We start from the raw sequence: 82,057 nt of genomic DNA on the forward strand, positions 1-82,057 counted from the left end.
AGCGTGCCGCGCATCACGAAGTTCAGTGCGATCGCCGACGTCACCGGCACGGTCGCCGCGAGCGCCGCGATCGGCAGGCTCGCCGCCAGCATGCTCGACACCGCCACCACCAGCAGCATCACGAACAGCATCAGCGTGTTGGAGACGACGTCGAGGCCGAGCGGATGCACCAGGATGACGGCCCAGGCGAGGCCGTAGGCGAGGTCGAGGGCGATGAAGCGCAGGCGCCATTTGCGCGTCGTCGCCGGTGAAGCGGCCTCGGTCAGGAATTTGCGGCAGTTCTGGATGATGACGGCATGAATGGCGAGGATGCCGAAGGTCCAGGCCGCGGCGCCGAGCGGGCGCACCCAGAAGCCGGACAGCAATCCGGTCGCCACCACCAGCAGCATCACGACGAATGACGCCGACAGCCGCGTCTGGGCGTGCTGGCGCAGCAGTTCGTGGTCGAAGGCGGGGCGGGTGCCGCTGGTCGAGGTCAGGCGGTCGCGTGCCTCGCGCACGCGCTGCGCGGCCGCGCGGCGGTTGCGCGCCGGCGAGGCGGCCGCCGGTTCGGCCGGCATCGCACCGACTGAAGGAAACTCGCCGGACTCACTCATCGACAACCACAATTCCCGCGTGCACGCACGTCAACGTTCTTGCCGTCTATCTCTGACAAGAAATCGTTAAGACTGGCCTTAGAGGTCACGACAATTGGGTTAACGATGGCTTAAGGCGCGGGCCCAGAGAAGGCTTCTGCAGGCCGCGTGACGGTGCCGTCGGCGGCACCCAGGCCGTCGCAACTGGACCTGAATCGGCAACGGAAAAGCAGCGAGGCGGCGCTTGCGCGCCGCCTCGGGATATTTTGCAGGTTGCCCGCGCCGGCGCGTGTCAGCGCTGCAGGCGGGCCATCAGGCTGGAGGTGTCCCAGCGGCCGCCGCCCATCTTCTGGACTTCGGCATAGAAGTTGTCGACGAGGGCGGTCACCGGCAGGCTCGCGCCGTTGCGCCGCGCTTCCGCGAGGCAGATCGACAGGTCCTTGCGCATCCAGTCGACGGCGAAGCCGAACTCGTAACGGCCCTCGTCCATGGTCTTGTAGCGGTTCTCCATCTGCCACGACTGCGCCGCGCCCTTGGAGATGGTCTCGATCACAGCCGGGACGTCGAGGCCGGCTTTCTTGGCGAAATGCAGTCCCTCGGACAGGCCCTGGACGAGACCGGCGATGCAGATCTGGTTGACCATCTTGGTGAGCTGGCCGGCCCCGGCGGGTCCGAGCAGCTTGCACGCCCGCGCGTAGGCGGCGATCACCGGCTCGGCGCGCAGATACGCCGCCTCGTCGCCGCCGCACATCACGGTCAGCACGCCGTTCTCGGCGCCGGCCTGGCCGCCGGACACCGGCGCATCGATGAAGGAAAAGCCGCCGATCTTGGCCGCGGCTGCGAGCTCGCGCGCCACCTCGGCGGAGGCGGTGGTGTGGTCGACGAACACGGTGCCGGCGCCCATGCCGGCAAACGCGCCGTCGGTCCCGGTCGTCACGGCGCGCAGGTCGTCGTCATTGCCGACGCAGGCCATCACGAAGTCCTGACCGGCGGCAGCCTCCTTCGGCGTCGCCGCGGTCCGGCCGCCGAACTTGTCGGCCCAGGCCTTCGCCTTGGCGGCGGAGCGGTTGTAGACGGTGACCTCATGCTTACCCTTGGTGACGAGGTGCCCGGCCATGGGGAACCCCATCACGCCGAGCCCGAGAAAAGCGACTTTCGCCATGTGATGAACCTTTGTTCCGAGATATTTTTGAGCTCCGCAGGAGCCTGTCGGGCCGGCGTCGACGCCGCCGGTCATGCGACGCGTGCCTTTGGCCTTCGGCCATGCGGACCGGCGTCTTGTCGAGGTCTGGCGCCTCCGCCGGTCGGCAACCTGCCAACCGTCGCCATCGATTGCAAGGACCGTCTGGTGCTCCTGCCCGCGCCCGTGCGGGCCGCGTCGTTCGAACCCGCATCCTGGGACGGCGGCGCAGGGCACGGCCGCCAAAGCGGCTGTTGACCCGGTGGGGGGGACGCGCCAAGACTTCGCGCCCAACAGACTTCGCGCCCAACGGACTGCGCGCCCACAGGACGTCGCCCCCGGTGGAATTTTCGGCAGGAGATCAGGCTTTGACCGTCAGCAAGCAACAGGTTCTCGACGCGCTCACGAAGGTGCCGACCCCGCGTGGCGTACCGCTGCCGCAGGCCCAGGTGCTGTCGGAGATCGCCGCGACCGACGGCAAGGTGTTCTTCTCGATCAGCGTCGATGCCACCGAAGCCCGCGCCTGGGAGGATGTGCGTCACCGCGCCGAGGCCGCGGTCAAGGCGCTGCCCGGCGTCACCACCGTGATGGTGGCGTTGACGGCGGAGCGCAAGCCGGGAGCTGCGGCCGCGCCGCGTCCGGCCGGCGGCGTGCAGCCGGTCTCAGCCCATCGGCCGCACGGCCAGGGCGCGCCCGGCCAGTCGCCGATGGCCAAGCAGACGGAGATTCCGGGTGTCGCCGCCGTGATCGCGGTGGCGTCCGGCAAGGGCGGGGTCGGCAAGTCCACCACCGCCCTCAACATTGCGCTCGGCCTGCGCGACCAGGGACTGCGTGTCGGGCTGCTCGACGCCGACATCTATGGTCCGTCGATCCCGCGCCTGACAGGGCTGCGCGACAAGCCGCAGCTCGACGCCGCCAAGAAGATGATTCCGCTGTCCCGCTTCGGCCTCGCCATCATGTCGATCGGCTTCCTGGTCGAGGAAGAGACCGCCATGATCTGGCGCGGCCCGATGGTGATGTCGGCGATCACCCAGATGCTGCGCGACGTGGCCTGGGGCACGCTCGACGTGCTCGTCGTCGACATGCCGCCGGGGACCGGCGATGCCCAGCTGACGCTGGCGCAGAACGTGCCGCTGAAGGGCGCCATCATCGTGTCGACCCCGCAGGACCTCGCGCTGATTGATGCGCGGCGCGGCATCGCCATGTTCCGCAAGGTCAACGTGCCGGTGCTCGGCATCGTCGAGAACATGAGCTACTTCCAGTGTCCCGAATGTGGCACGCGCTCGGACATCTTCGGCCATGGCGGCGCCCGCCATGAAGCCGAGCGGCTCGGCGTGCCGTTCCTCGGTGAGGTGCCGCTGCACATGGCGATTCGCAGCTCGTCCGATGCCGGCACGCCGGTGGTCGACAGCGAGCCGCAGGGCGTCCATGCCGGCATCTACCGGGCGATCGGCGCCAAGGTGCGGGACGATCTCAAGCCGTATATTTCGGCAGCGTGAGCCGGCTGCGAATCGCCGTGCTGCAGCGCGCCATCGCGCGCGCCGCGCAGTGCCGTCCGCGCCTTCGACTTTGGTTGAATCCGGCGTGACTTCCCTTTATGTCGCGTTTTCCGCCCCCAGGCTTGTGTGTTACAGAGCCTCATTCGTTTTCCAAGAAACGTCCCGATGGAGGAGATGCTTATGAAGCGTCGTGATTTTCTGAAGGTTTCGGCTGCCGGCGCCGCCGCGACCGCCGCCGTGGCATCGCCGGCGATTGCGCAGTCCACGCCCGAAGTGAAGTGGCGTCTGGCGTCGAGCTTTCCGAAGTCGCTCGACACCATCTATGGCGGCGGCGAGTACCTCGCCAAGCAGGTCGCCGAAATGACCGACAACAAGTTTCAGATCCAGGTGTTCGCGGCGGGCGAACTCGTCCCCGGCCTGCAGGCGCTCGACGCCACCTCCAACGGCACGGTCGAGATGAGCCACACCGTGTCCTACTACTATGTCGGTAAGGATCCGACCTTTGCGGTGTTCGCCTCGGTGCCGTTCGGCCTCAACGCCCGTCAGCAGAACTCCTGGCTCTACCAGGGCGGGGGTAACGAGCTCGCCAACGAGTTCTTCAAGAAGTACAACGTCGTCGGCGTCCCCTGCGGCAACACCGGCACGCAGATGGGCGGCTGGTTCCGCAAGGAGATCAAGACCGTCGCCGACCTCCAGGGCCTGAAATTCCGCATCGGCGGCATCGCCGGCCAGGTGCTGCAGAAGCTCGGCGTCGTGCCGCAGCAGCTCGCCGGCGGCGACATCTATCCGTCGCTCGAAAAGGGCACCATCGACGCCGCCGAGTGGGTCGGCCCCTATGACGACGAGAAGCTCGGCTTCCAGAAGGTCGCGCAGTACTACTACTATCCGGGGTTCTGGGAAGGCGGCCCGACCGTGCATGCCTTCATCAACCAGGACAAGTTCAACGCGCTGCCGAAGAACTACCAGTCGATCCTGACCAATGCGGCGGCCAACACCAACTCGTGGATGGCCGCGCGCTACGACATGCAGAACCCGGCCGCGCTGAAGAAGCTCGTCGCCGGCGGCGTGCAGCTGCGCCCGTTCAACAACGAGGTGCTGGAAGCCTGCCTCAAGGCGACCAACGAGCTGTGGGCGGAAATCTCGGCCAAGAACGCCGACTTCAAGAAGGCGATCGAGGCGATGCAGGCCTACCGCTCCGACGAATATCTGTGGTGGCAGGTCGCCGAATACACCTTCGACAGCTTCATGATCCGCTCGCGCACCCGCGGCTGATCGAACGCTCGTCCGACAAACGAAAAGCCCGGCCTCGCGGCCGGGCTTTTTGCTTGGATGGCAGTCTTTCGCGTGCCGCCCGAATCGGACGGGCGGGCGCAATCAGCCGCCGGTCACGCTCATGTGGCGGCTGACGCTCGGCCGGTTGTGGCGGCGGTCGATGATGAAATCGTGGCCCTTCGGCTTCAACCCGATGGCGCGGTCGATCGCGGCGGCCAGCAGCTCGTTGTCGGGCGAGGCGCGCAGCGGCCGGCGCAGGTCGGACGCATCCTCATGGCCGAGGCAGGTGTGCAGCGTGCCCGTGCAGGTGATGCGCACACGGTTGCAGGATTCGCAGAAATTGTGGGTCATCGGCGTGATGAAGCCGAGCTTGCCGCCGGTCTCCGCCACCCGCACATAGCGCGCCGGACCGCCGGAACTCTCGTCGAGGTCGGCCAGCGTGAACTGCTCGGCGAGGCGGGCGCGCAGCAGCGACAGCGGCACGTACTGGTCGATGCGGCCGGCGCCGATGTCGCCCATCGGCATCACCTCGATCAGGGTGAGGTCCATGCCCTTGCCGTGCGCCCAGCGCATCAGGGCAGGGATCTCGTCCTCGTTGAGGCCCTTCAGGGCAACTGCGTTGATCTTGACATGCAGGCCGGCTTCACGCGCGGCCTCGATCCCGGCGAGCACCTTGTCGATCTCGCCCCAGCGGGTGATGTCGCGGAATTTGTCGGCGTCGAGGGTGTCCAGCGATACGTTGATGCGGCGGACACCGCAGTCGGCGAGCTCGCCGGCGAAGCGCGCGAGCTGCGAGCCGTTGGTGGTCAGTGTCAGTTCGTCGAGATCACCCGTGCGCAGGTGGCGCGACAGCGAGCGCACCAATGACATCACGTTGCGGCGGACCAGCGGCTCGCCGCCGGTGAGGCGCAGCTTGCGCACGCCCTTGGCGATGAAGGCGGAGCACAGGCGGTCGAGCTCTTCCAGCGTCAGCAGGTCCGCCTTCGGCAGGAAGGTCATGTCCTCCGACATGCAGTAGAAGCAGCGCAGGTCGCAGCGGTCCGTTACCGACACGCGCAGATAGCTGATCGTGCGGCCGAAYGGATCGGTCATCGTTCCGGGAGGCAGGAAAGGTCCGTTCATCCGGCAGGCCTTCGACGCTGTGACGGCACTTCAAAGTCAGCCTCCGGGTGGAGGCTGACTGTCACAATGTAGGCATCGCCGGGTCGGCGCACAATCTGTCTCGTGTGGTGGATCCGACATTCGCAACGGACCTGCAGCAGGGCGATGCGAATGCGAGAGCCGGACACCAGTTGTGCCGGTCAGCAGCTTAGCGGCTGGGAGGCGGGAAGGCGCCATCCGCTGGCGCTGCCGCGGCAGGTGCGGCCGCCGGCGCAGCGGCGGCGGGCTTGGCCCGCGGCGCGTGCTTCTTGGCGTGGCGCGCCGGCTTCTTGGGCGGCGCGGCCGGCTGCAGCTCGGCGAACACCGGGTTCGGATCGGTGGTCGCGCTCGCGCCACTGCCGAAGTCGCCCGACTGCTGCAGCACCGACACCTGCACGCTCTGCGGCTGGTACTTGTCGAGCGCATAGCTGACCGTGAAAGGCTCGGTGGTCTGCACCGACACCGCGCACGGCGTCTTGCAGCCCGGTCCGAGCGATGTTTTGGCATCGGCGCCGGGCGGCACCGATTCCAGCCGAACCGTCACGCTCGGCGGTGTCGGCTTGAGAAAGTCCATGGTCGGCATCGAAACCGAGCCACAGCCGGCAAGCCAAAGGCTTGCACCGGCGATAATAATAACGCGACGCATGATCCACCGTCTCTTGTTGCGGCAAGCCGCCACAGTCCCCGGCCGGACCATAAGAGGGTCAACCGGGGCTTGCAACGTGCGGCAAGCCTATGGTTCCGAAAAGGTTAATAAAGGTGTCTTAATACCGTAATCGATCTGATAGCATTTTCTCTCATTTCGGCCTTTGCAGGGCGAGGCCCTCGACCGTGACGGCAAGCTCGCGCAGGTCCGAGATGACACGGTCCGGCTTGAGATCCACGATGGGAACATCGGTGTAGCCGAAGGTCACGCCGATCACCGGAACCCCGGCGCGCCGCGCCACGCCGATATCCGGTCCGGCATCGCCGACCATGATGGCGCCGGCCATGTTGCCGCCGGCGCGGGCCACGGTCTGCCGCAGGATCGCCGGGTCGGGCTTGCTGACGCCGAACGTATCGGCGCCGCAGATCGCGGCGAAGCGATCGCTCAGTTCGAGACGGTCGAGCAGGCGGCGGGACAGCCATTCCAGCTTGTTGGTGCACACCGCGAAGCGGAAGCCGCGGCCTGCGAGATCGTCGAGCGCACCGTGGAGGCCGTCGAACGGACGCGACAGGTCGGCGATGTGATCGGCGTAGTAGGCGACGAAATCGGCGGTCAGGCGATCGAGGTTGGCCGTGGTCAGCGGCCGGTCCTCGGCCTCGAAACCGCGCTCGATCAGCTTGCGTGCGCCGGCGCCGATCATCGGGCGGGCGGACGCCATCGGCAGCGCCGGCAGGCCTTCGCGATCGAGCACGAAGTTCAGCGCGCTGATGAGATCCGGCGCGGTGTCGACGAGCGTGCCATCGAGATCAAAAACGACGAGGGGAGAATCGGTCATGCCGGATCGCTAGCCTTCGTTGGGGCGGCACGCAAGCGGCGGTGCGGCATGGGCGGGGCGCGCCGCCGGGGACGAGGGGAATTTGGAAGGAAAATCAGTGGCCCGGATGGTTGGCATGGATCGTGGAGATTGCTGCTGAGGCCTGTTCCTCGCCCCAAATCGAGGCTAGATATGCCCCCTCGGGACCGTCGGCCGACGCGGGTCCGGCGGGCCCTTTGAAGGATATTCCATGAGCATGGACGCGTTGAAACGACAGGCAGCGGCCCGCGCGCTCGAGCATGTGCGTGACGGCATGAAGCTCGGCCTCGGCACCGGATCGACTGCCAAGCATTTCGTCGAGCTGCTCGGCGAGCGGGTACGCGACGGCCTGCGGGTCATCGGCGTGCCGACATCCGAGGCGACGCGCGCCGACGCCGAGCGCTGCGGCGTGCCGCTCGCGACTCTCGACGAGCTCGACCGTCTCGATCTCACGGTCGACGGCGCCGACGAAGTCGATCCGCAGCTCAACCTGATCAAGGGTGGCGGCGGTGCGCTGCTGCGAGAAAAGATCGTGGCGGCGGCGTCCGACCGAATGATCGTGATTGCCGACGATTCCAAGTGGGTGGAGCGGCTCGGCCGCTTCCCGCTGCCGATCGAGGTCGTTCCCTTCGGGCTCGCCGCGACCCGCCGCGCCATCACCGACGTGTTCGCCGCCCGCGGCGTCAGCGGTGCGCTCGAGGTCCGCAAGGGCAGGGACGGTCATGCTTTTGTCACCGATGGCGGCCACTGGATTGTCGACGCCCATCTCGGCGCCATCCCGGACGCCGCGGCGCTGGCGACGTCGCTGGTCGCGATCCCCGGGGTGGTGGAGCACGGTCTGTTCATCGGCCTTGCGACCACGACGGTGCTGGCCGGTCCGGCAGGAATTCGAACGGTTGAGCGGCCTTGAGCCGCAGTGAAGGAGAAATGGAATGACGAAGTTTACGAAAACCCTGCTGGCTGTCGGCTTCGGCCTGGCTCTCAGCACCCTGAGCGCCACCGCCCAGGCGCCCAAGGCTGCCCCCAGCAACCAGCAGCCGCCGTCGGCGAGCGCGATCGCCGCCGCGACCGAGCTGCTGGCGCTCAAGAAGGCGAGCACCGTCTACCAGAACATCGTTCCGACGGTGATCCAGCGCACCAAGGAAGCCATCCTGCAGAACAACCTGAACTACCAGAAGGACCTCGACGAGGTCGCGGTCAAGCTCGCCGGCGATCTCGCCAACCGCAAGGAAGACATCGGCAAGGCGATGGCTGAGATTTATGCCATCAACTTCACCGAGCAGGAGCTGCGCGACCTCATCGCCTTCTACAAGTCGCCGCTCGGGCAGAAATTCCTCGACCAGGAGCCGAAGTCGATCACCGGCAGCCTCGCCTACATGAACGACTGGGCTTCGGCCTTCTCCAACGAAGTCGCCGCCAAATTCCGCTCCGAGATGCGCGCCCGCGGCAAAGAGATCTGATCGCGGAGCAGGCCGATGGCTGATTTCGATCTCGACCTGTTCGTCATCGGCGGTGGATCGGGCGGCGTGCGCGCCGCGCGGATCGCCGCCGGCTATGGCGCACGGGTGATGGTCGCCGAGGAATATCGCCTCGGCGGCACCTGTGTGATCCGGGGATGCGTGCCCAAGAAGCTCCTGGTCTATGCCTCCCATGTCCATCACGAGATCGAGGACGCCGCCGGCTATGGCTGGACGATCCCGTCGGCGAGCTTCGACTGGCCGACGCTGATCGCCAACAAGGACAAGGAGATTGCGCGTCTCGAGGGCGCCTACACCAGCAATCTCGACAAGTCCGGCGCGCGCATCGTCAAGGCGCGCGCCGTGTTCGAGGACCCGCACACGCTGCGGCTGTCCACCGGCGAGACGGTGCGCGCGAAGCACATCCTGATCGCGACCGGCGCGGCGCCGAGCCATGGTGCGGCGATTCCCGGCATCGAGCATGTGATCTCCTCCAACGAGGTGTTTCATTTGCCGGTGCAGCCGCGTCGCATCCTGATCCAGGGCGGCGGCTATATCGCACTGGAGTTCGCCTGCATCTTCGCCGGCCTCGGCAGCGAGGTGACGGTGGTCTATCGCGGCGACAACATCCTGCGCGGCTTCGACGAGGACGTGCGCAAGCATGTGCGCACCGAGATGGAGAAGGCGGGCATCCGCATCCTGACCGGTTGCACCGTGAGCCGCGTCGATCGCCAGGGCGAAGCCTTCGCCGCGACGCTGTCGAGCGGGGCGAGCATCGTCTCCGACCAGGTGATGTTCGCGATCGGCCGCCATGCCAATGTCGCCGGGCTCGGCCTCGAGGCGGCGGGGGTTGCGCTCAACCCGAACAACGGCGGCATCGCCGTCGACGGCCATTCGCAGACCTCCGTGCCGCACATCTATGCGGTCGGCGACGTCACGCATCGCGTCAATCTTACGCCGGTGGCGATCCGCGAGGGCCATGCCTTCGCCGACACCGTGTTCGGCAACCGCCCGACCCGGGTCGATCATGCCGACATCCCCACCGCCGTGTTCACCCAGCCCGAGGTCGGCACGGTGGGGCTGACGGAAGCCGAGGCCCGGGCCCAGTATAGCCATGTCGATATCTACAAGGCCGATTTCCGCCCGATGAAGGCGACGCTGTCCGGCCGCGACACCCGCGTGTTGATGAAGCTGGTGGTCGATGGCCTCACCGACCGCGTGCTCGGCTGCCATATCGTCGGCCCGGAGGCGGGCGAGATGATCCAGCTGGTCGGCGTTGCGGTGAAGCTGAAGGCGACCAAGGCGGATTTCGACGCCACCGTCGCCGTACATCCGACCGCGGCGGAGGAGCTCGTGACCATGCGCACGCCGTTCGCCCGTCATGTCCGCCAGGCGGCCGAGTAGGGCGGCGGCTCAGGCCGTCAGCAGCCAGTCCACCGCCGGCCGCCACAACCGCTCGCGGTGCTGCGCGCGGAAGAAGCCAAAATGACCGATGGCCTTCGCGTCGGCCTGCGCCGGCGTGATCGCGACCACCTGCGGGGTCGTCGCGGTAAAGCCGGCGCATAGCCGGTCCACCGCGGCGCGCGGCGCCCACGCGTCGTCGCTGATGCACAGCGCCATCAGCGGATGGCGGTAGTTGGCATAGTTGGCGAGCGCTGAGAGCGAGGGATCGTCGAAATAATAGCGCTCGCTCATCAGCCATTTGGTCCATTGCAGGAACACGTCGCGCGGCATGTCCTCGCCGAGGCCGATCCGGCCCGGCACATAGCCCATCAGCCTCGCGATCGGCCGGCCGGCGAAGTTCAGCAGCGCGAACACCCGATAGTTCTCGGGGGTGGGGAGCTGTTTCCAGAACGGTGCCTGCGCCGACACCAGCAGCGCCCTCGCAATCTGGTCGTTGTTCGGCAGGAGGCCGAGGGCCTGTCCGCCGAACGAATGGCCGATATAGCTCAGCGGCAGGGACGGGTAGCGCTCACGCATCCAGGCGACCGCGCAGGCGGCGTCCTTTTCCGCCCAGTCGGCCATGGTCGCTTTGAAGCCGGCAAGGGATTTGGGCCGCGAGCCGCCGATGCCGCGATAGTCGTAGGTCATCACCACGCAGCCGCGGGCGGCGATGTAGCAGGCCAGGTTCCGGTAGAACCGGCGCGGCACCGCCGCCGCCGAATTGATCAGCACCGCATGGTGGCGGGGCGCGCGGGGCATGTGGAGCGTCGCCGCCAGGGAAAGCCCGTCACCGGTCGGCAGCGCGATATCGTCGATGAAGACGTCGTCAAGGACAGCTTCAGCCACCATCTCACCCCCCGTCGTCCCCGCCGCCAGCTAAGGACAATTTGGCTGTCCCTGCAAGGCATTGACATCCCACACTGAATTGCAACTGGCGGTCCGCGGCGGCGCTGTGTATAACCGCCGCCACGCAGCCCCGGCGGGGCGTGTGGTTCTCAGGAGCAGATCGGAGCAGATCGATGTCCGAGCGGTGGACGCCCGACAGCTGGCGCAACAAGCCAGTCGTGCAAGTGCCGGAGTATCCGGATGTGAAGGCCTTGAACGATGTCGAGGCGCAGCTTGCCACGTTTCCGCCGCTGGTTTTCGCAGGTGAGGCGCGCAACCTGAAGAAGGCGCTGGGACGTGTGGCGGCCGGCGAAGCCTTCCTGCTGCAGGGCGGCGACTGTGCCGAGAGCTTCGCCGAGCATGGCGCCAACAACATCCGCGACTTCTTCCGCGTCTTCCTGCAGATGGCGGTGGTCCTGACCTATGCCGGCTCGCTGCCGGTGGTGAAGGTCGGCCGCATCGCCGGCCAGTTCGCCAAGCCGCGGTCGTCGCCGGTCGAGAAAGCCAACGGCATCGAGCTGCCGAGCTATCGCGGCGACATCGTCAACGACATCGCGTTCACCGCCGAAGCCCGCACGCCGGATCCGCAGCGGCAGATGATGGCCTATCGCCAGTCGGCCGCGACGCTGAACCTGCTGCGCGCGTTCGCCACCGGCGGCTTCGCCAATCTCGGCAGCGTCAACCAGTGGATGCTCGGCTTTCTCAAGGATTCGCCGCAGTCCCGCCGCTACACCGAGCTTGCCGACCGCATCTCGGAGGCGCTCAACTTCATGCGCGCCTGCGGCCTCGATTTCGACAGCCATCCGGAGCTGCGCACCACCGACTTCTACACCAGCCACGAGGCGCTGCTGCTCGGTTACGAGCAGGCGCTGACCCGCGTGGATTCCACCACCGGCGACTGGTACGCGACCTCCGGCCACATGATCTGGATCGGCGATCGCACGCGCCAGCTCGACCACGCCCATGTCGAGTATTTCCGTGGCATCAAGAACCCGATCGGTCTCAAGTGCGGCCCGTCGCTGAAGCCGGACGAACTGATCAGGCTGATCGACGTGCTCAACCCGGACAACGAGCCCGGCCGCCTGACGCTGATCGCCCGGTTCGGCTCCGACAAGGTCGGTGACCACCTGCCGGGCTTGATCCGCGCGGTCGAGCGCGAGGGCCGCAAGGTGGTGTGGTCGTGCGATCCGATGCACGGCAACACCATCACCGCGACCAGCGGCTACAAGACCCGGCCGTTCGACCGCATCCTGTCCGAGGTGCGCTCGTTCTTCGCGATCCATGCCGCGGAAGGCACTCACGCCGGCGGCGTGCATCTCGAGATGACCGGCAAGGACGTCACCGAATGCATCGGCGGCGCGCGCGCGCTGACCGACGAGGATCTCAACGACCGCTATCACACGGTCTGCGATCCACGCCTCAATGCCGAGCAGTCGATCGACATGGCCTTCCTGATCGCCGAGCTGCTGAAGCAGGAGCGGGCAGGCAAGATCAAGCCGCTGCCCGCCGCGTCGGGCATGTGAGGCCGGGGCGCTGATTTGCTGCGATTCTGGCGCGCCAGCATCAACACCTGGAACGGGTTGACCTTCGCAACCCGTTCCGAACAGGCCATCCGTGAGGAACTGGTGGCGCTGGTCATCGCGCTGCCGCTCGCCTTCGTGGTCGGCACCACCGCGGTGCGCCGGGTCGAACTGATCGCGGTGGTGCTGCTTCTGCTCACCGTCGAACTGCTGAACACGGCGATCGAGAAGCTCGCCGACCGCCTGACCACCGACCACGATCCGCAGATCGGGCGGGTCAAGGACATGGGCTCGGCGGCGGTCGGCGTCGCGCTGGTGATCGCGGGCCTCGTCTGGCTGGTCGCCATCGCCGAGCGCATAGGGGTCCTGTAGCGGCCGCGTTGCGCGGCGCCGGACGTCCGGGCTAGTGTCCAGCATCCGAAGTTCGCACGATTTCGCGGCTCGCTCTTTCGCGAACTTCGAATTCGAGAAGGACACTAGATATGGATTTCTAGTGTTCTGATCGGTTCGCAAGTTCGTACTGAGGTTGCCGCCAATGCGGCGAACTTGCGAACCTGGACGCTAGATGGGGCCATGACCGACAGCCGCCAACTGATCATCACGCTCGCCCAGCTCAATCCGATCGTCGGCGACGTCGACGGCAACGCCGCGAAGGCCCGTGACGCGCGCGCGCGCGCGGCCGCCGCGGGCGCCGACCTCGTCGTGTTCTCCGAATTGTTCATCGCCGGCTATCCGCCGGAGGACCTGGTGCTCAAGCCCGCGTTCCAGGCGGCGTGCCGCGCGGCGGTGGAAGCGCTCGCCCGCGAGACCGCCGATGGCGGGCCGGCCCTGCTGATCGGCACGCCCTGGGTCGACGACGGCAAGCTCTACAATGCCTGCGCGCTGCTCGACGGCGGGCGCATCGCTGCGCTGCGGTTCAAGGCCAACCTGCCGAACTATGGCGTGTTCGACGAGAAGCGGGTGTTCGCGCGTGGCCCGGCGGCCGGCCCCGTGACGGTGCGCGGCGTGCGGATCGGCGTGCCGATCTGCGAGGACACCTGGATGGAGGAATCCGCCGACTACGAGAATGTGGTCGAGTGCCTCGCCGAGACCGGCGCCGAGATCCTGATCGTGCCCAACGGCTCGCCCTATGCCCGCGGCAAGGCCGACATCCGCCTGTCGATGGCGGTGGCGCGCGTCACCGAGAGCGACCTGCCGCTGGTCTACCTCAACCAGGTCGGTGGCCAGGACGAACTGGTGTTCGATGGCGCCTCGTTCGTGCTGCATGCCGATCGCACGCTGGCAGCACAGCTGCCGGCGTTCGAGGAAAGCCTCACCACGCTGCGCTGGACCAGGAATGGCGACGACTGGCGCTGCGAGGGGCCGATCGCGTCGCCGCTCGGCGACGACGAGGCCGACTACGCCGCCTGCGTGCTCGGCCTGCGTGACTATGTCGGCAAAAATGGTTTTCCCGGCGTGCTGATCGGCATTTCCGGCGGCATCGATTCGGCGCTGTGTGCCGCGATCGCGGTGGATGCGCTCGGCGCCGAACGGGTGCGCGGCGTCATGCTGCCGTTCCGCTTCACCGCGCAGGCCTCGCTCGACGATGCGGCGCGGCTCGCCGCGGCGCTGGGCTTCGGCTACGAGACGCTGCCGATCGCCGCCGCCGTCAACGGCTTCGAGGAGATTTTGGCGGCGCCGTTCCAGGGGCTCGCCCGCGACATCACCGAGGAGAACCTGCAGGCGCGCACCCGCGGCGTGCTGCTGATGGCGCTGTCCAACAAGTCCGGCGCGATGCTGGTGACCACCGGCAACAAGTCGGAGATGTCGGTCGGCTATGCCACGCTCTATGGCGACATGAACGGCGGCTTCAATCCGATCAAGGATCTGTACAAGACCCAGGTGTTCCGCCTGTCGCGGCTGCGCAACGGCTGGAAGCCGAGCGGCGCGCGCGGGCCGTCCGGCGAGGTCATTCCGGACGAGATCATCGTTCGCCCGCCGACCGCGGAGCTGCGGGACAACCAGCTCGACCAGGATTCGCTGCCGCCCTACGACATTCTCGACGGCATCCTGGAGCGCCTCGTGGAGCGCGAGGAGCCGCTCGCGGCCATTGTCGCCGCCGGTTTCGATCGCGACATCGTGGCGCGGGTGGACCAGCTGCTCAACGTCGCCGAGTACAAGCGCCGCCAGGCGGCACCGGGCGTGAAGGTGACGGCTCGGAATTTCGGCCGTGACCGCCGTTACCCGATCACCAACCGCTTCCGCGACCTCGGCCATCCGCTGCCGGCGCCGGACGACAGCCTCGTCACCCGCGCGGGCCGCGGCTCGGTGACCTACGACGAATAGTGAAGCGGCCGCGCGCCTCAGCGCGCGGGGATGAAGGTCGGGCCGACCGAGCGGATCGGCTTGCTGCCGCCGGCGTCGGTCGCGGGCGGGGCAGGGCTTGCGGACGCCGCGGGCGTCGGGGGGCTCGCTGGCGCCGCGGGGGCCGTCGGCGCGCCTTTCTTCTGGCCCTGCGTCGACTTGGCCGGTGCCAGCGGCTGGGACATCTTCTTCGCCCGGTCCTCGGTGACGATGATATCGCCCTGCTGTTCGGCGGAGGCCTTGTCGTCGATGTTCTTCAGCGCGTCCGCCCAGGTCTGCCCCGCTGCCTTGCAACTGCAGGTCGCGTCGAATTCCCGGCGATAGCGGAACGCGTTCGGCGACGACGAATAGGGCTGTCCGTTGATCGACACCGCCTGGTTCATGTCCTCGCCGGGATTGCGATAGGTGAACAGGGTGGCGTCGGTCGCCGGGCACAGGCTCTTGCAGGTGCGCTCGTCGTCGGCGAAGCGGCCGGGCACCGTGGCGAACGAGATCGGGAAATAGAAGCCGTCGCAGCTGCGCGCGCACACGGTGCGGTAGGTGCCGGACGGGGCGCTCGCTTCCGGCGGCGGCGCCGGCAACGTCCCGTCGGGGTTGTTGTTGCCGCCGAAGAAGTTGTCGAGGAAGTTGCCGGGCTGGGCGGCGCGTGCGGCCGCGGCATATTGCGGGCCGCAATTGTTCTGTGCCAGCGCCAGCAGCACCGAGCGGCGCTGCATGTCGCGCTCGGAACCGCCTCCGCCGCCGCCGCGCAGCTGCTGAAGGCTGCCGGTGATCTGGTCGAGGTTGGCGCGCATCTGCTGGATCTGGTTGTTCACCGGGCCGCATTGCGCCGCCTGGCCGTTGAACAGCGAGAACAGGCCGGTGCTGTCGCAGCCCATGCGCTTGGCCTGGGTGGTGACACGGTCGAGCTCGGCCTGCTGGCGGTTCTGGGCCTCCTCGTAGCGGCGAATCTGCTCCGCCTTGGCCGGATCGGCGCCGCCGCGGTCGATCATGGCGAGCTGGCTTTCGAGGCGCTGGCACATCGGATTCGCGGCCGGCGGGGGGCCGCCCGCGGCAGGCGGATAGCCCTGGGCGTAGGCCGCCGGGGCGCTCAGCAGTGCGGCGCAGACGAGAAGCCAGCGAGGTGAGGAAAGGATCGGCAAATCAAACGGTTCCGGTTGATGTGGCGGTCGGGGCGTCGCCGGCAGCGGCAGCTTGCCGCGACAGGCCGGGCCGGCCGAGACCGCACCAGAATCATGGATTTTGAGTGACCTTCGCGAACCGGCCTGACACCGATCGGTGACGGTCGGATCTCACGCGCATCTGCTTCAGGGCACCCGCCGGCCGGGCCGGCCGACCGGTTTCCCTTAGCCGCTTCTCAGGGCAACGTCACGTCGTTTCCGCGGCGCCCATAAGGCGCCTCGCGGAGCTGTGTTCAGCGCTGGCAGGTGATGGCGACGTAGTCGCGGCAGCCGGCATGGCCGCAGCTGCCGCCGGCGGAGACCGGCACCGCGCCGGTCACGTCGGTGGCGTCGATCTTGCGATAGGTGGTGGCCTTGGCGAACTCGCGGGACTGGCAGTAGGCCTGCGCCGCATAGGAGCCGCAGGGCTCGCCATTGGCAAGGCACTGGTCGACACCGTAGCCATCGGCCTGGTTGGCGATGATGAAGGTGCGCGTATCCGCTTGCGCGGCCGTGGCGGTCAGAAGCAGCAAGCAGGGCAGCACAGAACGGATTAGCATCTCATCACCGGACCTGGACGCGAGGTCCCCTAGCCATAAACCTGTTGTGTTAAAAATGATTAACCACGGCGAAAACGTGGCGCCTTCAGACCGCCGGCGCTCCAGGCTGCGGTTCGCGTCCGACCGTGTCTTTTGGGTCGCAAAAAACCACCGGCCGGCAGCGCTGTTCCCTTGACGCGAGCGCCCCGGCTGCCGCATGGTGCGGCCCCATGAACGGCCTTTTCTCCATTTGTGGCATTTGCCGCGAGATTACGAGCTAGCGATTCGCTGGCTGAGGCCGTCTTTTCTCCCGTGAGATCGACAAGACGCCCGGCCAGCCGGACTGATGACGGCTGCAAACGTGTGGGCGGGACCTATGGAGCTGAAGCTCTACGATACCCTGAGCAAGGACAAGCGCGTGTTCGCGCCGCTCGATCCGGACAATGTCCGGATGTATGTCTGCGGGCCGACGGTCTACGACTTCGCCCATATCGGCAATGCGCGGCCGGTGATCGTGTTCGACGTGCTGTTCCGCCTGCTGCGCCACGTCTATGGCGCTGACCACGTCACCTATGTCCGCAACATCACCGACGTGGATGACAAGATCAACGACCGCGCCGCGCGGGACTTTCCCGGCCTGCCGCTGAACGAGGCGATCCGCAAGGTCACCGCGCTGACCGAGCGCCAGTTCCATGATGACGTCGATGCGCTGTGCACGCTGCGCCCGACGGTCGAGCCGCGCGCCACCGAGCACATCGCCGAGATGCGCGCGATCATCGAGAAGCTGATCGCCGGCGGCCACGCCTATGTCGCTGAGGGGCACGTCCTGTTCGCTGTCAGCACCGATCCGGCCTACGGGCAGCTTGCGCGGCGCTCGCTCGACGAGATGATGGCCGGCGCGCGGGTCGATGTCGCGTCCTACAAGCGCGACGAGATGGACTTCGTGCTGTGGAAGCCGTCGAAAGTCGGCGAGCCGTCATGGCCGTCGCCCGGCGGCATCGCGGCGCCGGGCCGGCCGGGCTGGCACGTCGAATGCTCGGCGATGGCCTGGAAGCATCTCGGCGAGCAGTTCGACATCCACGGTGGCGGCATCGACCTCGTGTTTCCGCATCACGAGAACGAACTCGCCCAGTCCTGCTGCGCGTTTCATCGCGACCGCATGGCCAATGTCTGGATGCACAACGGCTTCCTGCAGGTCGAAGGCGAGAAGATGTCGAAGTCGCGCGGCAACTTCGTCACCATCCATGACCTCCTGGCCGACTGGCCGGGTGAGGTGCTGCGGCTCAACATGCTGAGGACGCACTACCGCTCGCCGATCGACTGGACGGTGAAGGGGCTCGAGGAGAGCGCGAAGACCCTCGACGACTGGTATGCGGTCGCCGGCGAGATCAGGGGTGAGCGACCTGCGGCGAGCGTGATCGAGGCGCTGACCGACGATCTCAACACGCCGCAGGCCATTGCCGCGCTGCATGCGCTGCGCGCACGGGCGGTTGCAGGCGACGCGCTGGCCAAGGGCGAGCTCGCCGCATCGCTGCGGCTGCTCGGCTTCCTCGCCGAGACGCCGCAGGCCTGGGCGCAGCGCAAGCAGCAGGGCGCAGGCGTCGATGCGGCGCGGGTCGAGGCGCTGATCGCCGACCGCGCCGCGGCCCGCGCCCGCAAGGACTTCAAGGAGTCCGATCGCATCCGCGACGAGCTTGCCGCGATGGGGGTGGTGCTGAAGGACGGCAAGGGCGCCGACGGCAAGCCGGTGACGACCTGGGAGATTGCGCGATGACCAAGCCCGACACACCTTTTCCCAAGCACTGGCGCTATTACATCGTGTTGAAGTGGGGCGTGATCGCGGTGGCGGCCGTGATCGCCCTCAAGCTTCTGGGAGCCTTCTGACATGGGACGCACCGTGCCAACGATCGGGCTGCGGCCCTACCTTCCGGCGGATGCGGCCATTGTCGCGGCGATCTTCGTCGAGAGCATCGAGGGACTGACCGGCGACGACTATTCCGAGGAGCAGCAGCAGGCCTGGATCGCGGCGGCCGACGACGAGGCGGCGTTCGGCGCGCGGCTCGGCCAGCAGCTGACGCTGGTGGCGACGCTGCAGTCCTCACCGGTGGGCTTCGCCTCCCTCAAGGGCGCCGACCATATCGAGATGCTCTATGTCCATCCTGGCGCCGCGGGGCAGGGCGTCGCGACCGCGCTGTGCGACGCGCTGGAGAAGCTCGCGGCGGCGCGCGGCGCGGCGAAACTCACGGTCGACGCCAGCGACACCGCGCACGGTTTCTTTCGCAAGCGCGGCTATGTCGACCAGCAGCGCAGCACCATTTCGGCGGGGGACGAATGGCTCACCAACACCCGCATGCAGAAGACGCTGGCCGAGGCGCCGCCGAAAGGTCCGATCCAATGACACGCGAGCGCCTCTACCTGTTCGACACCACATTGCGCGATGGCGCCCAGACCAACGGCGTCGACTTCACGCTGCAGGACAAGCGCCAGATCGCGCACATGCTCGACGACCTCGGCATCGACTATGTCGAGGGCGGCTATCCCGGTGCCAACCCGATGGACACCGAGTTCTTCGGCTCCGATCCCGGCCTTGGCCATGCCGCCTTCACCGCGTTCGGCATGACGCGGCGGCCCGGCCGCTCGGCCTCCAACGATCCTGGCCTCGCCACGCTGCTCGACGCCAGCGCGAAAGCGATCTGCTTCGTCGCCAAGGCGTCCGACTATCAGGTGCGCGTCGCGCTCGAGACCACCAATGAGGAGAACCTTGCCTCGATCCGCGACAGCGTCGCGGCCGCGAAGGCGAGGGGGCGCGAGGTGCTGGTCGACTGCGAGCATTTCTTCGACGGCTTCAAGTCCAATCCGGACTACGCCGTCGCCTGTGCGAAAGCGGCGTATGAGACCGGCGCGCGCTGGGTGGTGCTGTGCGACACCAATGGCGGCACCATGCCCCATGAGGTGGAGACCATCGTCGGCGAGGTGGCAAGGCATGTGCCCGGCGACCATCTCGGCATCCATGCCCACAACGATACCGAGCAGGCGGTGGCGAATTCGCTGGCGGCGGTGCGCGCCGGCGTGCGCCAGATCCAGGGCACGCTGAACGGCCTCGGCGAGCGCTGCGGCAACGCCAATCTGTGCTCGCTGATCCCGACGCTGAAGCTCAAGAAGGAGTTTGCCGACGCCTTCGACATCAACGTGTCCAACGACAAGCTCGCTTCGCTGGTCCATGTGTCGCGCGCGCTCGACAACATCCTCAACCGTCCGTCCGACCGCCATGCACCTTACGTCGGCGAGAGTGCGTTCGTCACCAAGGCGGGCATCCATGCCTCGGCGATCCTCAAGGAGCCGGAGACCTACGAGCATGTCGCGCCGGAGCTCGTCGGCAACCACCGCAAGGTGCTGGTGTCCGACCAGGCCGGCCGCTCCAACGTGCTCGCCGAGCTCGAGCGCGCCGGCATCGCGTTCGACCGCAACGATCCCAAGCTCGGCCGCCTGGTCGATGAGATGAAGGAGCGCGAGGCGGCAGGCTATTCCTATGAATCCGCCAACGCCTCGTTCGATCTGCTGGCGCGCCGCACGCTCGGCCGCGTGCCGGATTATTTCCGCGTCGAGCAGTTCGACGTCAATGTCGAGCAGCGCTACAACGCCAATGGCCAGCGCGTGACGGTGGCGCTCGCGGTGGTCAAGGTCAATGTCGCCGGCGAGATGCTGATCTCGGCGGCTGAAGGCAACGGCCCCGTCAACGCCCTCGACGTCGCGCTGCGCAAGGACCTCGGCAAGTACCAGAAGTACATCGAGGGCCTGAAGCTGGTCGACTACCGCGTCCGGATCCTCAATGGCGGCACGGAGGCGGTGACGCGGGTGCTGATCGAGAGCGAGGACGAGAAGGGCGAGCGCTGGATCACGGTCGGCGTGTCGCCGAACATCATCGATGCCTCGTTCCAGGCGCTGATGGATTCGGTGGTCTACAAGCTCGTCAAGTCGGAGGCGCCGGCTTGAAGCCGCGCCTCACGCTCACATCCGCTCGGTGACGCCGGTTTCGGTCGCCGCGCCGAGTGGCAGCGCCTCGCGCGCCTGCTCGAGGCGCGGCAGGATATCCTCGACCTTGTCCGCCGTCAGCAGCCGGACCGACAGGCCCGGCCGGATGAACTGGGTGGACCGCATGTGGTCGATCAGGCCGAGCAGGGGATTCCAGAAGCCGTCGATGTTGGCCATCAGGATCGGCTTGTTGTGCTGGCCGAGCTGCGCCCAGGTGAGCTGCTCCACCAGTTCCTCCAGTGTGCCGATGCCGCCCGGCAGCGCCACGAAGGCGTCGGAACGGTCGAACATCATCTGCTTGCGCTCGTGCATGTTGCGCGTCACGACCATTTCCTGGACGCGCTTGAGCGCGTTTTCCTTGTTGGTCAGGAATTCCGGGATGATGCCGGTGACATGGCCGCCATGGTCGAGCACCGCGCTCGCGACCGCACCCATCAGCCCGACGGAACCGCCGCCGTAGACCAGGCCGATGTCGTTTTCGGCGAGGGTGCGTCCGAGGGCCTGCGCCGCATCCATGAACTGGGGGTTGGTGCCGGGGCCTGAGCCGCAATAGACGCAGACCGTTCGAATGCGAGTGGAAATGGTGTCCATAAAGGCGATGTGGCACCGGGCGGTGACATCGTCAAGACGGCCCCGGCGAAGGCGGCGGGGCGGGATTTGTCCCCACGGCTCCCTGGCGCGGAAAAGATTTTCCCTTCAAGGGTATGCGAGGCACGCAAAAGCACTATATGACGGGCGATTGCCCTTGTTCCCGTGACCACGCGCGGCCGCGCCCGGTCGCCAGCCAGGTCCGCCTGATGACTGATTCCTCCGTCCGTTCGCATCCGCCCACGGTTCCCGCCGCAACCTCCCATGTCGCCGTCGATCGCGGCTCGCTGTTCGGCACGCTGGTGCGGCTGTGGCCCTACATCTGGCCGGGCGACCGCGCCGATCTGAAGATGCGGGTGGTCTGGGCGATGGTGCTGCTGCTGATCGCCAAGGTGGCGACGCTCGCGGTGCCGTTCACCTTCAAGTGGGCGATCGACGCGCTGAGCGGGGAGAACACCTCGCCGCTGGCCTCCGCCGACTGGACGACCTGGCTGATCGCCTCGCCGCTGATCCTGACCGCGAGCTATGGCCTGATGCGGGTGGTGATGGCGGTGCTCACGCAGTGGCGCGACGGCATCTTCGCGCAGGTTGCGATGCACGCGGTGCGGCGGCTCGCCTACATGACCTTCGTGCACATGCACGAGCTGTCGCTGCGCTTCCATCTCGAACGCAAGACCGGCGGCCTGACCCGCGTGCTGGAGCGTGGCCGCACCGGCATCGAGACCATCGTGCGCATGGTGATCCTGCAACTGGTGCCGACCATCATCGAGGTCGCGCTGCTGATCGGCGTGCTGCTGTGGAAGTTCGATTGGCGCTATGTGCTGGCGACCGTCGCCACCGTCGCGGTCTACATGTACTTCACCTACATCGCCACCGAATGGCGGATCGAGATCCGCCGGCGGATGAATGATTCCGACACCCAGGCCAACACCAAGGCGATCGACTCGCTGCTCAACTACGAGACGGTGAAGTATTTCGGCGCCGAGCACCGCGAGGCCGAGCGCTACGACCGTTCGATGCAGCGCTATGAGCGTGCCAGCGTCGACACCTACACCTCGCTCGCCTGGCTCAACACCGGGCAGGCGGTGATCTTCACCTGCGGACTGACCGCCACCATGGTGATGTGTGCGATCGGCATTCGCCAGGGCCACAACACCATCGGCGACTTCGTCATGATCAATGCCATGATGATCCAGCTGTACCAGCCGCTCAACTTCATGGGCATGGTCTATCGCGAGATCAAGCAGGCGGTGATCGACATCGAGAAGATGTTCGACGTGCTGGCGCGCCATCCGGAGGTCAAGGACAGGCTGGACGCCACGCCGCTCGTCGTCTCCAGCGGCGCGGTGCGCTTCGAGGACGTGCAGTTCGCCTATGATCCGGCGCGCCCGATCCTCAAGGGGCTGTCGTTCGAGGTGCCGGCCGGCAAGACGGTCGCCATCGTCGGGCCGTCGGGGGCCGGCAAGTCGACCATCTCACGCCTTCTGTTCCGTCTCTACGACGTCAGCGGCGGCCGCATCCTGATCGATGGTCAGGACATCCGCGCCGTGACGCAGGCCTCGCTGCGCGCCGCGATCGGCATGGTGCCGCAGGATACCGTGCTGTTCAACGACACCATCCGCTACAACATCCGTTACGGTCGCTGGAACGCCAGTGACCAGGAGGTCGAGGAGGCGGCGGCGCTTGCCCAGATCGACGGCTTCATCCGGATGTCGCCCAAGGGCTATGAGACCGAGGTCGGCGAACGCGGCCTCAAGCTGTCCGGCGGCGAGAAGCAGCGTGTGGCGATTGCGCGCACCATTCTCAAGGGGCCGCCGATCCTGCTGCTCGACGAGGCGACCTCGGCGCTCGACAGCCACACCGAGAAGGAGATCCAGGATTCGCTCGACCGCGTGTCGCGCGACCGCACCTCGCTGGTGATCGCGCACCGCCTGTCCACCATCGTCGGGGCGGACGAAATCATCGTTCTCGACCGCGGCCAGATCGCCGAGCGGGGCCGCCACGCGCAACTTTTGGCCGCAAACGGGCTTTACGCCAGCATGTGGAACAGGCAACGTGAGGCCGAAGAGGCGCGGGAAAGGCTGGCGCAGACCGGCGACATCGATTCGCCGGAGCGTGCCGCTCCGCACCTCGGCGACCCATTGGCGACGCCCGACGCCGCCGAGTAGCCGCCGTCTACGTTTCTCCGCTCAGCCAGGTTGATCCATGTCCATCGCCAATTCGATTCGCGCGCAAATTCCCCCGATCCATCCGGAGGGCTACCCCTTCATCGGCGGATTTGCGCTCGTCAGCTTGCTCCTGTTCTGGCTGTGGTCGCCGCTCGGCTGGATCGGCGTGGGGCTGACGGTGTGGTGCGCGCTGTTCTTCCGTGACCCGGTGCGGGTGACGCCGGTGCGCGAAGGGCTCGTGGTGTCGCCGGCCGACGGGCGGGTGTCGATGATCGCCCAGGTGGTGCCGCCGGCGGAGCTCGGCCTCGGCGACAAGCCGTTGCTGCGGGTCTCCGTGTTCATGAGCGTGTTCAACTGCCACGTGAACCGCAGCCCGGTGGCCGGCCGCATCGAGCGCATCGCCTACCGTCCGGGCAAGTTCATCAATGCCGAGCTCGACAAGGCCAGCGAGGACAATGAACGCAACTCGCTGGTGATCTCGACCCCCGACGGCCGCATCGGGGTGACCCAGATCGCCGGCCTCGTGGCGCGGCGTATCGTCTCGTTCGTGCGCGAAGGCCAGACGCTGAGCGCCGGCGAGCGCTTCGGCCTCATCCGCTTCGGTTCCCGCCTCGACGTCTACCTGCCCGAGGGCGCCAAGGTGCTGGTGTCCGAGGGGCAGACCGCGATCGCCGGCGAGACCGTGCTGGCCGATTTCCGCCTCGGTGACGGCGGCCGTACCTACCGGGTGGATTAACCCTCGCCGACATGCCCGGCGCCGGCCGGTTCCGGTGATGGCGGAGCCGCCGGCCGATGGCTATATTGGGGGGATGTCCATGCCCTATGATCCGAGATCCGCAGACCCCAAGCGCCGCCGGTTCCGCCCGATTCCGCTGCGCATGCTGGTGCCCAACGTTATCACGCTGCTGGCGATCTGCGCCGGCCTGACCGCCATCCGCCTGTCGACCGAGGGCCGGCTGGAACTGGCGCTGGCGGCCATCGTGTTCGCGGCGCTGCTGGACGGCATCGACGGCCGCGTGGCGCGGGCCATCAAGGGCCAGTCGCGGTTCGGTGCCGAGCTCGACAGCCTCGCCGACTTCGTCAATTTCGGCGTCACGCCGGGCCTGATCCTGTATTTCTGGCAGCTGCACGAGCTCAGCAATGTCGGCTGGATCGCCGCCATGATCTTCGCCATCAGCGGCGGGCTGCGGCTGGCGCGCTTCAACGCCACCATGGACGATCCGAACCGCCCGGCCTACGCGGCGGGCTTCTTCACCGGTGTGCCGGCGCCGGCCGGCGCGCTGCTGGTGCTGCTGCCGATCTACCTGTCGTTCCTCGACCTGCCCAAGCTGCCGACCACGCTGGTTGCGCTCTACACCCTGCTGATTGCGTTTCTGATGGTGTCGCGCCTGCCGGTGTTCTCCGGCAAGACCATCAGCACGCGCGTGCCGCCGGAGATGGTGCTGCCGATGTTCGTGGGCGTCGTCCTCGTGATCGCGCTCCTGATCGGCTACCCCTGGCACATGCTGTCGGTGGGCGCGCTGGTCTACCTCGCGACCTTGCCGGCCGGCTGGCTGTCCTACCGCCGGCATGAGCGGGCCGCCGCAGCCGCGGCCGCGCGGGCGACCGCAGCCGCGTCCGGTTCGCTCGGGCAGCCGGCCCCGTTCGAGGCGTCGCCGCCATCTCCCGCCGACGACAACAGGCCGCCAAGGTTGAATTAAAAGGCCGAACTCAAAGGCTGAATTGAAGGCTCAATTGGCGACATTCGGTCGCCTCCGGGACGACAGGCGTTAACGAAGTGTTGCGGCGGCCGTCCGGCCCGCCGCAGGCGGTTGCGCGCCGTGCATCCGGCGCCCCGCGAAAATGGCGCAAGTCGTTGCACCATAAGCCATCGGCGGCTTCTGTATCCTTTGGTTTTACCCGTCCTTAATCGCGGCGACGCTAGGGTGACATCGCGCGGTCCAGAACGGGACGCGTCGCCGTCCAGGACCGACGGTCGTGTGAGTGCGCGGACGCGTCGGAGCTTTCCCCATGGATTTCGCCACCAGTATCGGCCTCCTCGTAGGCACGGCCGTCATCGCCGTCATGATGCTCTTGGGCGGCGACCTCGAAATGTTCGTGTCCGAACACGCCGCGATCATCATTTTCGGCGGCTCGTTCGCCGCGACGCTGATCCGCTTTCCGCTGAGCTCGATGCTGCACGGCCTGCCGCTCGGCGCCAAGTTCGCCTTCACCATGCGGCGGACCACCGCGCGTGAGCTGGTCGACCAGCTCGCCAGCCTCGCCGAGATCGCGCGCAAGCAGGGCCCGGTCGGCCTCGAGAAGGTCGAGATCGACGATCCGTTCCTCGCCAAGGGCATTCGCTACGTCGCCGACGGCTACGATGTCGACTTCATCCGCGACAACCTCGAGCGCGACCGCGATAATTTCGTCGCCCATCTCGACGAGGGCCAGAAGATCTACCGCGCCATCGGCGACTGCGCCCCGGCGTTCGGCATGGTCGGCACCATCATCGGCATGGTGCAGATGTTCGCCAACATGAGCGACCCCGCCAAACTCGGCCCGTTCATGGCGACCGCGCTGCTCGCGACGCTCTACGGCGCCGTGGTCGCCAACATCTTCTGTCTGCCGATCGCCGACAAGCTGCAGCTCAAGCTGCACGACGAAGACACCAACCGCACGCTGATCATCGACGGCATCCTGATGATCCGCGACTCCAAGAGCTCGGCGCTGGTACGCGAGATGCTGCTCGCCTACCTGCCGGAAAAGCATCGTCACAGCGCTGACGAGCCCGTTCCGGCGTAACGGCAGCGAGCTGGACGAAAGCCGATGGCGAGGAAAAAAAAGCACGACGGACATGCCGGCGGCCACGGCTGGTTCGTCACCTTTGCCGACCTGATGGGTCTGCTGATGAGCTTCTTCGTCATGCTCTGCGCATTCTCGACGCAGGATCAGCAGAAGCTCAAGATCGTTGCCGGCTCAATGCGCGAGGCGTTCGGCGTGCAGAACGAGGCGCGCTACTCCGGCGTGATCGAGACCGACGGCCTGCCGACCCGTGTCAAGCTGAAGAACGTCGCCCATATCAATCCGGAGGATTCGTCCAACACGCCGACGCCGGACCAGGACGAGAACAGCCGCGTCACAGGCGCGCGGATGAAGACCGACCGCGAGTTCGCGCTGGCGTCCGCCTCGCTGCGCCAGGCGCTGCAGGACATGCCGGAGCTGACCGAGATCTCCAAGCACATCATGTTCGAGGAGACAAAGCAGGGGCTGAACCTCGAGATCATCGACCAGGACGGCCGTTCGATGTTCGCCGACGGCTCCAAGGAGCCCTATGAGCGGACCCGCGTGCTGCTGCAGAAGCTGGCCGCGCCGCTCAAGGCGACGCCGCTGCGGATCACGATTTCCGGCCATACCGCCGCCGGCTTCGTCTCGCCGCGCACCGGCTATGATGGCTTCGACCTGTCGGCGGACCGCGCCAACACGGTGCGGCAGATCCTGGAGCGGGAAGGGCTGCCGCCGAGCCATATCTTCGGGGTCACCGGCAAGGCCGACACCCAGCCGCTGTTTCCCGACGATCCCTCGCTCGCGGCCAATCGCCGCGTGACCATCACATTGATGCGCGAGGATCCGCCGCTGCCGCCCAACCTCAAGCCCTGATTCCGGTCGCGATCAGGCCGGTGCGGGGCAGGGCGCCTCGTAACAAGCTGATGACAATTTGCATGACATGCAATTGTGCATGCCTGTGGCCCAAAAATGCGCTAACCTATGCGCTATGCGCGGAACTATAAGCCGCCGCTTGCCATTGTGCAGTGAAGCAATCGAGGTAGGCCCTTCATGCAGTCTGAAGTCACAGTAACCGCCGCGGAGGCGCCGGCGGCGAATGGCTATGGCGAGGCCCACTCGACGGCCAGCTTCAAGGCCCTGCTGCTCGGCAGCATCGGTGTCGTCTACGGTGACATCGGCACCAGCCCCCTGTACGCCTTCCGCGAGGCCGTGACGGCCGCCGCGTCGGCGGACGGGGTCACCCCCCATGCCGTGATCGGAGTGATCTCCCTGATCCTCTGGGCGCTGATCGTGGTGGTCACCCTCAAATATGTTCTGATCCTGATGCGGGCCGACAACAACGGCGAGGGCGGAACCCTGGCCCTGATGGCTCTGGCACAACGGGCACTGGCAGGGCGTAGCGGTACAATAGTATTGCTAGGCATTATCAGCGGTGCGCTGTTCTATGGCGACGCGGTGATTACCCCGGCGCTGTCGGTGTTGTCCGCGATCGAAGGCATCAAGATCGCCACCGAGGCTCTCGACCCCTATGTGGTGCCGCTGACGCTTGTCATCCTGCTCGCGCTGTTCGCGGTGCAGTCGCGCGGCACGGCCCATGTCGCGGCCTTCTTCGGGCCGATCATGCTGGTGTGGTTCGCCATCATCGGCTTCGCGGCCCTGCCGCAGATCGCCAAGCACCCGGAGGTGCTGATGGCGTTCAATCCGCTCAATGCGGTCAGCTTCCTGCTGCACCATGGCGTCATCGGCCTTGTCACGCTCGGCGCCGTGTTCCTGGCGGTGACGGGTGCCGAGGCGCTCTATGCCGACCTCGGCCATTTCGGCAAGCGGCCGATCCAGATCGCGTGGTTGTCCATCGTGCTGCCGTCGCTGGCGCTGAACTATCTCGGGCAGGGGGCGCTGGTGATCGGCAATCCCAAGGCGATCGAGAATCCGTTCTATCTGATGTTCCCGGACTGGGCGCTGCTGCCGATGGTGGCGATGGCGACCGTCGCCACCGTCATCGCCAGCCAGGCGGTGATCACCGGTGCCTATTCGCTGACCCGCCAGGCGATCCAGCTCGGCCTGTTGCCGCGGTTCGAGATCCGCCACACCTCCGAAAGCCACGCCGGCCAGATCTATATTCCGCGCGTCAACTCCCTGCTGCTGGTCGCCGTGGTGTTGCTGGTGGTGCTGTTCCGCTCCTCCAGCGCGCTGGCCTCGGCCTACGGCATCTCGGTGACCGGCACCATGGTGGTGACCGCACTGATGGGCTTTGTCGTGATCTGGAAGGTGTGGCGCTGGTCGGCGGTTGCCGCGGCCGCGCTGATCGCGCCGTTCCTGCTGCTCGACCTCACGTTCCTCGGCGCCAACCTGCTCAAGGTGTTCGAGGGCGGCTGGGTGCCGCTCGCGCTCGGCGGCCTCGTGATGCTGCTGATGTACACCTGGCGGCGCGGCAGCCGGCTGCTGTTCGAGAAGTCGCGCAAGCTCGAGCTGCCGCTCGCCGATCTCGTGGCGATGCTGGAGAAGAAGCCGCCGCAGCGCGTGCCCGGCACCGCGGTGTTCCTGACCAGCGATCCGCACAGCGCGCCGACGGCGCTGATGCATAGTCTGAAACACTACAAAGTGCTGCACGAGAAGAACGTTATTCTCACCATCGAGACCGCGTCGACCCCGCGCATCGATCTGTCCGAGCGCGTGCGGCTGGAGCAGATCAGCCCGACCTTCTCGCGGGTGGCGCTGCGCTTCGGCTTCATGGAGACGCCGAATGTGCCGAAGGCGCTCGCGGTCGCCCGCAAGCTCGGCTGGCAGTTCGACATCATGTCGACGTCGTTCTTCCTGTCGCGGCGGGCGCTGAAGCCGGCGGCGCATTCCGGCATGCCGCGCTGGCAGGATCATCTGTTCATCGCGCTGAGCCGTTCCGCCAACGACGCCACCGACTATTTCCAGATCCCGACCGGCCGCGTGGTCGAGGTCGGCACGCAGCTCAGCATCTGATCTAGGACTGCGGTCGCAGGTCGGCCGGGCAGGGATGTCCGGCCACGCCCGGCCGGCGCTTGATTTTTCAGCCATAACAAGGGACTTTGGCGCCCGCCTCAGGCGGCGCGCGCCGCTTCGGGCTGCCTTCTGGGCACTCGCCTCCAGGGCACTCATGGACCATCTGGATCAAGGAGCTCCGCGTGACGGACCAACCCCATCGCGTGCATGATTTGAAGGCGACCGACGTTGCGGCGGGAATCGCCGACGGCCGCTATCTGTTGATCGATGTGCGCGAGCCCAACGAGGTCGCCGCCGAGGCTTATCCCGACGCGGTGGTGCTGCCGCTGTCGTCGTTCGATCCCAGCGACATTCCCGATCCGCAGGGCAAGACCGTGGTGTTCGCTTGCCGTTCGGGCCGCCGCTCCGTCACCGCATCGCTCGCCGCGCAGGCCGAGGGCCTGCCGTTTGACAGCCACCTCGAAGGCGGCATCCTGGCGTGGAAGGCCGCCGGACTGCCCGTGAAAACCGGCGGCTGACACGGCATCATGAATCCGGTCTTCGCCGACCTGCCGGTCACCATCTTCGAAGCGATGTCGCAGCTCGCGCGCGACCACGACGCCATCAATCTCGGCCAGGGCTTTCCCGACGACGCAGGTCCCGAGGACATCCGCCGCAAGGCAGCGGACGCGGTGCTCAACGGCTACAACCAGTATCCGTCGATGATGGGTCTGCCGGAACTGCGCCAGGCGATCGCCGCGCACTACGGCCACTGGCACGGCGTGACGCTCGATCCGATGAGCGAGGTGCTGGTGACGTCGGGCGCGACCGAGGCGCTCGCGGGCGCCATCCTCGGCCTGGTGCAGCCGGGCGACGAGGTGATCGTGTTTCCGCCGGCGTACGACGCCTACAATCCGCTGATCCGCTGCGCTGGCGGCGTGCCGCGTTTCGTGCGCCTTCAGCCGCCGCACTGGCGCATTCCCGAGGAGGCGCTGCGCGCGGCGATCACGCCGAAGACCAAGTACCTGATCTTCAACAACCCGCTCAATCCCTCGGCGATCGTCTATCCGCGCGAGGACCTCGAGCTGTTGGCGCGCATCTGCAGGGAGTACAACCTGATCGCGATCTGCGACGAGGTGTGGGAGCACGTCATCTTCGACGGCCGCAGCCACATTCCGCTGATTTCGCTTCCCGGCATGCGCGACCGCACCGTGAAGATCGGTTCCGCCGGCAAGATCTTCTCGCTCACCGGCTGGAAGGTCGGCTTCGTCTGCGCCGCGCCGCCGCTGCTGCGCGTGCTGGCGAAGTCGCATCAGTTCCTGACCTTCACCACGCCGCCGAACCTGCAGGTGGCGGTCGCCTACGGCCTCGGCAAGCCCGACGACTATTTCCTGTCGATGCGCGCCGAGCTCGCGCGCAGCCGCGACCGCCTGACCGATGGGCTGAGAGGCCTCGGCTTCCCGGTGCTGCAGTCGGAGGGCACGTATTTCCTCAATGTCGATCTGTCGCCGCTCGGGCTCAACGAGACCGACGAGCAGTTCTGTCGCCGTCTCGTCGCCGAGTACAAGGTCGCGGCCATTCCGGTGTCTGCGTTCTACGAGGACGATCCCGTCACCTCGGTGATCCGCTTCTGCTTCTCCAAGAAGGACGCGACCATCGATGCGGCGCTGGAGCGGCTGTCGCGCGCGCTGCGCAGCCGGTGAGGGGAAACATCATGCGCGCCAAAGCCTGGCTGTTCGCCGCCGCCGCCGTGCTCGCTGCCGTCCAGGCGCGTGCCGACGAGCGCGTGGTCAACTTCTACAACTGGTCGAACTACATGGCGCCCGGCGTGCTGGAGCAGTTCACCAGGGAGACCGGCATCAAGGTGGTCTACGACACCTTCGACGCCAACGAGACGCTGGAGACGCGCCTGCTCGCCGGCAAGTCCGGCTATGACGTGGTGGTGCCGACCGCTTACTTCCTGCAGCGCCAGATCAAGGCCAGCGTCTTCCAGAAACTCGACAAGGCGAAGCTGCCGAACCTCGCCAATGCCTGGCCGTTCGTTGCCGAGCGGCTCGCGGTCTACGATCCCGGCAACGTCTACGCCGCCAATTACATGTGGGGCACCACCGGCATCGGCTACAACGTCAAGGCGGTGCGCGCCATCCTCGGCGATGGCGCGAAGATCGATTCCTGGGACATCGTGTTCAAGCCGGAGAACCTCGCGAAGTTCAGGGAGTGCGGCGTGCACATGCTGGATTCCGCTGACGATATCCTGCCCGCCGCTCTGAACTATCTCGGCCTCGATCCCAATTCGAGCAAGGCCGAGGACCTGGAGAAGGCCGCTGACCTCGTCAGCAAGGTGCGTTCGTCGGTGCGCAAGTTCCACTCCTCGGAGTATCTCAGCGGGCTCGCCACCGGCGAGATCTGCCTGGTGGTCGGCTGGTCCGGCGACATCAAGCAGGCACAGAGCCGCGCGGTGGAAGCCAACAACGGCGTCGAGATCGGCTATGCCATCCCCAAGGAGGGCGCGCAGATGTTCTTCGACAACCTCGTCATCCCGGCGGATGCCAAGAACGTTGCCGAGGCGCATGAGCTGATCAACTTCCTGTACCGCCCGGACATCGCGGCAAAGAACTCGGACTTCCTGTCCTACGCCAGCGGCAACCTCGCGAGCCAGAAGCTGATCAGCCCGAAGGTGGCGGGCGACACCACGATCTATCCGGACGAGGCGACGCTGAAGAAGCTGTTCGTCATCACCGCCCGCGAGCCGGCGACGCAGCGCATCATCAACCGGCTGTGGACGCGGGTGAAGACCGGCCGCTGAGGCACCGCAATCTTTACCTCGGATGAGCTGGCGACATCCGGGAGACATGCGAGAAACGATCCCGGAGAATTGCTGCGTTCATTCGGACCGCACGCTGTTTGCTGGTCATGCGGTGCGCAGTGAGCGGGGGGCCTTCCCCTCATGGTGAGGAGCGCAGCGAAGCCGCGCGTCTCGAACCATGAGGCCAATGCGTCGCCGCCCGGGTTGTGTGCCACGAAGATTGATGCGCTGGGGCCTCATCCTTCGAGACGCAGGCTGCCCCTGCTCCTCAGGATGAGGTGAGAGGTGGATGCGCGTTCACGAGCTGGATCCGCAGAACGCCGCGCCTCACCGCCAGCGGCGGTGCAGCCACAGCCACTGTTCGGGATGCTCGCGCACCCAGCCCTCGATCACGCTCGTCACCGCCTGCATGGTGGCGGCGACGTCGATCCTGCCGGCGGCGTCGCGGACCGGGACGACTTCCGGCGACAGCTCAGCGCGGAACCGGTAGCCGGGCAGGCGGATGATGCGCACGCCGTGGATCGGCACCTCGATCTGGCGCGCAAGCCGCGCCAGCAGCGGATTGGCCTTGGCCTTGCGGCCGAAGAAGGTGACGTCGACGCCGCGGCCGAAATGCTGATCGACCAGCATGCCGACATGGACGCCGTCTTCCAGCGCGCGGGCGAGGCGCAGCGGCGCGTCCGGGGTGGTCGCGATCATGGTGCCCATGTTCACTGCGCGGATCTTCTGGATGGCGCGGTCGGCGGCGGCGATGTTGGGACGGCGGAACAGCACCGCGGATTCCAGGCCATAGGCCGGCGCGGCGAGGGCGGGCAGCTCCCAGTTGGCGAGATGCGAGGCGAAGATCAGCGCGCCCTTGCCGTCGTCGTGGAGCTTGCCGAAGATCTCCGCCGTGCCCGGCGCGAGCTCGATGCGGCTGCGCTCGGGATGGGCCGGGTCGAGGTCCCAGACATGGTCGAGATGAGCGACCTCGGCGCCGACGCGGCCGAGATTCTCCCAGACACCGAGCAGGATGGCCTCGATCTCGGCGTCGCTCTTGTCGGGGAAGGCGGCCTTGAGGTTGGCGCGGCCTATCTTGTGCTCGGGCAGATAAGGCCCGACCGCGCGGGTGATCCGCGCGAACGCGCCGGCGGTGCGCTCCGCATCGAAATGCCTGGTCACGCGCAGCAGGACGACGACGAGGCCGCCGATTACGGCCTCGACCAGTGGCTTGGTGGCATCGCGGACGATGGCCCTGGCGCGGAGAACGAGCCGCAGCATCAAAACTGGACGATGATCTTGCCGAACACCTGGCGGCTTTCCATCCGCGCCAGCGCCGAGGCGACGTTGTCGAGCGGCACCGCGGTGTCAATCACCGGCTTCATGCCGGCCGCCATCTTGTCGAGGCTCTCGGCGATGTTGCGCATCGAGGCGCCGAACGAGCCGAGGATGCGGTACTGCTGCTGGAACAACTGCATCAGGTTGAGCGTGGTGGTCGGGCCGGAGGTCGAGCCGCAGGTCACGAGGCGGCCGCCGCGCTTCAGCGACAGCAGCGAGCCGTTGAAGGTATCGGCGCCGACATGCTCGAACACCACGTCGACACCCTTCTTCTTGGTGATCTTGCGCGTCTCGTGCTCGAAGCGGTCCTTGCGGTAGTTGATGACATGGTCGGCGCCGAGCGCCTTGACGCCCTCGATCTTGGCGTCGTCGCCCACGGTCGTGATCACGGTGCAGCCGATCGCCTTGGCCATCATGATGGCGACGGTGCCGATGCCGGAGCCGCCGGCGTGCACCAGCACAGTCTCGCCGGGCGCGAGCTTGGCGTTGTCGAACAGCATGTGCTGCACGGTGGAGAACGCGATCGGCGCGCAGGCGGCGTCGCGATGGCTGACGCCTTCGGGCACCGGGATCACCAGCCGCTCGGACAGGTTGAGCAGCTCGCGGGCGAAGCCGTCGACATGGAAGCCCATGATGCCGGCGACGTTCTCGCAGAGGTTGTCACGGCCTTCACGGCAGGCCTTGCAGGTGCCGCAGGTCAGCGCGCCATACATCACCACCGGCTGGCCGACCCTGAAGCGCGTGACGCCGGCGCCGACCGCGGCGATCTCGCCGGACGCTTCCGCGCCGACGACCAACGGCAGCTTGCGCTTGGCGAACGCCATGCCGCGATAGCCCCAGACGTCGATATGGTTGAGCGCGACCGCCTTGACGCGGATCTGGACCTCACCATCGCCCGGCGGGGGCGGGGCGGCCGTGTCCGCCACAATGAGCTGGCGGTCGGCAACAAGGGTCAGCGCGCGCATGCGATTAGTCCTGAAAAACGGGGGTAAAACGACCATCGAAGGCCGCCCTGCGTATCACCCGTCCGGGCCGGCACGTCAACCGCCAAGACCGGGCATTCGGGGGCGTTCGGAGCCTCCTGGGGACGCCGTGGCGGGGTTTCGCGGGAGGTGGTGCCCAAAGCGGCCAAGGCCGCCCTGGGGGCGGCCGGCGTGATTCAGAGGGGCGTGTGCGTCAGGCCGGCTCGCCGGTCAGGATCAGCGAGGCGTTCTGGCCGCCGAAGCCGAACGAGTTCGACATCACCGCGGTGACCTTGGCGTCGCGGGCCTTGTTGGGCACCACGTCGAACTGGATCGCGGGATCCGGAACCTCGTAGTTGATGGTCGGCGGGATGCGCTGATGCGACAGCGTCAGCAGCGAGAACACCGCTTCCACCGCGCCGGCGGCGGACAGCGTGTGGCCGATCATCGACTTGTTGGAGGACACCGGAACGGTGCGGGTGCGCTCGCCGAACACAGAGGAGATGCCGAGATACTCCATCTTGTCGTTCTCGGGCGTGCCGGTGCCGTGGGCGTTGATGTAATCAATCTGTTCCGGCGTCATGCCGGCGTCGGCGAGCGCGTTGCGCACGCAGCCGATGATCGGCTTGCCGTCCGGCGACGAGCGGGTGCGGTGGAACGAATCCGCAAGCTCGCCGCAGCCGGCGACGACGCCGAGAATCGTCGCGCCGCGCGCGGTGGCGGCCTCATAGCTCTCCAGCACCAGGGCGCCGGCGCCTTCCGCCATCACGAAGCCGTCGCGGTTTTTCGCGAACGGCTTGACGGCGCCCTGCGGCGGATCGTTCTGGGTGGACAGCGCCGACAGCAGCGAGAAGCGGATCAACGCTTCCGGATTGACCGAGCCGTCGGTCGCAACGCACAGCGCCGCATCGGCCTCGCCGCGACGGATCGCCTCGACGCCGAGCTGGATGGCGCTCGCACCGGAAGCGCAGGCGGTCGACAGCGAGATCGGCGAGCCCTTGGTGCCGAAGCGTTCGGCGAGATGGTCGGCGACCGAGCCGAACAGGAAGCGGCGGTGGAAGTCGGTGAAGCGGCCGCCGCCGCACACCTTCAGCATGGTGTCGTAGTTGATGTCGCTGGTGGCGCCGGTGGCGCGCGACAGGATGTGGCGCTGCGGCCACTCGACCTCGACAGGCGCGACGGCGAGGAACAGCGGGCCCGGGAAGTCGCCCTTGCTGCCGATGCCGGCCTCCGCGATCGCTTCCTCGGTGGCGAGGTCGGCAAGGCGTTCGGACAGATCGGTGGAGGAGAAGGGATCGATCGGCACGAAGTCGACGGCGCCGGCCATCGTGGTCTTCATGCCGTCGATCGGAAAGCGGGTGATGGTGCGAATGCCGGACTGGCCGGCGACGAGCTTCGACCAGTTCTCGGCCTTGCCGGCGCCGAGCGAAGTCACCACGCCGGTGCCGGTGACGACCACGATCGGGCGTCCGAACTTGTCACGCTTTGCCGTCATCGTTCCTCCAGTCGGACCTTGATCGGCCCGCAGCGTCCGTGCGCGATCAGCGCACGGCCTCGACCAGCGCCATGCCTTCGCCGCGCCAGTGGCCGGCGCCGACGACCACTATCTGGTCCGGCGCCCCCGACATTTCAATCTCGAACCCGGTCGAATCGTTGGCCGGGAACATCTCGCCTCGTGACAGCGCGAGCGCGGCGAGCGCGAGGCCGAGCGGAAACTGCGCCTCGACCGTGTGACCGAACATCGTGTTGGTGGCGCGCACTGCGAGCGGCTGGTGCGCGGCCAGGAAAGCGCGCTCCTCGGCGGTGGCCGGCTCCGCGCCGGTGGCGCCGGTGATCACGGCGACCTTGTCGGTCGCAGGCTTGAGCTCGCCCCACAGCTTCTCGAGCGTCGCGGTGACGTCGCCGGCGCTCTTGCGCCGGGCGTGGTCGGCGACCACCCGGCTGAGGCGGGCGAACGGCTTGGCGCCGCGCGCCTGTGCATGCGCCTTCGATTCGACCACCAGGAACACGCCGCCCGAGCCGAGCGCGAATCCGCCACGCTCGCCGCGCGCCCACACCGGGCGGTAGCTGTCCTTGAGATTGAAGTCGCCGAACTCGTAGAGCATCAAGAGGTCCTTGCGCTCGCCGTTGTGGGCGGCGCCGATCAGGGCGATGTCGCTCTGGCCGGCGTTGATGCGCGCAAGCGCGATCCGTGCGGCGTCGACGCCGGCGGCTTCCTCGCCCATGAAGGTGCGGGACGAGCCGGTGACGCCGTGGACGATGGCGATGTTGCCGGCCAGCAGGTTCGACAGCTGCGCCAGGAACAGGGTCGGGCGCAGGTCGTTGAGCAGCCGTTCATTCAGGAAGCCGGGCGCGCTGTTGCCCTGCGCCTCGGCGTTGAGGATGGCGCTGTCGACGGCGAGATCGCGCTCGCCGCCGCCGGCGGCCACGATCATGTCCATCTTCGCGAGGATGTCCTTGTTGCCCTTCACGCCGGCCGAATCGAGCGCGAGGCCCGCGGCATAGGTGCCGATGCGCTGCCAGGCTTCCATCTGGCGCTGATCGCCCTTCTTGGGGATCTGGGCGTCGAACGACACCGGCACCATCGGATGCACGATGTAGGGCGCATAGCCGCTGCCGTCGACATTGACGCGGCGCGCGGCGAGCGCTTCCCAGTGCGCATCGAGGCCGAGGCCGAGCGAGGACGCGATGCCGATGCCGGTGATCCAGGCCTCGTGCGCGTCCGACGGTTGCTTATCAGCCTGCGCGTCAACCATGGGCGATCGCCTGTCGGGGGAAACCGAGCTTGTCCGCCATCAGATCCATGTGGCGGCGCAGGTCGGGATGGGGGAAGGGGACATGGCGGAAGGTCAGGCTGGCGTTGCAACGTAGCTTGCCATCCACCGAGATTTTTGCGTCGGTCACCGCGAAGCCCGAGCCTTCATGCGCGATCGTGGCGTCGATGATCAGCCGTTCTCCCGGCGCAATGAAGCTGCGCATCTTCGCTTCCTTGACCGAGGCCAGGAACGGCATGCGCTCGAACTTCATCATCGCGATCAGCAGCCAGCCCGAGGTCTGCGCCATGGCCTCGATCAGCAGCACGCCCGGCATCAGCGGATAGCCGGGGAAGTGGCCTTCGAAGATGGTGCTGGTCTCGGGGACGTTGGCTTCGACCGTGATCGTCCGCTCGCCGACGTCGAGGGCGGCGATGCGGTCGATCAGTTGGAAGTATGCGAGATTCATGGCGGCCGGGCTTTAAGCGCCCTTGGCGGCGACCAGTTCGTCGATACGCGCGCTGAGGTTCTTCAGGACGAAGTACTGCTCGGTGGTCGCCTTGCCGTCGTTGACCTCCTGGGTCCACTTCTCGAGCGGCAGCTTGATCCCGAACGCTTTGTCGATCGCGAACGCGATATCGAGGAAGTCCAGGCTGTCGATGCCGAGATCGTCGATGGCATGGCTCTCGGGGGTGATCGTGTCGCGAGGGATGTCGCAGGTCTCAGCAATGATATTGGCGACCTGATCGAATGTGGCTGTCATCATTAAGCCTTTGATGTATTTGCGAGAATTGCCGTGATTGGGCAGGTCGCAAGAGTGGTCGTGCCGGGAAGGGGCCATCCTCCGGCATGAAGTCGAATGCCCGTATATCGGAGCGCCGGCTTGAGTTCAATGCCAGCGCGGGTGGGGTGTGGAGGCCCTCCACGTCCCGTTGTGCAATCGCCCGCATCCAGCCGTCGCGCAGCCCGGCGGCCGGGATTCGGGGATCCACGGGCTGCGCAGGCCACACCGCAATCATGGAATTCTGGTGGCCGGGGCACGGTGGCGGCGGAATTTGGCGGGTGCGATTCGTCCCGGCGGCTTCGCGGCCGGCGACGCCTGCCCGCGGCGGCGGTCGGCGCGCCGATCAGATGTGGTCCGCCGGTCGGGACGGGATGATCTTGTCCACCGGCAGCTTGCCGCAGTCGCGCCGGCCGACCAGCACGCAGTCCTGGGTGCGGCGCATGTCGGCGAGCGTCGTTGCCAGCCAGACGCCGATGGCGGTGAGCAGCAGCGTGAACATCAGCGCCGCGACGTTGATGAGCATGCGATGGCGATAGTCGTCGGTCCGGGCGTGATTCAGCGGAGACGCCGCATTCGGTATGCTTTTGACGACATTCAGCGCGATCGGCCGGCCATCGCGGGCTGCATGATTGTCCTGCAGCACCGCAAGCGGGCGACCGGGAGGTTTGGCGAGGGTCCGCGGTCTGAACGGGATGACGCGATGATCGTCATTGGTCACGACCGGCTGCCGGCTCGACATGAAATCAGGCCTGTTCGTGAAGCGTTACGGCCAAAGCCTAGCACGATCGTCGCGCGCCGAAACCGCTTAATTGCAGGGCGGTGCGGGATCGCGGGCTTTTGATGGCGGCGGCGTTGCGACTTGCGGAGCAGTGGGCGCGCGATCTAACCTTGCGAGTCCTGGCTTTTTCCAGGTCCCGTCGTGGCTCCTGTGGCCGCGACGGGATGGTGTTGGGTGGGCGCGGGCGTCCCGATTCCAACATTCGCATCCCCTTGCGGAAGGCTGTTTGCGAATGTTGGAAGCAGGGCACTTGCAAATACAAGATTTCAGTGTGGTTTTGGATCCGACATTGGCTTTGGAGGACACGCTGCAAATGCTGGAGCGAATATCAGATCCGCCGCACTGGGATCAGGCATGCCAGGACGTCTCGCATCGCGGCCGCGATGCATTTGAGGCGATCGATTGAAAACGAGTCATTGAGGAGTTGTGTATGACCAACAAGCGTGAACCCATCCTTCAGCCTGTTCCGATCCTGTCGCTGAAGCCGACCCAGCTGACGGTCGGCATGCGCGAGGTGAAAGAGAAGCGCAAACGCTGGCGCGAGCACAAGGCCAAGAAGCGCGCCGAGCTGCTCGGCAGCCACATGATCCCGGTGGTGATGGGGCCCGGACACAAGCATTACGTGATCGACCATCATCATCTGTCGCGGGCGCTGCATGAGGAGGGCGTCAAGAACATCCTCGTGACCGTCGTCGCCGACCTCACCATGGTCGATCCCGCCGTGTTCTGGAACGTGATGGAGGCGCGCCGCTGGGTCTACCCTTACGACTCCAAGGGAGTGCGCCAGAATTATCGCAAGCTGCCGAAGACGGTGGATCAGCTGAAGGACGATCCGTTCCGCAGCCTCGCCGGCGAGCTGCGGCGGATCGGCGGCTTCGCCAAGGACATCACGCCGTTCAGCGAGTTCGTGTGGGCGGATTTCCTGCGCAACCGGCTGTCGCGCCGGACGGTCGAGGCGGATTTCGACAAGGCGCTGGAGAAGGCGCTGACGCTGGCCAAGAGCCAGGACGCGATCTACCTGCCGGGCTGGTGTGGCCCGGCCGCGGCGGACTGATAGCCGTAAAGCGCGGCGCGATCCCGACGATGGCGGATCGCGCCGGCCAGTCGCGGCAGCCGTGGGCTCATGCCTTCGGCAGTCGTCCCATCAGGTAGAACTCGTCGTTCGGCAGCGTATTGGTGAAGTTGGCGAGCCGGTTCGACATGCCGAAGAACGCCGCGATCGCGGCGATGTCCCAGATCTCGTCATTGCTGAAGCCGTGGGCGGCGAGCGCGGCGAAATCCGCTTCGCCCACGGTGTGCGAGACGGTGGTGACCTTGACCGCGAAATCCAGCATCGCGCGCTGGCGCTCGGTGATGTCGGCCTTGCGGTAGTTGACCGCGATCTGGTCGGCGAGCAGCGGCTTCCTGGCGCGGATGCGCAGCACCGCGCCATGGGCGATCACGCAGTACAGGCACTGGTTGACCGCGCTGGTGGCGACCACGATCATCTCGCGCTCGGCCTTGGTGAGGCCGCCGTCCTTGTCCATCAGCGTGTCGTGATAGGCAAAGAAGGCGCGAAACTCGTCCGGCCGCCGCGCCAGCGTCATGAACACATTGGGCACGAAGCCCGACTTCTCCTGCACGCCGAGGATGCGGGTGCGGATGTCGTCGGGCAGCTCGTTGAGCGAGGGGAGCGGAAAGCGCTGGAGAGCGGGCTCTGTCATCAGTCTGATCCGTTGGGTCGTGACGTCGCGTCGGGCCGCAGCATGATCAAAGAACATCGCAGCGTCCAGAGCGCACATCCGCGACGCCCCTCATGGTGAGGTGCCCGAAGCCGGGCGTCTCGAACCATGAGGCTGAAGTGTCTGTCGTGCGGGCCTCATGGCCCGGCCACGCCGCCGCGATCGCTGCCGCCGCTGTCAGCGCAGCGGCTTCTTCAGAAGCTGGAAGCGGTCCGGGTCGTGCCCGAGCGATGGCTGCAGCAGCGGCGCGTCGAGCGGGCCCGGCGGCAGCTTGTCGGTGAACGACGGATCGTTCGGCATGTCGCGGCTGGTGGTGGCGCCGCGCCAGCGCTCCAGCACCGAGGCGACGAAGTGCATGTCCTGGCCGCGGCTGGTCGCGGGCACGGTGGCGATGGTGGCTTCGCCGCGCGGCAATTGCTGCGGCGGCACTTCCTTGAAGCGCAGCCGGGTCGGCAGCGCGACGCCTTCGCCGAACGCCAGCACTTCGCGGGTGCCGAGCGACGGCACGAACGACAGCAGGTTGGCCGCGGCATCCGATACCGCCGAGCGCAGCAGCGCCTGGTCGCGGTCGTTGGCGAGGCGCATGGCGAACAGCGTGCTGCACTGGGAGATGATGGTGGGGTCGAGTTCTGCCGGGCGCTGGGTGATCAGCGCGAGGTAGACGCCGTATTTGCGGCCTTCCTTGGCAATGCGCGACACCGCCTTGCGGGTCGGCCCGAAGCCGATGCTGCGATCGGCGGACGCGTAGCGGTGGGCTTCCTCGCACACGAACAGCATCGGCGAGGCGCCGTCGCTCCACAGCCCGAAATCGAACGCCATGCGGCACAGCACGGACACCACCGCGTCGACCACCTCGGCCGGGAAGCCGGCGAGCTGCATGATGGTCATCGGCCGGCCGTTCGCCGGCATGCGGAACAGGTGGCTGATGACCTCCGCCATGGTGTCGCCGCCGACATTGGCGTTGTCGAACATGAAAGTGTAGCGCGGGTCGTTCTTGACCGTCTCGATGCGCGACAGCAGCTTGTGGTAGACGATGCGCGACGAGCGGTTCTCGAGCTTGCCCATGCGCTCGTCGATCAGCGCGGTGAGATCGACCAGGCGATAGGGCACCGGAGTATCCGCGGTGAACCCGGTGGTCCTGGGTTCGATACGCTTGACGCCGAGCCGGTCGGTGCTCTGGTACTGGGTGTACATCGCCCTGGCGAGCGGGATCGTCTCGGCCAGCACCTCGACCTCTTCGGGCACGCCGGGGCGGCCGCCGAAGAACACGTCGACGATTTCCTCGAAGTTGAACAGCCAGAACGGCAGCTTGAGATTGCGCGGGTTGAGCACCAGCGCGCGGCTGCCGAAGCAGCGGCCGTACTCGTTGTGGACGTCGAGCAGGAAGATGCGCAGGTTCGGCCGCGCCTGCAGGATCTCGTTGAGCAGCAGCGACACGCCCGTCGACTTGCCGACGCCGGTCGAGCCGAGCACCGCGAAATGCTTGTTCAGCATCTCCTCGACGTCGACATAGGCCTGCACGCTCGCGTCCTGCTGCAGCGTGCCGACATGGATGTGGTCGGCGCGCGCCGGCGTGTAGATGGTGCGCAGCTCCTGATTGGTGGTGAGGTTGGCGATGTCGCCGATCGCCGGATAGCCGGTGACGCCGCGCTGGAAGCGGGGCGCCGTGCCGCCCTGGATCTCGCCGAGCAGATCGACCGCGGCGATGGCGAGATAGTCACCGCCGGGGGACAACCCCTCACAGGACACCTCGGTGATGATGGCGATGATCGACGCCGCGCCGCTGCGGATGCTGACGAAGCGGCCGACGGTGGCGCGCGCCTCGGTCTGGCTGATCTGACCGGAAGCGAGCAGGCCCAGGCGGGCCTGCGACCCGCGAACCACGATGACGCGCCCGAACGGGGCGAGGGGGGCCGAACTCAGCATGAAAGGGACCGACGAGCCTGCAACCTGTGCTTATCCAGACACCGACTATGGAGGGGGTGTTTGGACAAACGGTTAAGCGCGCGTCGCACGATGCGGGGGTCGTGGTCACGCTTCTGCAAGATTTCGCCGGGGAGACCGTGCTACATTCTGGTAATATATTGTTCCTGCGGAGGAATTTGTTCCAGCGGGCGGCTGGCCGCGCGCCGCCGCGGGGCCGCCGTTAACCTGCCGTTGACCATGGCCGGGAACCCGTGCGCCGCGCCCGAGCGCGGCCGAGGGGCCCATGGCGGACGATAATCACAAAAAACAGCCGACCCCTGCCAAATTTGGCTGCGCGATGGGGTAGACCGCGGCGCGCGAGCGCTCTATATCGAGCGCCAGACGCTTCGTCGTGCCGATGCGGACCTCGCTCCGCAACACGCTGCCCATGGCAGCCTTGGCCGGCACCTGGTGGGGAATCGTCTAATGGTAGGACTGCAGACTCTGACTCTGCCTGTCTAGGTTCGAATCCTAGTTCCCCAGCCAACCCGTTTCGCGAACGCCGTCCCGATCCCGCTGAAACGTGCTTGCGCGCGGCGTGCCCGCAAACTCCGTCATTGTCGCCGATAGAGGCCGGGGCCGGCTCGCCGACCAGCCGCTTGCCGCTCAGGACTGCCCGCTCATCCGCACGTCGACCTCGTCGAGGCCCTGCACCTTGTAGATGACATAGGACAGCACCCAGGCGCCGATGAACAGGCCGATGATGACGAAGCCGAGGTTGTTGAAGTTTTCGTTGAGGGCGGCGACGAATTCCCAGAACGCGCCTTCGAGGCCGAGCCGGCCGCCGATCAGGCCGAGCGCCTCGATGCCGCCGATCAGCAGCGCCACGATCACGGACACCAGCGTGATCGACATGTTGTAGTAGAGCTTGCGCATCGGCTTGACGAACGCCCACTCATAGGCGCCGAGCATCATCACGCCGTCGGTGGTGTCGACCAGCGACATGCCCGCGGCGAACAGCACCGGGTAGACCATGATGGCGGTGAAGGGCACGCCCTTGGCGGCCTGCGCCGCGGAGACGCCGAACATCGCGACCTCTGTCGCGGTGTCGAAGCCGAGGCCGAACAGGAAGCCTAGCGGAAACATGTGCCAGCTCTTGGTGACCAGACGGAACACCGGGCGGAACAGGCGCGCCAGGACGCCGCGGTTGGCGAGCAGCAGGTCGAGGTCTTCCTCGACATAGGGGCCGCCGGCGCGAACGCGGCGGTAGCTGCGGTAGATCGACACGAAGATCACGATGTTCATCGCCGCGATCGCCAGCAGGAACAGCGCCGAGACACTGGTGCCGATGATGCCGGAGATGTTCTGGAAGGCGCCGAAGCTGCCGAGCAGCGTGGCGGCGACCGCGACCGCGCCGCTCGCGATGATCACTACCGTCGAGTGGCCGATGGCGAAGAAGAAGCCGACCGCGACCGGGCGCTGGCGCATCTGCATCAGCTTGCGGGTGACGTTGTCGATCGCGGCGATGTGGTCGGCATCGACCGCATGGCGCAGCCCGAGCCCGTAGATCACCAGGGCGACGCCGAGCATGGTGGGGCTGTGCCGGAAGGCGATGAAGGCCCAGATCCAGGCGCCGATGTTCAGAACGCCGACGACGGCATAGATCGCGATCAGCCGCGCCTTGAAGTCGGGCGAACTCTCGTCGAACAGATGCTTCACGGCCCTGAACATTGAAACTCCTGCGGCGGGCTTGGCGCCGGCACGCCGCCGCGCCGGAGAGCGGCGCGGCGAGGGCGGTTCGGACAGGGCGCCGCGCGGCATGGCCGGCGCGACGCCCTGTGGTCGGGACTAGCGGGCGGCGATGATCGCGATCTCGACGTTGTAGGACGGTGCCGCGAGCTTCGATTCGACGCAGGCGCGCGCCGGCTGGCCGTTCGGGGCGACCCAGGCGTCCCAGATCTCGTTCATCTCGGCGAAGCGGCTCATGTCGGTCAGCCAGATGGTCGCCGACAGGATCTTGGTCTTGTCCGAGCCGGTCTCCGCCAGCAACTCGTCGATGCGGGCGAGAATGTCGCGGGTCTGCTCGGCGACCGAGCCGCCGCCGGCGCGCTGGGCGACCTGGCCGGCGAGGTACACGGTGTTGCCATGGACCACGGCCTGGCTCATGCGGGCGTTGGAGTGCAGGCGGCGAATCTCGGTCATGTGAAGTCTCTTTCTCGCGAGAGGGTGGGCGAACTCTGAGGTTGTCGCACTGCTATACAATGACGATCATGTCAATTGCGGGCCGTTTCGGCGGGGATCGACATCATCCGCCGGCGCGTTTTTCGGAGCCAGGCGCCTGATTCCCCACAGATCTGCCGGCTTCGCCAGATGCCTTGCCGTCGTCAGGGGTGGCAAGCTACCGTCTGGTCTTAACCGGCATGGCTACGCGCCGTGCCGGACAAGATCGCGTCCGGTTCAAGGCCGGCATCGCGACAGATTATGGGGATGGAAATGCACAAGAGCCTGACACGGGCCGTTCGTTTGTTATTTGTCACCGCAAGTCTCACGGCGATTGCGATCGCCGCTTCGGGTCCGCCGGCTGCGGCGCGCGAGGCCAAGGACGGCCTGCCGTCGGCGGCGCGTCTCACCAGTTCCACCGTGGCCGGGCTGCAGGCGCCGGCCAAGATCCTGATCGACGTCTGGGGCATTCCGCACATCTATGCCGGCAACGAGCACGACGTTTTCTTCCTGCAGGGCTTCAACGCCGCGCGCGACCGCCTGTGGCAGATCGATCTCTGGCGCAAGCGCGGCCTCGGCCTCCTGGCGAAGGATTTCGGCCCGTCCTATGTCGAGCAGGACCGGGCGCTGCGGCTGTTCGTTTACCGCGGCGATATGGCGACGGAATGGGCCTCCTACGGCCCCAAGGCGCGGACCTATGCGGAGGCATTCGTCGCCGGCGTCAACGCCTATGTCTCCGACGTGCGCGAGGGGCGGCGGCCGCTGCCGATGGAATTCCGTCTTGCCGGCACGTTGCCGGACCTGTGGTCGGCCGAGGACGTGGTTCGCGTCCGCAGCCACGGGCTGACGCGCAATGTCGCCTCCGAGGTACGCCGCGCGCAGGTCGCCTGCGCCGCCGGGCTCGAGGCCGATCGCCTGCGCGTCAAGCTCGAGCCGCCGTGGACAACCAGGGTGCCGGACGGCCTCGATCCCTGCAGCGTGCCCAAGGACGTGCTCGCGCTCTACGACCTCGCCACCCGTCCGGTGACGTTTGCCGCGCCCGGGCAGAAGGCGGCGATGCTGCACGATCCCGACACCTTCCTCGCGGAAGCCGACGCGCAGCGCGACACCATCGGCTCCAACAATTGGGTGGTGGCGGCCTCGCGCACCGCAACCGGGCGGCCGATCCTCGCCAATGACCCCCATCGCGAGCACAGCGTGCCGTCACTGCGTTACATCGTCGGCCTCAATGCGCCGGGGCTGTCGGTGATCGGCGCCGGCGAGCCGGCGCTGCCCGGCATCTCGATCGGCCACAACGGCACCATCGCCTTCGGCCTCACCATCTTCAATGTCGACCAGGAGGACCTCTACGTCTACGAGCTCAATCCGGCCGACCCGACCCAGTATCGCTACGATGGCGGCTGGGAGCGCATGCGCATCGTGCACGAGAAGGAAGAGGTGAAGGGCGAGGCGCCGCGGGACCTCGAGCTGAAATTCACCCGCCACGGGCCGGTGCTGTTCGTCGATGACGCCAACCACCGCGCCTTCGCCATCCGCTCGGTGTGGTTCGAGCCGGGCACCTCGGCCTATTTCGGCTCGTCCGACTACATGACGGCGAAAGACTGGAACGGCTTTCTCACCGCGATGCGGCGCTGGGGCGCGCCGTCGGAGAACCAGGTCTATGCCGATGTCAAAGGCAACATCGGCTGGGTGCCGGGCGGCAAGATCCCGCGTCGCGTCAGCTATGACGGCCTGATGCCGGCACCGGGCGATGGCCGCTATGAATGGCAGGGCTTCCTCACGCTCGACGAACTGCCGAAGGTCTACCGGCCGGAGCAGGGCTGGTTCGCCACCGCCAACCAGATGAACCTGCCGCCGGACTATCCGGTGAAGGAGCGCAAGGTCGGCTTCGAATGGTCCGACGCGGCGCGCTGGCAGCGCATCGTCGAAGTGCTCGGCGCCAACAAGAAGATGACGCTCGCCGACGCCATGGACCTGCAGAACGACGACACCGCGATGCTCGGGCGGCGGCTGGTCGCGCTGCTCAAGCCGCTGTCGTCGGACGACGCGGATACGCGGCGCGGGCTCGACCTCCTGAAGGCCTGGGATGCCCGCGACACCGCCGACAGCGCCGCGGCCGCGGTGTTCGAGGTGTGGATCGCCAACCATCTCGCGGTGGCGGTTGCCAAAGCCGTGGCGCCGAAGGCGGCCGACATCATCGCCGCGGACCCGACGAGCATCCCGGCGCTCGTGCCGTTGCTGGAGAAGCCCGATGCCGGGTTCGGCGACAACCCGGCTGCGATGCGCGACCGCCTGCTGCTGGAAAGCCTCGGCAAGGCGGTCGCCGAGGTGACGGACAAGCTCGGCAACGATCCGTCGCGCTGGGCGTGGGGACGGCTGCACCGCGCATTGTTCACCCATGCGCTGGCGCCGCTCGCCGACAAGGCCACCGCGGCGCAGCTCACGGTGGGGCCGCTGGCGTATGGCGGCGCCGCCAACGTGCCGCGCGCGGCGACCTACCGCCGCACCGACTATCAGCTCACCGCGGGCGCCTCGTTCCGCATGGTGCTCGATGTCGGCAACTGGGATGCGAGCCGCGCCATCAACACGCCGGGACAGTCGGGCGACCCCTTCAGCCCGCACTATCGCGACCTCGCGCCGCTGTGGGCGACGGGCGCGTACGTGCCGCTGCTCTACAGCCGCGCCGCGGTCGAGGCGGCGACGGCGGAGGCGATCACGCTGACGCCGAAGTGAGGAGGATGGCGTGAGAGACTACCCTGCAGGCCGCGCGGATCATCCGCGGGCCTGCAGGGCTTGGAGCGCATCGGTCGTCCGCGTCCCCCAACGCGTCGGGCCGGCGCGCCGCAACGGATGGCGGCGATGTCAGCGAGGCGGGCCGCCAGGCATCATCCGCGTCAGACCAGCTCGACCTCGGCGGGATAGTTTGCGCCCTGCAGCAGCTCGATGAACGCGCCGGCCGGTGCGTTGCGCATCTGCGGCGGCGCACCGAGCAGGCCCCAGGCCTTGCCGGTGGTGCGCATCGCCTTCATGTCGTAGACGAACACGACGGCAATATCGATCAGGATCTCGCGCCAGGTGACGACATAGAGATCGTCCCTGATCTTGTAGTAGCTGACGGGATCGCAGCCGCAGTCGCCGCGCCGCGCACCCTTGATGCACTGGTAGGCGTACCACTTCGTATTGATGTAGATGTGCTCGTAGGTCGTCTCGGGGCTGTAGTGGTACAGCGCCCGGTGGTTGACGAGATCGCGGGTCGGAGCCGGCGCGCCGCCGCTCGCCACGCCGCCGTCGATGGTCGCCGGGGTGAACAGCTGCGACAGGCGGGTGTCGCGTTCGACCGGCGGGTTCATGCACGTGCCGACGATCAAGACATGCCGCGTGACGGTGTCGGCGATGACGTTGACCGTTTCCGGTGCATCGGGCGACAGCAGCAGGTCGATGAAATACACACCCGGCGCCGCCTCGACCACGTCGGTCGCTGCGTGGCCGGATGCGGCGGTGAAACCAGGCAGGCCGCTCCAGATGCAACTGTTGTCCCCGCCGAAGGCGATGGTCGCCTTGCCGCCGTTCTCCAGCGTCAGCGCCAGCGTCGTCCCCGCGAGGGCGTCGCTGCTCGGCAGGCGGTTGAAGCCGAGGGTGCCGGCGATGGTCTGGGCGAGCTGCGGCCGCTGTGGGGTGGGCTCGGTCATGTCGGGCTCCGTGGTTCAGGGACGAGGAAAGGTTTCGCCGACGAGGCGCTCGGACAGGGTCCAGACCTTGTCTGCGAGGTCGCGGTCACGCACCCAGGGGATGACGCCGTTGGGCAGCCGCGGGTCGGGATTGACCTGCGAGAAGCCGCAGTCCTCGAGGAAATCGCCGCCGTGGCCGTCGAGGTCGGGATGCACCAGCCCCCACACCATGGTCGCGGCGCCCGCCGCGAGGCTCTTGCGCGGCAGGTCGACCACGCCGGGCTGGCGGGCGCGCAGCGGCACGAACATCTCCTCGGTCAGGTGATGATGCAGGTTGGTGTCGGTGATGATGCCCGGCGCGACGGTGAAGGCGCGCACGTTCTGCACGGCATGGCGGTCGTCATAGGCGAGGGCGAACAGCGCATTGGCCGATTTCGACTGGCCGTAGGCATCCCAGCGATCGTAGGGCTTGCTCCCGAAGTTGGGGTCGTCGAGGTCGACGCTGTGCAGGCGATGCGCGCCCGAGCTCATCATCACGAGGCGTGACGGCGCGCCCGCGACCAGCAGCGGGGTGAGGCGGTTCACCAGCAGGAAGTGGCCGAGATGGTTGGTGCCGAACTGCAGCTCGAAGCCGTCGCTGGTGTGGCCCTCGTCGGTCGCCATCACGCCGGCGTTGCCGATCAGGCCATGCAGCGCGGAATGCGCGAGAGCGATCTCGTCGGTGAAGCGATGGATGCTGGCGAGCGAGCCCATGTCGACAAGGCGGACCTCCAGCGAGGCGGCGGGATGGCGGGCGCGGATGGCGTCCGCTGCGGCGTTGCCGCGCGCCGTGGAGCGCACGGCCAGGATGACATGGGCGCCCTTCGCGGCGAGACCGCGGGCGGCTTCCTGACCGAGGCCGGACGAGGCGCCGGTCACCAGGATGGTCTTGCCGTGCAGGTCGAGGCCGTCGAGGACCTCGTCGATGGTGGTGGTGCGGTCGAAGGACGTGGCCATGGGGTGCCTCCTTTGCGGGTTGTTCAGCGGCGCCGCCAGGCGAGCAGGCGCCGTTCGGCAAGTTCGAGCAGGGTGTTGTTGAGGAAGCCGACGAGGCCCAGCAGGATGACGCCGGCATAGAGGTCGGTGCTGCGGAAGGTGCGCCCGGCCATCAGGATGGTGGTGCCGAGCCCGGTCTGGGCCGTCAGCATTTCGCCGACCACGGTGACGATCAGTGACGCGGTGAGCGACAGCCGCATGCCGGAGAGAATGTCCGGCAGCGCGTTGGGCAGGCCGAGCTTGATCACGAACGCGGTGCGCGACAGCCGCAGCACCCGCGCCACTTCGTGGAGGCGCTGGTCCATGCTGCTGAAGCCGTGCACCGTCGCAAGCAGCGTCGGCCAGATCGCGCCGAAGGCGACCGTGACCAGCAGCATGCCGGGCGTGAGGCCGAACAGCGCGATGCCGACCGGCAGCAGGCTCGATGCCGGCAGCGGACGCAGGAATTCCAGCGTCGGCAGCAGGAAGGCGCGGCCATGGCGCGACAGGCCGACCACCGTCCCCAGCGCGACGCCGGCGACGGATGCCAGGATCCAGCCGACGATCATGCGGCGGATGGTGGCGAGCGTCAGCGCCAGCAGGTCGCCATGGACGAGCCCGTCGCAGAGCGCGGCGACCGTCGCGCCCGGACCCGGCAGGAACACCCGCGGCACGGCGCCGGCCGCGACCACGGCGCCCCACAGCGCGACGATGGCGAGCACGATGCCGACGGAGCCGAGGCGCGCGAAAGACGTCATCGCGCAACCTCGGCGCGGCCGACCACGAACAACTGGCGTTCGAGCAGCACGAGGCCGCTGTTCAGCGCCCAGCCGAGCAAGGCGAGCCAGGCGACGTAGACATACATGATGTCCGGCCGCAGCTCCTGTTGCGCCGACACCAGCGCATAGCCGATGCCCGAGGGATTGGCCGCGATCTCGGTGGTGACGGCGACAATCAGGGCGATGCCGAGGGTGAGGCGGGCGGCGACGAACACCCTCGGCAGGCTCGCCGGCAGCACGATCTTCCAGATCCGCGCGGCCGCCGTCAGGCCGAGGACATCGGCGACGTCGAGCAGCTCGCGGTCGATCGCCCGCGTCGCGGCGCGGGTCAGCAGCAGCATTGGCCAGAAGCAGGTGAAGGCGACGATCAGCGCCTCCATGGTGAAGCCGAAGCCGAACACCAGCAGCGCCAGCGGGATCAGCGCCACCGGCGGGATCGGCCGCAGCAGCTCGACGGTGAGCGCCGACAGGTCGTCGGCGAGCGTCGAGAGGCCGAGCCACAGCCCGACCAGCAGGCCGAGGCCGCCGCCGAGCAGGGCGCCGCCGAACGCCGGCACCAGCGTGTCGCCGGTGTTCAGCAGGACCGTACCGTCGCGCAGACCCGTGATGGCGGCGACGCCGACGTCGCTTGGCAGCGCGAGGCCATCACTGTGGATGCCGCTCGCGCGCATCGCGATCTCGGCGAGCAGCAGTGCGCCGAGAGGAAGCGCGAGGCCCTGCAGGATGGTTCGCGCCGGCATCAATGGTGCTGCCTGAAGAAGTCGTAGAGGCCGTGGCGCAGGCGCAGGAAGTCGGGATGCTCGCGCGTCAGCAACTGGTCGCGCGGCCGCGCCAGCGGCACCTCGACGATGTCGGCGAGACGGCCGGGATTGGCCTCCAGCGTCACCACGCGGTCGCCGAGATAGATCGCCTCCTCGAGGTCGTGGGTGACGAAGATCACGGTTGCGCCGGCGTCGCTGGCAAGGCTTGCCAGTTCGTCCTGCAGGCCCTGCCGTGTCATGGCATCGAGCGCGCCGAACGGCTCGTCCATCAGCAGGATGGTCGGCTGCTGGGCGAGGCAGCGCGCGATCTGCAGCCGCTGCTGCATGCCGCCGGAGAGCTGCGCCGGGTATTTGTCGGCATGGGCGTGCAGCCCGACCTTGTCGAGCAGCGCCATGATGCGGCCGTGGCGCTCCGCCTTGGGCACGTGTGCCGCTTCCAGCGCCAGGCTGACATTGCCGGTGACCGTGCGCCACGGCAGCAGCGCCCGGCCATAATCCTGGAACACGATGGCGACGTCGGGCGAGGGGCCTGCGATCGGGCGGTCCTCGCGCAGCACCGCGCCGCCGGTCGGCTGCAGCAGGCCGGAGACCAGCCGCAGCAGCGTGGTCTTGCCGCAGCCCGACGGGCCGACGATGCAGACGAACTCGCCGCGGGCGACATCGAACGACAGCCCGTCGATGACACGGCGGCCGCCAAGATCGAGGGCGATGGAGTCAAAGCGCAGGATCGGCGGCAGGGGATGCGGGGGGAGGTTCACAGCAGGCAAATGCTCACGCTCGAAGACGTCGCGGGGAACGCGGTCGGACAACGTCACTTGGGAAACAGCGAGGCGGCGTCGATCTGCGTCTTCAGCATCTTCTGCCGCTGCATCATCTCGATCCAAAGCTGGATCTGGTCGGGGCGGACGTCGGCGCTCATCTTGTTCCACTGCACGGTGGCGAGCGCCTCCGGCGGCAGCTTGACGTACTTGCCGTAGTCGGCACGCGAGGCCTCGACGTTGGTTTCGGCGACGGTGATGGCCTCGGCGATCGACTGTTTGAACGCCTTCACCACGGCCGGATTGGCTTCCGCCCATTTGCGGGTGGCGACATAGACGAACGGCGGCAAACCGTCGGGCAGCTCATGGGCGATGTGGAACACCTTCGCTCCGGCGCCGCTCGATATCGCACGACCGAGGAACGGCTGGGTGGTGACGATGGCGTCGACCGTGCCCGCCTTGAGGATGTCGCCGAGGGCGGGGAAGTTACCCTCGATGAAGGTGACGGTCGTATAATCGACGCCCGATTTGGTCAGCCACTCGCGCGCCAGCACATGGAAGAAGCCTTCGAGGCCCGGCAGCGCGATCTTCTTGCCGGCGAGATCCTTCGGCGTCTCGATGCCGGAGCCGGCCTTGGCGACGATGCCATAATTCTCGTCGGTCTTCGACGCCACCGCGCCGCCGGCGACAACGACGAAGTCGAGGCCGCTGTCGTTGGCCTGCAGCAGGTTGGGCGTGCCGAACACGCCGATCTGGATGCCGCCGGAGGCGAGCGCCACCGGGATCGCTGCGCCACCCTGGATCACGCGCACCTCGGCGTCGAGCCCGTTTTTCTTGAACAGTCCCTGTTCCCTTGCGATGAACGCCGCGACCATCTCGGGCGCGGGTGCGACCGCGACCACCAGCTTGGCCTGCGCCGTCGCCGGCGACGGCGTCAGCGATGCTGTCCATGTCATGGCAAGCGCCGCGAACAGGGCGGTCCATCCCACGCTCTTTCGATCACTCATTGGATACCTTCCAGGCTGGGCGAGGACGCGTTGCGCGCGCGCCGATGCGGTTGGCACCTGCTGGCAGGCGCAGCCACGATCGACGCGCAGGCTACTCAGCGCGCTGGAAATCGTCTTGCTTGGTCGCGCAGGATTGATTGACCGATCGGGACGGCATGTTTGGCCTCGCGCGCATCGGCCGAGGCAGGCAGCTGCGCGCCCGCGATCCCTGTGCGTGCGTCATGGCAATGTTGCAGTGCCGCGTCGATTGCTGCGCTGCTGAAGGATGGCCGTCGCGGGTATGGGGTGCGGTCGGTTGCGCATTCGGACAACGCGCGGGATGCGCCAGGACGGCCGGCGAGGTCATCGCCGGCCGGGAGGCGATGCGCCCGTCAGTTGACGCCGGATGCGGCGTTGAAGCTGCGGTCGAGCGCCTTGCTGACGTCGACGGGCTTGCTGACGAGACCGTAACGCGTGGCGCGGTCGGCGGCCTGCTGGAATTCGCGCTGCACCGTGTCGTCGATCGCGATCGGGCTGGTGCGCTGCGCCGTGTAGGCGCGGGCCAGCACGTCTTCCGGCAGCTTGGTGAGGTCGGCGGTGCTCCTGGCATACGCGGCGACATGGTCGAGCGACCACAGCCGCGCCCTGTTGAGCCGCTGCAGGAAGTCGGCGACCGCCGTGCGCTTGGTAGCGATCGCAGTGTCGGAGGCGACCACGAAGGTGATGGTCGGGGTCAAGCCTTCGCCGTCGGCGACGACGCGGGCGTTGTCCTTCAGTTCGGCGTAGGAGATGTAAGGCTCCCACACCGCCCAGGCGTCGACCGAGCCTGCGAGCAGCGCGACCTTGGCGTCGACCGGGCCGAGCGGCACGAAGGTCGCGTCGTCGAGCCTGTAGCCGGCTTTCTCCAGCGTCGCCGAGATCAGGAACTGGCCCCAGCCGGCGCGGGTGCCGGCGAGCTTCTTGCCTTTGAGGTCCGCCGCCGAGCGGATCGGCGAATCCTGGCGTACCAGGATCGCCTGGGTGCGGGCGTCCGACCGCGTGCCGCCGATCGCCTTGATCGGCGCGCCGGCGGCGAACACGGTCAGGAAGGAGAGGTCGCCGGTGTAGCCGACATCGAGCGCACCGGCGTTGATCGCCTCCAGGATCGGCGCCGCCGCGGGAAACTCCGACCACTCGATCTTGTAAGGCAGGTCCTTGGCGAGGCCGGCGATCTCCAGCAGCGAGCGGTTGCCGCCCTTCTGGTCGCCCACCCGCAGCGTCACCGGCTGGTCGGCGACTGCCGACGTCGCGACGAGGCACGCTGCCATCGCCGCCGCCATCAACTTCAGGCGACGCAGCGTGTGCCGCAGCGACACGAGGGGTGTTGCAGGAATTGCCATGCGGATCAGTCCTTCCATCCATGCTGAGGATTCATGTTTCGCATGCTGTGCGGCGCGCGCGCCGATCGTCAATGAAATGACTGTCTGAAGAAGTCGTTGCGCGGGCAATGTTCGTCTCGAAAACGTCATGCCGATGAAATGATGCGGATGTGGTGAAATCGTTGCGGCCTTTCGGTCCAAGCGCATGGAGAGAACGTCTCCCATGGCTCCGAACTTCAAAATTCCATTTCATTGACGCATCACGCGCTCCGGCACCATCATCGCGGCGGTGGTTCGGTCGTGACGTTTGCCGACATGGTCAGCGTTGCGGGCCGAGCTGCATTTGAATTCAAGGGCCGACGTCGGATTGCTCCGACGCGCAGCGGATGGGCGCTGCGCGGCCGGATATCCGTGTGTTGCGGAGAGAGTGGCTGATGACGACGCGTGACAGGCTGTTCAATCGCAGAACCCTGCTGCAGGGGGCTGGCGCTGCGGCCATTGCCGCGCCGCTCGGGGTGTTCGGGGCGCAGGCGTTTCCGGTCCGCCCGGTCGGCTCCGCCTTCGACGGCGCGCAGGGCGCGATCTGCCGGACGGCGTCCGATGCGCCGCCGCTGAGCGGCGCGCCGCGCAAGCTGAAACTGTCGTGGAACGCCGGTGCGGTCTGTCTCGCGCCATTGCCGGTGGCGATCGACCACGGCTTTTTCCAGAAGCACAATCTCGATGTCGAGCTCATCAACTACAGTGGCTCGACCGACCAGTTGCTCGAAGCGATCGCGACCGGCAAGAGCGATGCCGGCCTCGGCATGGCGCTGCGCTGGCTCAAGCCGCTGGAGCAGGGTTTTGACGTCAAGATCGCGGCCGGAACCCATGGCGGCTGCATGCGCGTGCTGACGCGCGCCGATTCCGGACTCAAAGGTCTCGCCGATCTCAAAGGGCGCCCGGTCGGCGTCGGCGATCTCGCGGGGCCTGACAAGAATTTCTTTTCGATCCAGCTCGCCAAGCTGGGCATCGATCCCACGACCGAGGTGGACTGGCGGCCGTATCCGGCGAACCTGCTGCAGCTCGCGGTGGAGAAGGGCGAGGTGCAGGCGGTGCTGGTAGCCGATCCCGTCGCCTATCTCTGGCTCAAGGACAGCGCCTACAAGGAGATCGCGTCCAACCTCGACGGTGACTACAAGGATAAGACCTGCTGCATCCTCGGCCTGCGCGGCGGCCTCGTGCGCGACGAGCCGCAGGTGGCGCGCGCCGTCACCCAGGCGCTGCTCGATGCGGCCGCGTTCACGTCGCACAATCCCGAACTGGCGGCGAGGTCATTCCAGCCTTACGCGCCAAAGGGGGCGACGCTGGCGGACCTCGAGGGCATGGTGCGTTACCACACCCATCACCATCATCCCGTCGGCGCGGCGCTGAAGCAGGAACTCAAGGCCTACGCCGACGATCTCAAGCGGGTCGCGGTGTTCAAGCCGTCGACCGACACGGCGAAGTTCGCGGAGAGAATCTATGTCGACGTTCTTGGCGTCTGACGACGTCCCGTATCATCCGTCGTCTGCGGCGGGCGACGCTGTGCCGGGCGCGCACGGCTGGCTGCGCCATGCGCGTGAGGTCGCGCCGGGATTGGCGGCGGCCACCGCGTGGCTCGCTTTCGGCTGGTCGTGCCTGTGGTGGGATGACGTCGGCGACTGGTCCCGCACCCACGATCTCGCTGTCGCGGCGTTCGTGATCGCGGCGCTGCTCGGCGTCTTCACCGTGGGCGCGACGTGGCTGGGCCGTGGCGAGGGGCTGCGGCAGCGCGCGCCGTGGTTCATCGTGCTCGGCCTGTTCCTGGCGTTGTGGGAGGTCGCCACCGCCAAGCTGGCCTGGCTGCCGCTGCCGTTCTTCCCGCCGCCGCAGGCGATCATCGAGGTCTACACCGACGACGTGCCGAAACTTGCCGCCAGTGTCTGGGCCTCCGTCAAGCTGCAACTCGGCGGCTACATCATCGGCGCGGTGGTCGGCTTCGTCACCGGTGTGGCGATCGGCTGGTCGCGCAGCGTCGGCTACTGGGTGCACCCGATCCTGCGCTTCATCGGCCCGCTGCCGGCGACGGCGTGGTTGCCGATCGCGTTCTTCTCGTTTCCGTCGAGCTGGAGCGCCAGCACCTTCCTGATCGCGCTTGCGACCGGCTTTCCGGTCACGGTGCTGACCTGGTCGGGCGTCGCAAGCGTCAGCAGTGCCTATTACGATGTTGCCCGCACGCTCGGCGCCAAGCCGTCGTTCCTCGTTCTCAAGGTTGCGATCCCCGCGGCGCTGCCGCATGTCTTCGTCGGCCTGTTCATGGGCCTCGGCGCATCGTTCGCAGTGCTGGTGGTCGCCGAGATGATGGGCGTCAAGGCCGGCCTCGGCTGGTACCTGCAGTGGGCACAGGGCTGGGCGGCCTATGCCAACATGTATGCGGCGCTCTTCGTGATGTCGCTGCTGTGCTCCGGCGCCATCACGCTGCTGTTCAAGGTGCGCGATCACCTCCTGGTCTGGCAGAAGGGGGTCGTCAAATGGTAGCGCTGGCAGCCAAGTCCCAACCGGCCGGCGCGTCACTCGATATCGCCGGGGTCAGCCACCAGTTCGACATCGACGGCAAGGCGCTGCCGGTGCTCGACGACATCAGCTTCAGTGTGCAGCCCGGCGAGTTCGTGGCGCTGCTCGGCCCCTCGGGCTGCGGCAAGTCCACATTGCTGCGGCTCGTCGCCGGCCTCGAGCCGCCGCGGGCCGGCCTCTTGCGCGAGGACGGCGAGCCGATCACCGGTCCCTGGCCGTCGCGGGTGGTCGTGTTCCAGGATCCGACGCTGTTTCCCTGGCGCACGGTGTGGAACAACGTCGCGCTCGGGCTGGAAGCGCAGGGCATCCTGCGCAGCGAGCGGCGTCGCGTCGACGCGGCGATCGATCTCGTCGGCCTGTCGGCGTTCCGCAGCGCCTATCCGCACCAGCTGTCCGGCGGCATGGCCCAGCGCGTGGCGCTGGCGCGGGCGCTGGTGAATGATCCCCGCATCCTGGTGCTGGATGAGCCGCTCGGCAAACTGGACTCGCTGACCCGCATTACCATGCAGTCCGAGCTGGTGTCGCTGTGGCAGCGCTCCGGCTTCACCGCGCTGCTGGTCACCCATGACGTCGAGGAGGCGCTGTTCCTCGCCAACCGGGTGATCGTGTTCAGCGACCGCCCGGCCAAGGTCAAGGCCGACATCGCGGTCGAGCTGCCATATCCGCGCCACCGCGGCGATCCGCATCTCGCCGACCTGCGGCGGCGGATCCTCGGCCTGCTCGGCCTCGACGCGACCTGGTGAACGGGGCTGTGTGATGGACGCCGTGGCGACGATCTTCGACAGGGCGCACCTGCTGGCATCGGGGTTCGCCGCCCGTGCGGCGCAGCATGACCGCGATCGCAGCTTTCCGTTCGAGAATTTTCGCGAGCTCGCCGACGCCGGCCTGCTGGCGCTGACCGTGCCAGCGGCGCGTGGCGGCCTCGGTGGCGGGGTGCGCGATGCCGCGCACGTGCTTGGTATCGTCGGCCACGCCGATCCGTCGACCGCGCTGGTGCTGTCGATGCACTACATCCAGCATCTCACGATTGCCGTGAACCCGGCATGGCCGCCGCATCTCGCGCACCGGCTCGCCCGCGAGACGCTCGACGGCATCGCGCTGGTCAACGCGCTGCGCGTCGAACCGGAATTGGGCTCGCCCGCGCGCGGCGGCCTGCCGGCGACGGTGGCGCGGCGCACCGCTGATGGCTGGCGCCTCAGCGGCCATAAGATCTATTCGACGGGCGCGCCAATCCTGAAGTGGTATGTGGTGTGGGCGCGCACCGACGAGGCCGAGCCGCGGGTGGGCGCATTCCTGGTGCCGGCCGGTGGAGAAGGCATCCGTATCCATGAAACCTGGGATCATCTCGGCTTGCGCGCGAGCGGCAGCCACGACGTGCTGTTCGACGATGTCGCGATCCCGGCCGATCATGCGGTCGACATCCGCACGCCGGCGCAGTGGCGCGCCGTCGAGGGCGCCCAGGTGCCGCTACATGCGGTGCTGATCCCGGCGATCTATGACGGCGTCGCCCGCGCAGCGCGCGACTGGCTGATCACCTTCCTGAAGACGCGGACGCCCGCGAGCCTCGGCGCACCGCTGGCGACGCTGCCACGGGCGCACGACGTCGTCGGCGGCATCGAGGCGCGCCTCGCCGTCAATGCGCGGCTGATCGGCAGCTTTGCCGACGATTGCGACAGCGGCCGGGAGATCGCGACGACGGAAGCCAACATCATCAAGCTGACCGTGACCAACAATGCCGTCGAGGTGGTGGAGGCGGCGCTGTCGCTGACCGGCAATCACGGCCTGACGCGGTCCAACCCGCTGGAGCGGCATTACCGCGACGTGCTGTGCGCGAGGGTGCACACGCCGCAGGACGATTCCACCCGCGTCGCCGCCGGGCGGCTCGCGCTCGGGATCTGACACAACGACATCTTGCAGGGAGCAGTCCATGTCCGTGGAGTTCATCGGCTACATCAGCAACAACAACGCCTCCGAAACCATCGTTCGGAACGGCCCGGTGCTCGACCGCCATCACATCGAGACGGTGGCGAAGGCCCACGAGAACGCCGGCTTCGACCGCGTGCTGCTCGCGTTTCACTCCACCATTCCGGACAGCCTGCAGGTCGGCCAGCATGTGCTGGGTGTCACCGACAAGCTCAATGTGCTGATCGCCCAGCGCCCCGGATTCACCGCGCCGACGCTGCTGGCGCGGCAGCTCGCGACCATTGACCAGCTCTGGCGCGGCCGCGTCGCGCTGCATGTCATTACCGGCGGTAACGCCGTCGAGCTGCGCCAGGACGGCAACACCCTTGACGACAAGGACGAGCGCTACGCCCGCACCGACGAGTTCCTCGACGTGGTGCGCGCCGAGTGGAGCAGCCCCAGGCCGTTCGACTATCGCGGCAAGTACTACCAGGTGGAGCAGGGCTTCTCGCAGGTCAAGCCGTACCGGGCCGAGGGCATTCCGGTCTTCGTCGGCGGCGCGTCGGACGCGGCCATCGAGGTCGCCGGCAAGCATGCCGACACCTTTGCGCTGTGGGGCGAATCCTACGACCAGGTGCGTGACGTCACCGCGCGGGTGCGGTCAGCTGCGGCCCGGCACGGGCGGCCGGCGCCGCGTTTCAGCCTGTCGGTGCGGCCGATCCTCGCGGAGACCGAAGAGAAGGCTTGGGCCAAGGCGGAAGCGATCCTGGAGCGCGCCACCGCATTGCAGGACCAGACTGGGTATCGCCGTCCGGCCGACGGCCGCGCCACCGCCGGCGCCAAGCGGTTGTTGGCGCTGGCCGAGCAGGGCAGCCGTATCGACAAGCGGCTGTGGACCGAGATTGCGAAACTCACCGGCGCCAACAGCAACACCACGGCGCTGGTCGGCACGCCCGAGCAGGTCGCCGAGGTGTTCGGCGACTATTACGATCTCGGCATCAGCCATTTCCTGATCCGCGGCTTCGATCCTCTGATCGACGCCATCGACTATGGCCGCGAGCTGATTCCGCTGACCCGCAAGCGGATTGCCGAGCGGCAGGCGACGCGGGGCGTCGCCGCCGAATGATCCATCGGCTGGCTTGTCGCCAGCCTGCCGCTCATCGTCTCGGCGGGGACGGCGCGCTGCGCGGGGGCGTGGTCCGCGTTCAGGCGTTCGCGGTGTTCATCCAGACGATCTCCCAGACATAGCCATCCAGGTCTTCGATGTGGCGGTTGTACATGAAGCCGAGGTCCTGCGCCGGGTTGGGATCGGCTCTGCCGCCCGCCGCCACCGCGCGCGCCACCGTGGCATCGACAACATCGCGGTCGTCGACCGTCAGGGCGTACAGAGCCTGACTGTCGGCTCGCGCGTCGCCGATCGGGCGCTTGGTGAATTCGCGATAGTAATCGTGGGTCAACAGCATCACCCCGATTGCGTCCGCGAACATCAGCGAGGTCGAATTCTCCCCCGAAAACTGCGGGTTCACCGTGCCGCCGAGCGCCACGTAGAACGCCGTCGCCGCGGCGAGATCGCGCACGGGCAGGTTCACCAAAATCATCTTGGACATCGTTTTTCCCTCTAAAGTCGTCGGAAGCCGCGCTATTGCCCTTGTTCCGAGCTGATAGGGGCTAAGTATCTTGATATCAAGATACTTGATAGAGAGATAATCGTCGATGGACCGTGCCGAGGCTGCCTCCGAACAATGGGCCCGCGAGCGCCCCGATCTCCCAACCCTGCCGGTGGAAACGGTCGGTCGCCTGCTCGATGCCGCCGCGCGGGTGATCCGCGATCACATGAACCCGTTGCTTGCGGAAGCGGACCTGCAGGTCGGCGAGTTCGATGTGCTGACGCCGCTCAGGCGCGCCGGTGAGCCCTACATGTTGTCGCCGACCCAGTTGTACGAATCGGCCATGATCTCCTCCGGCGGCATGACCAGCCGCCTGGACCGGCTGGAGCGCGCCGGGTTGATTGAGCGCCGCCCCGATCCCAACGACCGGCGCGGCAGGCAGGTCGCGCTGACGGTTGCCGGCAAGCGCGCAATCGACGATTTGATTGGCCCCATGGTGGCGCTTGAGGAGCGCATGCTGTCCGTGCTGACACCGGCGGAGCAGACAACCCTCAACTTGCTCCTCAAGAAGCTGCTGACCGGCCTCTAGGTTGAGCCTGATGCGGCGCGGGCATCGTGCCGCCGGGCGTAAATCCACAAGCCTCGACGATCGGCGGGTGATAGTCATATCACTGTCATCTTCGTCCTGAAATGTCGGGCGAGCCTCCCACCCCTTGGACCCGTGGCGGACCCATGAACTTCTTCCAACGCTTCACTTTTCTTTTTTCGGCGCCGGTGTTCGACGCGGACGATCTCGAGGGGCTGCGGCTCCAGCAGATCATGGCCGCGATCGAGCATATGGGCTTTCAGGTGGTCAAGGCGCGCCGCATCGAGGATGCGGAGATCGCGGTGCAGACCGACGCCGCCATCGGCTGCATGGTGGTCGACTGGGGCAAGAAGGGGCTGGAGGGCAAGGCCGCGTCCCTGATCGCCCTGATGCGCCGCCGGGGCCTGGAGATGCCGATCGTGCTCTTGGTGCGGCGCAAGCGCTTCGAGGACATCCCGGTCGAGGTGCTCGACTTCATCGACGGCTACATCTTCCTCGCCGAGGAGACCCCCGAGTTCATCGCCAAGAACTTGGTCAGCCGCCTCAAGCAGTATGCCGAGACCCTGAAGACGCCATTCTTCGGCGCGCTGTCGGATTTCGCCGAGGAGGGCAACCAGCTATGGACCTGTCCGGGTCACAATGGCGGCATCTTCTACAGCCGCAGCCCGATCGGGCGGATCTTCATGGAGCATCTCGGCGAGGCCGTGTTCCGTGACGACCTCGACAACTCCGTGCTCGAACTCGGCGACCTCCTGACCCATGAGGGGCCGGCGCTGCAGGCGCAGAAGGAAGCCGCGACCATCTTCGGGGCCGAAAAAACCTACTTCGTTCTCAACGGCACCTCGGCGTCCAACAAGATCGTGCTGTCGGCGCTGGTCGCCGAGGGCGATCTCGTGCTGTTCGACCGCAACAACCACAAGGCCGCGCATCACGGCGCACTGCTGCTCGGCGGCGGCACGCCGGTGTACCTGCCGACCGAGCGCAACGCCTACGGCCTGATCGGTCCGATCACGCCGGCTTCGCTCGATGAGGCAACGATCCGCGCCGCGATCGCGGCGAGCCCGCTGGTCAAGGACCCGGAGGCGGCGACCCGCCGCCGTCCGTTCCGCGTCGCGGTGATCGAGCAGTGCACCTATGACGGCACCATCTACAACGCCCAGAAGCTGCTGGAGAAGATCGGCCCGCTCTGCGACTACATCCTGTTCGACGAGGCCTGGGCCGGCTTCATGAAATTCCATCCGATCTATGCCGAGCGCTTCGCGATGGGGCTGCGCGAGCTCGGACCGGACGCGCCCGGCATCATCGCCACCCAGTCGACCCACAAGCAGCTCGCGAGCTTCTCGCAGGCTTCGCAGATCCATGTCAGGGATCGCCACATCAAGGGCCAGCGCCGCCGCGTCGAGCACCGCCGCTTCAACGAGAGCTTCTTGCAGCACGCCTCGACGTCGCCGTTCTATCCGCTGTTCGCCTCGCTTGACGTCGGCGCGCAGATGATGAAGGGCCGCTCGGGTGAGGTGCTGTGGGACGACACCATCCGCCTCGGCATCGAGCTGCGCAAGAAGCTGCGCGCCGTCCGCCGCGAGTTCGACGAGAAGGAAAGCGATCCGGTCCGCCGCTGGTTTTTCGATCCATTCGTGCCGGACCGGGTGTCGATCCCGGACGTGGCGCGCGAGGGCGGGTCGCATGACGTGCCCTGGGAAAGTCTGTCGACCGACCAGCTCGCCAGCAAGGCGAGCTACTGGGAATTCAAGCCGGGCGCGTCCTGGCATGGCTTTGCCAACCTCGCGCCGGGCCTCGCCATCACCGACCCGAACAAGCTGACGCTGCTGACGCCGGGGCTCGACCGTAAGACCGGCCAGTATGAGGCGCACGGCATCCCGGCGCCGGTGGTCGCGCAGTATCTCCGCGAGAACCGCGTCGTGCCGGAAAAGAACGACCTCAACTCGCTGCTGTTCCTGCTCACCCCGGGCGTGGAATCGAGCAAGGCCGGCACGCTGGTCAGCGCGCTCGTCGCGTTCAAGCGCCTGCACGACGACAACGCGCTGCTCGACGATGTGATGCCGGAGTTCGTCGCGCGCCGGCCGGCGCGCTACCGTGGCGTGCGGCTGCGCAACCTGTGCGGCGAGATGCATGCGTTCTACCGCTCCGCCAACATCAGCGAGCTGCAGAAGGCCCAGTTCCGTGCCGAGCACCTGCCGGAGCCGGCGATGACGCCGTATCAGGCGTCGCGCTACCTCGTGCGCAACGACGTCGATTACCTGCCGATCGACGAGATCGACGGCCGCATCGCCACGACGCTGTTCGTGGTCTATCCGCCCGGCATCGCCACCATCGTGCCCGGCGAGCGGATCACGGAGCGCGCGAAACCGATGATCGCGTATCTCAAGGCGTTCGAGCAGGCGGAAAACCTGTTTCCCGGCTTCGGCGCCGAAATCCAGGGCCTCTATCGCGAAATCGATGCCAGCGGTACCATCCGCTTCCACACCTATGTCGTGCGCGAGTGACCGCCATGGCTGAACCCGGTCTCGACCTGTCGTCATCCGCTGCGGCGTGTCCGGCGCCGACGATCACCATTCGGCCATCGCGCGACGACGATGTCGACGCGATGCTGGCGATCTATCGCTATCACATCCGCCACGGCGTCGAGCCCGGTGCGGTGCAGGCCGCCGAGCCGCTCGATCCCGACGACTTGAAGCAGCGGCGCAAGAACATGCGCAGCCGCCGTCTGCCGCATATCGTCGCCGAGATCGATGGCATCATTGTCGGCTACGCCTATGCGGTGCTGTTCCGCAAGCGCCCGGCCTATCGCTACACCGCCAAGCACTCGATCTATGTGCACCACGACCACATGCGCGCCGGGGTGGGGCGGGTGCTGCTGCCGGCGCTGGTCGACGCCTGCGCGGCGGCGGGTTATCGCCAGCTCATCGGCTACATCGACGCCGCCAACGCCGCCTCGATCCGCCTGCACGAGAACTGCGGTTTTCGCCAGGTCGGCTACCTGCCGGCGATCGGCTACAAGTTCGGCCACTGGTCGGCCACCGTGATGATGCAGCGCTCCCTCGGCGCCGGCGACACCACGCCGCCGGACTCGGTGCTGACCCATCCGGCGGCGGGCGGGCCGGACGGGCACGGCTGAGGCGCGGGACGCCGGATGCGGGACGGCGCCTTCGGACGGGCCATGTCCGTCCACATGTGCAGCACGTAGCCCGGATGAACGCTTTACTGCTCATGGTGAGGAGCGCAGCGTAGCTGCGCGTCTCGAACCATGAGGCCGCAGTATTTGCCGTTTGTCTCTCGGCCCCATCCTTCGAGACGCCCGCCGCGCGGGCTCCTCAGGATGAAGAGAAAGGCCGCGAATGAACGCGTAGCCCGGATGAGAGCAGCGGGACGGTTGCGAAAGATCACCCGCATGTCGCTTCGCTCATGCGGGCTGCGGGGCGACGCACTTTCATCTGATGCAGCCCTCCTCATGGTGAGGAGCGCGGCACGCCGCGCGTCTCGAACCATGAGGCCCATGCGCCTGTAGTTCGCTTCTCGGCCTCATCTTTGGAGACGCCCGCTGCGCGGGCTCCTCAGGATGAGGTGAGAGTTCGTACGCGCTTCGAGACGCTTGGTTTCATGCATTTCTGGATAAGGGACTAAGGCCTGCTACCCTCACACCGGAGGCGTGCCATGGGTGTGGAAGGACTCGATGGTCTTCAGCCCCCACGCCTGGCCCTTCTTGCGCTCCTCTTCGGTCCATACGATCGGCTTCCAGTCGGGGGCGAGGACCAGCCGCGCGCCGGCATTGGCGACTTCGACGCGGTTGCCGCCGGGCTCGTAGACATAAAGGAAGAAGGTCTGCTGCACCGCATGCTTGTGCGGGCCGGTCTCGATGTACACACCGTTCTCCAGGAAGATGTCGGCGGCGCGCAAAATCTCCTCGCGGCTGTCGAGCGCGTAGGTGACATGGTGGAAGCGGCCTTTGGTGCCTGAGTGGTCGCGGGTGTAGGCGAAGTCGTAGCTCTTGTTCGACACTGTCAGCCACATGCCGGCCTCGGTGCCGTCGTTCAGCACGATCTGCTCGGTGAGACGGCAGCCGAGGTAGTTTTCGAAGAACAGGCGGTTGGCCTTGATGTCGACGGCGAGGCAGTTGAGATGGTCGAGGCGGCGGACATTGACGCCGCGGGCCGGGAAGCGCTGGGCCTGGTTCTTCAGCGCGGGCTTGAGTTCGGGCGGGGCCTCGTACCACTCGGTCTCGTAATAGAGCTCGACCACATGCCCGTCGGGATCGCGGCAGCGGAATGCCGGCCCGTGGCCGAGATCGCCGTCGATCCAGCCGATGTCGTGACCGGATCCTTTCAGCGCGGCGACGCGGCGCTCGAGCGCCTGCGGGCTGCGCGCGCGGAACGCCATGTGACCCATGCCTGACGTGTTCGAGGCCGTCAGCTTCAGTGTCGCGCGCTCGTAGTCGTCCCAGCCGCGCAGGTAGACGGAGTCGCCCTGGCGACCGCTGACGGTCATGCCCATCACGTCGACAAAGAATTTGAGGCTCTCGTCCGGCTTCGGGGTGAGCATTTCGACATGGCCGAGATGGGCGAGGTCGAGGATCGGTTCCGGCGTCATGGGCGCGTCTCCTGTTGGCGGCGGTCGCGTCTTATTGACAAGACCATATCTTTTGTACATTTGTACAAAAGTACGCAGGCGGCGGCAACACCGGAGCAAGGACGGAAGAGGGCCATGGCGCGGAACCCGAACATGCGGGAAGCGATCCTGAGCGCGGCGGAGCAGCTGTTCTCAACCCATGGCTACGATGCCGTCTCGATCCGCGACATCGCTCAGGCCGCGGGCGCCAATCCCGGCAGCGTGACCTATCATTTCAAGAGCAAGGACGGCCTTCTGCTCGAGATCTACCGCCGCCACTGCGGGCCGATGAACCAGCGCCGCATCGAGCTTCTGGTCGCGGCCAAGCGCATCAGCGACATGCAGCAGCGGCTGGAGGCGATCGTGCGCGCCTATGTGCTGCCGGCGTTCTCCTCCAGCAGCGATCTCGCCGGAGGCGGCGCGCGCTTCACGCGGCTGCGCGCGGTGATGTCGGCGGAGGGCAACGCGGTGGTCGGCCGCATCATCGCGGAGATTTTTGACGACACCACCCAGGCTTTCATCGCCGCGATCCGCGAGAGCCTGCCGCATCTGCCGCTCACGACGGTGGTGTGGCGCTGCCAGTTCCTGCTGGGGGCGTTGTACTACACGCTGATCACCCCCGAGCGCGTGACGCGCCTGTCGCGCGGCGAGGCGGATGGCTCCGATGTCGCCCACGCCATCGAGGAACTGGTCGCCTCGACGGTGGCGTCGCTGCAGGCGCCCGGCGTGGTCGATGTTCCGGTCGCGGCGAGCGCCGACCGGCCGGCGGCGCGCGCGGCCAAGCGCGTGGCGGCCGCCAAATAGGGCCGGCGAACAACAAGAATAAGGGAGAGAACGGCATGCGCAGGCGTGATCTGTTGGCGGCAAGTGCGGGGCTCGGCGTCGCGGCTTGGGCCGGAGGTCTGCCGCCGGCGTGTGCCGCGGACGGCGAGGCGCGGGCGATCCCCGCGATTCCCACGATTCCTGGGCCCGATCCCGACACGCGGACGCCGAAGTTCAGGTTGCCCGCCGGCAGTGTCGACACCCACACCCATATCTTCGGTCCCGCCGCGACCTATCCGTTCTCGCCGAAGCGGCCGTATTCTCCGCCGGACGCGCCGCTCGCCATGTTTCGCAGCCTGCACGACAAGATCGGCGTCGCGCGTGCCGTCATCGTCAACGCAACGGTCCATGGCTTCGACAACCGCGTGGTCACCGACGCCATCGCGCAGAGTGAGGGCCGTTATCTCGGCATCGCCAACATCAATGACGCCATGTCCGACGCCGAGCTGCACGCCCTCGACAAGGCCGGCATCCGCGGCTGCCGCTTCGCCTCCCTGAAGCGGCTCGGTGGTGTCGGCGACATGAAGGTGTTCCGTCGCCTCGTCGACCGCGTCGCGGCGATCGGCTGGCACGTCGACATCTACCTGGAGCAGGGCACCGTGCGCGAATTTGCTCCGATCCTGCAGGCGCTGCCGGTGACTTATGTGATCGACCACATGGGCACCATCGATGCCGGCAAGGGCCTCGACGATCCGGAGTTCAAGGCGTTGCTGGCGCTGCAGCGCGCGGACGAGAAGTGCTGGATCAAGATTACCGGCCCGGAGCGTGCCTCCGCCACCGGCGCGCCGTTCCATGACGTGGTGCCGTTCGCCAGGGCCCTGATCGACAATGCGCCCGATCGCGTGATCTGGGGCACCGACTGGCCGCATCCGAACGTCAAGGTGATGCCCAACGACGGCGATCTCGCCGATCTCGTTCCGCTCTACGCGCCCGAGGCCGACATGCAGCGCAAGCTGCTGGTCGCCAATCCGGATCGGCTGTTCTGGCGCCGGCGCAAATGACCACGCGGCGCGCGGCTGTCCCGCGCGCCGGATGACAACGACCACACAGGGATCGCCATGCTCAAGCCGACCATTCCCGGACCCGACCCCGACACCCGCACGCCGGCATTCAAGCTGCCGCCGCTCGCCTGCGACGCCCACACCCACATCTTCGGGCCGCACGACACCTATCCCTATGCGCCGAACCGGCCCTACACGCCGCCGGACGCGCCGCTCGCCGACTTCCGCGCGCTGCACAGGAAGCTCGGCATCGGCCGCGCCGTCATCGTCAACGCCAGCGTGCATGGCACCGACAACCGCGTCGCGCTCGACGCCATCGCCGCAAGCGGCGGCACCTACCGCGCCGTCGCCAACATCGACGGCACCATCACCGAGCGGGGCTTGCGTGAGCTGCACGAGGGCGGCTTCCGCGGCTGTCGCTTCAACTTCGTGCGCCATCTCGGCGGCGTGCCTGATATGGCCGTGTTCCACCGCATCGTCGCCATGATCGCGCCGCTCGGCTGGCACGTCGACCTGCACTTCGATGCCATCGACCTGCCGGAATATGCCGATCTCCTGGCAAAGCTGCCGGTGCGTTACACCATCGACCACATGGGCCGGGTGAAAGCCTCCGACGGTCTCGACCAGCTGCCGTTCCGCACCCTGATCGACCTGATGCAGCGCGATGACAAGTGCTGGGTCAAGGTCTGCGGCTGCGAGCGGGTATCGTCAAGCGGCCCGCCATTCCATGACGCAGTGCCGTTCGCGCGCAAGATTGTCGAGACCGCGCCGGACCGGGTGATCTGGGGCACCGACTGGCCGCATCCCAATGTCAAGGTGATGCCGAACGACGGCGATCTCGTCGACCTGATTCCGCTGTTCCTGCCGGAGGCGGAATGGCAGCAGCTGGTGCTGGTCGACAACCCGGCGCGGCTGTTCGAATTCTGAACGCGCCGCCAAGCCAACAACAAGACAGGGGAAACGACAGGTGAGCATCTCGATGACGCAGGCGACTGCCGCTCGACGACCGACGAAGGCATGGTGGAAGGAGCTGTGGGTCCAGGTGATGGTTGCCATGGCGCTCGGCATCGCGCTCGGCGTCTGGCGGCCGGATCTGGGAGCCCAGATGCAGCCGTTCGGCGACGCCTTCATCAAGGCGATCCGCATGCTGATCGCGCCGATCATCTTCTGCACGGTGGTCAACGGCATCGCCCACATGGCCGACATGGCCAAGGTGGGGCGGGTGGCGATCAAGGCGATCGTCTACTTCGAGGTGGTCACGACGTTCGCGCTGATCATCGGCCTCGTCGCGGTCAACCTGTGGCAGCCCGGCGCGGGCATGAACGTCGACGTCTCGACCATCAATCCCAGCGTCATCGAACCCTACGTCAAGCAGACGTCGGCGGTCGGCTTCGTGCCGTTCCTGATGAACATCATTCCCAACACCTTCGTCGGCGCCTTTGCGGAGGGGCATATCCTGCAGGTGCTGTTCCTGTCGGTGATGTGCGGCTTCGCGCTGATCTGGCTCGGCGACAAGGCAAAGCCCATGACCGATGTGCTGGAGGTCGCCGCCAAGATGGTGTTCGGCCTCGTGCGCATCGTGATGTGGGCGGCGCCGCTCGGTGCGTTCGGCGCCATCGCCTTCACCGTCGGCAAGTTCGGCGTCGGCTCGCTGTCCTCGCTCGGCAAGCTGATCGGCGGCTTCTACGTCACCTGCATCATTTTCATCGCCATCGTGCTCGGTCCGATCGCGGCGCTGTGTGGCGCCAATCTCCTCAAGCTGATCCGCTATATCTGGGAAGAGCTGCTGGTGTGCATCGCGACGACCTCGTCGGAGACAGTGCTGCCGCGCATGATCAGCAAGCTCGAGGCACTGGGGTGCGAAAAGAGCATTGTCGGTCTCGTGATTCCAACCGGCTATTCGTTCAACCTCGACGGCACCTGTCTCTATCTGGCAACCGCTGCCGTGTTCCTGGCGCAGGCCACCAACACTCACTTCGACGTCAGCCATCAGATCGGCCTGTTGCTGATCCTGCTGGTCACCTCGAAGGGGGCGGCGGGGATCGCGGGTGCAGCCTTCGTGGTGCTGGCCGCGACGTTGGCGGCGGGCGGCACCATTCCGGTGGCGAGCGTCGCGCTGGTGCTCGGGGTGCACCGCCTGATGTCGCAGGCGCTGACGCCGACCAACCTCGTCGGCAATGCGGTCGCGACCATCGTCATCGCCAGGTGGGAAAACGCGCTCGACATGACGCAGATGCGCAGGGTTCTCGACGGAGAGCCGGCGCCCACCGCCTGATCATCTTCCAACCTGTTCAATACGGAAAGGACACAACATGGCCACCACCAAGACCGGCCTCGTGGTCACCGCCCATCCCGGCGATTTCGTCTGGCGTGCGGGCGGCGCGATCGCGCTGCATGCCAGAAAGGGCTATCGCGTCAAGATCGTCTGCCTGTCGTATGGCGAACGCGGCGAGAGCCAGTTCGCCTGGAAGGAGGCGGGGGCGACGCTGGAGAAAGTCAAGGCCGGCCGGCGCGACGAGGCCGAGCGCGCCGCCGCGGTGCTCGGCGCCGAGATCGAGTTCTTCGACGTCGGCGACTATCCGCTGCGCCTCAAGGAGGAGCATTTCGACCGCATGGTCGATGTCTACCGCGAGCTCAACCCGTCGTTCGTGCTGACCCACGCGCTGGAGGACCCCTACAATTTCGACCATCCGACCGCCGCGCACTTTGCCCAGGAGACCCGCGTGGTCGCCCAGGCGATGGGCCACAAGCCCGGCGCCAAGTACACTTATGCGGCGCCGCCGGTGTTCCTGTTCGAGCCGCACCAGCCCGAGCAGTGCAACTTCAAGCCCCAGGTGATCCTCAACATCGACGAGGTCTGGGAGCAGAAGCGCCGGGCGTTCGAGGTCCTCGCCGCGCAGAAGCATCTCTGGGAGTACTACACCCGCGTCGCGCTCAACCGCGGCGTCCAGGGCGGCCGCAACGCCGGCACGCCGATGACCTATGGCGAGGCGTATCAGCGGCTGTTCCCGGCCGTGGTGGGAGAGCTGGCATGAAGACCGTCGTCGTCAGGAATATTGCGCGGGCGGACGAAGCCTCCGTCAGGACGCTCGCCGGCCTCGGCGTCTCCACCGCCCACGAGGCCTACGGCCGCTTCGGCCTGATGCAGCCCTATATGCGTCCGATCTGGCCGGGCGCGGAAGTGGCCGGCACGGCCGTCACCGTGCTGGCGCAGCCTGGCGACAACTGGATGCTGCATGTCGCGGTCGAGCAGTGCCGCAAGGGTGACATCCTCGTCGTCGGCTGCACCACCGAGAACCATGACGGCATGTTCGGCGAGCTGCTCGCGACCTCGCTGGTCGCGCGCGGTGTCGTCGGCCTCGTCATCGACGCCGGCTGTCGTGACATCAAGGCGCTCACCAGGATGGGATTTCCGGTGTGGTCGCGCGCCATCTCCGCCAAGGGCACGGTCAAGGCGACGCTCGGCGCCGTCAACGTGCCGGTGGTGTGCGCCGGCGCGCTGGTGACGCCGGGCGACGTGGTGGTGGCCGATGACGATGGTGTCGTGGTGATCCCGCGCGCGCAGGCCGCCGAGGTTGCCGCAAAAGGCCTCATGCGCCAGTCCGAGGAGGAGGGCAAGCGGGCGCGGCTGGCGTCCGGCGAACTCGGCCTCGACATGTACAGGATGCGCGAGACGCTGCAGAAGGCAGGGCTCGTCTATGTCGACCGGCCGGAAGACGTCTGACAGCGCGGAGGCTGGGATGGCGGCGATCATGCGACCGTGGCTGGTGGCGGTGCTGTGGCTCGGCCTGATCGGCGCGGGCTCCGCATGGGCCGAGCCGTTCCCGTCGAAGCCGGTGCACATCCTCGTGCCCTATGCCGCGGGTGGGGCGGTCGACATCCTCGCCCGCACCCTTGGCCAGGTGCTGGCGAAGACATGGGGCCAGCAGCCGATCGTCGACAACCGGCCCGGCGCCGGCGGCATCGTCGCATCGCAGGCGCTGACCCAGGCCGCGCCGGACGGCCATACCCTGATCCTGGTGGCGAGCGGCCATCCGCTCAACCAGTTCTTTTATCCGTCGCTGCCATACGACACCTTCCGCGACTTCACGCCGATCACCGAGATCGGCTATTCGCCGCTGGCCCTGATCGTCGGCAAGGACATGCCGGCGAAGACGCTGCCGGAGCTGCTGGCGGCGCTGCGGCAGAAGCCGGAGGCTTTCTCGTACGCGACCTCCGGCAACGGCACCTCGGCCCATCTCGCCGGCGAGCTGCTCAAGCACATGGCCGGCGTCGACATGACCATGATCCCGTTCCGCGGCGGTGCGCCCGCGGTCACCGCGGTGATGGCGGGTCAGGTGCCCATCGGCATCAATCCGCTCGCCGAGGTGCTGAGCCAGGTCGAGAGCGGCACGGTGCGCGCACTCGCGGTCAGCACGGCGACGCGGTCGCGGGTGCTGCCGGACGTACCAACCATCGCGGAGCAGGGCGTAGCCGGTTACGACACCGCGGTGTGGTGGGGTGTGCTCGGTCCTGCAGGGATGTCGCCCGATCTCGTCGCGCGCATCAACCGCGACATCGTCGCCGCGTTACGGGAGCCGGACGTCATCGAGCGTTTCAGGAGTCTCGGCGCCGAGCCGGTCGGCAGTTCGCCGGCAGATTTCGCCGCCTACATGCATGCCGAGGCCGATCGCTGGGGGCCGATCCTGAAGGCCGCCAACATCAGGATGCAATGACGATCCTTGTCGGGAGAGTGGACCATGACTGACCCCAAACGCCTGCGCGTCCTGCTTGGCGATCATCCGGGAACGAAGGCGCTCAAGAGCGGCGAGGTGGCCTCCAGCCGCGTCGCGTTCGATTTCGCCGACTACACGCCGACCAACAAGGGCTTCAAGCCGATGGTGCGGCAGCAGGCGTTCGACGTCTCGGAAATGGCGCTCGTCACCTACCTGATGGCGCGCGACCACGGCAAGCCGATGGTGCTGTTGCCGGCGACCGTGATGGGGCGTTTCGCCCATGCCTCAGCGCTCTACAACGCCGAGCGGGGGCGACTGACGGTCGCGGATCTCGCCAGCAAGCGCGTCGGCATCCGCTCCTTCACCACCACCTCCGGCGCCTGGCTGCGTGGCATTCTGGCCAATGATCATGGTGTCGATCTCGATGGCATCGAATGGATCACCTACGAGGATCCCCATGTCGCCGAGTACCGGGACACGACGACCCGGGCGCCGGCGGGCAAAACCATCCTGCAGATGCTGATCGACGGCGAGATCGATGTGGCGCTCGGCGAGACGTCGAGCGATCCGCGCCTCAAGCCGCTGTTCGCCGATCCCGATGCCGAGGCACGGGCGTGGTATGCAAAGCATGGCGTGATCCCGATCAACCATGTGGTGGTGGTCAGCCAGGCGCTCAATGACGGCGATCCGGAGACGGTCCGCGAGGTCTATCGCCTGCTCAAGGAGGCGAAGGCACACGCGCCCGCGACGACGCCGGACACCACGCCATTCGGCCTTGCCGCCATGCGCCCGGCGCTGGAGCTGATAATCGCCTACGCCGCCCAGCAGAAGCTGATCTCGCGGGGATTTGCGGTGGAGGAGCTGTTCAGCGACCTGACGCGTGGATTGGCGTGAGCGTCGTTGCCGTAGCTCGGATGAGCGAAGCGACATCCGGGTGATCTTGCACCTGAAAGCCCCGCATATCGCTGCGCTCATGCGGGCTACAGGGCATCAGTCGATAGGCTAAAGCTGTGCTTCAAATTCTGCGTCATCACCGGGCCGGCGCGCAGCGCCGAGACCCGGTGATCCAGCTTCAAAAGCTCTCACGTGTGGTGAGTTAGCTGGATTGCCGGATCAAGTCCGGCAATGACGCGGTGGGTGTGGCGTGCCGCGAACATGAACCGTGTAGTTGCACGGCAAGCCAACGCACGGCGTTGAGGTGGCTTGACTGCCAAAAATCCGCCCGCTCACTCCCCAAGCCCCGTCCCGCCATACAGCCACGCGAGATGGTCGTAATAATCCTCCGACGACTTCGCGCGCATGATCTCGTTGCGCAGCACGGCATGGGCGCCGGCTGGGTGGTAGATGTGCTCGCCGATGGCGCGCGACTGCAACTGCACGCGGGCGGTGCGCACCATGCGCTGCTTGCGGTAGACCTCGAGCGCGGTGGCGTGGTCGTTCGGATACTTGTCGAGCATGTGCGACAGGCAGACGGCATCTTCCAGCGCCATGCAGGCGCCTTGCGCGAAATACTGCATCATCGGATGGGCGGCGTCGCCGAGCAGAGCGACGCGGCCATCGATCCAGGTCTCGACGGGATCGCGATCACACAGCACCCACAGCTTCCAGTCCTTGCCATGGCGGATGATGTTTTGTGCCCGCGGATGGACGTGATGAAAACCCTTCATCACCTCGTCTTCCGACACCGGCTTGCCGGCGACCGGCTCGGGGGCGTCGTTGTGGTAGGTCACGACCAGGTTGAACACCTTCCAGCCGGACAGGGGATAGTGCACGATGTGGCACTTCGGGCCGGCCCACAGCGTTGCCGCGTTCCAGCGCAGGTCCTCCGGCATCTGCTCGGTCGGGATCACCGAGCGGTAGGTGGTATGGCCGGACACCCGCGGCGCGCCGTCGTTGACCACCTTCTTGCGGATGTTCGACCACAGACCGTCGGCGCCGATCAGCAGCGAGCCGGTGACGGCATCGCCGGAGGCGAGGCGGGCGGTGACGGAGGAGCCGTCCTGGTCGTAGCCGACCACCTCGCTGTTGACGCGCAGCTCGATCAGGTCGTTGGCCTGGCAGGTCTTCAGGAACACGCCATGGAGGTCGCCGCGGTGCACGACGGCGTAGGGATTCTTGAAGCGCGAGCGGAACGCCTCGCGCAGGTCGATGTGGGTGATCTCCTCGGCGGTCAGCGCATCCATCAGGCGGAGCTGGTCGACGTACACAGCCATGCCGCGCGCGGCCTCGCCGACGCCGAGATAGTCGAAGGCATGGAAGGCGTTGGGGCCGAGCTGGATGCCGGCGCCGATCTCGCCGAGGGCGGAGGCCTTTTCCAGCACGATGCTGCGGATGCCCTTGCGCGCGAGGCCGACCGCGGCGGCGAGCCCGCCAATGCCTCCACCTGCGATCAGTACGGGACGTGCGCCGGTGTTCGTGGTCAAGGATGCCTCCGTCAGGTTGTCTTCTTGAGATGTTCGACGGCGTCCTCCGCCCGCAGCGGGACGCGGGACACCTCGTTGTTGAGATCGACGAGCTGGATCAAAAGCCCCAGCAGCGTCTTGCGGTCGGCTGGCTTCAGCGGCTGCAGCATGCGCGCCTGGGCGCGGTCGACTGAGGCCATCACCTCACGCAGCAGCGCAGCGCCGCTTGTGGTGAGGTGCAGCAGCTTGACGCGCTTGTCGTCGGCGCCGGGCTTGCGCTGGATGTAGCCCTTGGTCTCCAGCCGTTCCAGCACGCTGCCGAGCGTCGAGCGGTCGAAGGCGATCACCGCCGACAGCCGCGTCGCATCGATGCCGGGATGGCTGCGGATTGCCACCAGCGCGGCGTACTGCACCGGCGTCAGGTCGAACGCCTTGCACTCTTCCATGAAGATGGATACGGCGATCTGCTGCATCCGCCGGAACAGGTAGCCCGGCTTGGTGTAGACGTCGTCCATCGAGGGATGGTCGTCCTTATTCGGCATCGGGCTGACGATCGGGTGCGGCGTCGGCAAACGCCTTGAGGGATTTTGTCGCGGCTTCCGCCGTCATCAGCCGCGGAAATTTTTCCACCGCAACGCCGAAGCGCCGGGCATTGGCGAGCTGCGGCACGAGGCAGAGGTCGGCGAGAGTGGGGGCGTCGCCGAAACAGAACGGGCCTGTCTCATGGGCGATCAGCGCCTCGCAAGCTTCGAGGCCATCCTGGTTGGCCCAGGCCGCCCACGCGGTGACTTGTTCTTCCGGCAGGCCGAGCTGGCGCAGCCGCGCCAGCACTTTCAGATTTTGCACCGGATGGGTGTCGCAGGCGATCGCCATCGCGAACGCGCGCACCCGCGCGCGCTTCAGCGGATCGGCCGGCAGTAGCGGCGGTGTGGGATGGGTCTCGTCGAGCCATTCGATGACGGCGAGCGACTGCGTCAGCACATCGCCCTGATCGTCGATCAGGGTCGGAACGAGGCCCTGCGGGTTGAGCTTGAGGTAGTCGGGCGCGCGCTGCTCGCCCTTGCGCAGGTGATGGGGGAGGTGTTCGACCGTCAGGCCCTTGAGATTGAGGGCGATCCGCACCCGGTACGACGCGCTGCTGCGGAAGTAGCCATGCAGTTTCATCAAGTGTCTCCCTGGAGCTTTTTGTCGCGCGTCGTTTGTTTGATGATTGACAGTACACATTCGATCAGTATGCTGTCAATAAATCACGACAAGAAACCCGGGAGGCTGATCATGGATCACGCCATTCAGAAGACACCTGAGCGCGAAGCTTTTTACCGCAGGATCGATGGCGAGAACCTGTCGGCGCTGTGGAATGTGATGGGCGATCTCATCACGCCGCAACCCAAGAGCCCGTGCCGTCCGCACCTCTGGAGCTTCGATGCAATCCGCGCCTACATGGTCGAGGCCGGCGGTCTCATCACCGCGAAGGAAGCCGAACGGCGGGTGTTGATTCTCGAGAACCCCGGCCTGCGCGGCCAGTCCAAGATCACGACCTCGCTTTATGCCGGCGTGCAGATGGTGATGCCGGGCGAAGTCGCGCCGGCGCATCGTCACACCCAGTCGGCGCTGCGGTTCATCCTCGAAGGCAAGGGGGCCTACACCGCGGTGGATGGCGAGCGCACCACGATGGAGCCCGGCGATTTCGTCATCACCCCGTCGATGACCTGGCATGATCACGGCAACCAGACCAGCGAGCCGATGTTCTGGCTCGACGGTCTCGACATCCCGGTGGTGCAGTTCTTCGATGCCTCGTTCGCCGAAGGCTTGGCCGAGGACCAGCAGCCGATCACCCGTCCCGCCGGTGACAGCTTCGCGCGCTATGGCCACAACCTGCTGCCGGTCGATCTCAAGCGGACGTCGAAGACGTCGCCGGTGTTCAACTATCCCTATGCCCACACCCGCGAGGCGCTGGAGACGGCCAGGAACAACAGCGAGTGGGATCCCTGCCACGGCCTCAAGCTGCGCTACACCAATCCGGCGACCGGCGAGTTCGCGATGCCGACCATCGGCACCTTCATCCAGCTGCTGCCGAAGGGCTTCTCCACGGCGCGCTATCGCTCCACCGACGCCACCGTGTTCGCGCCGATCGAGGGGCGGGGACGCTCGCGCATCGGCGACCAGGTGTTCGAATGGGGCCCCCGCGACGTCTTCGTGGTGCCGAGCTGGCACTGGGTGACCCACGAGGCCGACGAGGACGCCGTGCTGTTCAGCTTCTCCGACCGGCCCGTGCAGCAGAAGCTCGACTTGTTCCGCGAAGACCGCGGCAACGCCTGAGGACCACGAATGACTGACTACGTTTTCAATCCGCCCGTGCCGCCGACGGTTGCCGTCGCCGGCGAGACGGCGCGGTTTCCGGTGCGCCGCGTGTTCTGCGTCGGCCGCAACTACGCCGCGCACGCCCGCGAGATGGGCAAGGATCCGGATCGCGAGCCGCCGTTCTTCTTCACCAAGCCGGCGGACGCGGTGGTGGACAGCGGCGTCACCGTGCCGTACCCGCCGGAAACCAGCAACTTCCACTACGAGATCGAGCTGATCGTCGCGATCGGCCGCGAGGCGTTCGACGTCAGCCGCGAGGCGGCGCTCGACCTCGTGTACGGCTATGGCGTCGGCATCGACCTGACGCGGCGTGACCTGCAGTTCGAGGCGCGCGACAAGGGCCGCCCGTGGGACTGGGGCAAGGCGTTCGACCAGTCGGCGCCGATCGCGCCGCTGCATCGCGTTCGGGATGGCCAGCATCCGGCCAAGGGCCGCATCTGGCTCGCCGTCAACGGCGCCGTGAAGCAGGATGCGGACCTCACCGAGCTGATCTGGCCGGTGCCGGACATCATCTCGATCCTGTCGCGCTCCATGGTGCTCAAGCCCGGCGACCTGATCATGACCGGCACGCCCGCGGGCGTCGGCGCCATCGTGAGGGGTGACAAGGTCACCGGCGGTATCGACGGCCTCGGCGAGATCGCCATCACCATCGGCTGATGCGGCGGGCGGCGCATGGCGTCGCCCGTTCGTTCCGACCACGACACACCAAGCAACGAGGGCTCCGCGCCAAGGGGCCCCTCACTCACGGAGGAGGGTATAGTGATGAAGACGACCGTATTCGCCGCGGCTGCCGCCGCCCTGCTGCTGGGCACCGCGGGCGCCATGGCGGCGGACCCGATCAAGATCGGGTTCATCTCGACGTTCTCGGGGCCGTCCGGCCAGCTCGGCCAGGAACTGCTCGACGGCTTCAAGCTCGGCATCAAGAGCACCGGTGGCACGCTCGGCGGCCGTCCGGTCGAGGTCGTGCAGGGCGACGATCAGGCCAAGCCGGACGTCGGCCGCCAGCTTTCCGACAAGATGATCGAGAGCGACCGCGTCGAGATCATCACCGGCATCAATTTTTCCAACGTGATGCTGGCTGTGGCCAAGCCCGTGCTGGATTCCGGTGCGTTCGTGTTCAGCGTCAACGCCGGGCCGTCGCAGTACGCCGGCAAGCTGTGCAACCCGCACTATTTCAACGCCTCGTTCCAGAACGACACGCTGCCCGAGGCGATGGGCATCTATCTCCGTGAGAACAACGTCAAGCGCGTCTACCTGATGGCGCCGAACTATCCGGCGGGCAAGGACTTCCTCGCCGGCTTCAAGCGCACCTTCAAGGGCGAGATCGCCGGCGAGGTCTACACCGCGTTCGGCCAGCTCGACTACGCCGCCGAAATCGCGCAGCTGCGCGCGGCCAAGCCCGACGCCGTGTTCTTCTTCTATCCCGGCGGCATGGGCATCAACTTCGTCAAGCAGTACGCCCAGGCCGGCCTCAAGGACCAGATCAAGCTGTATGGCCCGTCGTTCTCGCTCGACCAGACCGTGCTGCCCGGCATGGGCGATGCCGCGGTCGGCGCGTTTGCCTCCGCGTTTTGGACCGAGGACTTCGACAACGCCGCCAGCAAGAAGTTCGTCGCCGACTTCGAGGCCGCCTACGGCCGCGTGCCGTCGCCGAACGCCGCCAACGCCTATGACGGCGCCCGCATGCTCGACGCCGCCCTCAAGACGATCGGCGGCAAGATCGAGGACAAGGCCGCGTTCCAGAAGGCGCTGGAGACCGTCAAGTTCGACAGCGTGCGCGGCAACTTCAAGTTCAACACCAACCATCACCCGATCCAGGACTCTTACCTGTCCGAGATCATCAAGGACGCCAAGGGCCGCCCCGGCATGAAGCGGCTGGAGCTGATCAAGGCGGATCAGGCCGATTCCTATGTCGGCGAATGCGCGATGAAGTAAGGTCCCGCGAGGCGGTCGGCTTGATCCGTCACCCTGAGGTGGACAGCAACTCGGCTTGCCGCGTTGCGTTCCTTGTCAAGACGCCAGTCGGGTAAACCCAACTTGCGTTGCGCAGCGAGCCCCTCGAAGGCGACGACCCGGGCCGCCGCTTAGCGGCCGTTCATCCTTCGAGGCTCGCGGAGACTGTCATCGGGCCGCGCCTCGCGTGGACCCGTTAGCTCGCACCTCAGGATAACGGTTAACTGGGTTCGAGCGAACACCAAATAAGTGCGCGGCCGCGAATGGCCTTTTGGAGGTTGTGATGGGTGCTGCGCTGTTCATCGAACAGTCGCTCAATGGACTGCAACTCGGGGTGCAGCTGTTCCTGATGGCGGCCGGCCTGACGCTGGTGTTCGGCATCATGAACATGATCAACCTGACCCACGGCTCGCTGTTCATGGTCGGCGCGTTCCTCGCGGCCGCCGTGCTGGCGCGCACAGGGAGTTTCGTGGTGGCGCTCGTGGTCGCCGTGCCGGCCACCGCGCTTGCCGGCGCGCTGCTCGAAGCCGCGGTGCTCCGGCGGTTCTACCACCGCGGCCATCTCGACCAGGTGCTGGTGACCTTCGGCCTGATCATGGTGCTCAACGAGGTCGTGCGCATGATCTGGGGCGCCGTGCCGGTGCCGATGGCGCTGCCGGCGCTGCTGTCCGGCGCGGTCACGGTGGCGCCCGGCGTCGTCTATCCGAGCTTCCGTCTCGCCATCCTCGGTGTCGGCATCATCGTCGCGATCGCGCTCTATTTCATTGTCGTCCACACCCGCATCGGCATGTGGGTGAGGGCAGGGGCCAGCAACCGCGATATCGCCTCCGCCATGGGCGTCAATGTCGAGCTGATCTTCCTGCTGGTGTTCGCCGCCGGCGCTGCGCTTGCGGGGCTCGCCGGCATCATGGCCGGCCCGATCAGCGCGGTGCAGGTCGGCATGGGGGAGCCGGTGCTGATCCTCGCCCTCGTCGTCACCGTGATCGGCGGTATCGGCTCGATCAAGGGTGCGTTCATCGCGGCCATCCTCATTGGCGTCGTCGATACCTTTGGCCGTGTGCTGCTGCCGCCGGCGCTCGGCAGCATGCTGATTTTCATGATGATGGCCGCGATCCTGGCATGGCGGCCGCGCGGCTTGTTCCCGGTCCATAGCTGATGAGACATGGTTGAGCCGATGTCCGAACAGACCCTTGTCGCGGCGCTTCCCGCCGCTCCCCGCCGGCCGTTCGCCGATCTCGCCGCCATCGCGGTGCTGATCGTGCTCTTGGCCCTCGTGCCGCTGGCCGCGTCCTGGCTCGGCAACCCGTTCCTGATCAAGATCGGCACCCGGATCGTGGTGTTTTCGATCGCCGCCGTCGCGCTCAACCTGGTGCTCGGTTTCGGCGGTCTGGTCAGCCTGCTGCATGCCGGCCTGTTCGGCATTGGCGGCTATGTCGTCGGCATCATGGCGTTCCATGCCGATGCCGGCGATCTGTTTCTCGGCGTGTTGCCGGGCTCCGGCGAACTCGCGCTGGTGCTGCCGCTGGCGATGCTGGTGTCGGCGGGCGCGGCCGCGCTGATGGGCGTGATTTCGCTGCGCACCAGCGGCTCCTACTTCATCATGATCACGCTCGCCTTCAACCAGATGCTGTTCTACTTCTTCATCGCGCTGCAGCAGTATGGCGGCGAGGACGGCCTGCAGATCACCACGGACCTGACGCTGTTCGGCCGCTCGGCGACGGGCCGCGTGCCGTTCTTCTACGGCTGCCTCGTGGTGCTTGCGATCGTGCTGGTCGTGCTGCAGCGCCTGATCGACAGCCGTTTCGGCATCGTGTTGCGCGCAGCCGCCCAGAACGAGCGGCGGTTGACCGCGCTCGGCATTCCGCCGCTGCGTTACAAGCTCGCGGCGTTCGCGCTGTCCGGCGCGATCGCCGGTCTTGCCGGCGCGCTGCTCGCGGCAGGGCAGCAGTTCATCAGCCCGGCCGATATGTCATGGGTGCGCTCCGGCGATCTCGTCGTGATGTGCGTGCTCGGCGGCATGGCGGTGGTGTGGGGGCCGGTGATCGGCGCCGCCGCCTTCCTGGTGCTGGAGATCGTGCTGTCGGGCTGGTCAGTGCACTGGCAGCTCGCCTTCGGCCTGTTCATCATCGCGGTGGTGGTGACGCTGCGCGGCGGTCTTGTCGATCTGCTGCGGCTCGTGACCGGACAGGGGAGCGCACGATGACCGAGCCGCTGCTGCAGGTGAAGAAGCTCGTCAAGCGCTTTGGCGGGCTCGTTGCCACCAACAACCTCGATCTCGACGTTCAGCCGGGCGAAACCCTGGCGCTGATCGGGCCGAACGGCGCCGGCAAGACCTCGCTGATCTCCCAGCTCCAGGGCGACCTGACGCCGGACGAAGGCACGATCCGTTTCGGCGGCCGCGACATCACCGCCGAGCCGGCGCACCGCCGCGCCCGCATCGGACTTGCGCGCTCGTTCCAGATCACCTCGGTGTTTCCGGAGTTCTCGCTGCTCGGCAATGTCGCGGTTGCGATCCAGGCCCGTGCAGGCCACAGCTTCCGCTTCTGGCGCAACGTTCATCGCGATCCATCCTTGACCAGTCCGGCGCGCGAGGCACTCGACGTCGTCGGCCTGTCGCAGCCCGAGCGCCGTGCCGCCGATGTCTCCCATGGCGAACGCCGCCAGCTCGAGCTCGCCATGGCGCTGGCGATGCAGCCGCGCCTGCTGCTGCTCGACGAGCCGATGGCCGGCATGGGCCGCGAGGACAGCGCGCGCATGACGCGGCTGCTCTCGGACCTCAAGCGGCACTACGCCATCCTGCTGGTCGAGCACGACATGAACGCGGTGTTCGCGCTCGCCGACCGCGTCGCCGTTCTGGTCGCGGGCCAGGTGATCGCCACCGGCAGCGCCGACGCCGTGCGGGCGGACCCGCAGGTGCGGGCGGCCTATCTCGGAAAGAAATGAGGCGCCCATGCTGCTGGAGGTCTCCAATCTCACCGCCGCCTACGGCCCGAGCCAGGTGCTGTTCGGCATGTCGCTTGCCATCGCTCCGGGCGAGGTGGTGACGCTGCTCGGCCGCAACGGCATGGGCAAGACCACGACCGTGCGCACGCTGTCCGGCCTGCTGCCGATCCGCTCGGGCAGTATCCGTCTTGCGGGCGAGGCGATCGACCGTCTGCCGCCGCACCGCATCGCGCGGCTCGGTCTTGGCCTCGTGCCGGAAGGCAGGCACATCTTCCCGAACCTCACGGTGCGGGAGAATTTGCTGATGGCTGCGGCCAATCCGCTGCGCGCCGCCGATCCCTGGACCATGGACCGGGTGATCGAGTTCTTCCCGCGGCTCGGGGCGCGGCTGGCCAATGGCGGCAACCAGCTGTCCGGCGGCGAACAGCAGATGCTGGCGATCGGCCGGGCGCTGATGACCAATCCGAGCCTTCTGGTGCTCGACGAAGCGACCGAAGGTCTCGCGCCCGTGATCCGTGAAGAGATCTGGGCGCGCCTCAAGGCGCTCAAGGGGCAGGGCCTCGCGATGCTGATCATCGACAAGGAGGTCGATGCCCTCGGCGAGTTCGCCGATCGTCACTACGCCATCGAGAAGGGCGAGGTGATCTGGAGCGGCGACAACGCCGCGCTGCTCGCCGACGACAGCATTCGCGCCAAGTTCTTGGGGATCTGACGAGGGCCCTGCGCCAGGCAGGTGATGCGCATCCTGACATTCTGCGTCATCACCGGGCCGACGCGAAGCGTCGTGCCCCGGTGATCCAGCTTTCTTTTATTTCATCGTGAGAAGCTGGATTGCCGGGTCAAGTGTTCAGTCCGGGGACATGGCCGACACCCGTTCGGAGACATCACCGACACTTTTTGAGCCCGTCAAGTCGATGGTGGCGACCTGATGGGCAGCGAAGAACACGCCGTATTGCCCGTCAGCCGCGATCGGCCTGATGGCC

General features: G+C 67.0%; 79 protein-coding genes, 1 tRNA gene and 1 pseudogene (1 of these 81 only partly in view). 47 read left to right on the forward strand and 34 right to left on the reverse strand.

Translation table 11 applies throughout. From position 1 onward, the window contains the following. Together AB4Z37_RS17175 and AB4Z37_RS17180 are read right to left on the reverse strand one after the other, a co-directional pair. A protein-coding gene (locus AB4Z37_RS17175; RefSeq protein ID WP_441517951.1) for a sensor histidine kinase crosses the window boundary here: on the reverse strand, positions 1-596 show its 5' portion. The gene continues 1,009 nt to the left of window position 1, outside the view; only the first 596 of its 1,605 coding nucleotides appear in the window; the start codon lies at positions 594-596; its stop codon lies off the left edge, out of view. Between the two features lie 271 nt (positions 597-867). Beyond that, positions 868-1,737 carry an NAD(P)-dependent oxidoreductase gene (locus AB4Z37_RS17180; RefSeq protein ID WP_441517952.1) on the reverse strand — a complete coding sequence of 290 codons (870 nt, stop codon included), beginning with the start codon at positions 1,735-1,737 and terminating at the stop codon, positions 868-870. A 386-nt stretch (positions 1,738-2,123) separates the two neighbouring features. Between AB4Z37_RS17180 and AB4Z37_RS17185 the strand changes: the two genes are divergently transcribed. Both AB4Z37_RS17185 and AB4Z37_RS17190 read left to right on the forward strand, forming a co-directional pair. Beyond that, positions 2,124-3,254 carry an Mrp/NBP35 family ATP-binding protein gene (locus AB4Z37_RS17185; RefSeq protein ID WP_441517953.1) on the forward strand — a complete coding sequence of 377 codons (1,131 nt, stop codon included), beginning with the start codon at positions 2,124-2,126 and terminating at the stop codon, positions 3,252-3,254. 180 nt (positions 3,255-3,434) lie between these two features. Next, positions 3,435-4,526, forward strand: coding sequence for a TRAP transporter substrate-binding protein (locus tag AB4Z37_RS17190; protein ID WP_441517954.1), 1,092 nt, complete (start codon positions 3,435-3,437; stop codon positions 4,524-4,526). Between the two features lie 102 nt (positions 4,527-4,628). Here AB4Z37_RS17190 and moaA read toward each other — a convergent pair whose 3' ends face one another. From moaA to AB4Z37_RS17205, 3 genes are all read right to left on the reverse strand, one after another. After that, positions 4,629-5,648 (reverse strand): GTP 3',8-cyclase MoaA, encoded by a 1,020-nt coding sequence (gene moaA / locus AB4Z37_RS17195; RefSeq protein WP_441517955.1) that lies wholly within the window; start codon positions 5,646-5,648, stop codon positions 4,629-4,631. Between the two features lie 187 nt (positions 5,649-5,835). Further along, positions 5,836-6,240, reverse strand: a complete 405-nt coding sequence (locus AB4Z37_RS17200) for a hypothetical protein (RefSeq protein WP_441517956.1) — start codon at positions 6,238-6,240, stop codon at positions 5,836-5,838. Between the two features lie 223 nt (positions 6,241-6,463). Further along, a complete protein-coding gene (locus AB4Z37_RS17205; protein ID WP_441517957.1) occupies positions 6,464-7,147 on the reverse strand; it encodes an HAD-IA family hydrolase in 684 nt (227 codons plus the stop codon). Between the two features lie 229 nt (positions 7,148-7,376). Between AB4Z37_RS17205 and rpiA the strand changes: the two genes are divergently transcribed. The 3 genes from rpiA to gor are packed head-to-tail and all read left to right on the forward strand — an operon-like array spanning position 7,377 to position 10,026. After that, on the forward strand, positions 7,377-8,075 hold the full coding sequence (gene rpiA / locus AB4Z37_RS17210; protein WP_441517958.1) for a ribose-5-phosphate isomerase RpiA: 699 nt from the start codon (positions 7,377-7,379) through the stop codon (positions 8,073-8,075). A 22-nt stretch (positions 8,076-8,097) separates the two neighbouring features. Next, complete coding sequence (locus AB4Z37_RS17215; protein WP_441517959.1) at positions 8,098-8,625, forward strand: DUF2059 domain-containing protein; 528 nt, start codon at positions 8,098-8,100, stop codon at positions 8,623-8,625. Between the two features lie 15 nt (positions 8,626-8,640). Continuing rightward, the gene (gor, locus tag AB4Z37_RS17220; RefSeq protein ID WP_441517960.1) at positions 8,641-10,026 is read left to right on the forward strand and encodes a glutathione-disulfide reductase; all 1,386 of its coding nucleotides are present in this window, start codon (positions 8,641-8,643) and stop codon (positions 10,024-10,026) included. 9 nt (positions 10,027-10,035) lie between these two features. On the opposite strand, the gene AB4Z37_RS17225 is transcribed toward gor, so the two are convergent. Further along, complete coding sequence (locus AB4Z37_RS17225) at positions 10,036-10,911, reverse strand: alpha/beta hydrolase family protein (protein WP_441517961.1); 876 nt, start codon at positions 10,909-10,911, stop codon at positions 10,036-10,038. 173 nt (positions 10,912-11,084) lie between these two features. Between AB4Z37_RS17225 and AB4Z37_RS17230 the strand changes: the two genes are divergently transcribed. The 3 genes from AB4Z37_RS17230 to AB4Z37_RS17240 all read left to right on the forward strand — a co-directional run bounded on the left by AB4Z37_RS17230 (position 11,085) and on the right by AB4Z37_RS17240 (position 14,795). Beyond that, the gene (locus AB4Z37_RS17230; protein ID WP_441517962.1) at positions 11,085-12,473 is read left to right on the forward strand and encodes a class II 3-deoxy-7-phosphoheptulonate synthase; all 1,389 of its coding nucleotides are present in this window, start codon (positions 11,085-11,087) and stop codon (positions 12,471-12,473) included. A 15-nt stretch (positions 12,474-12,488) separates the two neighbouring features. After that, positions 12,489-12,842 carry a diacylglycerol kinase gene (locus AB4Z37_RS17235; protein WP_441517963.1) on the forward strand — a complete coding sequence of 118 codons (354 nt, stop codon included), beginning with the start codon at positions 12,489-12,491 and terminating at the stop codon, positions 12,840-12,842. A 201-nt stretch (positions 12,843-13,043) separates the two neighbouring features. Beyond that, a complete protein-coding gene (locus AB4Z37_RS17240; RefSeq protein WP_441517964.1) occupies positions 13,044-14,795 on the forward strand; it encodes an NAD+ synthase in 1,752 nt (583 codons plus the stop codon). A gap of 17 nt (positions 14,796-14,812) precedes the next feature. Here AB4Z37_RS17240 and AB4Z37_RS17245 read toward each other — a convergent pair whose 3' ends face one another. Next, positions 14,813-15,955 (reverse strand): DUF2865 domain-containing protein, encoded by a 1,143-nt coding sequence (locus AB4Z37_RS17245; RefSeq protein WP_441517965.1) that lies wholly within the window; start codon positions 15,953-15,955, stop codon positions 14,813-14,815. Between the two features lie 272 nt (positions 15,956-16,227). Then, positions 16,228-16,533, reverse strand: coding sequence for a hypothetical protein (locus AB4Z37_RS17250; RefSeq protein ID WP_441517966.1), 306 nt, complete (start codon positions 16,531-16,533; stop codon positions 16,228-16,230). A gap of 355 nt (positions 16,534-16,888) precedes the next feature. On the opposite strand from AB4Z37_RS17250, the gene cysS reads away from it, so the two are divergent. From cysS to cimA, 3 genes are all read left to right on the forward strand, one after another. After that, positions 16,889-18,286, forward strand: coding sequence for a cysteine--tRNA ligase (cysS, locus tag AB4Z37_RS17255; protein WP_441518030.1), 1,398 nt, complete (start codon positions 16,889-16,891; stop codon positions 18,284-18,286). Between the two features lie 111 nt (positions 18,287-18,397). Next, on the forward strand, positions 18,398-18,910 hold the full coding sequence (locus AB4Z37_RS17260; RefSeq protein ID WP_441517967.1) for a GNAT family N-acetyltransferase: 513 nt from the start codon (positions 18,398-18,400) through the stop codon (positions 18,908-18,910). After that, positions 18,907-20,505, forward strand: a complete 1,599-nt coding sequence (gene cimA / locus AB4Z37_RS17265; protein WP_441517968.1) for a citramalate synthase — start codon at positions 18,907-18,909, stop codon at positions 20,503-20,505. The genes AB4Z37_RS17260 and cimA overlap by 4 nt, the downstream gene beginning before the upstream one ends. A 15-nt stretch (positions 20,506-20,520) precedes the next feature. On the opposite strand, the gene AB4Z37_RS17270 is transcribed toward cimA, so the two are convergent. Beyond that, entirely contained in the window at positions 20,521-21,135 is a 615-nt protein-coding gene (locus tag AB4Z37_RS17270) for a TIGR00730 family Rossman fold protein (protein WP_441517969.1), read from the reverse strand. 206 nt (positions 21,136-21,341) lie between these two features. On the opposite strand from AB4Z37_RS17270, the gene AB4Z37_RS17275 reads away from it, so the two are divergent. The 9 genes from AB4Z37_RS17275 to AB4Z37_RS17315 all read left to right on the forward strand — a co-directional run bounded on the left by AB4Z37_RS17275 (position 21,342) and on the right by AB4Z37_RS17315 (position 31,824). Beyond that, on the forward strand, positions 21,342-23,300 hold the full coding sequence (locus AB4Z37_RS17275) for an ABCB family ABC transporter ATP-binding protein/permease (protein ID WP_441517970.1): 1,959 nt from the start codon (positions 21,342-21,344) through the stop codon (positions 23,298-23,300). 37 nt (positions 23,301-23,337) lie between these two features. After that, positions 23,338-24,036: a phosphatidylserine decarboxylase gene (locus AB4Z37_RS17280; RefSeq protein ID WP_441517971.1), complete on the forward strand. Its 699-nt coding sequence runs from the start codon at positions 23,338-23,340 to the stop codon at positions 24,034-24,036. Positions 24,037-24,115: 79 nt separating this feature from the next. After that, on the forward strand, positions 24,116-25,000 hold the full coding sequence (locus tag AB4Z37_RS17285; RefSeq protein ID WP_441517972.1) for a CDP-alcohol phosphatidyltransferase family protein: 885 nt from the start codon (positions 24,116-24,118) through the stop codon (positions 24,998-25,000). Positions 25,001-25,310: 310 nt separating this feature from the next. Then, positions 25,311-26,084: a motility protein A gene (locus AB4Z37_RS17290; RefSeq protein WP_211969347.1), complete on the forward strand. Its 774-nt coding sequence runs from the start codon at positions 25,311-25,313 to the stop codon at positions 26,082-26,084. 24 nt (positions 26,085-26,108) lie between these two features. Then, positions 26,109-26,939 carry a flagellar motor protein MotB gene (locus AB4Z37_RS17295; protein WP_441517973.1) on the forward strand — a complete coding sequence of 277 codons (831 nt, stop codon included), beginning with the start codon at positions 26,109-26,111 and terminating at the stop codon, positions 26,937-26,939. Positions 26,940-27,116: 177 nt separating this feature from the next. Beyond that, positions 27,117-29,039: a potassium transporter Kup gene (locus AB4Z37_RS17300; RefSeq protein ID WP_441517974.1), complete on the forward strand. Its 1,923-nt coding sequence runs from the start codon at positions 27,117-27,119 to the stop codon at positions 29,037-29,039. Positions 29,040-29,221: 182 nt separating this feature from the next. Beyond that, positions 29,222-29,557 carry a rhodanese-like domain-containing protein gene (locus AB4Z37_RS17305; protein WP_441517975.1) on the forward strand — a complete coding sequence of 112 codons (336 nt, stop codon included), beginning with the start codon at positions 29,222-29,224 and terminating at the stop codon, positions 29,555-29,557. A 9-nt stretch (positions 29,558-29,566) separates the two neighbouring features. Beyond that, positions 29,567-30,721, forward strand: coding sequence for an aminotransferase (locus AB4Z37_RS17310; protein WP_441517976.1), 1,155 nt, complete (start codon positions 29,567-29,569; stop codon positions 30,719-30,721). An 11-nt stretch (positions 30,722-30,732) separates the two neighbouring features. Then, on the forward strand, positions 30,733-31,824 hold the full coding sequence (locus tag AB4Z37_RS17315) for a polyamine ABC transporter substrate-binding protein (RefSeq protein ID WP_441517977.1): 1,092 nt from the start codon (positions 30,733-30,735) through the stop codon (positions 31,822-31,824). Between the two features lie 327 nt (positions 31,825-32,151). On the opposite strand, the gene AB4Z37_RS17320 is transcribed toward AB4Z37_RS17315, so the two are convergent. The 7 genes from AB4Z37_RS17320 to AB4Z37_RS17350 all read right to left on the reverse strand — a co-directional run bounded on the left by AB4Z37_RS17320 (position 32,152) and on the right by AB4Z37_RS17350 (position 38,358). Further along, positions 32,152-33,084, reverse strand: a complete 933-nt coding sequence (locus AB4Z37_RS17320) for a lipid A biosynthesis lauroyl acyltransferase (RefSeq protein WP_441517978.1) — start codon at positions 33,082-33,084, stop codon at positions 32,152-32,154. Continuing rightward, a complete protein-coding gene (locus AB4Z37_RS17325; protein WP_441517979.1) occupies positions 33,084-34,106 on the reverse strand; it encodes a zinc-binding dehydrogenase in 1,023 nt (340 codons plus the stop codon). Before AB4Z37_RS17325 ends, AB4Z37_RS17320 begins: the two co-directional genes overlap by 1 nt. Positions 34,107-34,317: 211 nt before the next feature. After that, positions 34,318-35,598 carry a beta-ketoacyl-ACP synthase gene (locus AB4Z37_RS17330; protein ID WP_441517980.1) on the reverse strand — a complete coding sequence of 427 codons (1,281 nt, stop codon included), beginning with the start codon at positions 35,596-35,598 and terminating at the stop codon, positions 34,318-34,320. 46 nt (positions 35,599-35,644) lie between these two features. After that, entirely contained in the window at positions 35,645-36,859 is a 1,215-nt protein-coding gene (locus tag AB4Z37_RS17335) for a beta-ketoacyl-ACP synthase (protein WP_441517981.1), read from the reverse strand. After that, a complete protein-coding gene (locus AB4Z37_RS17340) occupies positions 36,852-37,325 on the reverse strand; it encodes a 3-hydroxyacyl-ACP dehydratase FabZ family protein (protein ID WP_441517982.1) in 474 nt (157 codons plus the stop codon). The genes AB4Z37_RS17335 and AB4Z37_RS17340 overlap by 8 nt, the downstream gene beginning before the upstream one ends. A 12-nt stretch (positions 37,326-37,337) precedes the next feature. After that, positions 37,338-37,619, reverse strand: a complete 282-nt coding sequence (locus AB4Z37_RS17345) for an acyl carrier protein (RefSeq protein ID WP_211969358.1) — start codon at positions 37,617-37,619, stop codon at positions 37,338-37,340. A 364-nt stretch (positions 37,620-37,983) separates the two neighbouring features. After that, a complete protein-coding gene (locus AB4Z37_RS17350; protein ID WP_441517983.1) occupies positions 37,984-38,358 on the reverse strand; it encodes a hypothetical protein in 375 nt (124 codons plus the stop codon). Positions 38,359-38,650: 292 nt separating this feature from the next. On the opposite strand from AB4Z37_RS17350, the gene AB4Z37_RS17355 reads away from it, so the two are divergent. Both AB4Z37_RS17355 and AB4Z37_RS17360 read left to right on the forward strand, forming a co-directional pair. Continuing rightward, positions 38,651-38,824 carry a hypothetical protein gene (locus AB4Z37_RS17355; RefSeq protein ID WP_441517984.1) on the forward strand — a complete coding sequence of 58 codons (174 nt, stop codon included), beginning with the start codon at positions 38,651-38,653 and terminating at the stop codon, positions 38,822-38,824. Positions 38,825-38,848: 24 nt separating this feature from the next. After that, on the forward strand, positions 38,849-39,472 hold the full coding sequence (locus AB4Z37_RS17360) for a ParB-like protein (RefSeq protein WP_441517985.1): 624 nt from the start codon (positions 38,849-38,851) through the stop codon (positions 39,470-39,472). A 67-nt stretch (positions 39,473-39,539) separates the two neighbouring features. Here AB4Z37_RS17360 and AB4Z37_RS17365 read toward each other — a convergent pair whose 3' ends face one another. The 3 genes from AB4Z37_RS17365 to AB4Z37_RS17375 form a co-directional block, all read right to left on the reverse strand. Then, positions 39,540-40,121: a peroxidase-related enzyme gene (locus AB4Z37_RS17365; RefSeq protein WP_441517986.1), complete on the reverse strand. Its 582-nt coding sequence runs from the start codon at positions 40,119-40,121 to the stop codon at positions 39,540-39,542. 195 nt (positions 40,122-40,316) lie between these two features. Next, on the reverse strand, positions 40,317-42,065 hold the full coding sequence (locus AB4Z37_RS17370; RefSeq protein ID WP_441517987.1) for an ATP-binding protein: 1,749 nt from the start codon (positions 42,063-42,065) through the stop codon (positions 40,317-40,319). Between the two features lie 297 nt (positions 42,066-42,362). Then, a complete protein-coding gene (locus AB4Z37_RS17375; RefSeq protein WP_441517988.1) occupies positions 42,363-42,494 on the reverse strand; it encodes a hypothetical protein in 132 nt (43 codons plus the stop codon). Between the two features lie 22 nt (positions 42,495-42,516). Here AB4Z37_RS17375 and AB4Z37_RS17380 point away from each other — a divergent pair. Then, a tRNA-Gln gene (locus AB4Z37_RS17380) sits at positions 42,517-42,590 on the forward strand. Positions 42,591-42,710: 120 nt separating this feature from the next. Here the strand turns inward: AB4Z37_RS17380 and AB4Z37_RS17385 are convergent. After that, on the reverse strand, positions 42,711-43,775 hold the full coding sequence (locus tag AB4Z37_RS17385; RefSeq protein WP_441517989.1) for a HoxN/HupN/NixA family nickel/cobalt transporter: 1,065 nt from the start codon (positions 43,773-43,775) through the stop codon (positions 42,711-42,713). Positions 43,776-43,892: 117 nt separating this feature from the next. Then, on the reverse strand, positions 43,893-44,246 hold the full coding sequence (locus tag AB4Z37_RS17390; RefSeq protein ID WP_441517990.1) for a RidA family protein: 354 nt from the start codon (positions 44,244-44,246) through the stop codon (positions 43,893-43,895). A gap of 291 nt (positions 44,247-44,537) precedes the next feature. Between AB4Z37_RS17390 and AB4Z37_RS17395 the strand changes: the two genes are divergently transcribed. Continuing rightward, entirely contained in the window at positions 44,538-46,997 is a 2,460-nt protein-coding gene (locus AB4Z37_RS17395; RefSeq protein ID WP_441517991.1) for a penicillin acylase family protein, read from the forward strand. A gap of 161 nt (positions 46,998-47,158) precedes the next feature. Here AB4Z37_RS17395 and AB4Z37_RS17400 read toward each other — a convergent pair whose 3' ends face one another. The 7 genes from AB4Z37_RS17400 to AB4Z37_RS17430 form a co-directional block, all read right to left on the reverse strand. After that, on the reverse strand, positions 47,159-47,953 hold the full coding sequence (locus tag AB4Z37_RS17400; RefSeq protein WP_441517992.1) for a MoaF C-terminal domain-containing protein: 795 nt from the start codon (positions 47,951-47,953) through the stop codon (positions 47,159-47,161). Between the two features lie 15 nt (positions 47,954-47,968). Beyond that, positions 47,969-48,928, reverse strand: a complete 960-nt coding sequence (locus tag AB4Z37_RS17405; RefSeq protein WP_441517993.1) for an SDR family NAD(P)-dependent oxidoreductase — start codon at positions 48,926-48,928, stop codon at positions 47,969-47,971. A 23-nt stretch (positions 48,929-48,951) separates the two neighbouring features. Then, the gene (locus AB4Z37_RS17410) at positions 48,952-49,704 is read right to left on the reverse strand and encodes an ABC transporter permease (protein WP_441517994.1); all 753 of its coding nucleotides are present in this window, start codon (positions 49,702-49,704) and stop codon (positions 48,952-48,954) included. Then, positions 49,701-50,465, reverse strand: a complete 765-nt coding sequence (locus AB4Z37_RS17415; protein WP_441517995.1) for an ABC transporter permease — start codon at positions 50,463-50,465, stop codon at positions 49,701-49,703. The genes AB4Z37_RS17410 and AB4Z37_RS17415 overlap by 4 nt, the downstream gene beginning before the upstream one ends. After that, complete coding sequence (locus tag AB4Z37_RS17420; RefSeq protein WP_441517996.1) at positions 50,465-51,244, reverse strand: ABC transporter ATP-binding protein; 780 nt, start codon at positions 51,242-51,244, stop codon at positions 50,465-50,467. The genes AB4Z37_RS17415 and AB4Z37_RS17420 overlap by 1 nt, the downstream gene beginning before the upstream one ends. Positions 51,245-51,297: 53 nt before the next feature. Continuing rightward, positions 51,298-52,251 (reverse strand): ABC transporter substrate-binding protein, encoded by a 954-nt coding sequence (locus AB4Z37_RS17425; protein ID WP_441517997.1) that lies wholly within the window; start codon positions 52,249-52,251, stop codon positions 51,298-51,300. A gap of 371 nt (positions 52,252-52,622) precedes the next feature. Beyond that, on the reverse strand, positions 52,623-53,549 hold the full coding sequence (locus tag AB4Z37_RS17430) for an ABC transporter substrate-binding protein (RefSeq protein WP_441518031.1): 927 nt from the start codon (positions 53,547-53,549) through the stop codon (positions 52,623-52,625). A 473-nt stretch (positions 53,550-54,022) separates the two neighbouring features. Here AB4Z37_RS17430 and AB4Z37_RS17435 point away from each other — a divergent pair, with 473 nt between their 5' ends. Genes AB4Z37_RS17435 through AB4Z37_RS17455 form a run of 5 tightly spaced genes read left to right on the forward strand, consistent with a single transcriptional unit; the run spans position 54,023 to position 59,187 of the window. Next, positions 54,023-55,111 (forward strand): ABC transporter substrate-binding protein, encoded by a 1,089-nt coding sequence (locus AB4Z37_RS17435; protein WP_441517998.1) that lies wholly within the window; start codon positions 54,023-54,025, stop codon positions 55,109-55,111. Further along, complete coding sequence (locus tag AB4Z37_RS17440; RefSeq protein WP_441517999.1) at positions 55,089-56,123, forward strand: ABC transporter permease; 1,035 nt, start codon at positions 55,089-55,091, stop codon at positions 56,121-56,123. The genes AB4Z37_RS17435 and AB4Z37_RS17440 overlap by 23 nt, the downstream gene beginning before the upstream one ends. Beyond that, positions 56,117-56,902, forward strand: a complete 786-nt coding sequence (locus AB4Z37_RS17445) for an ABC transporter ATP-binding protein (RefSeq protein WP_441518000.1) — start codon at positions 56,117-56,119, stop codon at positions 56,900-56,902. The genes AB4Z37_RS17440 and AB4Z37_RS17445 overlap by 7 nt, the downstream gene beginning before the upstream one ends. 13 nt (positions 56,903-56,915) lie before the next feature. Beyond that, a complete protein-coding gene (locus tag AB4Z37_RS17450; RefSeq protein WP_441518001.1) occupies positions 56,916-58,058 on the forward strand; it encodes an acyl-CoA dehydrogenase family protein in 1,143 nt (380 codons plus the stop codon). 28 nt (positions 58,059-58,086) lie between these two features. Then, entirely contained in the window at positions 58,087-59,187 is a 1,101-nt protein-coding gene (locus AB4Z37_RS17455; RefSeq protein WP_441518002.1) for an LLM class flavin-dependent oxidoreductase, read from the forward strand. Positions 59,188-59,266: 79 nt separating this feature from the next. Here the strand turns inward: AB4Z37_RS17455 and AB4Z37_RS17460 are convergent, their stop codons facing one another. Further along, positions 59,267-59,668, reverse strand: coding sequence for a VOC family protein (locus AB4Z37_RS17460; protein WP_441518003.1), 402 nt, complete (start codon positions 59,666-59,668; stop codon positions 59,267-59,269). Positions 59,669-59,774: 106 nt separating this feature from the next. On the opposite strand from AB4Z37_RS17460, the gene AB4Z37_RS17465 reads away from it, so the two are divergent. From AB4Z37_RS17465 to AB4Z37_RS17475, 3 genes are all read left to right on the forward strand, one after another. Continuing rightward, on the forward strand, positions 59,775-60,257 hold the full coding sequence (locus AB4Z37_RS17465; RefSeq protein ID WP_441518004.1) for a MarR family winged helix-turn-helix transcriptional regulator: 483 nt from the start codon (positions 59,775-59,777) through the stop codon (positions 60,255-60,257). A gap of 143 nt (positions 60,258-60,400) precedes the next feature. Then, positions 60,401-62,758, forward strand: coding sequence for an Orn/Lys/Arg decarboxylase N-terminal domain-containing protein (locus AB4Z37_RS17470; RefSeq protein WP_441518005.1), 2,358 nt, complete (start codon positions 60,401-60,403; stop codon positions 62,756-62,758). Positions 62,759-62,763: 5 nt separating this feature from the next. Next, positions 62,764-63,390, forward strand: coding sequence for a GNAT family N-acetyltransferase (locus AB4Z37_RS17475; RefSeq protein ID WP_441518006.1), 627 nt, complete (start codon positions 62,764-62,766; stop codon positions 63,388-63,390). Positions 63,391-63,908: 518 nt separating this feature from the next. Here AB4Z37_RS17475 and AB4Z37_RS17480 read toward each other — a convergent pair. Further along, positions 63,909-64,859 carry a catechol 2,3-dioxygenase gene (locus AB4Z37_RS17480; RefSeq protein WP_441518007.1) on the reverse strand — a complete coding sequence of 317 codons (951 nt, stop codon included), beginning with the start codon at positions 64,857-64,859 and terminating at the stop codon, positions 63,909-63,911. Between the two features lie 114 nt (positions 64,860-64,973). On the opposite strand from AB4Z37_RS17480, the gene AB4Z37_RS17485 reads away from it, so the two are divergent. Genes AB4Z37_RS17485 through AB4Z37_RS17520 form a run of 8 tightly spaced genes read left to right on the forward strand, consistent with a single transcriptional unit; the run spans position 64,974 to position 72,309 of the window. Next, a complete protein-coding gene (locus AB4Z37_RS17485) occupies positions 64,974-65,681 on the forward strand; it encodes a TetR/AcrR family transcriptional regulator (protein ID WP_441518008.1) in 708 nt (235 codons plus the stop codon). A gap of 35 nt (positions 65,682-65,716) precedes the next feature. Beyond that, the gene (locus AB4Z37_RS17490; RefSeq protein WP_441518009.1) at positions 65,717-66,700 is read left to right on the forward strand and encodes an amidohydrolase family protein; all 984 of its coding nucleotides are present in this window, start codon (positions 65,717-65,719) and stop codon (positions 66,698-66,700) included. Between the two features lie 57 nt (positions 66,701-66,757). Next, positions 66,758-67,627: an amidohydrolase family protein gene (locus AB4Z37_RS17495; protein WP_441518010.1), complete on the forward strand. Its 870-nt coding sequence runs from the start codon at positions 66,758-66,760 to the stop codon at positions 67,625-67,627. Between the two features lie 52 nt (positions 67,628-67,679). Further along, positions 67,680-68,975 carry a C4-dicarboxylate transporter DctA gene (gene dctA, locus AB4Z37_RS17500; protein WP_441518011.1) on the forward strand — a complete coding sequence of 432 codons (1,296 nt, stop codon included), beginning with the start codon at positions 67,680-67,682 and terminating at the stop codon, positions 68,973-68,975. Positions 68,976-69,012: 37 nt separating this feature from the next. Beyond that, complete coding sequence (locus AB4Z37_RS17505; RefSeq protein ID WP_441518012.1) at positions 69,013-69,735, forward strand: PIG-L deacetylase family protein; 723 nt, start codon at positions 69,013-69,015, stop codon at positions 69,733-69,735. Beyond that, positions 69,732-70,424: a 4-carboxy-4-hydroxy-2-oxoadipate aldolase/oxaloacetate decarboxylase gene (locus tag AB4Z37_RS17510; RefSeq protein ID WP_441518013.1), complete on the forward strand. Its 693-nt coding sequence runs from the start codon at positions 69,732-69,734 to the stop codon at positions 70,422-70,424. Before AB4Z37_RS17505 ends, AB4Z37_RS17510 begins: the two co-directional genes overlap by 4 nt. Before the next feature lie 28 nt (positions 70,425-70,452). After that, complete coding sequence (locus AB4Z37_RS17515) at positions 70,453-71,415, forward strand: tripartite tricarboxylate transporter substrate binding protein (protein WP_441518032.1); 963 nt, start codon at positions 70,453-70,455, stop codon at positions 71,413-71,415. A gap of 24 nt (positions 71,416-71,439) precedes the next feature. Further along, the gene (locus tag AB4Z37_RS17520; RefSeq protein WP_441518014.1) at positions 71,440-72,309 is read left to right on the forward strand and encodes a hypothetical protein; all 870 of its coding nucleotides are present in this window, start codon (positions 71,440-71,442) and stop codon (positions 72,307-72,309) included. Positions 72,310-72,641: 332 nt separating this feature from the next. Here AB4Z37_RS17520 and AB4Z37_RS17525 read toward each other — a convergent pair whose 3' ends face one another. From AB4Z37_RS17525 to maiA, 3 genes are read right to left on the reverse strand one after another with little or no spacing between them, the layout of a single operon-like run. After that, complete coding sequence (locus AB4Z37_RS17525) at positions 72,642-73,838, reverse strand: 3-hydroxybenzoate 6-monooxygenase (RefSeq protein WP_441518015.1); 1,197 nt, start codon at positions 73,836-73,838, stop codon at positions 72,642-72,644. An 11-nt stretch (positions 73,839-73,849) separates the two neighbouring features. Beyond that, positions 73,850-74,359, reverse strand: coding sequence for a MarR family winged helix-turn-helix transcriptional regulator (locus tag AB4Z37_RS17530; RefSeq protein WP_441518016.1), 510 nt, complete (start codon positions 74,357-74,359; stop codon positions 73,850-73,852). Continuing rightward, positions 74,349-74,981 carry a maleylacetoacetate isomerase gene (gene maiA / locus AB4Z37_RS17535; protein ID WP_441518017.1) on the reverse strand — a complete coding sequence of 211 codons (633 nt, stop codon included), beginning with the start codon at positions 74,979-74,981 and terminating at the stop codon, positions 74,349-74,351. The genes AB4Z37_RS17530 and maiA overlap by 11 nt, the downstream gene beginning before the upstream one ends. 111 nt (positions 74,982-75,092) lie before the next feature. Here maiA and gtdA point away from each other — a divergent pair, with 111 nt between their 5' ends. The 7 genes from gtdA to AB4Z37_RS17570 all read left to right on the forward strand — a co-directional run bounded on the left by gtdA (position 75,093) and on the right by AB4Z37_RS17570 (position 81,786). Then, entirely contained in the window at positions 75,093-76,136 is a 1,044-nt protein-coding gene (gtdA, locus tag AB4Z37_RS17540) for a gentisate 1,2-dioxygenase (protein ID WP_441518018.1), read from the forward strand. A 9-nt stretch (positions 76,137-76,145) separates the two neighbouring features. Beyond that, the gene (locus tag AB4Z37_RS17545) at positions 76,146-76,835 is read left to right on the forward strand and encodes a fumarylacetoacetate hydrolase family protein (protein WP_441518019.1); all 690 of its coding nucleotides are present in this window, start codon (positions 76,146-76,148) and stop codon (positions 76,833-76,835) included. Positions 76,836-76,940: 105 nt separating this feature from the next. Then, a complete protein-coding gene (locus AB4Z37_RS17550; RefSeq protein ID WP_441518020.1) occupies positions 76,941-78,113 on the forward strand; it encodes an ABC transporter substrate-binding protein in 1,173 nt (390 codons plus the stop codon). Positions 78,114-78,414: 301 nt separating this feature from the next. After that, complete coding sequence (locus tag AB4Z37_RS17555) at positions 78,415-79,287, forward strand: branched-chain amino acid ABC transporter permease (RefSeq protein ID WP_441518021.1); 873 nt, start codon at positions 78,415-78,417, stop codon at positions 79,285-79,287. Between the two features lie 18 nt (positions 79,288-79,305). Beyond that, positions 79,306-80,334 (forward strand): branched-chain amino acid ABC transporter permease, encoded by a 1,029-nt coding sequence (locus tag AB4Z37_RS17560; RefSeq protein ID WP_441518022.1) that lies wholly within the window; start codon positions 79,306-79,308, stop codon positions 80,332-80,334. Beyond that, positions 80,331-81,074 carry an ABC transporter ATP-binding protein gene (locus AB4Z37_RS17565; protein ID WP_441518023.1) on the forward strand — a complete coding sequence of 248 codons (744 nt, stop codon included), beginning with the start codon at positions 80,331-80,333 and terminating at the stop codon, positions 81,072-81,074. Before AB4Z37_RS17560 ends, AB4Z37_RS17565 begins: the two co-directional genes overlap by 4 nt. 7 nt (positions 81,075-81,081) lie before the next feature. Next, positions 81,082-81,786 (forward strand): ABC transporter ATP-binding protein, encoded by a 705-nt coding sequence (locus AB4Z37_RS17570; protein ID WP_441518024.1) that lies wholly within the window; start codon positions 81,082-81,084, stop codon positions 81,784-81,786. A gap of 135 nt (positions 81,787-81,921) precedes the next feature. Here the strand turns inward: AB4Z37_RS17570 and AB4Z37_RS17575 are convergent. Further along, positions 81,922-82,057 (reverse strand): annotated as a pseudogene (locus tag AB4Z37_RS17575) (IS481 family transposase); the annotation flags it as partial.

The sequence above is a fragment of the Bradyrhizobium sp. 2TAF24 genome, assembly GCF_052115025.1.
Taxonomy (GTDB): Bacteria; Pseudomonadota; Alphaproteobacteria; order Rhizobiales; family Xanthobacteraceae; genus Bradyrhizobium_A.

Coding starts and splice junctions, on each gene's coding strand:
- AB4Z37_RS17515 (WP_441518032.1), top strand. CDS start 70,453: ATGCGACCGTGGCTGGTGGCGGTGCTGTGGCTCGGCCTGATCGGCGCG.
- AB4Z37_RS17495 (WP_441518010.1), top strand. CDS start 66,758: ATGCTCAAGCCGACCATTCCCGGACCCGACCCCGACACCCGCACGCCG.
- AB4Z37_RS17240 (WP_441517964.1), top strand. CDS start 13,044: ATGACCGACAGCCGCCAACTGATCATCACGCTCGCCCAGCTCAATCCG.
- AB4Z37_RS17410 (WP_441517994.1), bottom strand. CDS start 49,704: ATGACGTCTTTCGCGCGCCTCGGCTCCGTCGGCATCGTGCTCGCCATC.
- AB4Z37_RS17395 (WP_441517991.1), top strand. CDS start 44,538: ATGCACAAGAGCCTGACACGGGCCGTTCGTTTGTTATTTGTCACCGCA.
- AB4Z37_RS17190 (WP_441517954.1), top strand. CDS start 3,435: ATGAAGCGTCGTGATTTTCTGAAGGTTTCGGCTGCCGGCGCCGCCGCG.
- AB4Z37_RS17360 (WP_441517985.1), top strand. CDS start 38,849: ATGACCAACAAGCGTGAACCCATCCTTCAGCCTGTTCCGATCCTGTCG.
- AB4Z37_RS17405 (WP_441517993.1), bottom strand. CDS start 48,928: ATGGCCACGTCCTTCGACCGCACCACCACCATCGACGAGGTCCTCGAC.
- AB4Z37_RS17470 (WP_441518005.1), top strand. CDS start 60,401: ATGAACTTCTTCCAACGCTTCACTTTTCTTTTTTCGGCGCCGGTGTTC.
- AB4Z37_RS17260 (WP_441517967.1), top strand. CDS start 18,398: ATGGGACGCACCGTGCCAACGATCGGGCTGCGGCCCTACCTTCCGGCG.
- AB4Z37_RS17295 (WP_441517973.1), top strand. CDS start 26,109: ATGGCGAGGAAAAAAAAGCACGACGGACATGCCGGCGGCCACGGCTGG.
- AB4Z37_RS17570 (WP_441518024.1), top strand. CDS start 81,082: ATGCTGCTGGAGGTCTCCAATCTCACCGCCGCCTACGGCCCGAGCCAG.
- AB4Z37_RS17545 (WP_441518019.1), top strand. CDS start 76,146: ATGACTGACTACGTTTTCAATCCGCCCGTGCCGCCGACGGTTGCCGTC.
- AB4Z37_RS17550 (WP_441518020.1), top strand. CDS start 76,941: ATGAAGACGACCGTATTCGCCGCGGCTGCCGCCGCCCTGCTGCTGGGC.
- AB4Z37_RS17565 (WP_441518023.1), top strand. CDS start 80,331: ATGACCGAGCCGCTGCTGCAGGTGAAGAAGCTCGTCAAGCGCTTTGGC.
- AB4Z37_RS17285 (WP_441517972.1), top strand. CDS start 24,116: ATGCCCTATGATCCGAGATCCGCAGACCCCAAGCGCCGCCGGTTCCGC.
- gor (WP_441517960.1), top strand. CDS start 8,641: ATGGCTGATTTCGATCTCGACCTGTTCGTCATCGGCGGTGGATCGGGC.
- AB4Z37_RS17520 (WP_441518014.1), top strand. CDS start 71,440: ATGACTGACCCCAAACGCCTGCGCGTCCTGCTTGGCGATCATCCGGGA.
- AB4Z37_RS17325 (WP_441517979.1), bottom strand. CDS start 34,106: ATGCGCGCGCTGACCCTTGTTGCCGACCGCCAGCTCATTGTGGCGGAC.
- AB4Z37_RS17450 (WP_441518001.1), top strand. CDS start 56,916: ATGGACGCCGTGGCGACGATCTTCGACAGGGCGCACCTGCTGGCATCG.
- gtdA (WP_441518018.1), top strand. CDS start 75,093: ATGGATCACGCCATTCAGAAGACACCTGAGCGCGAAGCTTTTTACCGC.
- AB4Z37_RS17440 (WP_441517999.1), top strand. CDS start 55,089: ATGTCGACGTTCTTGGCGTCTGACGACGTCCCGTATCATCCGTCGTCT.
- AB4Z37_RS17505 (WP_441518012.1), top strand. CDS start 69,013: ATGGCCACCACCAAGACCGGCCTCGTGGTCACCGCCCATCCCGGCGAT.
- AB4Z37_RS17485 (WP_441518008.1), top strand. CDS start 64,974: ATGGCGCGGAACCCGAACATGCGGGAAGCGATCCTGAGCGCGGCGGAG.
- AB4Z37_RS17560 (WP_441518022.1), top strand. CDS start 79,306: ATGTCCGAACAGACCCTTGTCGCGGCGCTTCCCGCCGCTCCCCGCCGG.
- AB4Z37_RS17460 (WP_441518003.1), bottom strand. CDS start 59,668: ATGTCCAAGATGATTTTGGTGAACCTGCCCGTGCGCGATCTCGCCGCG.
- AB4Z37_RS17250 (WP_441517966.1), bottom strand. CDS start 16,533: ATGCTAATCCGTTCTGTGCTGCCCTGCTTGCTGCTTCTGACCGCCACG.
- AB4Z37_RS17375 (WP_441517988.1), bottom strand. CDS start 42,494: ATGGGCAGCGTGTTGCGGAGCGAGGTCCGCATCGGCACGACGAAGCGT.
- AB4Z37_RS17330 (WP_441517980.1), bottom strand. CDS start 35,598: ATGACGGCAAAGCGTGACAAGTTCGGACGCCCGATCGTGGTCGTCACC.
- AB4Z37_RS17415 (WP_441517995.1), bottom strand. CDS start 50,465: ATGCCGGCGCGAACCATCCTGCAGGGCCTCGCGCTTCCTCTCGGCGCA.
- cimA (WP_441517968.1), top strand. CDS start 18,907: ATGACACGCGAGCGCCTCTACCTGTTCGACACCACATTGCGCGATGGC.
- AB4Z37_RS17340 (WP_441517982.1), bottom strand. CDS start 37,325: ATGAATCTCGCATACTTCCAACTGATCGACCGCATCGCCGCCCTCGAC.
- AB4Z37_RS17390 (WP_441517990.1), bottom strand. CDS start 44,246: ATGACCGAGATTCGCCGCCTGCACTCCAACGCCCGCATGAGCCAGGCC.
- AB4Z37_RS17465 (WP_441518004.1), top strand. CDS start 59,775: ATGGACCGTGCCGAGGCTGCCTCCGAACAATGGGCCCGCGAGCGCCCC.
- AB4Z37_RS17335 (WP_441517981.1), bottom strand. CDS start 36,859: ATGGTTGACGCGCAGGCTGATAAGCAACCGTCGGACGCGCACGAGGCC.
- AB4Z37_RS17435 (WP_441517998.1), top strand. CDS start 54,023: ATGACGACGCGTGACAGGCTGTTCAATCGCAGAACCCTGCTGCAGGGG.
- AB4Z37_RS17370 (WP_441517987.1), bottom strand. CDS start 42,065: ATGCTGAGTTCGGCCCCCCTCGCCCCGTTCGGGCGCGTCATCGTGGTT.
- AB4Z37_RS17530 (WP_441518016.1), bottom strand. CDS start 74,359: ATGCCGAATAAGGACGACCATCCCTCGATGGACGACGTCTACACCAAG.
- AB4Z37_RS17555 (WP_441518021.1), top strand. CDS start 78,415: ATGGGTGCTGCGCTGTTCATCGAACAGTCGCTCAATGGACTGCAACTC.
- AB4Z37_RS17355 (WP_441517984.1), top strand. CDS start 38,651: ATGTTGGAAGCAGGGCACTTGCAAATACAAGATTTCAGTGTGGTTTTG.
- AB4Z37_RS17280 (WP_441517971.1), top strand. CDS start 23,338: ATGTCCATCGCCAATTCGATTCGCGCGCAAATTCCCCCGATCCATCCG.
- AB4Z37_RS17200 (WP_441517956.1), bottom strand. CDS start 6,240: ATGGACTTTCTCAAGCCGACACCGCCGAGCGTGACGGTTCGGCTGGAA.
- AB4Z37_RS17455 (WP_441518002.1), top strand. CDS start 58,087: ATGTCCGTGGAGTTCATCGGCTACATCAGCAACAACAACGCCTCCGAA.
- AB4Z37_RS17445 (WP_441518000.1), top strand. CDS start 56,117: ATGGTAGCGCTGGCAGCCAAGTCCCAACCGGCCGGCGCGTCACTCGAT.
- dctA (WP_441518011.1), top strand. CDS start 67,680: ATGACGCAGGCGACTGCCGCTCGACGACCGACGAAGGCATGGTGGAAG.
- AB4Z37_RS17230 (WP_441517962.1), top strand. CDS start 11,085: ATGTCCGAGCGGTGGACGCCCGACAGCTGGCGCAACAAGCCAGTCGTG.
- AB4Z37_RS17475 (WP_441518006.1), top strand. CDS start 62,764: ATGGCTGAACCCGGTCTCGACCTGTCGTCATCCGCTGCGGCGTGTCCG.
- AB4Z37_RS17385 (WP_441517989.1), bottom strand. CDS start 43,775: ATGTTCAGGGCCGTGAAGCATCTGTTCGACGAGAGTTCGCCCGACTTC.
- AB4Z37_RS17345 (WP_211969358.1), bottom strand. CDS start 37,619: ATGACAGCCACATTCGATCAGGTCGCCAATATCATTGCTGAGACCTGC.
- AB4Z37_RS17320 (WP_441517978.1), bottom strand. CDS start 33,084: ATGCTGCGGCTCGTTCTCCGCGCCAGGGCCATCGTCCGCGATGCCACC.
- AB4Z37_RS17480 (WP_441518007.1), bottom strand. CDS start 64,859: ATGACGCCGGAACCGATCCTCGACCTCGCCCATCTCGGCCATGTCGAA.
- AB4Z37_RS17365 (WP_441517986.1), bottom strand. CDS start 40,121: ATGACAGAGCCCGCTCTCCAGCGCTTTCCGCTCCCCTCGCTCAACGAG.
- AB4Z37_RS17510 (WP_441518013.1), top strand. CDS start 69,732: ATGAAGACCGTCGTCGTCAGGAATATTGCGCGGGCGGACGAAGCCTCC.
- AB4Z37_RS17400 (WP_441517992.1), bottom strand. CDS start 47,953: ATGACCGAGCCCACCCCACAGCGGCCGCAGCTCGCCCAGACCATCGCC.
- AB4Z37_RS17215 (WP_441517959.1), top strand. CDS start 8,098: ATGACGAAGTTTACGAAAACCCTGCTGGCTGTCGGCTTCGGCCTGGCT.
- AB4Z37_RS17275 (WP_441517970.1), top strand. CDS start 21,342: ATGACTGATTCCTCCGTCCGTTCGCATCCGCCCACGGTTCCCGCCGCA.
- AB4Z37_RS17290 (WP_211969347.1), top strand. CDS start 25,311: ATGGATTTCGCCACCAGTATCGGCCTCCTCGTAGGCACGGCCGTCATC.
- rpiA (WP_441517958.1), top strand. CDS start 7,377: ATGAGCATGGACGCGTTGAAACGACAGGCAGCGGCCCGCGCGCTCGAG.
- AB4Z37_RS17205 (WP_441517957.1), bottom strand. CDS start 7,147: ATGACCGATTCTCCCCTCGTCGTTTTTGATCTCGATGGCACGCTCGTC.
- AB4Z37_RS17270 (WP_441517969.1), bottom strand. CDS start 21,135: ATGGACACCATTTCCACTCGCATTCGAACGGTCTGCGTCTATTGCGGC.
- AB4Z37_RS17310 (WP_441517976.1), top strand. CDS start 29,567: ATGAATCCGGTCTTCGCCGACCTGCCGGTCACCATCTTCGAAGCGATG.
- cysS (WP_441518030.1), top strand. CDS start 16,889: ATGGAGCTGAAGCTCTACGATACCCTGAGCAAGGACAAGCGCGTGTTC.
- maiA (WP_441518017.1), bottom strand. CDS start 74,981: ATGAAACTGCATGGCTACTTCCGCAGCAGCGCGTCGTACCGGGTGCGG.
- AB4Z37_RS17300 (WP_441517974.1), top strand. CDS start 27,117: ATGCAGTCTGAAGTCACAGTAACCGCCGCGGAGGCGCCGGCGGCGAAT.
- AB4Z37_RS17315 (WP_441517977.1), top strand. CDS start 30,733: ATGCGCGCCAAAGCCTGGCTGTTCGCCGCCGCCGCCGTGCTCGCTGCC.
- AB4Z37_RS17425 (WP_441517997.1), bottom strand. CDS start 52,251: ATGAGTGATCGAAAGAGCGTGGGATGGACCGCCCTGTTCGCGGCGCTT.
- AB4Z37_RS17430 (WP_441518031.1), bottom strand. CDS start 53,549: ATGGCGGCGGCGATGGCAGCGTGCCTCGTCGCGACGTCGGCAGTCGCC.
- AB4Z37_RS17490 (WP_441518009.1), top strand. CDS start 65,717: ATGCGCAGGCGTGATCTGTTGGCGGCAAGTGCGGGGCTCGGCGTCGCG.
- AB4Z37_RS17180 (WP_441517952.1), bottom strand. CDS start 1,737: ATGGCGAAAGTCGCTTTTCTCGGGCTCGGCGTGATGGGGTTCCCCATG.